This is a genomic window from Vibrio sp. Isolate22 (genome assembly GCF_022398115.1).
GTDB lineage: Bacteria > Pseudomonadota > Gammaproteobacteria > Enterobacterales > Vibrionaceae > Vibrio.
On record NZ_JAKEUW010000002.1, the window covers coordinates 1 to 115,343 of the forward strand.

Annotated in this window: 96 protein-coding genes, 4 pseudogenes and 1 riboswitch (1 of these 101 running past the window's edge); of the genes and pseudogenes, 32 read left to right on the forward strand and 68 right to left on the reverse strand. The window is 44.4% G+C overall.

The features are described from left to right. The 4 genes from tnpA to L1D55_RS01485 form a co-directional block, all read right to left on the reverse strand. On the reverse strand, nucleotides 1–194 hold a 194-nt coding region (gene tnpA / locus L1D55_RS01470), incomplete at its 3' end, for an IS200/IS605 family transposase (protein ID WP_239916237.1). Between the two features lie 230 nt (nucleotides 195–424). Further along, on the reverse strand, nucleotides 425–5,131 hold the full coding sequence (locus tag L1D55_RS01475; protein ID WP_239916239.1) for a DUF3320 domain-containing protein: 4,707 nt from the start codon (nucleotides 5,129–5,131) through the stop codon (nucleotides 425–427). A 202-nt stretch (nucleotides 5,132–5,333) separates the two neighbouring features. Next, nucleotides 5,334–6,365 (reverse strand): L-threonine 3-dehydrogenase, encoded by a 1,032-nt coding sequence (gene tdh / locus L1D55_RS01480; protein WP_239916240.1) that lies wholly within the window; start codon nucleotides 6,363–6,365, stop codon nucleotides 5,334–5,336. A 110-nt stretch (nucleotides 6,366–6,475) separates the two neighbouring features. Continuing rightward, nucleotides 6,476–7,669 (reverse strand): glycine C-acetyltransferase, encoded by a 1,194-nt coding sequence (locus L1D55_RS01485; RefSeq protein WP_239916241.1) that lies wholly within the window; start codon nucleotides 7,667–7,669, stop codon nucleotides 6,476–6,478. A 379-nt stretch (nucleotides 7,670–8,048) separates the two neighbouring features. Here L1D55_RS01485 and L1D55_RS01490 point away from each other — a divergent pair, with 379 nt between their 5' ends. Continuing rightward, on the forward strand, nucleotides 8,049–8,780 hold the full coding sequence (locus L1D55_RS01490; RefSeq protein WP_239916242.1) for an EAL domain-containing protein: 732 nt from the start codon (nucleotides 8,049–8,051) through the stop codon (nucleotides 8,778–8,780). Between the two features lie 25 nt (nucleotides 8,781–8,805). Here L1D55_RS01490 and L1D55_RS01495 read toward each other — a convergent pair whose 3' ends face one another. The 7 genes from L1D55_RS01495 to L1D55_RS01525 all read right to left on the reverse strand — a co-directional run bounded on the left by L1D55_RS01495 (nucleotide 8,806) and on the right by L1D55_RS01525 (nucleotide 16,781). Then, on the reverse strand, nucleotides 8,806–9,618 hold the full coding sequence (locus tag L1D55_RS01495) for a helix-turn-helix transcriptional regulator (RefSeq protein ID WP_008216500.1): 813 nt from the start codon (nucleotides 9,616–9,618) through the stop codon (nucleotides 8,806–8,808). Between the two features lie 53 nt (nucleotides 9,619–9,671). Continuing rightward, entirely contained in the window at nucleotides 9,672–10,916 is a 1,245-nt protein-coding gene (locus L1D55_RS01500) for an MFS transporter (RefSeq protein ID WP_239916243.1), read from the reverse strand. Nucleotides 10,917–11,129: 213 nt separating this feature from the next. After that, on the reverse strand, nucleotides 11,130–11,834 hold the full coding sequence (locus L1D55_RS01505) for an ABC transporter ATP-binding protein (RefSeq protein ID WP_026084118.1): 705 nt from the start codon (nucleotides 11,832–11,834) through the stop codon (nucleotides 11,130–11,132). Nucleotides 11,835–11,853: 19 nt separating this feature from the next. Then, a complete protein-coding gene (locus tag L1D55_RS01510) occupies nucleotides 11,854–13,137 on the reverse strand; it encodes an ABC transporter permease (RefSeq protein WP_239916244.1) in 1,284 nt (427 codons plus the stop codon). Between the two features lie 2 nt (nucleotides 13,138–13,139). Further along, the gene (locus tag L1D55_RS01515) at nucleotides 13,140–14,384 is read right to left on the reverse strand and encodes an ABC transporter permease (RefSeq protein WP_239916245.1); all 1,245 of its coding nucleotides are present in this window, start codon (nucleotides 14,382–14,384) and stop codon (nucleotides 13,140–13,142) included. Next, the gene (locus L1D55_RS01520) at nucleotides 14,381–15,652 is read right to left on the reverse strand and encodes a TolC family protein (RefSeq protein ID WP_239916247.1); all 1,272 of its coding nucleotides are present in this window, start codon (nucleotides 15,650–15,652) and stop codon (nucleotides 14,381–14,383) included. Before L1D55_RS01520 ends, L1D55_RS01515 begins: the two co-directional genes overlap by 4 nt. Continuing rightward, a complete protein-coding gene (locus tag L1D55_RS01525) occupies nucleotides 15,645–16,781 on the reverse strand; it encodes an efflux RND transporter periplasmic adaptor subunit (RefSeq protein ID WP_239916249.1) in 1,137 nt (378 codons plus the stop codon). Before L1D55_RS01525 ends, L1D55_RS01520 begins: the two co-directional genes overlap by 8 nt. Nucleotides 16,782–17,138: 357 nt before the next feature. On the opposite strand from L1D55_RS01525, the gene L1D55_RS01530 reads away from it, so the two are divergent. Beyond that, entirely contained in the window at nucleotides 17,139–18,071 is a 933-nt protein-coding gene (locus tag L1D55_RS01530) for a LysR family transcriptional regulator (protein WP_239916250.1), read from the forward strand. Continuing rightward, entirely contained in the window at nucleotides 18,071–18,454 is a 384-nt protein-coding gene (locus L1D55_RS01535; protein ID WP_239916251.1) for a VOC family protein, read from the forward strand. The genes L1D55_RS01530 and L1D55_RS01535 overlap by 1 nt, the downstream gene beginning before the upstream one ends. A 110-nt stretch (nucleotides 18,455–18,564) precedes the next feature. On the opposite strand, the gene L1D55_RS01540 is transcribed toward L1D55_RS01535, so the two are convergent. The 4 genes from L1D55_RS01540 to L1D55_RS01555 form a co-directional block, all read right to left on the reverse strand. Then, nucleotides 18,565–20,100, reverse strand: a complete 1,536-nt coding sequence (locus L1D55_RS01540; protein WP_239916253.1) for a PepSY domain-containing protein — start codon at nucleotides 20,098–20,100, stop codon at nucleotides 18,565–18,567. A 111-nt stretch (nucleotides 20,101–20,211) separates the two neighbouring features. Beyond that, nucleotides 20,212–20,562: a hypothetical protein gene (locus L1D55_RS01545; RefSeq protein ID WP_004742438.1), complete on the reverse strand. Its 351-nt coding sequence runs from the start codon at nucleotides 20,560–20,562 to the stop codon at nucleotides 20,212–20,214. A gap of 303 nt (nucleotides 20,563–20,865) precedes the next feature. After that, complete coding sequence (locus L1D55_RS01550) at nucleotides 20,866–21,261, reverse strand: cytochrome b562 (protein WP_239916255.1); 396 nt, start codon at nucleotides 21,259–21,261, stop codon at nucleotides 20,866–20,868. A gap of 145 nt (nucleotides 21,262–21,406) precedes the next feature. Further along, on the reverse strand, nucleotides 21,407–22,153 hold the full coding sequence (locus L1D55_RS01555; protein ID WP_239916256.1) for a phosphatase: 747 nt from the start codon (nucleotides 22,151–22,153) through the stop codon (nucleotides 21,407–21,409). A 311-nt stretch (nucleotides 22,154–22,464) separates the two neighbouring features. Here L1D55_RS01555 and L1D55_RS01560 point away from each other — a divergent pair. Further along, a pseudogene (locus tag L1D55_RS01560) lies at nucleotides 22,465–25,479 on the forward strand (HD domain-containing phosphohydrolase). Nucleotides 25,480–25,483: 4 nt separating this feature from the next. On the opposite strand, the gene L1D55_RS01565 reads toward L1D55_RS01560, so the two are convergent. After that, nucleotides 25,484–26,494 carry a DMT family transporter gene (locus L1D55_RS01565; RefSeq protein ID WP_239916257.1) on the reverse strand — a complete coding sequence of 337 codons (1,011 nt, stop codon included), beginning with the start codon at nucleotides 26,492–26,494 and terminating at the stop codon, nucleotides 25,484–25,486. Nucleotides 26,495–26,585: 91 nt separating this feature from the next. Between L1D55_RS01565 and L1D55_RS01570 the strand changes: the two genes are divergently transcribed. Both L1D55_RS01570 and L1D55_RS01575 read left to right on the forward strand, forming a co-directional pair. Next, a complete protein-coding gene (locus L1D55_RS01570; protein WP_239916258.1) occupies nucleotides 26,586–27,533 on the forward strand; it encodes a LysR substrate-binding domain-containing protein in 948 nt (315 codons plus the stop codon). A 24-nt stretch (nucleotides 27,534–27,557) separates the two neighbouring features. Then, complete coding sequence (locus L1D55_RS01575) at nucleotides 27,558–27,878, forward strand: heavy metal-binding domain-containing protein (RefSeq protein ID WP_004730185.1); 321 nt, start codon at nucleotides 27,558–27,560, stop codon at nucleotides 27,876–27,878. A 147-nt stretch (nucleotides 27,879–28,025) separates the two neighbouring features. On the opposite strand, the gene L1D55_RS01580 is transcribed toward L1D55_RS01575, so the two are convergent. Together L1D55_RS01580 and L1D55_RS01585 are read right to left on the reverse strand one after the other, a co-directional pair. Next, a complete protein-coding gene (locus L1D55_RS01580) occupies nucleotides 28,026–29,282 on the reverse strand; it encodes a peptidoglycan DD-metalloendopeptidase family protein (protein WP_239916259.1) in 1,257 nt (418 codons plus the stop codon). A gap of 143 nt (nucleotides 29,283–29,425) precedes the next feature. Beyond that, nucleotides 29,426–30,265: a hypothetical protein gene (locus L1D55_RS01585; protein WP_128163822.1), complete on the reverse strand. Its 840-nt coding sequence runs from the start codon at nucleotides 30,263–30,265 to the stop codon at nucleotides 29,426–29,428. 276 nt (nucleotides 30,266–30,541) lie between these two features. Here L1D55_RS01585 and L1D55_RS01590 point away from each other — a divergent pair, with 276 nt between their 5' ends. Further along, nucleotides 30,542–31,057, forward strand: a complete 516-nt coding sequence (locus L1D55_RS01590) for a cytochrome b/b6 domain-containing protein (RefSeq protein ID WP_275665224.1) — start codon at nucleotides 30,542–30,544, stop codon at nucleotides 31,055–31,057. An 83-nt stretch (nucleotides 31,058–31,140) separates the two neighbouring features. Here L1D55_RS01590 and L1D55_RS01595 read toward each other — a convergent pair whose 3' ends face one another. Next, complete coding sequence (locus L1D55_RS01595) at nucleotides 31,141–31,575, reverse strand: hypothetical protein (RefSeq protein WP_239916260.1); 435 nt, start codon at nucleotides 31,573–31,575, stop codon at nucleotides 31,141–31,143. 47 nt (nucleotides 31,576–31,622) lie between these two features. Beyond that, nucleotides 31,623–31,889, reverse strand: coding sequence for a hypothetical protein (locus L1D55_RS01600; protein ID WP_239916432.1), 267 nt, complete (start codon nucleotides 31,887–31,889; stop codon nucleotides 31,623–31,625). A gap of 319 nt (nucleotides 31,890–32,208) precedes the next feature. Here L1D55_RS01600 and L1D55_RS01605 point away from each other — a divergent pair, with 319 nt between their 5' ends. Beyond that, complete coding sequence (locus L1D55_RS01605; RefSeq protein ID WP_239916433.1) at nucleotides 32,209–33,726, forward strand: arylsulfatase; 1,518 nt, start codon at nucleotides 32,209–32,211, stop codon at nucleotides 33,724–33,726. A gap of 43 nt (nucleotides 33,727–33,769) precedes the next feature. Here L1D55_RS01605 and L1D55_RS01610 read toward each other — a convergent pair whose 3' ends face one another. From L1D55_RS01610 to L1D55_RS01635, 6 genes and pseudogenes are all read right to left on the reverse strand, one after another. Further along, entirely contained in the window at nucleotides 33,770–34,684 is a 915-nt protein-coding gene (locus L1D55_RS01610; protein ID WP_128163813.1) for a LysR family transcriptional regulator, read from the reverse strand. Nucleotides 34,685–34,933: 249 nt separating this feature from the next. Continuing rightward, on the reverse strand, nucleotides 34,934–36,718 hold the full coding sequence (locus L1D55_RS01615) for an ABC transporter ATP-binding protein (protein WP_239916261.1): 1,785 nt from the start codon (nucleotides 36,716–36,718) through the stop codon (nucleotides 34,934–34,936). Next, the gene (locus L1D55_RS01620) at nucleotides 36,712–38,475 is read right to left on the reverse strand and encodes an ABC transporter ATP-binding protein (protein ID WP_239916262.1); all 1,764 of its coding nucleotides are present in this window, start codon (nucleotides 38,473–38,475) and stop codon (nucleotides 36,712–36,714) included. The genes L1D55_RS01615 and L1D55_RS01620 overlap by 7 nt, the downstream gene beginning before the upstream one ends. A gap of 231 nt (nucleotides 38,476–38,706) precedes the next feature. Then, nucleotides 38,707–39,227: pseudogene (locus L1D55_RS01625) on the reverse strand (hypothetical protein). A gap of 13 nt (nucleotides 39,228–39,240) precedes the next feature. Continuing rightward, complete coding sequence (locus L1D55_RS01630) at nucleotides 39,241–41,349, reverse strand: LruC domain-containing protein (protein ID WP_239916263.1); 2,109 nt, start codon at nucleotides 41,347–41,349, stop codon at nucleotides 39,241–39,243. A 572-nt stretch (nucleotides 41,350–41,921) separates the two neighbouring features. Beyond that, the gene (locus tag L1D55_RS01635; RefSeq protein WP_004742421.1) at nucleotides 41,922–42,440 is read right to left on the reverse strand and encodes an NUDIX hydrolase; all 519 of its coding nucleotides are present in this window, start codon (nucleotides 42,438–42,440) and stop codon (nucleotides 41,922–41,924) included. A gap of 367 nt (nucleotides 42,441–42,807) precedes the next feature. Here L1D55_RS01635 and L1D55_RS01640 point away from each other — a divergent pair, with 367 nt between their 5' ends. Together L1D55_RS01640 and L1D55_RS01645 are read left to right on the forward strand one after the other, a co-directional pair. Beyond that, nucleotides 42,808–43,071, forward strand: a complete 264-nt coding sequence (locus tag L1D55_RS01640; RefSeq protein WP_008217178.1) for a DUF333 domain-containing protein — start codon at nucleotides 42,808–42,810, stop codon at nucleotides 43,069–43,071. 195 nt (nucleotides 43,072–43,266) lie between these two features. Then, complete coding sequence (locus L1D55_RS01645; protein WP_239916265.1) at nucleotides 43,267–43,944, forward strand: hypothetical protein; 678 nt, start codon at nucleotides 43,267–43,269, stop codon at nucleotides 43,942–43,944. 4 nt (nucleotides 43,945–43,948) lie between these two features. Here the strand turns inward: L1D55_RS01645 and L1D55_RS01650 are convergent, their stop codons facing one another. After that, nucleotides 43,949–44,827, reverse strand: a complete 879-nt coding sequence (locus tag L1D55_RS01650) for a YdcF family protein (RefSeq protein WP_239916267.1) — start codon at nucleotides 44,825–44,827, stop codon at nucleotides 43,949–43,951. A gap of 307 nt (nucleotides 44,828–45,134) precedes the next feature. Between L1D55_RS01650 and L1D55_RS01655 the strand changes: the two genes are divergently transcribed. From L1D55_RS01655 to L1D55_RS01665, 3 genes are all read left to right on the forward strand, one after another. Beyond that, nucleotides 45,135–46,505, forward strand: coding sequence for an L-serine ammonia-lyase (locus tag L1D55_RS01655; protein ID WP_239916269.1), 1,371 nt, complete (start codon nucleotides 45,135–45,137; stop codon nucleotides 46,503–46,505). Between the two features lie 479 nt (nucleotides 46,506–46,984). Further along, nucleotides 46,985–48,439, forward strand: coding sequence for a peptide MFS transporter (locus tag L1D55_RS01660; protein WP_345772770.1), 1,455 nt, complete (start codon nucleotides 46,985–46,987; stop codon nucleotides 48,437–48,439). A gap of 199 nt (nucleotides 48,440–48,638) precedes the next feature. Continuing rightward, nucleotides 48,639–49,421 (forward strand): siderophore-interacting protein, encoded by a 783-nt coding sequence (locus tag L1D55_RS01665; RefSeq protein WP_239916272.1) that lies wholly within the window; start codon nucleotides 48,639–48,641, stop codon nucleotides 49,419–49,421. Between the two features lie 112 nt (nucleotides 49,422–49,533). On the opposite strand, the gene gntR is transcribed toward L1D55_RS01665, so the two are convergent. The 12 genes from gntR to L1D55_RS01725 form a co-directional block, all read right to left on the reverse strand. Then, a complete protein-coding gene (gene gntR, locus L1D55_RS01670) occupies nucleotides 49,534–50,535 on the reverse strand; it encodes a gluconate operon transcriptional repressor GntR (RefSeq protein ID WP_239916273.1) in 1,002 nt (333 codons plus the stop codon). A gap of 140 nt (nucleotides 50,536–50,675) precedes the next feature. Further along, the gene (gene gndA, locus L1D55_RS01675) at nucleotides 50,676–52,184 is read right to left on the reverse strand and encodes an NADP-dependent phosphogluconate dehydrogenase (protein WP_239916278.1); all 1,509 of its coding nucleotides are present in this window, start codon (nucleotides 52,182–52,184) and stop codon (nucleotides 50,676–50,678) included. A gap of 3 nt (nucleotides 52,185–52,187) precedes the next feature. After that, nucleotides 52,188–52,685 (reverse strand): gluconokinase, encoded by a 498-nt coding sequence (locus L1D55_RS01680; protein ID WP_239916279.1) that lies wholly within the window; start codon nucleotides 52,683–52,685, stop codon nucleotides 52,188–52,190. A 118-nt stretch (nucleotides 52,686–52,803) separates the two neighbouring features. Next, entirely contained in the window at nucleotides 52,804–54,126 is a 1,323-nt protein-coding gene (locus tag L1D55_RS01685; protein WP_128163787.1) for a TRAP transporter large permease subunit, read from the reverse strand. Then, on the reverse strand, nucleotides 54,119–54,676 hold the full coding sequence (locus L1D55_RS01690; protein WP_239916281.1) for a TRAP transporter small permease subunit: 558 nt from the start codon (nucleotides 54,674–54,676) through the stop codon (nucleotides 54,119–54,121). The genes L1D55_RS01685 and L1D55_RS01690 overlap by 8 nt, the downstream gene beginning before the upstream one ends. Before the next feature lie 65 nt (nucleotides 54,677–54,741). Beyond that, nucleotides 54,742–55,758 carry a TRAP transporter substrate-binding protein gene (locus L1D55_RS01695; protein WP_239833466.1) on the reverse strand — a complete coding sequence of 339 codons (1,017 nt, stop codon included), beginning with the start codon at nucleotides 55,756–55,758 and terminating at the stop codon, nucleotides 54,742–54,744. Between the two features lie 200 nt (nucleotides 55,759–55,958). Further along, entirely contained in the window at nucleotides 55,959–56,861 is a 903-nt protein-coding gene (locus tag L1D55_RS01700) for an EamA family transporter (RefSeq protein WP_239916283.1), read from the reverse strand. A 157-nt stretch (nucleotides 56,862–57,018) separates the two neighbouring features. Beyond that, nucleotides 57,019–57,723, reverse strand: a complete 705-nt coding sequence (phnR, locus tag L1D55_RS01705) for a phosphonate utilization transcriptional regulator PhnR (protein ID WP_239916285.1) — start codon at nucleotides 57,721–57,723, stop codon at nucleotides 57,019–57,021. 67 nt (nucleotides 57,724–57,790) lie between these two features. Continuing rightward, entirely contained in the window at nucleotides 57,791–59,515 is a 1,725-nt protein-coding gene (locus tag L1D55_RS01710) for a putative 2-aminoethylphosphonate ABC transporter permease subunit (RefSeq protein WP_239916287.1), read from the reverse strand. A 6-nt stretch (nucleotides 59,516–59,521) separates the two neighbouring features. Next, nucleotides 59,522–60,631 (reverse strand): putative 2-aminoethylphosphonate ABC transporter ATP-binding protein, encoded by a 1,110-nt coding sequence (locus tag L1D55_RS01715; RefSeq protein ID WP_239916289.1) that lies wholly within the window; start codon nucleotides 60,629–60,631, stop codon nucleotides 59,522–59,524. 206 nt (nucleotides 60,632–60,837) lie between these two features. Then, a complete protein-coding gene (locus L1D55_RS01720; RefSeq protein ID WP_239916291.1) occupies nucleotides 60,838–62,259 on the reverse strand; it encodes an FAD-dependent oxidoreductase in 1,422 nt (473 codons plus the stop codon). Between the two features lie 120 nt (nucleotides 62,260–62,379). Continuing rightward, nucleotides 62,380–63,390 (reverse strand): putative 2-aminoethylphosphonate ABC transporter substrate-binding protein, encoded by a 1,011-nt coding sequence (locus L1D55_RS01725; protein ID WP_239916293.1) that lies wholly within the window; start codon nucleotides 63,388–63,390, stop codon nucleotides 62,380–62,382. A 324-nt stretch (nucleotides 63,391–63,714) separates the two neighbouring features. Between L1D55_RS01725 and phnW the strand changes: the two genes are divergently transcribed. The 4 genes and pseudogenes from phnW to L1D55_RS01745 form a co-directional block, all read left to right on the forward strand. Next, nucleotides 63,715–64,818 (forward strand): 2-aminoethylphosphonate--pyruvate transaminase, encoded by a 1,104-nt coding sequence (gene phnW / locus L1D55_RS01730; protein WP_239916295.1) that lies wholly within the window; start codon nucleotides 63,715–63,717, stop codon nucleotides 64,816–64,818. After that, a complete protein-coding gene (locus L1D55_RS01735) occupies nucleotides 64,818–66,257 on the forward strand; it encodes an aspartate aminotransferase family protein (protein WP_239916296.1) in 1,440 nt (479 codons plus the stop codon). Before phnW ends, L1D55_RS01735 begins: the two co-directional genes overlap by 1 nt. Before the next feature lie 79 nt (nucleotides 66,258–66,336). Next, nucleotides 66,337–67,155 carry a phosphonoacetaldehyde hydrolase gene (gene phnX, locus L1D55_RS01740; protein WP_239916298.1) on the forward strand — a complete coding sequence of 273 codons (819 nt, stop codon included), beginning with the start codon at nucleotides 66,337–66,339 and terminating at the stop codon, nucleotides 67,153–67,155. 359 nt (nucleotides 67,156–67,514) lie between these two features. Beyond that, nucleotides 67,515–68,477: pseudogene (locus L1D55_RS01745) on the forward strand (OmpA family protein); the annotation flags it as partial. A 133-nt stretch (nucleotides 68,478–68,610) separates the two neighbouring features. Here L1D55_RS01745 and L1D55_RS01750 read toward each other — a convergent pair. Then, nucleotides 68,611–69,009, reverse strand: a complete 399-nt coding sequence (locus tag L1D55_RS01750) for an OsmC family protein (RefSeq protein ID WP_239916301.1) — start codon at nucleotides 69,007–69,009, stop codon at nucleotides 68,611–68,613. A 202-nt stretch (nucleotides 69,010–69,211) separates the two neighbouring features. Here L1D55_RS01750 and msrB point away from each other — a divergent pair, with 202 nt between their 5' ends. Then, nucleotides 69,212–70,354 carry a peptide-methionine (R)-S-oxide reductase MsrB gene (gene msrB, locus L1D55_RS01755; protein WP_239916303.1) on the forward strand — a complete coding sequence of 381 codons (1,143 nt, stop codon included), beginning with the start codon at nucleotides 69,212–69,214 and terminating at the stop codon, nucleotides 70,352–70,354. An 83-nt stretch (nucleotides 70,355–70,437) separates the two neighbouring features. On the opposite strand, the gene L1D55_RS01760 is transcribed toward msrB, so the two are convergent. Beyond that, on the reverse strand, nucleotides 70,438–71,805 hold the full coding sequence (locus L1D55_RS01760; RefSeq protein ID WP_239916305.1) for a TrkH family potassium uptake protein: 1,368 nt from the start codon (nucleotides 71,803–71,805) through the stop codon (nucleotides 70,438–70,440). 25 nt (nucleotides 71,806–71,830) lie between these two features. Continuing rightward, entirely contained in the window at nucleotides 71,831–72,487 is a 657-nt protein-coding gene (locus L1D55_RS01765; protein WP_171368291.1) for a TrkA family potassium uptake protein, read from the reverse strand. A 186-nt stretch (nucleotides 72,488–72,673) separates the two neighbouring features. Here L1D55_RS01765 and L1D55_RS01770 point away from each other — a divergent pair, with 186 nt between their 5' ends. The 3 genes from L1D55_RS01770 to L1D55_RS01780 all read left to right on the forward strand — a co-directional run bounded on the left by L1D55_RS01770 (nucleotide 72,674) and on the right by L1D55_RS01780 (nucleotide 76,820). Continuing rightward, nucleotides 72,674–73,789 (forward strand): mechanosensitive ion channel family protein, encoded by a 1,116-nt coding sequence (locus tag L1D55_RS01770; protein ID WP_239916308.1) that lies wholly within the window; start codon nucleotides 72,674–72,676, stop codon nucleotides 73,787–73,789. A 106-nt stretch (nucleotides 73,790–73,895) separates the two neighbouring features. Next, nucleotides 73,896–75,380 (forward strand): mannose-1-phosphate guanylyltransferase/mannose-6-phosphate isomerase, encoded by a 1,485-nt coding sequence (locus L1D55_RS01775; RefSeq protein WP_239916310.1) that lies wholly within the window; start codon nucleotides 73,896–73,898, stop codon nucleotides 75,378–75,380. Nucleotides 75,381–75,395: 15 nt separating this feature from the next. Then, nucleotides 75,396–76,820 carry a phosphomannomutase CpsG gene (locus L1D55_RS01780; RefSeq protein WP_239916312.1) on the forward strand — a complete coding sequence of 475 codons (1,425 nt, stop codon included), beginning with the start codon at nucleotides 75,396–75,398 and terminating at the stop codon, nucleotides 76,818–76,820. A 91-nt stretch (nucleotides 76,821–76,911) separates the two neighbouring features. Here L1D55_RS01780 and L1D55_RS27665 read toward each other — a convergent pair. The 5 genes and pseudogenes from L1D55_RS27665 to L1D55_RS01810 all read right to left on the reverse strand — a co-directional run bounded on the left by L1D55_RS27665 (nucleotide 76,912) and on the right by L1D55_RS01810 (nucleotide 80,214). Then, nucleotides 76,912–77,319, reverse strand: a pseudogene (locus L1D55_RS27665) (hypothetical protein). A 180-nt stretch (nucleotides 77,320–77,499) separates the two neighbouring features. Then, complete coding sequence (gene aroG, locus L1D55_RS01795) at nucleotides 77,500–78,552, reverse strand: 3-deoxy-7-phosphoheptulonate synthase AroG (RefSeq protein ID WP_105023172.1); 1,053 nt, start codon at nucleotides 78,550–78,552, stop codon at nucleotides 77,500–77,502. Nucleotides 78,553–78,864: 312 nt separating this feature from the next. Beyond that, nucleotides 78,865–79,080: a DUF3820 family protein gene (locus L1D55_RS01800; protein WP_102426293.1), complete on the reverse strand. Its 216-nt coding sequence runs from the start codon at nucleotides 79,078–79,080 to the stop codon at nucleotides 78,865–78,867. Between the two features lie 12 nt (nucleotides 79,081–79,092). Next, on the reverse strand, nucleotides 79,093–79,764 hold the full coding sequence (locus tag L1D55_RS01805) for a DUF3313 domain-containing protein (protein WP_239916318.1): 672 nt from the start codon (nucleotides 79,762–79,764) through the stop codon (nucleotides 79,093–79,095). 96 nt (nucleotides 79,765–79,860) lie between these two features. Continuing rightward, nucleotides 79,861–80,214, reverse strand: a complete 354-nt coding sequence (locus L1D55_RS01810) for a transcriptional regulator (protein ID WP_008217214.1) — start codon at nucleotides 80,212–80,214, stop codon at nucleotides 79,861–79,863. 322 nt (nucleotides 80,215–80,536) lie between these two features. Beyond that, nucleotides 80,537–80,626: riboswitch (cyclic di-GMP riboswitch) on the forward strand. A 72-nt stretch (nucleotides 80,627–80,698) separates the two neighbouring features. Between L1D55_RS01810 and gbpA the strand changes: the two genes are divergently transcribed. Further along, on the forward strand, nucleotides 80,699–82,165 hold the full coding sequence (gbpA, locus tag L1D55_RS01815; RefSeq protein ID WP_239916321.1) for an N-acetylglucosamine-binding protein GbpA: 1,467 nt from the start codon (nucleotides 80,699–80,701) through the stop codon (nucleotides 82,163–82,165). 110 nt (nucleotides 82,166–82,275) lie between these two features. On the opposite strand, the gene cyoE is transcribed toward gbpA, so the two are convergent. From cyoE to L1D55_RS01835, 4 genes are all read right to left on the reverse strand, one after another. Continuing rightward, nucleotides 82,276–83,214: a heme o synthase gene (gene cyoE, locus L1D55_RS01820; protein WP_239916323.1), complete on the reverse strand. Its 939-nt coding sequence runs from the start codon at nucleotides 83,212–83,214 to the stop codon at nucleotides 82,276–82,278. Further along, nucleotides 83,204–84,259 carry a COX15/CtaA family protein gene (locus L1D55_RS01825; protein WP_239916324.1) on the reverse strand — a complete coding sequence of 352 codons (1,056 nt, stop codon included), beginning with the start codon at nucleotides 84,257–84,259 and terminating at the stop codon, nucleotides 83,204–83,206. The genes cyoE and L1D55_RS01825 overlap by 11 nt, the downstream gene beginning before the upstream one ends. 74 nt (nucleotides 84,260–84,333) lie before the next feature. Next, nucleotides 84,334–84,942, reverse strand: a complete 609-nt coding sequence (locus L1D55_RS01830; protein WP_239916325.1) for a hypothetical protein — start codon at nucleotides 84,940–84,942, stop codon at nucleotides 84,334–84,336. A 59-nt stretch (nucleotides 84,943–85,001) separates the two neighbouring features. Then, complete coding sequence (locus tag L1D55_RS01835; protein WP_275665225.1) at nucleotides 85,002–85,901, reverse strand: SURF1 family protein; 900 nt, start codon at nucleotides 85,899–85,901, stop codon at nucleotides 85,002–85,004. Here L1D55_RS01835 and L1D55_RS01840 point away from each other — a divergent pair. Further along, on the forward strand, nucleotides 85,813–86,043 hold the full coding sequence (locus L1D55_RS01840) for a DUF2909 domain-containing protein (protein WP_102425130.1): 231 nt from the start codon (nucleotides 85,813–85,815) through the stop codon (nucleotides 86,041–86,043). The two genes, L1D55_RS01835 and L1D55_RS01840, sit on opposite strands and share 89 nt — an antisense overlap. A 22-nt stretch (nucleotides 86,044–86,065) precedes the next feature. Here L1D55_RS01840 and L1D55_RS01845 read toward each other — a convergent pair whose 3' ends face one another. The 4 genes from L1D55_RS01845 to coxB are packed head-to-tail and all read right to left on the reverse strand — an operon-like array spanning nucleotide 86,066 to nucleotide 90,463. Beyond that, entirely contained in the window at nucleotides 86,066–86,950 is an 885-nt protein-coding gene (locus L1D55_RS01845) for a cytochrome c oxidase subunit 3 (RefSeq protein ID WP_239916327.1), read from the reverse strand. Between the two features lie 38 nt (nucleotides 86,951–86,988). Continuing rightward, complete coding sequence (locus L1D55_RS01850; protein WP_239916328.1) at nucleotides 86,989–87,591, reverse strand: cytochrome c oxidase assembly protein; 603 nt, start codon at nucleotides 87,589–87,591, stop codon at nucleotides 86,989–86,991. Next, nucleotides 87,588–89,264 carry a cytochrome c oxidase subunit I gene (gene ctaD, locus L1D55_RS01855; protein ID WP_239916329.1) on the reverse strand — a complete coding sequence of 559 codons (1,677 nt, stop codon included), beginning with the start codon at nucleotides 89,262–89,264 and terminating at the stop codon, nucleotides 87,588–87,590. Before ctaD ends, L1D55_RS01850 begins: the two co-directional genes overlap by 4 nt. After that, nucleotides 89,261–90,463 (reverse strand): cytochrome c oxidase subunit II, encoded by a 1,203-nt coding sequence (gene coxB / locus L1D55_RS01860; protein ID WP_239916330.1) that lies wholly within the window; start codon nucleotides 90,461–90,463, stop codon nucleotides 89,261–89,263. Before coxB ends, ctaD begins: the two co-directional genes overlap by 4 nt. 451 nt (nucleotides 90,464–90,914) lie before the next feature. Here coxB and L1D55_RS01865 point away from each other — a divergent pair, with 451 nt between their 5' ends. Continuing rightward, the gene (locus L1D55_RS01865; protein WP_239916333.1) at nucleotides 90,915–92,621 is read left to right on the forward strand and encodes a phospho-sugar mutase; all 1,707 of its coding nucleotides are present in this window, start codon (nucleotides 90,915–90,917) and stop codon (nucleotides 92,619–92,621) included. Between the two features lie 106 nt (nucleotides 92,622–92,727). Here L1D55_RS01865 and L1D55_RS01870 read toward each other — a convergent pair whose 3' ends face one another. The 4 genes from L1D55_RS01870 to yegD form a co-directional block, all read right to left on the reverse strand. Then, nucleotides 92,728–93,360, reverse strand: coding sequence for a LysE family translocator (locus L1D55_RS01870; RefSeq protein WP_061031342.1), 633 nt, complete (start codon nucleotides 93,358–93,360; stop codon nucleotides 92,728–92,730). Between the two features lie 150 nt (nucleotides 93,361–93,510). After that, complete coding sequence (locus L1D55_RS01875) at nucleotides 93,511–94,143, reverse strand: fumarylacetoacetate hydrolase family protein (RefSeq protein ID WP_239916334.1); 633 nt, start codon at nucleotides 94,141–94,143, stop codon at nucleotides 93,511–93,513. Between the two features lie 275 nt (nucleotides 94,144–94,418). Continuing rightward, complete coding sequence (locus L1D55_RS01880; protein WP_239916336.1) at nucleotides 94,419–95,468, reverse strand: porin; 1,050 nt, start codon at nucleotides 95,466–95,468, stop codon at nucleotides 94,419–94,421. 492 nt (nucleotides 95,469–95,960) lie between these two features. Continuing rightward, a complete protein-coding gene (gene yegD / locus L1D55_RS01885; protein WP_239916338.1) occupies nucleotides 95,961–97,313 on the reverse strand; it encodes a molecular chaperone in 1,353 nt (450 codons plus the stop codon). 158 nt (nucleotides 97,314–97,471) lie between these two features. Between yegD and L1D55_RS01890 the strand changes: the two genes are divergently transcribed. Beyond that, entirely contained in the window at nucleotides 97,472–97,780 is a 309-nt protein-coding gene (locus L1D55_RS01890; RefSeq protein WP_239916340.1) for a DUF1289 domain-containing protein, read from the forward strand. A gap of 99 nt (nucleotides 97,781–97,879) precedes the next feature. On the opposite strand, the gene L1D55_RS01895 is transcribed toward L1D55_RS01890, so the two are convergent. Continuing rightward, nucleotides 97,880–98,230, reverse strand: coding sequence for a HopJ type III effector protein (locus tag L1D55_RS01895; RefSeq protein WP_239916342.1), 351 nt, complete (start codon nucleotides 98,228–98,230; stop codon nucleotides 97,880–97,882). Nucleotides 98,231–98,425: 195 nt separating this feature from the next. Between L1D55_RS01895 and L1D55_RS01900 the strand changes: the two genes are divergently transcribed. Further along, a complete protein-coding gene (locus tag L1D55_RS01900; protein ID WP_239916344.1) occupies nucleotides 98,426–99,085 on the forward strand; it encodes a PilZ domain-containing protein in 660 nt (219 codons plus the stop codon). Between the two features lie 75 nt (nucleotides 99,086–99,160). Here the strand turns inward: L1D55_RS01900 and luxQ are convergent, their stop codons facing one another. The 5 genes from luxQ to L1D55_RS01925 all read right to left on the reverse strand — a co-directional run bounded on the left by luxQ (nucleotide 99,161) and on the right by L1D55_RS01925 (nucleotide 104,369). Continuing rightward, on the reverse strand, nucleotides 99,161–101,731 hold the full coding sequence (gene luxQ, locus L1D55_RS01905) for a quorum-sensing autoinducer 2 sensor kinase/phosphatase LuxQ (protein WP_239916346.1): 2,571 nt from the start codon (nucleotides 101,729–101,731) through the stop codon (nucleotides 99,161–99,163). Continuing rightward, complete coding sequence (locus tag L1D55_RS01910; protein ID WP_239916348.1) at nucleotides 101,731–102,825, reverse strand: autoinducer 2-binding periplasmic protein LuxP; 1,095 nt, start codon at nucleotides 102,823–102,825, stop codon at nucleotides 101,731–101,733. The genes luxQ and L1D55_RS01910 overlap by 1 nt, the downstream gene beginning before the upstream one ends. A 308-nt stretch (nucleotides 102,826–103,133) precedes the next feature. After that, the gene (locus L1D55_RS01915) at nucleotides 103,134–103,448 is read right to left on the reverse strand and encodes a GIY-YIG nuclease family protein (RefSeq protein WP_239916352.1); all 315 of its coding nucleotides are present in this window, start codon (nucleotides 103,446–103,448) and stop codon (nucleotides 103,134–103,136) included. Further along, nucleotides 103,449–104,105, reverse strand: coding sequence for a YceH family protein (locus L1D55_RS01920; protein ID WP_239916353.1), 657 nt, complete (start codon nucleotides 104,103–104,105; stop codon nucleotides 103,449–103,451). It abuts the gene before it with no gap. A 63-nt stretch (nucleotides 104,106–104,168) separates the two neighbouring features. Continuing rightward, nucleotides 104,169–104,369 carry a hypothetical protein gene (locus L1D55_RS01925; protein WP_063523833.1) on the reverse strand — a complete coding sequence of 67 codons (201 nt, stop codon included), beginning with the start codon at nucleotides 104,367–104,369 and terminating at the stop codon, nucleotides 104,169–104,171. A gap of 195 nt (nucleotides 104,370–104,564) precedes the next feature. On the opposite strand from L1D55_RS01925, the gene L1D55_RS01930 reads away from it, so the two are divergent. From L1D55_RS01930 to L1D55_RS01940, 3 genes are all read left to right on the forward strand, one after another. Then, nucleotides 104,565–104,879 (forward strand): DUF496 family protein, encoded by a 315-nt coding sequence (locus tag L1D55_RS01930; RefSeq protein ID WP_004742367.1) that lies wholly within the window; start codon nucleotides 104,565–104,567, stop codon nucleotides 104,877–104,879. 145 nt (nucleotides 104,880–105,024) lie between these two features. Then, on the forward strand, nucleotides 105,025–105,651 hold the full coding sequence (locus tag L1D55_RS01935; protein WP_128163711.1) for a D-Ala-D-Ala carboxypeptidase family metallohydrolase: 627 nt from the start codon (nucleotides 105,025–105,027) through the stop codon (nucleotides 105,649–105,651). A gap of 163 nt (nucleotides 105,652–105,814) precedes the next feature. Beyond that, nucleotides 105,815–106,051, forward strand: a complete 237-nt coding sequence (locus L1D55_RS01940; RefSeq protein ID WP_004742365.1) for a hypothetical protein — start codon at nucleotides 105,815–105,817, stop codon at nucleotides 106,049–106,051. A 64-nt stretch (nucleotides 106,052–106,115) separates the two neighbouring features. Here the strand turns inward: L1D55_RS01940 and L1D55_RS01945 are convergent, their stop codons facing one another. Then, on the reverse strand, nucleotides 106,116–108,680 hold the full coding sequence (locus L1D55_RS01945) for an ATP-binding protein (RefSeq protein WP_239916434.1): 2,565 nt from the start codon (nucleotides 108,678–108,680) through the stop codon (nucleotides 106,116–106,118). Between the two features lie 848 nt (nucleotides 108,681–109,528). On the opposite strand from L1D55_RS01945, the gene L1D55_RS01950 reads away from it, so the two are divergent. After that, nucleotides 109,529–110,965, forward strand: coding sequence for a glyceraldehyde-3-phosphate dehydrogenase (locus L1D55_RS01950; protein ID WP_239916354.1), 1,437 nt, complete (start codon nucleotides 109,529–109,531; stop codon nucleotides 110,963–110,965). Nucleotides 110,966–111,144: 179 nt separating this feature from the next. Here L1D55_RS01950 and L1D55_RS01955 read toward each other — a convergent pair whose 3' ends face one another. Next, nucleotides 111,145–112,200 carry a hybrid-cluster NAD(P)-dependent oxidoreductase gene (locus tag L1D55_RS01955; protein ID WP_239916355.1) on the reverse strand — a complete coding sequence of 352 codons (1,056 nt, stop codon included), beginning with the start codon at nucleotides 112,198–112,200 and terminating at the stop codon, nucleotides 111,145–111,147. Nucleotides 112,201–112,298: 98 nt separating this feature from the next. Further along, nucleotides 112,299–113,960: a hydroxylamine reductase gene (gene hcp / locus L1D55_RS01960; RefSeq protein WP_239916356.1), complete on the reverse strand. Its 1,662-nt coding sequence runs from the start codon at nucleotides 113,958–113,960 to the stop codon at nucleotides 112,299–112,301. A 273-nt stretch (nucleotides 113,961–114,233) separates the two neighbouring features. Here hcp and L1D55_RS01965 point away from each other — a divergent pair, with 273 nt between their 5' ends. Both L1D55_RS01965 and L1D55_RS01970 read left to right on the forward strand, forming a co-directional pair. Continuing rightward, nucleotides 114,234–114,464, forward strand: coding sequence for a hypothetical protein (locus L1D55_RS01965; RefSeq protein ID WP_239916357.1), 231 nt, complete (start codon nucleotides 114,234–114,236; stop codon nucleotides 114,462–114,464). A gap of 47 nt (nucleotides 114,465–114,511) precedes the next feature. Next, nucleotides 114,512–115,343 carry the 5' portion of an alpha/beta fold hydrolase gene (locus L1D55_RS01970; RefSeq protein WP_239916358.1) on the forward strand. Its footprint extends 332 nt past the window's final position, so the window shows 832 of its 1,164 coding nt (coding positions 1–832); the start codon lies at nucleotides 114,512–114,514; its stop codon lies off the right edge, out of view.

Below are 115,343 nucleotides of genomic sequence, written 5' to 3' on the forward strand. Positions count from 1 at the left end.
ACCAAGTGTACGTGGTCAACTTGAACGTTTAATTCAACGACTTCACATCCAAGTTGATTACAGTAAACGTTTATACATCGATAAACTTCTTTACCTACATTGTTTTTCAAAATCCTAAATCGATACTTTGGTGTCCACACTATGTGATATTGACATCTCCAAAATACGTGGGAAGCTTGATTATATCTGCTCATGTTATTTGTCCTCTTTGACTTCGCTAAAAATCAAGGGAGCATTTAACATGGGTAGAACTACAGGCAAAGCCAAACTGAATGATAACCACCTACTGAAGTAGGTGGTTTAGGGCTGAAAACAAAAATGCCCCAAATTTCTTTGAGGCATTTTCATCGTAGAACTAGCTAAGGGTCTCCCCTATTGGCTTATTCCCAATCTAGGATTACTTTACCAGACATACCAGATCGCATCATGTCGAAGCCTGATAGGTATCTCCCCTCATGTTTAGGTTTCCCGCTTTGAGCAAATCAGAAAGGACACTTTCAGTTCTTAATTTCATTGCTTTACTGGTACTTGAGAAGCCTAATATCTCTGTAATCGATTTAACCAAATCATCACCTGATATAGAGAAAGTATCTTTCACAGTATCAACAGCGGCTTTTGCAATTTCACCGTCATAAATCAGGTCATACTTGCGCTCATTCGATGGCAGTTCAACTCGGTTACGAATGGTGATTTCGCTTTGGCTCGCAATAATAAACTCGCCATCGAGTTCAACTTTACCTGGTCTATTTAGTAAGCCAATTGCATCAAGAATAGCTCGGTTGATGCGAGCACCGCTTCGAGAGCTGCCCACTGCTGATAACAAACGAATGCTAAGCTGTTTCACATGTATTGGTGACTCAAGCTCAACAACTTTTTGGATATCTGCCGCCAAGGTTGCTGTACTTACATCCGGTATCGTATCACCTAGCCCGAGGGATAACTGATCCGTTGGGTAGACCTGATAGATTGCAGCAGACGATTGATGTTCAACCTCTACCCTTTCTATCGCAGCTTTGGCTTTTGGCTTTGATTGCAAAACCGCTTTTGCTACTGACTCTGAATCATGGGCTTCGTAGTAGGCAATGGCTGATTTAATCGCATCATCGAGCCTTGCGGTTTCTTTATGGCGATTGCGGAACCAGTCAGTACTCCAGATACGATGGAAACGCCAACCAAGTCCTTCAAGCACACTCTGACGAATACGATCTCGATCACGAGCACTCTTTGAGCTGTGGTAGGTTGCACCATCACACTCCACTGCCAGCATATAACGACCTGGTTTATTAGGGTCTCTGACAGCTATATCAATGTAAAAACCTGCGCAGCCAACTTGTGGTTGAACTTGGTAACCTAGTGAGCGAATTGAAGAGATGACTTCCTCCTCAAATGGCGAATCAGGGCCTTTGCCAGTCTCTTCTCGCTTAACCAAATCACCAGTTTCAGCGTAATGTAGGAAGTTCTTCAATGCTCGAACACCGAATGGAGATGCGTCAGTGGTTGGCATCTCGTCACCTTTGAAGTTACTGAACACTTCCATACACATACGAGCACGAGAGATAAGAACGTTAAGTCTTCGTTCACCGCCATCACTGTTAAGTGGACCAAAGCTCATTGGTAAGCGCCCTTCACCCGTCTTACCATAACCGATACTGATATAGATGGTATCACGCTCATCACCCTGCACGTTCTCTAGGTTTTTAACGAAGAAATCTTCACCCTCTTCGTGCTCCCCAAAGAAATGCTCAAGGTCTGGATTCGCCTTTCTTAAGCGTTCAACCTCAAGAAGAATGGCATCACGTTGAGCGGTACTGAATGCGACTACACCGAGTGTCTGGTTTGGCGTGGTTTTAGCGTGTTTAATCACTGCTTCTGCAACCTCTGCGGCTTCACCCATATTGCTTCTTGAACCCCCTCGGTCATAGGTGGTATTCGGCAAGTAATTGAAGCTCAAACCTTTGGCGTGCGGGTTAATGCCTGATGATGGGAAGATCATCAGCTTGTTGTCATAAAACTCTTGGTTAGAGACGGCAATCAATGACTCATGACGGCTACGGTAGTGCCACTTGAGCATTTTCTCTGGCGTGCCTGACGCTAAGAACATGCCCAAGATGCTTTCCATATCTGCTGTTAAGCTCTCTTCTGCCTCTTCATCATCTAAGACTAACTGTTTACCAAAGAAGCTGGTCGGTGGCATCTGTTTCGTGTCACCAACAACAATGACCTGCTTGCCACGCATAATGGCTCCAAGTGCATCGGCAACTTTAACCTGTGACGCTTCATCGAAGATAACCAAATCGAAGTCAACCACACCTGGCTCAAGATAGGTTGCAATCGACATTGGACTCATCATAAAGACAGGTTTGATCTGCTGTATCACTCGACCCGATTTATTTAGCAAACGTCTAATCGGCATTTGACGGCGCTTCTTATTAAACTCACGTCTTAGCGTTTCTACCTCGCCTCTTGCTGATGGGTTCGGTAGATTATCGTAAAGCTGTTTTACCAAGGACTCTTGTGCAAAGTGGAACAATTGACCGTCAATGGCGCTGAACTGTTCAATCTGTTTTTCATGTTCAACACGGTCAAAGTAGCGGATTTCATCTCGTGAATCGTACTGGTGATCCACAAGTGAGCTGTAGAATGTGTATTTAAAACAGTTTCGAATAAGCGTAGATTCTTTCGACCAAGTAAATGCCTGTTCTCTCCAAGTAGAAAGTCCGATTGCATCAAGATCTGAGCCTAAACGATTGAAGCGTGTTAATGGGTAGAACTTCTGGATGTCACTGTCAATCGTTTCAACTTCATCACATTGCAGAGCATCACATCGCTCTACAAAAGAGCTAAGATCCAGTTGTAGCAGTGATGCGAGTTCATTGATCACGTTAGTGCGTTTTTCGATAAGTGCATTTACCTTATCAAGCTCTGCGGTAGTAAAGTCAATTTCCTTTGATGGGTCTAGGTATTGCGCTGCGCTATGATCTAGCGTTCCAGACTTAATACCTGAATGGCATTGCTGCACCCATTGAAGCGGTTTCAGCATCGCTTTCCAATCGGTATTCTCATTTTTAAAGTGACTGCCGATGGTATCAATTGCCAATTGTGCAGAATCGATAAAGCGTTTTTGAGTAGCACGATATTCTAGTACCGTATCGATCTTTTCGATCCAGTCACTTGCACCACCAGCAAGCCCATTTTTACACATGCCTGCATAGGTGCTTTTGGCTTTGCGGTAATCACCAGATAGGAATCGCCACCACTTTTGGCCTGTTGTCAGCAACGAGCCACGAATTGGCATCCAATCATAATCTAATGCAGTATCGACAAAGTGCTCTGAAAGTTCTAACTTTTGATCTTGTAGCGTTACACCTTGTAGCGCAAAGTCGAGTATTACATCGCCTTTCGACTCCCAAGCTGATGAATTTACATCCACACTCTCAAGCTCAGGTCTATCTGCAATAAGAGACAGACCATCAAGCACTGAGATGCAATCCGTATAGCTAACGATCGGTGAGATGTAACCAGCACAAGCATGAAGAGCTTTAACTTGGTCAATGATCTCTTGTTGTGTTTGTACTACCTCTGCAACAAGCTTTTGTGCCGCCTTATCGTCTGATGGTGAGTAGTCTTTGAGGTTTGTCGATGAGAACAGATTCAAGCTTGGCGCAGCGTGTTCCGTTAGGTAATCAACAGCTTCAGTTACCTTAGCGAGAGCTGATAAATAGTAACTCTTGTTCCAAACGTTTAGATCAAAATCAATGCGAGGTAGTTCATCCAGCTCAATTGAAGCATCGGTAATGATTCGCTCCAGTTGAGAGCTGTAACCTAGAGCATCATGGTAACTAACATCGGTATTGACGATGTTTTCATTTACTGACTGGCAGTAATCATCCAACTTGTTACGCAGAGAAACTAAGCGATCAATATCGTCACTTCTTTCAGGAGTTACAGGTGCGTGCTGCAACAGAGTGTGCTCTAGCGATGAGAGAACCGATTTCTTATTCGCTTTATGTGAGTGAAGCTCTAATACTGAGTCACCGATGTGGCAGTTATCCAATCGGCGTTTAACCACGTCAAGTGCTGCCATTTTTTCAGCAACAAACAGTACCTTTTTGTTATCAGCTAAAGCTTGAGAGATAATGTTGGTAATGGTTTGAGACTTACCTGTACCTGGAGGCCCTTGAATCACAAGGTTTGCTCCAGACTTCGCAGCTAGAACTGCCTCTGTTTGGCTAGAATCTGAATCTAAGACCAGTTGGACTTCTTCAACACGGTTTACGTCCATTGGTGTTGAATCGAGCAAGGTGGTATCACGCTCAAAACCATCGGTAAACAGTTTCTGAATCAAGCTGTTTTCCGATGGCTTCTTACCTTCGGGCCATACATCATCAGATAAGTCCTGATACATCTGAAACTTACCAAACGAGAAGAAGCTCAAAACGATTTTGTCGATCTCTACTGACCAACGTTTTTCGCCAGCAATAGCGCTTGCTACTAAATCTAGGTAGCCTTGAAAATCATAGCCGTCCTCGCCCTCTTCAAAGTCAGGTAACGCAATGCCAAACTCCATTTTTAACTTGGCTGCAAGCGTTAGGTTTGTCCCTAATTCTGACTCAGTGTAACGAATTTTGTATGCGTCCCCCGCATCCGCACGAAAAATCTCGACAGGGATAAGCACTAAAGGAGCGTGTCTTGGTTTATCTGAATTTTCGTCTTCAAACCATCTCACGAAGCCCAGAGCTAAATACAAAAGGTCAACGCCCTGTTCTTGGACAAACGTCGTTGCTTCTGTACTGAGTTTCAACAGGCGAGTATCAAGTGACTTTCGAAACAACTGAGTTTGCAACGCATTATCAGCGTGTCTTTTGTCACCATTGGCTTCTTCAAGATGAGCCGTCAAATCAGTTAAAGATATTGATTTGCTCTCCTCTGTGTCAAGAGAGTCTGGTGCGGGCAGGAATGACATCATTTTCGAGTCTTCAACCAGGTATTCAAATACCTGAGCGGACTTTTCATCAACGATGTCTAAAATTTTTGCTCCCTTGCCAACATTAAGCAACGTATTCCCTCTAAGCCCCATATCAAGGAGCTCTTGACGGCTTCTATCGAATATATCTTTAAGATTTGAATTCATATCGTATTAAAACTCGCTGTTTGATTAACCGAATTCTATACTAAATAACAAAGTAATTTATATAAGCTAGATCAATTTAATTTTTATAAATGTTATATAAAGATATGTGACGTAACTAGTTCTACGACTGTATTTAAAATTCACATACAAAAAAGGCGACAGTTTTCACTGTCGCCTTTGTTTATTATTAATCAGTTGATGATTATTCCCAATCTAGGATTACTTTACCAGACATACCAGAGCGCATCATGTCGAAGCCAGCTTGGAAGTCGTCTACTTTGTAGTGGTGAGTAATGATTGGAGATAGATCTAGGCCAGACTGGATTAGTGAAGCCATCTTGTACCAAGTTTCGAACATCTCACGACCGTAGATACCTTTGATAACCAAGCCTTTAAAGATAACTTGGTTCCAGTCTACTGCCATGTCTGATGGTGGAATACCTAGTAGAGAGATCTTACCGCCATGGTTCATGTTAGTTAGCATGCTGTTGAATGCTGATGGTACACCAGACATTTCTAGGCCTACGTCGAAGCCTTCTGTCATGCCTAGATCAGCCATTACGTCTTCAAGCTTCTCTTCCATCACGTTTACAGCGCGCGTTACACCCATCTTCTTCGCAAGATCTAAGCGGTATTCGTTTACGTCAGTAATTACAACGTGACGAGCACCTACGTGCTTAGCAACTGCAGCAGCCATGATACCAATTGGACCAGCACCAGTGATTAGCACGTCTTCACCTACTAGGTCGAAAGAAAGCGCTGTGTGCACTGCGTTACCGAACGGGTCAAAGATTGATGCTAGATCATCTGAAATCTCTGCAGGGATCTTAAACGCGTTGAACGCTGGAATCACAAGGTATTCAGAGAATGCACCAGTGCGGCTCACACCAACACCAGTAGTGTTACGACAAAGGTGAGTACGGCCGCCGCGACAGTTACGACAGTGACCACATGTGATGTGACCTTCGCCAGATACACGATCGCCGATTTCAAAACCACGAACTTCTTGGCCGATGCCAACAACTTCACCTACGTATTCGTGACCTACAACCATAGGTACTGGAATTGTGTTTTGTGACCACTCATCCCAGTTGTAGATGTGTACGTCTGTACCACAGATTGCGGTTTTCTTAATACGGATAAGAAGATCATTATGACCCATTTCAGGTTTTTCAACCTCGGTCATCCAAATGCCTTCTTCAGGCTTAAGTTTAGAAAGTGCTTTAATTTTCATAATGTTACCTAGTTCATCTCGCCTAACTGTAAGGCGAGAATCAAAAATCTTATTGTTCGACTGGGTGGTGTTCTATCTAATTAAAGGATGCTCGTGGCACCCCTTTAAAATTAGATGATGCCCATGTCTTTACCAACTTGGATGAACGCATCGATTGCGCGGTCTAGTTGCTCACGAGAGTGTGCTGCAGACATTTGCGTACGGATACGAGCTTGACCTTTTGGTACTACAGGGAAAGAGAAGCCTACAACGTAGATGCCTTTATCTAGAGCGCGCTCTGCGAATTCAGCCGCTACTTTTGCATCACCAAGCATGATTGGGATGATTGCGTGGTCAGCACCACCCATAGTGAAACCAGCTTCTTCCATGCGAGTACGGAAGTGAGCAGAGTTTTCCCATAGTGTTGTACGTAGGTCACCAGATTCTGCTAGAAGATCTAGAACACGGATAGAAGCCGATACGATTGCTGGTGCAACAGAGTTAGAGAATAGGTATGGACGAGAACGCTGACGTAGCCAGTCGATCACTTCTTTCTTACCAGACGTGTAACCGCCTGAAGCGCCGCCCATTGCTTTACCCAGCGTACCAGTGATGATGTCGATACGGTCAACAACGTTGTGGAACTCATGAGTACCAGCGCCGTTTTCACCCATGAAGCCCACAGCGTGAGAGTCATCAACCATAACTAGTGCATCGTACTTGTCTGCTAGGTCACAGATAGCAGGAAGGTTCGCTACTACGCCGTCCATTGAGAATACGCCGTCAGTTACGATTAGCGTGTGGCGAGCGCCAGCTTCTTTAGCAGCGATAAGTTGCTGTTCTAGCTCTTCCATGTTGTTGTTCGCGTAACGGAAGCGCATCGCTTTACATAGACGAACACCATCGATGATTGAAGCGTGGTTTAGTGCATCAGAAATGATTGCATCTTCTTTACCTAGAATCGTTTCGAATAGGCCAGCGTTAGCATCGAAACAAGATGTGTAAAGGATTGTGTCTTCTTTACCTAGGAACGTAGACAGCTTTTGCTCTAGTTCTTTGTGAGAATCTTGAGTACCACAGATGAAACGAACTGAAGCCATACCAAAACCGTGCTGATCCATACCACCTTTTGCAGCTTCGATAAGCTCTGGGTGGTTCGCAAGACCTAAGTAGTTGTTTGCACAGAAGTTTAGTACTTCTTCACCAGTCGAGATAGAAACCGCTGCTTTTTGAGCAGAAGTGATAATGCGCTCAGACTTGTAAAGACCTTCTTCTTTAACTTCTTCGATTTGATTTTGAATCTGTTGGTAAAATGCAGAAGACATTGTCTCATTCCTTCCTAGTTATTATTCAGCAGCATCGCGCGCCGCATTATGTAGGGATATAAACGATCCTAAAACAATCATTTACACTGTAAAACTAATCTCTATATTCTAGTTGAACATCCCCTTTTCGATTATCCCTCCAGTTGGAAAAACATTAATGAACCTGAGGCACGAATAATAGTTCATCCCAGTGACACAGGGCACATTAACGCCCCTCTCTTGTTCTTTTTAACGCCATATCCACCGAAAATTCGACCTAATTTCGCTTTCATATCAAATCTCAATTTTTAATCTCAAAACGATATAGTGGTGAATTACTGTTTCTCTCAGAATGTACGGCCGTTACACAGATGCCCAAGATAAGATGAGAAACAAGCCCATGACACTATCCGACCACATCATTCAAGAAGCCTTCGAAAACGACTGGCACACCTGCTTTTATCAACCAAAAGTAGAATCGAGTGCAGAGAAAGTAGCAGGCGTAGAAGCACTATTTCGCCTGAATATTCCCGAAGAAGGTGTCTTTTCACCTGGTGTATTCATTGATCGTGCTTTCGCATTAGGTTACGAAGAAGAGATCTTCTTTAGTGTTCTTGAGCAATCTTTAACTGAAGTTAAATCGCTATCAGCACACTTGAACTTGGCCGTTAATATCAGCAAGCAAGTACTAGCGAACCCAGATAACGTAGAAAAGGTGCGTGAACTACTTTGGAATACTTCGTTCAAGGCAAAGCAGTTAACGTTCGAACTCAGTGAGGCTGAGCAATGGGATGAAGCGCTCTGCGAACAGGTTAAACGCTATAAAGCACTTGGTATTAAAATCTCTATCGATGATTTCGGCGTGGGTTACTCAGACATGAATAAGGTCATTAACCTTGATGTCGATGAAGTGAAGTTTGATAAGTCGATTGTAAATAGCGAAGACAGCTCTCGCTCTGCGTTAATCCAGCAAACTTTGGCTTACTGCAAAGCGTCTGGAATTGAAACCGTAGCCGAAGGCGTTGAAGATGTACATACACATCAACGTGTCCAGCAGCTTGGCTTCGATCGCTGTCAGGGTTTCCTATACTCGAAGCCTCTCCCGTTAACGGATCTTAGACTGGTCATGTAATGACTCTGTCCCGCTAAGGAAAGGGTTAGCTTAAAACAAATTCAACGCTTTTTTTCTTCTGTTTTAAGTCATGGTAACGGATGTACTTAAAATAGATATCGTGCTTGTTTTGGATATTCTGAGAAAAGGGATTTTTCACCACTTTTTTAATATCAGCTTTAAAGAAAGGCATGCCAAGCTTGCTCATGTATGGCTCTAAATAGAGATCATAAAGAAACTGACACATAGCTGGATCAAGAGTAGGAAAACAGAATTCAGTATCAGCTAAGTTGTCTGCCATGTAATCAAAGATTTTGCGACGAATAACAATACTGACGGCACCAACGCTGCACAGCATCTTACTGACACCGTCGTAAACCACATGCCCAATGATGACTCCTTCATAAAGAAAACACAGCACCTGCATATCTTCTCTCTTCACACCCAAATGACTCGCAACTTCGATAAAATCTTTGCCGTAAGTCTTTTGATGCATTCCTTGAATCGATTTGAGCCTCTTTGCAGGCAGTGAGCTAAGGCTATGTGATTCGACACTGGTCACCTCGTAGTCGTAACCAATATCGATGCTAAACGGACGCTCTGCGTTCTTAGTTGCCGCTTTCACTTGCACCATTTCTTCAACAGAGAAGTCATAATCAACCTGGAAGAAGCTCGCAATTCCCAAACGACGAACAAAACTGGGCAGTGTCTTTGCCCTTTCCCACTGGCTCACCATCACCTGATTAACACCAGAAAATGCTCGGTGAGAATGGGAAAGTAGCTCAGCAAACTCTTCCTGAGATAAAGCTTTCTCTTCACGCAGATACTTTAGCTTTTGTGCAAAATTCGATTTATCCATAACTCACGTTGCCTTAGTTATTACCTGTCGCTTAACACCCAAGGCTTATCTCGCTAGCTCTGGGTCATCGGCTCTCTTTCGACACTGTCTTCAGTATGCTCTGCCAACCAGTACAACCAAATCATCACCAAACATAGGATGAAGCAGAGCACAAATAACCAGTAGGCGCTGAGCATCTCTATCACCACACCACCAAGCAATGGCGCAATAGCAAAGCCAAGAGAGTAAAGTGCCGCAGCGCCGAAGTAAGATCCTCTGAGATGTGGCGGTGCCATTCTATCGATTTGTACATTAAGGGTTGGGAAAGCAATCACTTCTCCTAAACTTAATATAAAACAAGCAATTCCCCAACCTAGTGGCCAATCATTTGGTGTAAAAAGAAAGCCAATTTGCGCAATCGCCATCAAAATCATGCCGATTCGAGTTCTAACAAACAGCGGCACGTGCTCAAGCCATTTAAGCATTGGGAACTGGAAAACGATAATCGTCAGCGTATTCACCAAAACTAACCCAGCAATGAGTTGAGCGGCATCAGCGATTGAAGAGCGCACGATGACTTGAGGAATTGACGACTCAGCTTGCGCGTAGACAAACATCATGATGAAGTTAGCGACCATCAGTTTTACAAAAATATTGTCTTTACGAATCACATTAAGCGTCGCGGCGAAATTAGGCAGTTGAGAGGGATCTGGCTTGGTAAAAGTACCTTTTCGTTCAATTCCTAACAGCAGCCAGAAACCGTAAACGACATAAGTACCACCAGCAACAAAGAACAGGTTTTGTGGCTGAGAAAGAGCCAAAGTGATACCAATCAATGGACCAAGTGCGCCACCCAGATTAAGTAAGAAGTAACGAATGTTCAGCGCTAACTCACGATCTTTGGAGTCTTTGAGATTATCGCCTATGACTGCCTTAGCTGGCGCTTCGATCATTGGGCGCATTAGACCCGTCATCATGATCAACACATAGAACTGCCAAACTTCACTCGCTAATGCGATGCCAGTGTAGGATATCGAGGCAATCCAACTGCCTAGCACCATGACCCATTTACGTCCTAGCTTATCCGAAAGGTAACCCGAGTAGAGCCCAGTTCCAGCACCAACAACCGCGGATACCGCTAGCATGGTACCGACTTCAATCGCAGACGCACCGTAATCTTCATAGAGAAAGACGATCAGAAAAGGCCATGCCATAAAGTAGCTTGTTCGGGCGAGTAACGTTCCAGTCAGAACTGTCCATACTGAAAAGTTAAACCGTTTTATACGCTGCTTTTGAAACAAGCTTTCTGATCTATCCATAGATAACGCCTCTATAACCGACTGATTTAAATATTATTATTCAGCCAGTATATAGAGTAAGTAGAATAGATACAGAGTATTCAATAAAGCTGTGTTAATTATGGTACCTCCGTACCTATTTCACATTAGCAGATGCACACAGCCAAAATACCATCAACGAAGAGCTATCTAGAATTAAAGTAATAGAGCAGCCTCTAGTCAAAGATCAACGCACTAGGCTGAGTAATGTTGCCCTTTGCGGTCAGACAATACCTTTCCGTCTTTGATCGTCACGATTCGCTTGGTTCGTTCCGCAAGAGAATTATCATGTGTCACGATAATCAATGTTCGCCCCTCTGCATGAAGACGATTAAACAAAGCCTCTATCTCTGCGCCGGATTTTGAATCCAATGCCCCTGTAGGTTCATCCGCTAAGATGATTTGCGGATCGTTAACTAGAGCTCTCGCAATCGCCACTCTCTGCTTTTGACCACCAGAAAGCTGGTTTGGTTTGTGGTCTAGGCGATCCCCTAGCCCAACTTGCTCAAGCAGCTTCGCAGCGCGCTGGCGACGTTCTTTGGCTTTGATCCCAGAGTAAACCAATGGCAATGCCACGTTATCCAACGCTGTCGCGTATTCCAGCAGGTTAAAGCTTTGGAAAACAAAGCCTATCTTTTGGTTACGAATACCGGCTAGCTCGTTCGGACTTAGACTTGCGACGTTTTGACCACCCAAATGGTATTGGCCATCGGTCGGTTTATCTAAGCAGCCCAGCATGTTCATCAGGGTCGATTTACCTGAGCCAGACGGACCAAGAATGGAAAGAAATTCACCTTGGTTGATGGTCAAATCGACGCCGTCTAGCGCACGTACTTCCGCCTCTCCGCTTGAGTAGTATTTACAAATGTTGGTCAAATCAACCAGTGGCGTGTTCGACATCTTATCTCCAGAATTTTTGTTATTCACTTTGCAGCGCCTCCAATGGGCTCACTTTGGCAGCGCGGTTTGCAGGCAGCCATGCAGAGGCGACACCAATAAACACCAAGGTGGAAATCACAATCGCAACAACGATCCAAGACAGCTCAGGGACCGGTTTCCCAAGGTGTTCATAGAAGGTGTTGCCTTCTAGGTTTATGGCGCTGATAGCCGATACAAGCGTGTAAGTCACACCTAGCCCCAGCACACCGCCGAGCATCATGGTCATCAGTGATTGCACTAGGTAGTGAAGACGAATGGCTGTGGGCGTGGCACCAACTGCCATGCGCACACCGATATCTCGGGTGGAACGTTTTACGGTCGCGTACATGACATTCGCAATCCCTACGCCCGCTACGGCCAACGTGACAAAGCCGATGATGCCAAGAAAGCTTTGTAAGCCAATCAAGAACTGCTGCATGCTTTTCTGTTTGAGGAACATGTCTTCCACTTGGACGACCTGCTCATCACTCACACTGGCGCCGTGTTTACGAGCAATCACCTGACGAATGGTCTTTGCCAGTTTTTCACGATCAGCATGAGCTTGCGGCTCGACGTTGATGCCTCCGATATCACCTTTGGTATGAAAGCGTTGCCACGTTGCTAACGGCACGAAGCTGGCGTAGTTGATTTGGTCGCCCTGTTCGATTTCAGCACTGTTCTTCTTCAATACACCAACTACGGTGAACTCTTCACTGCCAATCTTGACCTTTTCGCCGACAGGATTGGTTTGCAGTGTCACGGGGGCAAACCAGCTGAAGTCTTCATTAGGGTTAAACAAGTCCGCAGCAAGTGAATAGCCCAACACAACGACTTTACGCATCTCTTTTTGGTCAAGTGGATTGAGCCAACGTCCGCCATCCATTGGGATTAAGTTGGTCATAGATGCGAAGTCTGTCTTGACGGCTAATGGTTTTTGCCATATTCCTCGATCACCGACTGTAATGCGCTCATCCCAAACGGCAGTTGGCGCAACGCTTTTCACCTCTGGCAGGGCTTTAATTACGTCGGTATCGTCGGCTTTTAAGGTGAGAAACTTACCTTGGTGGAACACGCCATAATCGACGGTCGCCATGCCTCCGGTTAAGTAAATCAGGTTCCCGTTACCATCTTGCGCTGTTCTTAATACGCCTTGACGAATGCCCTCGCCCACCGCCAGCATGGCTGCGATACATAGGGTTGCCCATGCAACGGCAAGAATGGTCAATCCCAAACGCAGCTTTTCTGCTGCCATTTCCTGAAAGATTTGTCTCATTGGTAGCAACATATTTACGCCCTCGCACTTAATGCTATTACGGGGGTGAGACGCGATGCTCGCCTTGCCGGAAAGTAAGACGCCAACAGCGCCAGAACGAGAGTCACCAACAATGACAAAATAATGGAATCTTGCGTAATCACAGGGAAACCTAACCAATCCGGTAAATGCATAGACCCGAGCAATGCCACCACCAAGTAAGCCACCATTAAGCCAAGTGCTGCACCAACAGCCACCAATAACAATCCTTCAAGGATGAACTGGCTGAGTATGGATTTTTGCGTTGCGCCAATCGCCAAGCGTACACCGATTTCTCGCGTTCGCTCTGTCACAGAGAGGAACATAATATTTGCGACACCAAGAGCGCCAACAGCCATGGTCATTGCACCACTCGCCCCAAGGAAGATTTGAATGCCTCGGAAAATACCCGTGATCACCGCTGCTCCCTCGCTAAAGTCTGGCAAGTTAATCGCTTCTTTATCTGTCGGGTCAAAGTGTAATTGTTTGGCATAAAAGTTTACGATAGCTTGTCGGAATGCATTGCTATCCATACCGTCGACAGGCTTGAGTAGCAGCATCCAAGGTTTGGCATCCCACAAATCAAGATACGTAGTATGAGGAATAAAAACTCTGCGGCTATCACCAAATGAAATGCCCGCATCTTCGTCTTTCATAATGCCGATCACCAAAAATGGAATACCATTGACTTTGGTGGTTTGCCCGACATGAATTCCCCCCATCCTAGCGACTTGATCCCCCAAAATCGCAACGCGGGTGTGGTTGGCAATATCACTGGGTGAAAGGTTACGCGAACCTTGCTCCAACTTACGTTGAATCAACGAGAAGTAATGGGAATCAATGCCACTGACGAAGCTTGTCAGGTTCTGCCCTTTTTCATTGGTGACGTTCGCATCCCACTTGGCATAAACGCTAGATGCTTGTTTCACAAAACCCGATTGTTCGATCATATCGACCTTATCCTGCGGAATCTGGATCTCGCGTCTCATAGGTAAGCCATGCCAAGGTTTGCTGGTACTCGAAGGAAAGGCGACTTGCACATTGTTGACCATAAATGACAACTGCTGAGTTTGATGGCGATAAAAACCTTCACCCAATGCAATCAACACCACAACTGAAATTACCCCCCAAGCAATAGCCACGATGGCCAGCATGCTCTTCACGCGATGCGCCATCAGTGTTTGCCATGTTTGCTGCAATACGGTTTGCTGTAATAAAGTTTGCTGCAATAGACGGCTCATGAGTTAAATGCTCGGGAGATCAGTACCATGGTGTCATCATCTAACTTACCGGCGGTTTGCAACAAGCCGATACGCTGACGCCAGTAGTTGTACAGATTGTTTTGCAGGCTATTTTTCGCCTCAAACAAGCTGTTGTGCGCACTAATCACTTCCGAAACTTCTAACATACCGGCATCGTAAAGTTTCTCTTTGCTGCGCAACACTTTCTCGCGAGAAGTAACCAATTCGTCCGCCATCAAAACTTGGTTCCAGTTAATGTCGACTTGAGTAAATTGCTGAATCACGCGCTTTTGGATGTCGATTTCGACTTTACGTAAGTCTTGTTTTGCGCTGAAGGTATTGAGTGACGCTTCGTCCACTCTGGCACGCGTTGCGCCATTCAAGTCAATCGGTACACTGAGTGTAATGCCAGCGCTGAATTCACCGTCTTTACGTCGGTCATCATCGTTATACCCAACATTACCTTTGACCGTTGGGTAGTAGCCGCCTTGGGCTGAATTTTTGGCAAACTCGCTGGCTTTCACGTTCTGTGCTGCCACCAGCAACTCTGGGCTGCTATCTTTAGCGAGCTTTAGCCATTGTTCTTGTGACTCCACCATCATTGGCGGTTGAACAAGGGAGTCAGTTCGAATTTGGTTAACGTCTTGGGGAACTTGGTTGATCAAAGCCGCCAGTTCTGCTCGTTTGACTTCTAAATCTGAGCGCGCATTCAAAATACCAGCTTTATCAGCAACTTGCGTCGCACGAATCTCTTCTACGTCCACCGATTTCACTTTACCTGCTCGGTAACGTTTCTCGATGATCTTCAGCAGTTTGTTGCCCTCTTCCAGTTTGGACTGCGCAAGTTGCAGATCCCCCTGCGCGCTTGCCACATCCAAATACGATGAAAGCAATCTTTTAGCTAGTTCATTGTGTGACTGAGTCAGCTCTAGCTGAGCTTTGATGTAGTTGGCATTGGCTTGATCCAAATCTGACCACAAGCTGCTGTCCCAAATAGTTTGAGAAAGCGAAGCGCCATAACTGTTGGTGTTGTCTGTGGATTCATTCCAATTCGCCGATGCCGTGGCACTTAAACCGGGTAAAAGTGAACTGCGGCTTGAGTCGACACCCACTTCGCCAAGTTGAACACCAATTTTGGCTTTCTCGTAGTTCGGGTCATTTTGCTTCGCCTGCTGCCACGCTTGTTCAATCGAGATAGCATAGCTGGGTAAGCTGAGTGTGGCGGCCAGGATCGCGCATCCGATTTTAGATAGGTTTCGTTTAGCCATGCGCGGCTCCCATCATCATGCTGTTATCGATGATTTCTTCGTCTAGCTTAACGCCATCCAATACTTCTACGTTAATACCATCCGACAAACCAAGCTTCACTTTTTGTTTGTGGAAACCTTGCTCTGAGCTATCTGGAATCAATACGTTTGGTGTATCGCCATCAAATTTCAGTGCTCGCTCTGGCAATGTTAAGACGTTCTCAGATTTCTTCAGTGTGATTTGTGCAGTGGATGAGAAACCCGAACGCAGTAGAATTTCTTTTGGGATCTTCAGATCACCAACTTCGACTTCAAATCCGTTATCAAAGCTTTTTGCCGTCGCGTTACCCTCTGGCGAGTTAAGGTTTTCGGATTGGATTGCAACTTTGGTTAACACACCGGAAATTTCCATATCAGGATAAGGTGCAACGGTAAGGAGCACAGGCATGCCCGGAGTAAGTTGCGCTGCATCGTGCTCGCTCACGCTACCTTTGAAGATCAGGCTGTTCATATCAGCCAGAGACATCATTTCTGTCGCCGCTTGGCTGGATTCGGTCGAGATGATTGGTTCACCCACTTCCACTTTGCGGTTTAATACAGTGCCATCAATTGGTGCATAAATGGTTGAAGTTAAACGGGCATCACCAATGGAAGCTTCACCACTGCGGATCAGTTCTAGATTCTGGCGCTTTTGCAGGACGTTCGCTTGAGCGGATTTCACTGCTGAGCGCGCGCTGACGTATTCGTCGTAGTTTTTAGGGATGATGTCTTGCTTCACCAAGCTTTCGAGGTTAGTCAGCTTTTGTTTAGCTGATTCTAAGTCGGCTTCGCTGCGCATGAGATCTGTCGATGCGTCGGTTAGAGCTTGCGGCGTCGGGTTCGGGCGAACCTTAATCAATGCTTGGCCTTGCTTGACCTTCTCACCGACCTGCACGTACATCTCACCCACAATGCCATCGATTTGCGACTTAATAGACACTGAGTGCGCAGGAACAATATTGCCGACTGCTACCGCCTGTTTTTCAATGGTTCCCTTTTCCACCACCAGCGTTGGAAACGCCTCTGGTTGAGTGGAAGATTGCAGATAAAAATATGCACCGCCGCCAAGCAATGCAACGCTTACAGCAGAGACAAGCCAAATTTTTGCCATTATTGATACCGATTATTTTTAAGTAGTCTTGTGACCATCTTACGAACATAAAGTTCTTGAATAATATCGGCTTTAATGTCGCGAGTTTGTAATATTTGGTATGGCTATGTCAGATAGCTATTGACAGTAAGTTAGATGGGTAATCCACTAAGTCGTATGAGTCTAAAAATTGCCGGGCGTTGGGTGATTTGCTCAAATACATCAAGCTAAAGAAGAGGCAAATCGCTAATTAAACAATCGGTAGTTAAACATCATCACGACTCATTTTACTTTTGCCAATTAATGAAACTGATTCACAAATCAAGTTAGATCACTCACAATTACTATTACGCTCATCGCTGACTCTCATGGATAATTATGGTCAATCCCAAACTCATCGCCCTACTTCCCGATCTTGCCTCATTTATCCTAGTGGTAAACGAAGGCAGTTTTACTGCGGCAGCCAAGCAACTAGGGGTAACGCCTTCTGCACTCAGCAAACTCATTACGCGTTTAGAGAAGGCACTGTCAGTAAAGCTTTTTGAGCGAACTACTCGTACGCTTATTATCACACAGGCTGGTCAATTGGTTTACGACCAAAGCGTTGTCATGATTAACGCAGCACAGCAAGCGGTTGAGTTATCGACCTCGGATCATACCGAGCCTTCTGGCTCACTCACTGTGGCTGCGCCAGAAGCGTTTTTGAACTCTGTACTTCAGCCTTTTGTGGTGCCATTTCTTAATCAGTATCCAGAGATCCAACTTAAACTGCGCGCTGCTGATGGTGATATCGACATACTACGCCAAGGTATCGATATTGCGTTTCGCCTTACCGATAAACCCGATGAGAGCTTAGTGCTAAAAGAGCTTGGTAAAACCAACTTAGTACTATGCGCGAGCCCTGATTATTTGGGGCACAAAGGGACACCTTCCCACCCAACCGATCTGAACCAGCACGATTGTCTGTACCTAGCAGAAACAGATAAAGACCACATTTGGGACTTTCTTAAAGACGATGAGTTTCACACCGTCTCCGTTAGTGGTCGATACGCAGTAAACCACTCTCAGATGCGACTGAAAGGCGTGAAAGAAGGTCTGGGGATTGGCATCTTCCATGACTTCGTGATTCAAGATGCGTTAGCAGAAGGCAGCGTTGTTCAAGTATTAAATGACTGGACCATCAAGAGTAACTATCACGGCGCCATCGCCATGCAGTTCGCACAAACCAAATACATGCCCGCCCGCCTTCGCGTGTTCATTGACTACGCGATGGAACACTTAGGTGACAAGTTAGCAGGGGAAATAAACTGATGCTAAAAGGAATCCACCACGCGGCAATCATCTGTTCCAATTACGAGTTATCGAAACGCTTTTACACTGAGATTTTGCAGCTGGAAGTAATTGCAGAGAATTACCGAGAAGCGCGCCAGTCTTACAAACTTGATCTGGCATTACCCAATGGTGCTCAAATAGAGTTATTTAGCTTCCCTGATGCACCTGAAAGGCCTAGCTTTCCAGAAGCTCAAGGGTTAAGACATTTGGCCTTTTGCGTTGATGACGTTCAACTAGTAAAAAGTTATTTAGAAGGACAAGGAATCGACGTTGAACCGATTCGAGTTGATGAGTTTACGGGAAAGTCATTCACGTTTTTCGCAGACCCAGATGGCCTGCCGCTTGAGCTTTATGAAATATAGAGCTTTATCAAAAATAGGCTGTATCAAATCTAAACTTTCCTGATCAATCAACTTCCTGCCAGAATACAAAACGGACCTTCTCAGGCCAAGAAGGTCCGTTTTTGGTTCAATTAGCTCAATGCCGTTTTGAACTTCTCAACACGTGAGAACAGTAGCCAATCCAATATCATAGCTGTGACAATCGTTGCTCCCGCGAGAGGAAATAGCACTGAAATCACAACAACACTAACCAAACCAGCCTTCCATAGGCCAGTATCACCAAACGTAGGTGGCACGCCTAGCTTACGTTGACCTGATGGTCTACGCATCCACCACATCACACCGCCCGTGACTGACACCACGATGAACGCCAAGCAGAACAAGGCGTTTAAAAGCTTGTTGATGATACTAATATCACCCTGGTGCAGAGAAATACCGACCGCTAATGTCTTAGCGATGAAGTTGTAATCTTGCCAGGTCACTTCACCAAGAATACGACCTGAATATTGGTCTAGGTGCGTGGTACGATCTTGAGTTGGATCGATGATATCGCCGCCCATAGTGTTCGCTGTCACCGTGTACACACCTGTTTCTGAACGTGGGAAGTTCACCTTGTATTGAGTAAAACCAAGAGCTCGTGCTTTCTCAATGACATCATCAATGGCAAAGCTACTCGCAGACATGATATGCATAGAGTGGTCATCGCCCATCTTAGAGTGATCATGAGGTTCTGACGCCTCTTCCACATGATGTACATGTTCGGCAGGCTTATCTTGAGACAACGGCAATGGTGTCTGTTCCAAGTTCCATGGAAGCTCCTCTTCTGAGCCATGGTTAAGCGATGCGTGTGTCTTATCAGACAGCGGAATATCATCCCACATTTGAGCAGGGAAAGTGCTCCATGCTTGCACTAACTTACCGCCCCAGAAACCTGTCCACGCCAAACCAGACAGGATAAAGAGCAACAGAATAAGAGATAACGTGCCACCGATGTTCGCATGCAGATCACGCATCAGTACGCGCGGGCCTGATGATACTCTCACCTTAAGAAAGCCGGAACGGCTCGCATTGTCTCTTGGCAACCATAGGTAAATGCCACTGACGAGCAACAGAATCGACAAGCTGATCGCGACTTCAATCAGGTAGTCTCCCCAATCGCCAATCAATAACGTGCCATGGATATCATTCGCCAATTGATACAGGCTGTCGCTGCGAGGTACTTCACCAACAACTTCACCAGTGTATTGATTCACAGTTGCGAAAACAGATGTGCCATCTTCCAGAGAAACTGAAAATCGGTTCGCCAAATCAGGCGCTTTGCTTGGTACAAACTGTGTCACTGAGCCTTGTGGATATTGCTTTTGGACTGCCGCTAACTGCTGCGCAACCTTGATTGGTTCACCGGATGCCGCAATTTCAATCGCCTCTTGATGAAAAGCCAGTTCGATTTCATCGTCAAACAACATCACTAAGCCAGTAATACTTAGCATCAGCATAAATGGGATAACGAACAGCCCTGCATAGAAATGCCAGCGCCAGGTGAGAAAGTAGAGGGTTTTATTGCGCTCTTTGCTTTGAATATTGGTTTTCGAACTGCTTGTTGCACTGCTTATAGACTGCGAAGTCGCTTGTGCCTTCACAGTAGTTTGAGATTCATTTCTCAACATTATTATTTCCTTTGACATGCGCAAACGAACCTTCTGAAAAATCAGAAAGTCACTAAGGCATGTTTAACTTTACTTAATACTATATTTTTTAATTATTTTAATGAGTGAGGTTTAAGCAGTAACGAAGGGAGGTCCACGGGGGGCTTGTCTCGAGTAGCGCTCGCTTAGAGCCAAAAAAGCGTAGCTGTCTGAGACAATAAAACTCAGTCGAGTTGTGAGTAGTGTAGTTGGAAGTTCATCTTGGTGAAATGTGGAAAAATGGCTAAACGGACACGGCTTACCTTTATGAGTATTCGGCTCGCCCTCTTCGATTTGAACCAGTTCAAAACCATTGACCGTACACAGCGACGCCCACACTCCCGCACTATTACCATGAGCATTGATAACAGGCATTAATGTCACTAAAGCCCAGCTTAACGCAGTGGCGAGTAACATAGAGAGGTTGAACGAGGTTCGGCGCATTATTCCAAATCTTTATAAATTTCCCTTATTATGAGGCACTTGTTATATAGGTAAACGTAAAGATTAACATCAGGTTAAAAAGTTGAAGCCAACGCACACTCTTTTTAGTTAAAAACTGGTTACGCGAATAGAACATAACCCATATTATTCATGTACGTGCACAGCTCCCGGCTAAAAAGCCACCAATAAAAAACGCCGCCTATATTTTCCAATAAAGGTAAATATAGGCGGCGTTTTAGAAATCGAATCTTGAGGTTTCGGCTTTGTTAACTGTCTAACAAGCGAACGCTCCTGATTAACTCATTAACCGAAGATCTTGCTCCAGATACTTGGGTTACGCTTCTCGTGGTACTCTTCACGAAGGCCATCAATCGTACGCAGCTCTTGTTTTGCTGCTTCGAAATCGCCTTGGTCTAGCTTCTGTTCAATGCTATCGACCGATAGACTGATCTTCTTGAAGCCTTCCATGAAGTTTTCTTCTTTCTCTACTGGGTACACACCCGTTTTTAGCTCTGCCACTAGCGTATCTAAACGAACGATAGGTTTTTGCATCTCTTCAATGCTCTGAGCTTCTGCCGCTTGTTTGAATGCAAGCTTCATTTCTTGCATGTTTTTCTTAAGGTCAACGTTAGCAAATGCATTGCCAGACATTACTGCTGCAGCGATTAGGCCAGATAAAAGGATTGAGCGAGTTTTCATTGTTTCTCCAAGTGAAACTGTGACTTTGAAGATAGCGCCATCATTATTGCAGCGCTTCGACTTTATTATTTTCCGGCTAGTGTATACAAAAATCCGTCAGGCACAAAAATTGATTGTGTCGAAATGCAAACCCGCCGACATTCTCTTAAACAAGTGCTGAGTATTCTGGGATCTCGTTGCGACCACGTAACGCCAGAAACGATAAGAATTGCTGCGGTGAATGGGTAATCACCTTAGTCGAGTCAATGCCAACCTTATCAAGCAGTGAAGACACAAGATCCAAACCACCAACATCATTACAAAAATGAGCATCACTACCCGAAGTGATAAATGCCCCTTTTGCTTTTGCTATTCTCGCGATCTCGTAGCAGCGGTCGACACTGCCCACGCGGCTATTGCCTTTCAGTGTCGTGTTATTGATCTCGATGGCGACATTGTGCTCTACCGCACATTGAATGACGGCTTCAAAGTCGAAGTCAAAATTAGGATTACCCAAATGGCCAAGTGCATCGACTCGACCACCTTTAATGACATTTAAGAGAGCCTCAGTATGAGCTGCAGAATCTGACGGACGAAATACAGGCTCATGAAAGCTCGCTATCACCCAATCTAAGTTCTTATCAACACTAGGGTGTATATCGATTTCCCCCTGAGTGTTCATAATGTTTGATTCAACACCGCGAATAATCGCAACGCCTTCGATAAAACGAGGAAGTACACGCTGATTGCTAAAGAACCAGTAGTGTGGCGCGCCCGGCATTGACTCTGAATGGTCAGTGGTACAGAACATAGCAAGGCCGTTTTGTTTTGCCGATTTGGCGTTTTCAATCAATGTACTGTAGGCATGGCCACTGGCGTATGTATGGGTGTGAGTGTCTACCTTTAATTCCATAAATCAATGCCCTCTCTTGATATCTAAACTTTTCAGAAAATAACCTAAAGCCTCTGCTTGGAATCGAGTACCTTATGCTATCAATAGAGCCAGTTTATCAGCACAAAGTGACAATTAGCACCTTAACCTAACGCTTTCTTGTAACTAATTGCCCGGTTGCTACAGGGCAGACTGTCACCTCTACCTTCACCCTATATTCTATCGGACGGCTTCATAATCATGGCTACGTGCAAGCCTGGTAATTGAGCCAATTTTTTGCAACCTACCCAAGTTCGTCAATACTTAAACCAGTTCACACGCTGGAGTGTTAGATGAGACGAAGACGTTATCCGCTGAGTATCCACATCACTAGCCTTTTCCTAATTTTGACAACGTTTGTCGGCGCAGTTTTGATATCAATAAGCTATCGCCATTCTCAAGAGTTGCTATTGGGAACCGTTCGCGAGGTTAATAATGAGCACCGTGACAAGCTAGAGTCTGTCTTCAAACAAGCGATAGCCCCTGTCATTACCACATTAAATGTGATGGCGGTGAGCCCGTTTGTTAATCAGCAAAGTGCTTCCATCGAAAAGGAGTCTTAGCTAGCGTCAGTTGATATCATCTTCAAACAGAATACTAATTTGGTCGCACTCTTCTATGGCTCGGAAGATGGCGATTTCAGGATCTTTCGCTCCTTAAGCACTAATAAACAAAGAGCCGAAAACAATGCCCCAGCTAAAGCGACCATGATGGTTAGCAGCACCAATTTGGATGGCGAGAACTTTATAACTTTCCTCGATGGCGCACATCAGGTCATCAGCACAGTTCAAAGCGAGAGTAAATTCAACCCAACAACTCGTACTTGGTATCGCAATGCAAAGCCAGATGGATCAATACACCTATCCGAGCCCTATCTTTTTTATTTCCTGAAAACCAATGGCATTACGCTTTCTAGACGTTCAGCCGATGGCAAACATGTGGTGGGTGCTGACTTCACGCTGAGTTCACTCTCTTCTCAGATCAGTGAGCTAGCATACTCTCCACAAACTAGACTCGCTCTATTCGACCAACACTTTAACCTTCTTGGTCAGCATCAACTTAACTTAACCACCTCGAACCTCACACTCGAAGCCAACAATGCCAACAATGGTAGTGGGCAAAGCACAGGCAAACTCTCTGGTAGTGAGCAAGAGCAAAGCTTCTTCAACATTCCTAAACGAGACCAAATGGAAGCGTTAAAAGCATCTGTTTTGGGCCCGCTAATCTCAGATGAACAGAAATTTAATCTTGATCTAAAAAACGTAGAGTACAACCTGAACACATGGGCATTGACCTTAACTCCGGTTGAGCTCACCCAAAATGTGACTCTCTATTTGGCAGAAGCAACACCACACAACGAGCTACTTTCTGATCTCATTTCGATGCGTGACAAACAGGTCGCCGTCGTGATTGGGATGCTGTTTATCTGCTTTGGTATCGTGTGGCTAGTGGCTAATCGCCTGTCCCAGCCACTCAATACCTTGATGCAGCTTACCGACAACATCGCACGATTTGATTTCCGCCGTACTCATTATCCAAAGAGCATGATTAAAGAGGTCGCGAATCTCGCTCACTCCATTGAGTTGATGGAACACACGCTTCATGACTTGATCAACTTGCTGCGAGACACAACAGGAAATCAAGAGTTCTCAATACTTGCCAAGAACATTGCCCATCAAAGCTATCTGATCACCAAAGCCGAAACCATTGTGCTGTTTACTCAATCAGAAGAGAAAGATGTGTTTGATACCGCCGCCAACCTAGCAATTATTCCTTTTAAAGCAGACATCAATGACTTCATCAAACACACACCTTGGTTACTGTGCAAACTCAAGTCGGGAGAGACTATCCACCTAAATCGAGAAGACAATGTACTTAACTATTATCAAGACTCAATCTTCAATTCAGACCTGTACCTGTTTCCGTTGTTGAACCGTGAAAAGCTGTTGGTCGGTATTGTGGCGATTGGCTATGAAAGACCCATAACCAAAGCTCAAGCGGATAAACATGCCTTTTTAAGAGAGCTATTGAGCTTTGCGGAAATAGCCAAAGACAACATTCACCAAATGCAGCAACAGAAAGACATGCTTAACGCCTTTATTGAGCTGATAGCCTCTGCGATAGATACCAAGTCTCCCTACACTGGCGGTCACTGCCAGCGAGTACCCGAGCTAACCAAATGGTTAACGCAAGCGACTATAGATGACGACCGATATTACCCTCAGTTCTCTCTGGACAGCAAACAGTGGGAAGAGTTGATGTTGGCCGCGTGGCTGCATGACTGCGGGAAAGTCACCACGCCTGAGTATGTGGTAGACAAAGCAACCAAACTTGAGACCATTTATGACCGAATCCACGAAATTCGCATGCGATTTGAGCTACTCAAGCAACAAGCTGAAACCAACTACTGGAAAGCGATGGCGAATGGTGAACTTCAAGAAGAGCAACTACAGATCCTCGAGCAAACCCTATCAACTCTCGATGAGGAGTTTGCCTTCGTTGCCCAGTGTAATCTTGGTGGCGAATCAATGACAGAAGCGCAACTCGAACGGTTGGACCAAATAGCTAAGCGTCAATGGAAACGAACGTTAGACAATCAGCTTGGAATATCTTGGGCTGAAAAAGAGAGATACGACTCGTGGCAGAAATCGTCGCAATCTGCCGATTCTGCACCAGATAACAGTGAACAGACATTACCAGTGATGGAACCACTGCTTGCAGATAAGCCAGAACACAAAATTCCATGGGATAACGGATTTAACCCAGCAGAATTGTGGCAAGAAGATTTTGTTCTTAAGCCGGGAGAAGTCAAATACAACCAAGGTGAACTGCATAATTTGAAGGTCAGTCGTGGCACTCTCAACGAAGAAGAGCGCTTCATGATTAATGACCACATCATTCAGACCTTCACCATGTTAAACAAACTCCCTTACCCACCTTACCTACAAAATATTCCTGAAATCGCCAGTGGCCATCATGAACGTATCGATGGTAAGGGCTATCCTCGAGGGTTGAGCGAAGACCAGCTACCTCTTCCGTCGAGAGCCATGGCAATTGCTGACGTATTTGAAGCTCTGACTTCGAGCGATCGTCCGTATAAAAAAGGCAAGCTGCTCAGTGAATCGCTCAATATCATGACCGACATGGCCACCAGCGGCCATATCGACCCTAAACTCTATTTACTGTTTCTAGAAAACAAAATCTACGACAAATACGCCGAGCAATTCCTTGAACCAAACCAACGATGCGAGGTTGATGAAACGAAACATATAGATAAAGTAAAAGAGTACATCCGCTCACTCTTTTAAACGGTTAGCGCTTAACTATTGGCTGTAAACCCAACATCGAGCTTTCTTTGGAGCTGCTCGTCGGCTTCGCTGCTTGCCCAACTTTACTGTGCTTTTTCGCTAACAAGGTGTTTGTGATGCTCGCAGCGACAATCAGGTTAATACCGACTAACTGCTGAGTAGAAAATACATCATCAAAAAATACACCTTGCCACAGTGCACTAAACAACATGTTGGTGAAAATTAACGGAGCCAGTTGAGAACCACTTTCTGCAAGCTTGTAAGCCTTTGAACGGAAGATCTGTGTATTGACAGTACATAGCGCCAATCCAAATGCACCTATTCCAACCCAGCCGATTTGGTCAATAGTCTTTAAAGCACTAAGAATGCTCGAGTCTGCTTGCACTCCAGAAGCGCCTTGTTTTGAGGTGAATACCAACATTGGGATAACGAGTATTGCCGCAACCAAGAATGTCCAAGCGTTAAGATCTGCCGGCGTGAGACTGGTTTTAGAAGCGCGATACAAACTCACTTGTGACGCTGAGTTGAATACTCCAGCCAACAAACCGAGCAGCAATTCAGACCTCAATAACTCAGAGCCAAATTTAAACTGCGACCAATCCCCTGCCATCATCACAACACCGACAAAGGTTATCGCTAAACAAAATATGGTTGTTGTATGAATCTTGGTTCCAAACATTAACTTTTCTAACAAAGGAATGAATAGTGGCCCAGTACTGAATAGCACCACACCTTCCACCAGCGTTAAAGTTTGTAACGACGTAAGAAAACACCACTGACATGCCACCATGAATATCGCGCGCATAACCAATGGCTTCCACATATTTCCTGTCGGCCTGCTGATTTTAGAAAAGATAAGAAAAAAGAATAAGAGCAAGCTAGGTAAGAAAAAGCGCACAAAGCTTAGTAATGAAATAGGCATCGCTTCCGATAGATACTTCGCCACTAAACCGCTTAAAGACAAACTGAATGTAGACAACAACATGAAAGTCGTCGCCTTGGTAATATCAGACATAATTATCACCTCCTATGCTGTCTATTTTAGAAGCGTGACGTAATTAAAAATAGCGAGTAATATTAACCATAACTGTAAGGAAAACTTACCAATGAAAAAGCTCGTTCCGCTTAAATCCGTTTACGCTTTCATTGCTGTTGCAGAAACTGGCAGCATGACCGATGCCGCTCGTGTGTTGTATGTCAGCCACTCTGCAGTAAGCCAAGCCATTAAGTCTTTAGAACAACAGGTCAATAGGCCGCTGTTTCAGCGAGTAGGTCGCCGCGTTGTCCTTAATGCCGCAGGTAAACGTTATTACCGAAAGGTCGCTCCTGCATTGGAACAGGTGATAGAGGCGACTGAAGAGCTAGCAAGGACGTCCAATGACCATCGCATCACCCTCAATATGGTGAATTCACTCGCCATGCATTGGTGGATCCCCCGCGTCCCCGACTTTCAAGCTTTCGCTCCGTCACTTGATATTCGTATTTCAACACTAACGGGCCCTTTCGATATTGAACAAGAAGGGGTTGATATTGCTCTTGTGCATGGCAAACCTAATGAGTGGGAGCGGTACTACAGCGAAAAACTAGGCGATGATGACCTGGTGCTGGTATGTAGCCCTACGCTACTTGCGAACAATAAAGAGTTAAGCGTCATAGAGCTTGTCAAACAGAACCCTACCATTGGTGTTTTTAACCCAAGGCGCAAACACGACTGGCAAGTCTGGTGCGACCATTATCAAGTCCCTATGCCCAATTTCCACAGCAATCTAACGTTTGATGTATCGATTCAAGCAGTACAAGCCGCAATTCGCTCACTTGGCGTATTAGTCACCCATCGCTTGTTTGTAAAAGATGACATCAGCCACGGTATGCTGGTAGAGCTTGGCGAGCCCGTCGCTAACCCACACCAAGATTTCTATTTTGTTTGCCCAAAAAACAAGTTAAAACAAGAAAGTGTGCTACAACTGAGAACATGGTTAAGACATGAATTTGCCAATTCAGACATGACACTTAACGATAGAACACTAGAAGAGAATAACGACAACATCCAATAGAACCGTTACTTACAAGAGGCCATTATGATCATTACCACCACACAATCTGTCGAAGGTAAACGCATTGTCGACTACAAAGGGGTTATTGCCGGAGAGGCTATCTTAGGGGTGAACGTATTCAAGGATATGTTTTCTGGCATTCGTGATTTTGTTGGTGGACGTTCTGGCACCTACGAAAAAGAGCTCGAGAAAGCACGCAACTATGCATTCAAAGAGTTAGAGCAGAAAGCCATTGAAGCCGGAGCAAACGCCGTCGTGGGTGTCGACATCGATTACGAAGTGCTTGGCACGGGTAACGGCATGCTAATGGTGTCTGCCAGCGGCACAGCGGTAGTTGTTGCTTAACTAGTTACAGGTTGATTCTGAGCCCGGCAACCACCAAACCTCACAGCCCGGAAACCAATAATGTGATTCTCTATAAAAAAGCCCCTTAGCTAAATTGCTCGCTAAGGGGCGCTTTTTTATGCGTTGCCAAGTTCGGTTTAAATACCTCTAGCTCGCGCGTTCTACTGACTTAGAAAGCATGGCATCAAAAGAGGCAATTCGAGCCAAAAACTCTTTTCTGTCTTTAGGCATAATCGAGCTCGCCATCGGTAGGTTAGCCTTCATCGCATCAACAGCTCGACCACGAACCAACACCTCAAAGTGCAAGTGAGGGCCAGTAATACGGCCAGTCGCACCCGATAGCGCAATTTTCTGGCCTCGCTTAATTTGTTGCCCTTTCTTAACTAAGAATCGGCTCAAGTGAAGATAACGCGTCGTGTATACACTGTTGTGTTCGATCACCAAGTACTTGCCGGCATACGGGTGGTCACGAAGCGCAACAACACGGCCATCACCTGTTGAGTAAACCGGTGAGCCCACTGGCGTCGCAAAATCGGTCCCATTGTGTGGTGAGATTCGCCCTGTTACTGGATGTCTTCGTGTCGGATTAAACGATGAGGTAATTCGTCGGAATTTTCTGTCGACAGGGTATCTATCAAAGGCTTGCTCTAGACTATTGCCCTCTCTGTCATAGAAAAGACCATCTGGCGCGAGAAAAGCTGCCACTTCGCGGTTTCGTAACTGAATCGAGATGCCTTGAACTTCTGTTTTGCCTGTTAGGTGATCATCTGTGTATTGCTCTTTAACCAATACATTGAAGCGGTCACCCGCTCTCAGCTCACGAGCGAAGTTAACTTTATCTTTCAACGTACGCGTGATATTGGCTATCTGCACTGTCGTCAGGCCTGCTTGGTATGCCGATGTTGAAAAACTCCCTTGGACACTACCAGCATAGAGTTTTTCTTTCCATTCACCTGGGATCTCGTGGAATTTATAGGTGAAACTACCATCCTCGTTTCGAGTAAAGGTCGCTTGCTCAACCAGACTCTCGTGATAAATCAACTCCACAAGCTGTTTAGAGTCACCATCCAAAAGCAGTTCTAAATGATCACCTGGCTTAATTGTATCGAGTTTCAAAGACTCAAGATCCGCTTCCATGATCTTATGAACGGTGTCATAAGGCAGATTCCAAGACGAAAAGATGTTGCTGAGGGTATCCCCTACCTTCACAAAGTAGTGAATTTTGACTAATGAGCTAGCCTGATTTTGTACCTGCGCCTGTGCTTCACCGTCCGTGTGTAGTTCTTGATAAGGCGTTATTTTTATTGAAATTTCTTTTTCTGGTTCGGAATGAAAGGAAAGGAAAGTAGCGAGTGAAAATGCACTGATTGCAATAATAATCAGGCTAATACGGAGGTACTTCATAAAATACTTAACGGTTAAAACAAGGAACTTAGAAAGTGTTATAACATAACAAATCATGCAAAAGCACTAATGAAATGTAAGAAACCGTTCCGTATAAATCATAAAAGTATAGTGGGACGCGACCCCACCATACAATCAAACCCTTATTCTTCGCGAAGCGCCTCAAAACGTTCTAAACCTCGAAGCATTTCGAAGTCCGGTTCTTCAGCCAACAACTCTCGCATTGATCCACTGGCTTCGACGGAACGTTCTAAATCATCAATCGCTTGCCCTTCTGCTCCCAACCTAGCGTAAGCACATGCCCGTTGATATAAAGCATGAGCATTCTGGTCATCCACCTCTAACACACGATTACATAAGCTCATCGCCCAATGGTATTCCTGAATCTCCATCGCTGCGTCTGCTTTGTATGTCAATGCTTCCAAGTCCCCAGGACGAACCTTCAAAATCTCATCATAGATTTCAATTTTCTGTTCCGCGGTTTGAGCATTCTGCGCCCTCAACCATAGATTGTGGATCTCATTGATGATTTCGATTTCTCGGTTGTTCTCTGAAATGATTCTTGTCTTACGCTTCAAGTCTCTCTCAAGTACGTTGAATTTTTTCTCATACTCTTGAGCGATAGTGTTGAGTCGTTGATCTGCCATCTCTTTGGTGGTGTGTTTTAGCTCTTTGAGCGACTGCCAACCGACTAAGGCGATTAAAGACGCTACACCTGCAATGATGTAGAAGAAATAGGTAACGGTGACATTGGCATAATTGAGTGACTTATCCGCCACAGCCAGCTCGCGATCCGTCATCTGAATCGTTAAGCGCCTTTCAAGATCTTGCTGCTCGATTCTCAGTTGCTTCAACTCATCCAAGATATAACGTTCCATCAGGGGTCTATCTAAATACTCTTGGTCCGAGTACTTAACTTCTTCGCTTGCAAAACTCATCGTGCTGAACACTGAGATAACTGCAATCAATAAGATTCGAAGCATTATACAATCCTTATATATTTAGCTTTAACCTAACTGTATCTCGTTATAGGCATACAAGCTAGGAAGTGGGCAAGTTTGCCTTATCCATATTGGAATTAACACTCTAAAACATCATTGATAATTATAAAACACCTGAAGCAACATCATTAATTTCTAAATTATAAAAATACCAAGTAATACTGTTCTATATAATTAATTCGCGATGCGAATATAGAGTCATTTGATTTATTGCATCGAGATGAAACTTATATTAATAACGATCAGAGCGAGGTTAATTTGAATAATCCAAGATACGATTTAGTAAGCCGTGTACTGCACTGGGTAATGGCTTCAGTAATCATTTATGCCACAATCGCAGGTTATGTGATGCACTATGTTACCAGTCATCCAGAGCTGTTTTCATTCTTATCAGTGCTTAACATGTCATTGGCGACCGTTGCGACACCATTGCTCGTGGTTCGTTATATCTGGAGTCATTTTCGCTCTTCTCCAAGCATGCCAACATCAATACCAGAGGGGCAAAAGTGTGTGGCTAAGCTTGCTCACTCTTTAATGTACCTCGCCATGTTTATGGTATTCAGTACAGGCTATTTGATGCTGGAACAACCTTACTCATTATTCTGGTTAACCACTGTCGAAAACCTAATTACCAACCCAGCAATCAACAGCTTCTTCTTTTATTTACATCGTGCCAGTTGTATTGCCCTAGCTTGTTTGATTGTTTTACATATTAGTGCAGCACTTAAACACCACTTTGTCTCTAAGAACTATGTATTAAAAATGATGATTTAAATAATACTGTGAGACTTTGGACTTAAATCGCGGCTAACAAAAAAGCCATAGCACTTCTGCTATGGCTTTCTTTTTCGGCGTGATTACTTGGATTGGTTATCCAGCATCACTTGCCAGTATTCACATTTAGCAAGAAACTCTTTTAGGTAAAGTTCTGGGTTAGCTAGCTTCTCGCCCCCCTTAACATCAGCACCAGTCACTCGCCAAAAACTGCGAGTCACGACGTTTCTATGATAAATGAAATCGTTAAGTTCGTTTTTTTTCAGCGGTAGTTGCTCACCGAACGTCTGTTCATACAAGCTGAGTGTTGTTTCTTGGTGACTCGCCTTCTCTCTCAAAAAAGTATCTAGGTCTAAACCAAGCTCTTTCTGAGCATCTTTTGACAAGGTTTTCGCTAATTTAGAGATCACATTAAACAGCGCCAACTCTACTTTTTGGGACGCTAGTAATGATGCACCTAAAAGTGCATGTTCATTGGAGATCTGTTGCTCTGTTGCTGAAACGGTAGCTGTTGTCACTGTGTTAACCTCAAATTGTCATAACGGATATTATTGAGCGTTTCTGATTACGCGCTTTTGCTAAGCTGAGCTCGTTCAGCGTCAACGATGATAAAGCCAGTTGCGTCTTCACTTTTCTCTACTTGCACTAAACCTTTGAAGCCAATTTGCGACAGTTTCTTCGCAAGATGTTCAGGTGCGGTTTCAAAAACCACCGACATAAAAGGTAAATGCTCTGCAGAAACAAAGCCATGTTCGTTAAACAGGTCCATTGCGTGAGATAAATGGTCTGAGTCGGTTAATTCAATGATTTCTACAACTTCTTCCAACAACATTTTCGATTCCATATTCGCCAGAAAGTGACTGACACAAGCACGTAAGTTTGCTCGCATACATCCCGATGCCTTAAGACACCCCTTAAGTAGTAGGGAGATGATAACATATTAATGATCGTAAAATATGTATATTTTCAGCTACTCATTTACCGAAAATCGCAAGTAACGCCCTACACCCCTCACGTTACTCAGGTAGTTAACTAGAATTTATACCCTGTAGTCCTCAAGGTTAATCCGGTTTTGATACTTTCTTCTGCAACGTAATCTAGAACGACAAGAGGACTGTACCTTGACTACTTTTACCAAATCCGTGCTTGCAATGGGCGCCTTGAGCTTGGCTCAGAGTGTAGCGGCGGCAGAACAGCCAAACATTCTTGCAATCTGGGCTGATGATTTAGGCTACTACAACACCAGCGCATACAACCGCGGCATGATGGGATATGAAACACCAAACATCGATCGCATTGCCCACGATGGCGCTATTTTCACAGACATGTACGCTCAACAGTCTTGTACTGCCGGCCGTGCTGCTTTCATTACGGGTCAACACCCTTTCCGTACGGGTCTTCTAACCATTGGTATGCCGGGCTCTGACCACGGTATTCCAGATTGGGCTCCCACTATCGGCGATGCACTAAAACAAGAAGGCTACGCAACGGCACAATTTGGTAAAAACCACTTAGGCGATCAAGACAAACACCTTCCAACAAACCATGGTTTTGATGAGTTCTTCGGTAACCTATACCACTTAAATGCTGAAGAAGAACCTGAAACGTACTTCTACCCTAAAGACCCTGAGTTTAGAAAACAGTACGGCCCTCGCGGTGTTATAAAAGCGACAGCTGATGGCAAGATTGAGGACGCAGGTCCACTGACTCGTGCTCGTATGGAAACCATCGATGAAGACTTTACTGAAGCGACGATTACTTTCATGGAGAAAGCCGTAAAAGCGGATAAGCCGTTCTTCGTTTGGTACAACTCAACTCGTATGCACGTGTGGACTCGCCTCAACGAACATTACGATGGCATTACAGGCCAAGGTATCTATGCAGATGGTATGCGCCAGCTAGATGACAATGTCGGAGCATTACTTGATACGCTAGAACGTTTAGACGTAGCGGACAACACAATCGTAATTCTGTCTACCGATAATGGTGCAGAGAAGTTTACTTGGCCAGACGGTGGTACCTCTCCATTCCACGGTGAGAAAGGCACAACTTATGAAGGTGGTATGCGTGTACCGCAAATCGTGAAGTGGCCAGGTGTTATCGAGCCGGGTTCTGCAATCAATGCTCTTATGTCTCAAGAAGACTGGCTACCGACACTGGCAGCTGCTGCGGGTAACGACAACATCATCGAAGAACTAAAAGAAGGCGTAACACTGAACGACAAAGAGTGGCGTGTTCATTTAGATGGCTCAAACTTTAAGCCTTACTTTGAAGGGAAAGAAGACAAAGGACCTCGTGAGACCATTCTTTACTTCTCTGCTAATGGTGAGTTGAACGCACTACGTTGGAATGATTGGAAAGCAAGCTTTGCGATGATGGAAGGTGACATGCAATCGGCTGTGCGTCAGGCTCCAGCTTGGGCATCAATCACCAACCTACGTATGGACCCGTTTGAAACAGCAGCGAAAGAGTCAGGTATGTACACCCGCTGGATGATCGATAATATGTGGCTGTTCGTTCCGATGTCTCAAGAAGTAGCGAAGTTCATGGGCTCTCTAGACGACTACCCAATGCAAGCAGGACAAGGCTTCAGTACTGCTAACATCAACTACAACACACTTAAACTTCAAAAGCTTGTGCAGAAAATGCAGCAGCAAGGCGCGAACTAATCTCAAATCGCACCTTAGCAAACAATGACTTGGTTAGTACCGCTTAATTAAAGCCCCACTGGGGCTTTTTTTGTGAGGCATCGATAATCTTTTTTCTAAACCAAGAATGCGCCATATCCGAGTTACGACTCTTATGCCACACCAAGTACCCCACCCCGAAATTCGATTCAAAAGGTAATGGCGACAATTGGAACTCTTCCAACAAGCCAAACTTGTCCAAAATGGACTCCTGCGTAATACAGATCAAATCCGTCCCCTTAACTATGTCTAGCATTTCAAAAGGACCTGGTGCTTTACGAGCGACCTTTCTTTTCTGTGCGTATCGACAGCTCTTAGTCAATGGTGAGTCTTCTGTATCCCACATGCTATGAAGTACATGTTTCTCTTCCAAATACTGTTTGAGCGTAATCTTGTCTCCCAACCTTGGGTGATTTTTATCATACGCCACCACCATGCGCTGGCTTGCAAGTGGTACACATTCTAGAGCTGGATCGTCGATAGGAAGATGAGCGATACACAAATCGTATCGATGCTGACGTAAATCGAGAGCAATATCACCGGTATAGAGAGGATCGATATTAATACCAACATCGGGCGTTTCAGTATAAAGCCTATCTGATACGAGCTTCATCACTGAGTAGATTGCACCACTGATACAAGCGACATTAAACGAGCGATCAATTTTGCTCGGGTCGAATTTACGCTTATTAGGAAACGTTGATTCGAACGCATCATAGGCCTGTTTGATTTGCGGGTAGATGTCGTAGCAAAAACGACTCGGTCTGTAACCGTCTTTTGTCTTTACAAACAACGGATCGTCATAGGTCTCTTTTAGTCGGCTTAATGCCTTACTAACAGCAGGTTGAGAGACGCCAAAGCGCTTGGCGGTGTTGGAGATAGAAAGCTCTTCCATCATCACAACAAAGTAGGGAATCAAGCTAAAATCGGTATTTTTCATGCTCTACTCGAACTAAAGAGTGATGTCATTCCTCACATCTCGATAGTCCTTTACTGAGAATGAAAGCGTATCCTAATATTATCGTTTGTTACCTATACAGAATCTATATCACTCACATCAATCTTTGGTGTGAGGCGAGTTATATCGACTATAAACAAAAGTTATGCCCGACTAAAAAACAATAAGCCCCAGTGCGATGACTGGGGCTTATTGGACTGCTGACAACAAATAAATTGCTTATTGTCGCGCTTAAGCTTCAGCTGCCTTTGGCTCATTGGTTTGCACAATCGACTCTTTCAATAAGCCTGCGTAAATGCCATTGTGAGCCACTAGCTGCTGGTGATTGCCCTTTTCAACGATCTCACCTTTTTCTAGCACTAGTATGGTGTCTGAGTGGCGTACAGTGCTCAGACGGTGAGCAATTGCAATCACGGTTTTCTCTTTGAACAGACGCTGCATCGCTTTTTGAATAAGGTCCTCGGTAATCGAATCTACCGAGCTGGTTGCCTCATCTAGCATCATCAGTTGTCCACCTTGAGCAACGGCTCTTGCAAACGAGATAAGCTGAGTCTGCCCTACCGATAAGTTTGCCCCGTTCTTATCTAGTTGGAAGCCATAGCCTTGAGGCAGCTGTTCAATAAACTTATCGGCATAAACATAACGCGCCGCCTGCTCAATCTCGGTACTTGATAGATGCTCTTTACCCAGTGCGATATTGAAAGCTATCGTCTCTTCGAATAAATGCACATCTTGCATCATCATCGAGAACAGATGTGCTGAGTCTTCACTAGAGATTTGAGAAAGCTCAATGCCATTCAGTAATATGCTGCCTTCATAGTCTTGGTAAGTTTTAGAAATCAAACGTAGAATCGTTGACTTACCTGAGCCTGTAGAGCCCACTAGTGCAATTTGGTGTCCTTTTTCCAAGACAAACGAGACATTCTTTAGAACATACGGAGCGTCGTCTTTGTAGCGAAAGCTTACGTTCTTAAACTCAAGGCTTTCAAACTGCTCCAACTGTTTAGCAACCTTCTCCGATGGCAGTAAATTACGCCCTTCTTCTTCGGTCGGTTCAACAAACAACTCTTCGATATGATCGAATGCTGCAAATGAGCTCTGAATAGAAGCAATTTGTGAAGTAAAGTCGCGGATCGGCACGAACACTTTTTCTAAGGTATTAATGAAGGCAATTAACACACCTAAAGTCAGTGCGCCCTCAATCACTTGCTCAGAGCCATACCAAATCATTACCGCAATGGTGATGGATGTGATGCCAGAAATGAACGAGAACAAAATCGCATCGTATTTGTTGATCTTTTTCTGTGCTCTAAGAAACTCGTCAGTATAGCCTTGGTAACGTTGTTCTACTTGCTCTTCTGCTCGGTACATCTGAACGGTTTTCATGCCAAACAACACTTCTTGCAAGAAACCAATGCCTTGAGCCAATGACGAGCGAGTTATCTTATACAGAGCACGAAGTCGATTTCGAACGTGCACAGTCAGATACATCACCGGAGGCATGATGATCAATACGATCAGCGTAAGCTTCCAATCAATTAAGAACATCATGACCAGCAGCGCAATGGTGTTAATGCTGTCTTTTACCAAACCGACTACCGACTGAACAAAAGTCTCGCCGATGGTTTCTAAATCACTGGTTAGACGCGAGAGCGTGACGCCAATTGGAGTGTTATCAAAATAGCTGCGTGGTAATTTCAAAACACGAGCAAACAACACTGAACGCATGTCAGTGATGGTGTACTGACCCGTTTTACGCAGGTTATACGCGTAAGTGGTGTCCACGACATAACTGGCGATTAGCACGGCAACCAGGTAGAAAACGTATTCTAACAGCCCATCCATATCCCCACGGCTCAACTGAACGTCGATCACTTGGATGAGCAACCAAGGGAACAATAAGCTCGTAATGACAGAAAGCGGAAGCATCGCAATGCCCAAGATAGCGGAGCCTTTGTACTTCTTAGCAAACTTAAAGAAATGCTTGAGATACTTGAGGTCAACACCTTTTAACATGCTGCTGCCTCCGTTTCATTTTGCTGTAATAACCATGTCTCGTAATAGTAATCGCAAGTTTTCAGCAAGGTTTTATGGTCGCCCTTAGCAATCACTTTTCCTTCATTCAACACGATAACTTCATCCATATATTCCAGTGCATTAACACGATGTGAGACGACAAGAACCGACTGGTTTTCCAATCGCTTAAATAGGCCTTCTAAGATTTTTCTCTCTGTCTCGTAGTCAACGGCAGACAGGACGTTATCCATAATGATGAGATCCGTTGGTTGCAATAGAGCACGAGCAATACTGAGGCGCTGTTTCTGCCCTCCTGACAGCATAATGCCCTTCTCGCCGACCAAGGTTTGGTCACCCTGCTCAAAGCGCGTCACATCACTGGCTAGTTGACTTAGCTCTAACACTTCATCAACCTGGCTTTTTGCTAGCTCGGTATCGGCGCTACCAAAACGAATATTCGCTTCAACAGTAGCTGAGAACAGATATGGATCTTGGGTAACGGTTTTGACGTAACGACGCAAATCGCTACGCGAGAAGCTGGTGATATCTCTCTCGCCAAGCAGTACTGAGCCTTGTGGAGTATCTAAGTGGTGATTCAAACAGTTCACCAGCGTCGTTTTTCCCGCACCGATTCCGCCTAACACACCGACTTTCTTACCTGCCGGAATATCAAAGCTGATGTCATCGAGAATCAGACGCTCCTCACCCGGGTAGCTAAAGCTAAGGTTACGCACGGAGAACGTTTTTCCTTTAAGATATGTCACATCGAGTTCAGAAAGCTTTTGCTCATCAAGCTCTGGAATCTTGGCATTCAGAATAGTTTGTGCGCTTTGAATACCGACCATACCGCGCTGATAAATCGTCGCGATTCGTCCTAATTGCATCAGCGGCATGGCAAGCAAGACTGAGTAAGTTAGGAACGCTGTGATTTCACCTAGGGTCAGTTCCTGTCTCATCAACATAAAACCACCTAGACCTAGAATAATGATTTTCATCAGGTCATTGGCGTAATCGAGAACTGGCATAAAGAAGACTTGGATACGCGTTATTTTAAGGCGGCATTCAAGCAACAACTGATTCAGTTTCTCAGTTTCCGCTCTTACCCAAGGTGACATCTGCTGACTTTTAATCAGGTCAATCCCAGACAAATAGCCCATCAGCTGTGCAGACAAGTTTTGCAGTCGCTTCATATGCTCTAGATGGAGCGTTTTCATACGCTTAAAGCCAACTCGGAAAATCACGAAAGCGATTGAAATCGGAATGATCGAATACAGGGTTAGTTCTGGCGATATACGCCACATGTATAGTGGCGTTAGCGATAGCGCGAGCAACGCATTAAAGAATTGCAAGAAGCCAACACCAAACATCAAACGAATACCGCTTAGGTCATTATTGATGATTGAGATTAAACGACCAGAAGCAAAGCGCTCGTGAAAGCTATTTGGCAAGCGGTTGAGCTTTTGTAGAAGCGTGGTTTTGAGTGAAGCTTCTGTGATTCGCCCAGGATTGAGCGCATAAATGCGAGACAGAATCCTAACGACGACCATTGCAACCGACATACCAACCACAATCCACACATAAGTCTGTAGCTGTTGATGACCACTTGAGGAGGCGTCATCAATTAAGTCTATTGCCAGTTGGATATAACGGGGAATTTCTACTTGTAACCAGTTAACGAGAAAAATGAACACAACCGCAAGTAAATAAGAGGTGCGATTCATGCGCAAGTAATGGGCAATAAACTGTCTTTTATTCATAACATTCTTTATTGAGGGCAGGCGTATAGCTATTTGGTGATTTTGCTTAGAAAGCACTTCACGATATGGCAAAGATACATCAAAAGCACTTAGTTGACAATATCAACCATATTCAATAATTCGTCATCGCTATTCATTTTTCGTATTGTATAAAAAACTTTGCCGCCAAATATGGCGGCAAAGGTATTAGAAGTAATAATTCAAAGCTAAGGCTCCAATCCAGTATTGACCTTAAAGAAGCACATCAACTTTATCATTTTCAATATTAAACGAGCTCTTCACTTCACTTCACTACCCAATGCTGATGGGTACCAAACTTCTACCCAAACTTTATCAACATGGTTTGGCAACAATAGCGTTGTTGAAAAGTCAGTATCTTCATTGATTGGCATTCTTAGCACCTGAGATGTGTAGTCGACTACTTCACCTTCAAACTCTGTGTATAAGCTCATGAAGCCTCTGGAGCTTTGCGAACTCGCCACATCAACCGTCACTACCACTTCCCTCTCAGTTGAGAAATCAAAGCCTTCAGGTATAGATAGCTCGACCGATTTCAACACTTGTGCCGCAGGCGCGACGCTAGACGTCACTGTGTTATTGCCAGCAGATGACGTGTTGCTTGATGAAGAATCATCCGCTGGTGGGACAGAACTTGGAGCTGATGCCGTAGAGCCACCACCACCGCCTCCGCCGCCACAAGCTGCAAGGAAGGTAAGAATCACACTACTTAGCATTAGTTTTGATAGTTTCATAAATCCTCCTTGATTAATCTTCAGTAGACCAAGTTTTGTCTGAATTAGGGTTTAGATACCAAGTCGGTTTAGAAGAACCTCTAGAGGTCGCCCATTCAGCAAAATCTGGGAACGCTTCACTGATATCAATGTACTCAGATGGGTGATTCCAAGGAGATGAAATTAAAATACCCCAAGGCATGTTTTGCGTAGTTCTGTAGTATTTTCCACTACTTGGATCTGAATCATCTTGTGCCACACCGTAAAAGTCGCTGACTAACGTACCACGTGAAGTTGGTGGAAGATCCGCAGTGTGAATCTCAAGATCTTTACCCGGAGAGCCGGTAAAGCTAGAGCCATGGTAATATCCTTCACCCGGACCGAAGATGAACGGGTCGAAACCACTCAATGGTAGCAGTGAGCTCACCGTTGGTTGATCGTCGTCGTTAAACGGTAGTGAGATGCTGAATGTCATTTGATCTGACTCAAGAGACGGATTACAAGATGGGTTGGTACGGTGGAACATACACTCATCGTTGATCGGGATGTCATTTCTCAAGTTCAGTGAAGCAACAACAAGGTCTCCTCCTGGTGATGCAACCGATTTATCTTCGCCAGTAAACGGTGAAATATTCACACGAGTTGCGCCGTTTTTCTGCACTCTGGCAGTCTGCAAGTCAACATCCGACTCATCAAAGCCACTCAGTTTCCAACCCAAGCCGTTACCGTAAGAGGCACCGTAGGCCATAATGCTACCGCTAATATCCATACGCAACACAGCATCATCTTTACTTAGAATGGTGGTTCGGTAATAAACAACAACATCATTTAAATCGAAGTCACCCACTTCAGGCCAGTTATCTTCGAACGCTGCAGTGTAGTAGTTAGAGTGTTGGATAGTGGTTCCCGGATCGGTGACGTTAAACACGTAATCCTCGACTTCCCCATCACCAACATAACCATCACTTGGAATGTTAGGGCTGCTTGCTAGACGGAAACGTGTTTGCACAGTCCCCACGCTTGCATCATCAGCTACTCGAATAGGAACCACTTGGCCCCCTTCAACAACCGAGTGATTTTTCAATATTTGTTCATCATCATCAAAAGTCCCGCTCAAATCCCAGTCAGCCCAAGCTTGTAGGTAACCATTACCCACAACATTAACGTTGAGAAGACTATCCAACCCGATTTCTAGGTTAGTCAATAGCGTGATACCGTCATCATCATTGCCGTCAACGTCTAAATCATCGCCATTTGATAAGGCACCCGGTTGTCCGTCAGAATCAGCATCAATGGTAGCCCCTAGATAGAGAGTTGAAGAGACAGCATGCTCTGCACCATTGCTTGCCTGTAACGTTCCATAGGTATCTGGCGCATCACCAAAATCAGACTCGTCCGAACTCTCGATTGGCGTAGTAAAGCCGCTTAGGTCCCAGTTACCATCAAACGCTGAGAATATTGGATTGGGAAAAATACTACCGCTAGAAGTGACGGTTTCGAACTGTAAGGTAACAATAGAAGTGTTTTTATAGATGAATTTAACCGCACCTGATGTGTCAGTCTCTGAATAATTAGTACCTGGGCCTGTGAATAGAACAGAAGTTCCATCAGCACTCTCTTCGGCGGTCAAGCTAGCGCTTGAACTACCCAATTGGTAACTGAAAAAACCTTCACTTTTAAATACTCGGACTTGCTCTGATTGAACGGGCTCGCCATCAATATCGTAACCGATCATTTCAAACTCAGGAATGGTGTAAGGAACCGAGAACGTACCAGACAGACCGTCTGTTCCGTCAAAGAATTCAAAGGTATAAATCAAACCTGCAGAACCGGCAGAGTTAGTTTGATAGAGGAAACCAATATCGCCAGAGGGCTGAGTTGAGCCTACCTTATAGTTGGGAGCATGGAACATAAATGTTGCATCACCAAAAACGCTACTGGATACCTTAGCATCAATGGTTTTCCCATCATGAGTACCGACATTGAGAAAGTGCATGGAGGCGCCATCGTAGGTTGGTCCAGCCCAACCACTACTTCCGTTCGTTGACTCTATATGGTTTGAAAAATCCAAATCCACTATGGTTGCGTGGACTGGGACGCTAACTATCGCGCCAATGAGGTAGATAATTTGCTTGTATTTCATAGTAAACCTCGACTTCTTCTTCGCTTAAGCGATTTCCTTGAAAAGTACGTAAACTCTGAACGGCAAAACTAAATAAATGTCTCCCTAAAATCTGGTGCTACGAGACAAAGGATGTCTACTTTTATTATTTTGGGTGCCGACAAAACGAGCTGCATAAAAGAAATAAGCAAGAGAAGAGCCAAGCTTTTGAACACTTAGAAAATAAACCTAAGGCATTGAAAGTAGGTCTTTATTTCTCTGTAGACTTATTAAAATCAAGAATAAACAAACACTTTCTTCAAAATGGGAATCAATTTGATGAGGGAATGAGTCAACTTGACAGCTTGTCATTGAAAGGAGGGTGAGAAGTAAACTCCAAGCGAATAAAGGTGTCGTTCAAACAGAAGGAAGCTGCGTGAAACTGGAGAAATAATGGCTATTGGCTTTAAACAAAGTTGGATAACTGAAAGCACTAACAATGAACTGTTCAAACACATGGGTAATTAAACAGTTCAAAGATCCTTGTCAGCTGCTGTCATTGCACAGCTGAACAATTATTCTGTGCAATGACTGCAGTATAAGGTTTGGTGTGGTTAAAGCATTTCTTTCGCGATCAAATGCAACAAAAACGTCTCACGCTCAATGCTCATACCCTTTTTAGGGCTTTCAGCCATCGTCTTTTCATTATGAGCAATTGCTTCATGGATGTTCATCCACACGGGCTTCATTCCGTTTTTAACTTCGTAATCTTCGTAAGCCGTCTCACCAAGTTCACGATCGATCTTGCACGAATAGCAGTAGGAAATCATATGCATGATATCTGCATCATCTTTATACCAAGGACGAAACTCTTCAAAAATACCAAACGGCTTAATGCCATGAATGTTCTTTGCACCCGTCTCTTCTTCAAGCTCTCGGACCATGCCCGCAATCACGTCTTCGCCTTCATCTAGGCCGCCACCAGGAATGGTGTAATCGTGATAACGCTCGGTATACAGCATCAGAATATCTTCACCATCTAAGACAATCGCTCTGGCGGCATTACGCTTGTAAACTGTTTTGTTATCTAGGTGGTCGATATCTGGGTGAATGGTGGTTTTTAGATGTCTCATGGCTCTGACTGCTCAACTGAATTTGGCGGCATCATATCATAATCATTCATAGATTCGAGGTTCATAGCCGTTCACATCAACACACCTTCTAACTTTGTACCCCATAGCCGATAAGCAAGAAAACATCACATAGCCTCTGAAAAGCCTCCACTCAAAAATTAACGCCCTTCTATAACCCGGCTAGCTTAGCTTGATCTAGCCCTCCAAAAGCAGCTAAACATGGCGAAATATCAACCTATTTCAATATTTTGACCAAATTAGAACAACCTTTTCTGAAATCTAAAATATACTCATTTGATAGAGCTTCTAATTGGGTTCTGTAGAACTTAACGTATTCAACTATAGAGTTATCGCGTAGGAGATAAACATGAAGAAAATCGGTTTGATGGCTGTATTTGCCGTTGTATTAGGTGGTTGTGCAAACGACTATGCAGAGTATAGCGAAGGCCAACGTGTTTCAGTTGCTAATCCAGCGGCCGTTTATTGTGTTCAACAGGATGGCGAATTAGACACGGTCACTGAAAACAATCAACGCACCACTTATTGTGTTTTTGATGACGGTGAACGTATTGAGCAGTGGGAATACTACCGAAATAATCATGAGCAAGAATCAGAAGCTAAAAGTGAATAGCGCTCCACTCTGATACCCACCAATCCCTCCCCTTTTTAATTCAACCAATTACGTAAACTGGCTGCCAATTGGCAGCGGTTTACCGTATATACACACCAATTGCACACTGTTTTATTGCTGACATTCCTCTGACATTGTCAAATTCCAAGCAGATAGAATGCCGGCCTGTTACAAATATTTACAGGTTGAATTGAAATGAAAAACCATTCTAAAACGAAAGAGCAAACTCACATGTCTTTTGAATTCCCTGAGTTCACCCTTTCTCAATCGACCTCTCAAGTGATCTATAAGCGCTGCCAAACCGCTTTAGTCGTTCTCGCTATTGGTATTATTGCTAACTTAGCGCTCAGAATTGATTTTGTATTGTTGAACGGAAATGTTGGTGAGATCTCAGTGACAGAGATGTTGCAACAGCTGCTACTTATCGTAACTTCAGGCTCTTTTGCTTACTTAGCGAGAAAGAGAAGTGAAGTAAAACACGCTGCGGTTCTCATTAGCACCTTCTTCGCTGTACTGTTCATCCGTGAAATGGATTTTTGGTTCGATAAGATCGCACACGGTGCATGGGTTGTTCCTGCTGCGTTAGTTGCTGGTAGCGCTATTTTTTATGCTGTAAAAAATGGTAAGCGTACTATCGATCAACTTGCCCTTATTTTGGCTTCTCCGCACATGAACCTGTTAGTGACAGGCGTAATGCTACTGTTAGTATTCTCCCGCCTATTCGGTATGGGTAGCTTTTGGCACAATGTGATGGGCGATGACTATGTTCGTGCGGTTAAAAACATTGCTGAAGAAGGCACAGAACTACTCGCCTACTGCTTAATTGCGTTTGCTAGTCTAAAAACAGTTCTTGGCATCACCAGAAAAAAATAACGATTTATCGCCACCAGCGAAGAGCATGATCCGATTCAGGGTCTAACAATCGATTCAGAAAAGTTAGGTTGGTATCTAGTAATGCTAGGTACTCCCTGACTTTTTTTATATCCGTACCTACTGGAGTGCCTCGAATACAGCCTTCCAATACCGGAAGCAGACTTTCCACGATACTAAACTGAGATAAAGTTCCTACTGAGCCTTTTGCTTTAGCCAAGGCTTCCAAGGAAAGCCTTTCTGGCTCCGCCCTCACCATCTCCAAATCTCGTTCAAACGCTCCTGCACATACTCCTTCGAGATACACTCGGTACGTTGTAAGCACATCCATCAATAAAAACAGCTGCCCTTGAGCTGTTTGGTGCGGGTATGGCACTGCAACATGAGCATCCAACTTTCGGTCTATCTGCAGCTCAACACCAAGCGCTAAGCATTTCTCGACGAGAACTTTTAGTAACCCTTGCTCGTCGATCAGTTGTTGAATTTCGAAGATGCGTTGCAAGTGATAGTCGTTCGACACAAACGTTACCTTTACACTTTGCCCGCGCGTAAACAGCCCGCTTTTTATCATCTCAGCCGCTAAGTTTTGGATGTTTTCTACAGTACTCGTTGAAAGCTGCTCCAGTAAAATTGCCCCCAAGGTAAACGGGACTTCACGAAGGCTTTCAAGCTCTCGAAAATATCGGTGCATCGCATCGGCTTCCGAAATGCTCTGCCCTTTGGTGACCCCACCACAAAAAGCGACCGCTGTGTACGAGTGAGACTCTATGCTTAAGGACTCCGCTAGGTACTTCACCAAAGCATCAACTCGACTGATTCCTTCCTCAGTCAATTCATTCTCATTAAGCCGTTTACCCAGCACAATAAGGAGGTTATTAATGCTCATTTTATGTTCAAGTCTCGTTTTGGGGATTAGATGGAGTGAATTATGTATACAATACTTGTTAACAAAAGTATTTTGAAATTCTTATAAGTTACTCGCAATAATGCTCACTATTGCAGAGCGACATAACAAGTAACTCGAGAATCAAAGTGCAGCTTCAAAGCAAAATAGCACGCTCTTGGGTTTCTCACGACTACGTTGGTTAACGTTAGTTTTAAACAGAGAACGCTTTCACACAAATAAGTGAAACGAACAAAATACAAATTTTACACAGAGTTCGTCCATCGAACCGTCTTCACAGGAAGTTACTATGCTGTCTATTTTTGATATCTATAAAATCGGGGTTGGGCCTTCCAGCTCCCACACAAATGGACCAATGATCGCAGGGTTTAATTTTACCCAAAAGATTGAATCTGTACTTGACCAAGTTACCCGTATTCAAATCGACTTGTACGGCTCACTATCATTAACAGGTATCGGCCACCACACTGACCGCGCAACCCTATTAGGTCTGCTTGGCAACCGCCCAGATACCATAAAAATAACCAGTGCTAACCTAGCAATGCGTAAAGCGATTGAAGACAAATCTCTTATGGTGAGCGGTCATCATGAGATCCACTTCGATGTTGAAAGCGACTTACTATTCCACAAAACCAACCTGCCGCTTCATGAAAACGGTATGACGATCTCTGCGTTTGATACGAACGGTAAACTTCTGGATATGGAGACCTACTACTCCATTGGTGGCGGTTTCATTGCAACTGCAGATGAGCTACAAAACGGCAAACAAGAGTCTGAAACCCAAGTTGAGTTCCCTTTCTCATCGGCTGATCAACTCCTTGAACTGGCTGACAAAAACGGAATGAGCCTTGGCGGCTTAATCCTGCGCAACGAAGTATCCTTTCAAGATATGGAAGCCATTGACCAAAAAGCAGACCAGATTTGGAAAGTGATGTCACTGTGCATGCAGCGTGGCTTTGATACTGAAGGCATCCTAGATGGTGGTCTTGAAGTCACACGTCGTGCCCCCGCTCTTTTGAAAAAGCTCGAAGCAAATGCCTCGATTGAGAACGATCCTATGGAGATCATGGATTGGATTAATCTATTTGCCTTTGCCGTGAGTGAAGAGAATGCTGCAGGTGGCCAAGTAGTGACATCACCAACGAATGGTGCGGCTGGCGTTATCCCTGCTGTTTTAATGTACTACCATCGCTTTATCAAAGAGCTTGATACCAAGCAGCTCAAAGATTTCTTAGCGGTATCTGGCGCTATCGGTATTCTATATAAAACTAATGCGTCGATTTCGGGCGCCGAGGTAGGTTGTCAAGGCGAAGTCGGTGTATCTTCTTCAATGGCAGCAGCAGGCTTAACTGCCCTTCGTGGTGGTAGCAACGAGCAAATCTGTATTGCTGCTGAGATCGCAATGGAGCACTCACTAGGCATGACCTGTGACCCAATTGGCGGTCTGGTTCAAGTACCATGTATTGAGCGTAACGCGATGGGCGCAATGAAGGCGATCAACGCATCACGTATGGCACTAAAACGTACAAGTAAGTGTCTTATCTCGTTAGACAAAGTTATCGAGACCATGTACCAAACAGGTAAAGACATGAATAAGAAGTACCGTGAAACGTCTTTAGGTGGCTTGGCGGTCATCCATATGGCACCACCGTGTGAATAAATGAGACACCTTAGAATGAATTGCATCAACGGTTGTAACGCGCTCAAGCGAATTGTTGAAAAATAGCCTTCATTCAAACCGCATTATTGTAAACTTAGCTTTCAATAATAAAACGAGGCCAGCCGCCGAGCTGGCTTTTTTATTGGCTAGAACCCAGTGGCCAATTGCAAGTGATACGCACTTAAAGTATTTACCGGATGACTCCCTTTTACTTTCCCTTTAATTGTTCATTACTTAGCCACAAATAAGCCTGACTAAATTTCACACAGGCATGCATCTACTAGCAAAATCTAATATTGCAAATTTCATTCATGAGAAATATGAATGCACTCATAAGAAAAGATATATCGAGCAAAGTCCCGTTTGGGACGGATGTTTCAGTTTATGTATTACTATGGATGGTATTATAATTGGGTAATTACACTACATATTAATACTAATGTGAGAATAAAATAATGTAGAATAGATTAAACAAATCAATGATGTTCTGCCAAATGATGTTTGGACTTTCGTTCTATGGCGTCATGGTGATCTTGACTCGTTTCTTCCTTGAGGACCTTAACTACAACGAAGCTGACACCATGATGGTAGTTGGTGCTTTCTCTGCAATCGGGCCACTGTTTGCTATCGCAGGTGGTTTCATCGCCGACAAATTCTTAGGTGCTTACCGCTCTTTGACCATCGCCTTCCTTGGGTTCGCGAGTGGTTATGTTTTACTGGTACTAGGCGCAGCAGCAACCAATGTTCCTATGGCGTTGTGTGGTATTGCGTTAGCAAGTTATGCACGTGGTTTGATGTCTCCTTCTTACCCAAGTCTCTACAAACGCACGTTCAAAACACAAGAAGATTTTGAAAACTGCTACCCTATCAACTACTCAGTAAACAATATTGGTGCACTGTTAGGTCAGTACTTATTCCCTATGCTTGTGCTTGTTGTTGGCTTCCACGGTGGCTTCCTTCTGTCTGCTGTTCTAGCAGGCGCAGCACTACTGATGATGTTGTTTGTCCGTAAAGGCCTTGTTGAAGCAAGTGCTGAGATCGATCAGCAACCAGTAAGCACTAAAAACTGGGCAGCTTTCCTTGGCCTATCTGCAGCAATGATCGGCTTAGTATTTTTTATGTTCTCTAACATGGATATCGGCCAAAACATCGTTTACGCGATCGGTGCTGCTGCCATTATCTACTTTGTCTCTTTGATGGTGAAATCGAAGAAATCAGACATGCTAAAAATGGGCACGATCTTAATCATCACATTCCTGACTACATGCTTCTTTGTGTACTACGGCCAAATGATGACATCGATGACAATGGTAGCGATCAACACAATGCGTGGTGACCTATTCGGCTTCATCCCTGTTGCTCCAGAAGCATCAATGGCAATGAACCCACTATGGTGTATGGTTGCAGGTCCTATCATCGCCGGTATCTTCTCTGGCCTAGAAAAGAAAAACATCAACTTCTCTACAGCAACGAAAGTAGGTTTCTCTTTCATCCTGACGGCTATCGCTTTTGGTATCCTGACAATGGCAGTGACTACCGTCGGTGAAGACGTTCTGATTCGCCCTGAAGTATTCCTAGCAATCCACTTCTTCCTAGCATTCGGTGAAGTAATTGTGGGTTCTATGGTAGTAGCATTCATCCTGTCCGTGGCACCTAAGCACATCGAAAACTTCTCTGTAAGCTTATTTTCTGTAGCAATCGCACTATCAGGTATCGTTGGCGCGGTATTCTCAACGTCAATCGCACTAGAGAAAGGCCAAGAGATCACGCAAGAGATCGTTCAAACGGTTTACGGCGACTACTTCCAAATGCTGACTGTTCTTGCGGTAGTAATGGTAGGTATCGCGATGGCTGCATCTTTCATTATTCGTAAGATGCTTGAAGCAGCAAAAGCCGCTGATGAAACCATTCAACTAGAAGAAGCAAACAGCTAATCACGCTGTTGTTCAGCAAGCTATTCATCAAGCCCTTTAGTTTACTAAAGGGCTTTTTTGTTGATAAAAGTTAGCGATATGAGCAAAACACTCTTAACTAAATTGTCCTTGTGTAAATTACAGTAAATGATAATTATTAGTATTGAGTGTTTTCTGGTTCGAGATTATGATGTGGGCATCAAACCTAAGAGAGCCTTATATGAGCAAGCCTAGCCCTATCACATTAACCGTTACTCAAACCTCAACCATTACTCCAAACATGCAGCGTATTACGTTTAGCGGTGAGGGATTAAGTAAGTACCCAGCTGAATGTGTAGGTGGCTACATCAAGCTTCTATTCTCGCCACTAGGCACCACCGACTTGAGTCAATTAGATGAAGGTGAGCGTCCAACCATGCGCACCTACACGATTCGCCACTACAACCCTGTAGAGAAGTTCATCGAGGTCGATTTCGTTCGCCATATCACTAAAGATTTACAATGTGGCTTTGCTGCGAGATGGGCAATGAGCGCACAAGTTGGCGATACTATTTCAGTAGCAGGTCCGGGGTTAATTCAGGGGTTAAACCTTGAGTCGGATTGGTTCTTCTTAGTGGCAGATATGACTTCACTCCCTGCGCTTTCAGCAAAAATAAAAACACTTCCAGAAAACGCAATAGGTCACGCTGTTATTCAGATCAATTCAGCCGAAGACAAGCAAGAACTTGAAGCCCCTCAAGGCATCAAGATCACTTGGTTAATTGAAGATCAAACGTCAAAAACGTTGTCACAAGCAGTCCGCAGCTTAACGTGGTTAGATGGTCAGGTTTCAGTATGGACAGCCTGTGAATTTGAAAGCATGCGTGAACTCAGACAGTACTTCAGAAACGAAAAAGAAGTCGCGAAAGAGAACATCTACATCAGCAGTTACTGGAAACGTGGCCTCAGTGAAGATGGGCATAAAGTTATCAAACAGCAAGATGCTCAAGCTCTCGCAGACTAGGCCGATCACCACGTAGCCTGCCTCAAGACCAAATAAGAAAACGCCCTTAACGATCATTCCATCGCTAAGGGCGTTTTTAATTTCTAATGCAGATTGAAAGAGAGCGTTAAGATTAGATGCTTTCGCCTAATTCAATCTCGTAACCTAGATCAAGCTTAGCAACCCACTCTTTATTGCCTTTTAAACGCGCTACAACTTGTTCTGCGGCGACTTTACCAATTTGCTCCCTCGGTGTAACCACAGTGGCTAAACGAGGTGTCATCGCTACTGTAATGTCGTGTCCGTGGAAACCTGCAATCGCCATCTGCTCAGGCACTTGAATACCACGTCGCATACATTCATAGAAAGCACCAATCGCCAAATCATCGTTGGTACAGAAAATGCCATTGACCTGCGGGTGCTTCTCTATCAACTCTCCTATGAGCTTTGCACCTAAAGTAAACGAAGATGCATCCTCAGTTTGCAATGTGACAGGGTCTTTACCAGCCTCCTGCATTGCGTGTTCATAGCCCGCCATTTTCAAACGAGTACGTTCATCCATACGAGCCGCCAAATAAGCAATATTGGTACGCCCTCTTTCTAACATTGTCTTTGTCATCGCCCTAGCGGCTTCAAAGTTATCAAAGCCAACCGCTTGCTCAATCCGAGGCGATACCGAATCCATAATTTCAATAACAGGAATCGAAGCGGTCTGAAGCATTTTACGTGCTCTCTCGGTGTGCACATTCTCGGAAAGGATAATGGCATCCACATTGTATGAGAGTAACGAAGCAATGCTCTGCTCTTCCAACTCTGCGCTATAACCATAGTGGGCAATCATTGTTTGATAGCCGGCTGGAGCGGTGACTTGCTCAATGCCACGGATAACTTCCGCAAAAACTTGGTTAGTTAATGAAGGGACCAACACTCCGATAGCATTGCTCTTTGCATTGGAAAGAATATCAGGGGCGCGGTTTGGGATATAGCCCAGCTCCTCAACAGCGGCATTGATCTTATCTCGCAGCGCTTCTGATACTTGAGCGGGGTCTCGTAGACAACGACTAACCGTCATCTTGGTGACGCCAACTAGGTTGGCAACATCTTGTAATGTAGGACGTTTTTTCTTGTTCGACATAATTAGTAATTATTATTTTTTGAGTTATGTTACTGGTAACAGTGTATCCAACTGACGTGGAATTTGAAGCCTAAGCGAATAAAAGATTGATATAGCATCACAAATACAAACGCCCTCATAGCGAGGGCGTTACATATGGTTTAAATGTTGACCTTTACTTCCGTTCTTGGAGATTGACTCCAAGTCACATGAAACTTTTCCGCTTCATCTCTATCGACTCTAGAGTATGTGTGAGAACCAAAATAGTCCCGTTGTGCTTGCAGTAAATTCGCCGGTAACACTTCACAGCGCAGAGAATCAAAATAGCTCAATGCAGAGCTAATCCCTGTCATCGGCACTCCATATAGAGCAGAGTTAGCAACCGCGATACGCCAAGCAAGCTCACGCTCTTCCACTTGTTTGATGAAAGCCGCGTCAAACAACAGGTTCGGCAGTTCTCCATTTTGTTGATACGCCGCAGTGATACTCTGTAAGAAAGCCGCACGGATAATACAACCTGCTCGCCAGATCTTAGCGATCTGAGTGAAATCCAGGTTCCAACCTGCTTTGTCAGATGCCGTCTTCAACAGATCAAAACCTTGCGCATAAACAGATAGTTTGGCGCAGTAGAGTGCGTCATGTAACTCCGAAATGACCTCAGCTTTATCTAGCTGGCTTGAATCAGCAATGTTGCCTTTTAACAGCTTGCTGCCTTGGATACGCTGTGATTTTTGACTACTCATCGCGCGTGCATAAACCGCCTGTGCAATGGTTGGTGTTGGACAACCTTCTTGAAGGCTGTTGACTGCTGTCCACAACCCTGTGCCTTTTTGGCCTGCTTTATCAAGTACAACCTCAACAAATGGCTTGCCAGTCACTACATCTTCTTTTTGAAGGATGTCAGCACTGATTTCCATCAGGTAGCTGTTAAGTACGCCATTGTTCCACTGTTCGAAAACTTGACCAATCTCTTGAGCTGGCATTTTCAGAACATCACGCATGAAATGGTACACCTCACAAATAAGCTGCATATCGGCGTATTCAATACCGTTGTGTACCATCTTAACGTAGTGGCCTGTGCCTGAAGGACCGACATACGCAGCACATGCTTCGCCTGCTTCGAATTGAGCAACGGGCAAACCGTTCACATCTACTTTTGCAGCAATCGCTTCCCACATTGGTTTTACATATTGCCAAGCCGACTGATCACCGCTTGCCATCAATGCAGGACCGACACGTGCCCCTTCTTCACCACCAGAAACCGCAGTGCTGAAAAAGCGAAGCTTACCCTTGTAGTTCAACTCGCGAGTCTCGGTATCAGTCCACAGGCTATTGCCCGTGTCGATAACAATATCGTCGCTTTCCAGCCCCGCATCCAACAGGTTATTTACGACGATGTCGACCGGCTTTCCTGCAGGAACCGACAATGCAATAACTCGTGGTTTAGCTAACCCTTGCAATACATGCTCGAGGCTAGTGCCTTTGGTGAACAGTCCCTTTCCTTCAAAGGATTCGTTGAGCAGCTTGGCTTCTGAATTCGCGCGTTCAATGTTGTCAGAATTAAGGTCGAACCCTGCAACATTAAATCCATTATCAAGTAGGTTAAGCGCTAGGCTCTTGCCCATGACACCTAAACCAATCATCGCAATATCATTTTTTATCTGAGTCATGGTTTAGCCTATTTGTTTAATTTGCTTCAATGCACTTTCGACGACCTGTTCAACATCTTGTGAGATGTCGACAAACAATGCTTCATCAAGCTCTGGCTCAACCAAGGTTGCAAATTGGCTTTTCAACATTTCTTGACCGTTAAAGTAATGGTTTTCACGTGCTTTGTGACGATTCCAAATGGTATCGAAACTACCTTGCAGATATACGATGACCAATTCTTCATTATTGCTGCGCAAAATATCGCGATACTGAGGCTTCAATGCCGAACAAGCGATGACAGCACTTGGTTGCTCAATAAATTGTTTATTTAGAGTTTCTAGCCATCCTTGACGATCTTCATCTGTCAGTGGGATACCTTGACGCATTTTTTCTACGTTACTTTGTGGATGGAAGTCATCTCCATCGAAAAACTGAAGCGTTAATGCTTCTGCAATACGGCTACCAATCAGGCTTTTTCCGCATCCAGATACGCCCATCACGAGTATTTTTTTGCTTTTCATAAGGCAAGCCTTCCCTAAGCCCCAACCAAAATTGGGGCTGACAATCGAATCTATTATTTAAACTGGTGTTGCTGAGGCTCGGTTCCTGAACCCTATACTTGGTCAGGAACCTTTCATGTTATTGCCACCAAAGCGCAAGCTGAGGGAAGATAATAACCATGGCCAACACGAATATTTGAAGTCCAATGAACGGCAGTAGTGAAGAGAAAATCTCGCCCAAGCTAATGTCTTTTGGCGCTACCGATTTTAAGTAGAATGCCGCTGGACCAAACGGTGGTGACAAGAAAGACACCTGCATGTTTAGACAGAACACAACACCAAACCACACAGGGTCAAAACCAAGACCTGTAATGATTGGAACGAAGATTGGCATGGTAAGAAGTGCTACACCTACCCAGTCAAGGAACATACCAAGCACTAGCAAGATTGCCATCATGATTAAGAGCGTAACCATTGCGTTGCCGCCACTTAGCGCAAGGATGGTTTCTTCAACAAAATCAATACCGCCCATCAAGTTGTAAATACCAACCAGTGCACTCGCACCGATACCAATCCACATGATCATGCCGCAGGTACGCATGGTCGCGATGGCACTCTCTTTCAGCATGTTGAAGTTCAGCTCACCACGAATTAACGCGCTGATCATGATACCAACTACACCCAGTGCTGACGCTTCCGTTACCGAAGCGATACCGGTGTAAATACTACCTAGAACCGTCGCAACAGAGAGCAGTGGGAAGAACAGCGCTTTGAAGTAACTAGGCTGATTCGCGATGTCTTCTTCTGTCTCTTCATCACTAGGGATAGGAGCAAGAGAAGGGTTTAACTTACAGCGAATTAGTACATAACCGATGTAGCAACCCGCAAGGATAAACGCAGGTAAAAACGATGCTTTAAACAAGTCGCCAATTGAAACGCTGGCTGTCATACCGTAGATGATCAACACGATACTTGGTGGCAGCATGGTTCCAAGCGCACCACCTGCACAGGTTGTACCGATGGCAAGTTTGCGGTCGTAACCTAAGCGAAGCATTTGAGGTAGAGCAAGAATGCCTAGCAGTACAGTTTCACCACCGATAACACCAGACATCGAAGCGAGCAAAACGGCTACCAATAAGGTTTGTACTGCAACGCCACCACGAACCTTACGACCAACAGATTTCATTGCATCGAACAAGTCACGTGCGATACCAGAACGGTCCAAGAGAGCCGCCATCAACACAAACATTGGTACTGCGAGGAAAACATAGCCAGAAGCAAAGCTGTAAGTACGGCTCGCAATCAAAGGTAATGCATCAGGGCCAAACCAACATAGCGTGAAGAAAATGGCAACAAAGCCTGTTACGAAAGCCAGCTGCATACCCGTAAGTAGCAAACCGATCATCATAACTAGCATGAGTAAACTGCCCCATGCGATACCAATCGAAGATAAATCAAACATCGTCATTCTTCCTTAGACCCATCAACTCTTGGATTAGGTGCAATACAAACTGGACAACAAGAACACATAAAACGACAAAAATTAGACCTTTCAGCAAAGCTGGGTAAGGAGCGTTTAATACCGAACCTGATGTTTCAAGGCGAAATTCACCCCAAGGTGCAAACCACGCTTCTTGCGCAGTAAAGTAAGCTGCGTAAGCAAGCATGCCAGCAAAGGCCAAACCAACAATGTGGTGAACAAGATTAAGATACTTACGTGTTTGTTTGGAAACAGAGTCGTAGATAAGAACAACACGTACATGTTTATCAGCCGCGAAAGCGTAAATGCCACCGATAATGAATAGGGAACCACCAATAAATGAAGCCGTTTCATGTACCCATGTGGTTGGGGCATCAAATGCATAACGCATCACAACTTCGTAAAACGAAATCAATACAGTGAAGATGAACAACCAGCTAACTAAGTTACTAAATTTTATGATAAGACGATCAAGCATATTTCTAGGCTGTTCATCGTTTTCAGCTGGTGCGTGAGGGGTTTTGTCTGTCATGGGCCAAATTTCCTGGGAGAAAACGGGAGAGCAATGCCCTCCCCCATCAATAAGCTAAGTTTGAATTACAGTAAGCCGTTGTCTTCTAAGAACACAGTTACTGAATCATAAACTTTCTGTGCGTTCTCAGAACGCTCTGCAAATACTTTCCATTGACCTTTTGCAATCTCACGGAACTTCTTACGCTCTTCTTGAGACCAGTCATGGATAGTGATTTCTGGGTTCGCTTGTGCTTCTTTAACTGCCGCTTGGTCAGCCATTTTCAGCTGAGTCGTCATGTCGTAAGAGAAGTCACGAACTGATGTTTGTAAGATGGTTTGAAGATCCGCTGGCATCTTGTCCCATTTTTTCTGAGAAACAGAGATATCGATAAGCGGTAATGAGTGGAAACCAGGTTGGACTGGGTGAGTCGCGATATCGTTCATGCCCGCTTTTTGGTTTGTCGAAAATACCGTGTAGTCAGCAGCATCAATTACGCCCTTGCTTAGGCCAGTAAATACTTCAGAGCCAGGCAGGTTTACAGGGGTTGCACCTGCAGCGGCAAATACTTGTTGAACTAGACCTTCTGGCGCACGCAGTTTAAGACCTTTCAGATCATCAACACCGTCGATTGGCTTTTTAGAGATGAAAGACTCAACACCTGTTGTTGATGCACCTACGAATTGAACACCGTAAGGCTTGTAAAGCTCAGTCATTAGCTCGTTACCACCGCCGTAGTTCATGTACTGAAGCAGCTGAGTTGTATCTGACCATGCACCAACCATGTTACCAATTAGACCAAAAGCAGGATCTTTACCTGAGAAGTAACCCGTTGCTGTGATATGACCATCTAGGATACCCATCTTAATAGCGCCTAATGTTTCAGTGTGCTTAACCACAGCACCAACTGGCAGAAGGTCAATGTCGATGCGTCCGTTAGACATCGTTTCTACGCGCTCAGCCCACTTCTGCTGAACTTTGAAGTTCAAATCGCCAGAAGGATCTGAAGATTGAATCTTAAGTTTAAAGTCTGCAGCCATTGCTGAAGTAGCAAATAGGCCAGTGAGGGAAGCAGCAATCAGCGTTTTAGTCAGAGCTTTCATTTGGGTATCCTTATGAGTTTCACAGAGTCCGGCTTGTTGTTATATGTTACCGGTAACGTTGAGGCAGATGTTACCGGTAACTTTACAACCTTGTCTATGAGGAGGATCACATCTTTAACATTAGTAAAACGTTTGCTATCAATAAGGAAAATGTGTTCAAAAAGTCACACTTTAGGATGATATGAGATATAAAAGTCGCTTTAAATCAGCGAAGTAACTAGACCGATGAGAATCAAAACAACGCCTATACCGCGAGTCATGTGCCACTTTTCCTTTAAAAAGTAGATCCCCATCACCACACCGAAGATGATGCTCACTTGTCTGAGAGCAACGACCAAGCTGACGTTCTCTGTCATGGTCATTGCAAACAACACCAATCCGTAAGTCGACGCCATCATAATGCCCGCCACCGTGGCTTTCTTGCGTAGTATCCAAGCATTCGTAAACTCGACACTTTGGTTAGTTGCCAGTAACCAAATACTCAGCGGTATCACTATTGCCCAAAACTGAATGCCTAAATAGAAAATTGCAGTGTGTTTATTGGTAATAACCGTTGTGCTTAAAGGCTCCAATAACAGCAGCGCTTCTTTATCAATAATGGAATAGCCTGTGGTGCCGATAGCGGCGATAAGTGCCCAAAGCACGCCAAGGTTCAGGTAGGCCTTGAGCCTTAGTTCTGAGAATTGTTTAAGTGGGACAAACAAGCAACCCAATGTAATCAGTGCAAATCCAACCCATTGATTAACCGTAAGATCATAACCAATCAATACAGTACCCAAGCCAACCATCAACACAGGCAACGCTCGTGCCATCGGATAAATCACACCAATATCAGCTTGTTTATAAGCAGCACCCAATCCAATTAGATAAATGATTTGGCATATCCCACTAAGCAAAACCAATTGCCAAAATGGAAGTGAGATATTTGAAAAGCCAACATTATCGACATACCAGACAAGGTAAGGAGTCAATATCGCTGCAGCCGCAACTCCAGAGGCCAGGAAAAACGATGAACCAGATCCTTGGTTAGATTTACCGAGAACATTCCAGCCCGCATGCAACAAAGCGGAGATAATGACGATAACAATGGCAGAGAATTCCATTTCTTTCCTAATTAAATTGGTAAATAACTAAATAAAAGCAATAGCTTAATTGAAGAGATAAAAAAGGTCTCTGAATGAGAGACCTTAAATCATTGAAACCGGACGCCCCTACAGAATTAGGAGAGACCCGCTAGTTAACAACACTATATCGGTTTGATTAGCGCTCGAGCCGGGCTATCGATTCAATACTGATTGCGTCATGGCGCCAATACTCAATATCACAATCAATCAAGTCGCCGTTTTGGTTGTAGTTAATACGCTCTACCACCATAGCCGGAGAACCTGAAGTCGCACGCAGAGCTTGTGCTGTTTCGCCCAATAGCGACGTTGTGCTCACGCGATAACGGATCTTCTGATACACCACACCAAAATGCTCACGGTAAATGTCCGTCAGTGATTTCGATAAATCATGTTCAAGCAAATTCGGAAAAAGCTCTGGTCGGATATAGTTTGTCACATACACAACTGGCCTATCTTCAAGATAACGAACTCTATCTACACGATAAACGTCTGAAAAAGCAGGCAGTTCAAGGAGCTTCGTCGCTTCCTTAGTAGCTAACATCCCTTTGGCTGCGATCAGCTCAGTTTTCGGCTGTCGATTCTGCGACAACGCCATGTTGGTGAAGTTTAGCGTTTGAGTTGGGTCGTAGCGAAGTGGCGCTGGTGAGATAAACCAACCACGTCGGTCTTCTCGATAAATGCGCCCTTCCGCTTCAAGTGAGGATAACGCTTCACGTAGCGTCACTCTGGTCGTATCGAACGACTCAGCCAACTTACGTTCCGCAGGCAGCTTTTGTCGCGGTGTTAACATCCCAGACTCTATCTGCTCTACGATGACATCTTTGATTTTTACGTACTGCACTTAATTTCCTTCATTCTTATTCTTGTCGTCAGCCACTCCTTGGCCAACTGCAATATAAAATGGTTCGCTAGCGCTTGCGCCAAGCTTGGGTGCGCTTCTCAAATAACTTATTGATTAACATATGAATCAACTTCGCACTCGCTGCAGATATCATGATCATTACCGCCATGGCTGCTGCTGCACCGGTTTGCCCCGCGTCGTCCATATTCAGTACTGAAACTGACGCAGGTATCGTATCGGTAGAATACAAGAATACTACCGCAGATGTGGTGGTAAGTGCATTAATAAACAGGTATGTCGCAATATCTAAAATCGCAGGCAGGCAAACTGGTACCGTTACTTTAAAGAACAACTTGTATTGCGGTAAGTTTACCGAGGCTGCGGTGGCTTCAATTTCCGCAGGCAGCTGCTTCAATGCAGTTAATGCCGTCATGTGACCTACCGTGTAGTAGTGAACCACAGTGTTTATCACCAAGAACGCCATTGTGCCATACAAGAAGTTAAGTGGATTACTCAAGTCATTGAAGTAAAAGATGTAGCCCAAACCCAGTACCATCCCCGGAACCGCCATAGGTACAACACTGAGCATCTGCATTGCCTGACGAACAGGACCAAACGCTCTGCCTTTCTCGATACAGTAGGCGCCTAAGAAAATAAGTATGGTACCGATTATCGCTGTCCATGCACCTAACGTTAATGAGTTGAAGAATGGAGTCCAACCATAGGTGCTCATTTCTGCAAAGTTATAGTTATTCAGTGTAAGGGCTTTGTTCCAGGGCCAAAAAGTGACCATGGAGCCGTATACCGCCATACCGAGAACAATAACCACAGCCGCGGATATCACTACGCAGTACAGAAAACATGCACCGTCACGCAGGGCGTTCGGCTCTGGCTGGTAGGCGACGGAGCGAGTATCAAACAAACTCTTCTGCTTCTTTTGCACCCAACGATCAACGGTAAAGGCTAACAATGCAGGCAATAGCAATAAAATACTGGTCACCGCCCCCATCGAGAAGTTTTGCTGACCAACTACCTGCTTAAAAATATCCGTCGATAGAACATTGTAGCTACCACCAATGACCTTCGGCACACCAAAGTCACAAACCACCAGCGTAAACACCACGATAAGTGTACTGATCAGCCCATACTTGGCTGCAGGTAGCGTCACCATGAAGAAGGTTTTGAAAGATGATGTATTCAGTGCGCGAGCCGCTTCATACAAGCGTGCATCCGAGGTTCTTAATGAGGTAGTAAGAATCATTAGAGCGTGTGGAAACGTCCAGAATATCAAACCTAGTGAGATGCCAATCAAGCCATATACCGAGTTGTCGCCTAAGACTTCTTTAGCGATGCCTTGGTTACCAAACAGAAAAATCAAACTGATTGCTGGAAGCAGCGACGGTGCAAGGATAGGCGCAGAGCCCAACACCTGAAATAGCCCCTTAAAAGGCATACATGAGCGAGTCAAGGCATAAGCATAACCAAAGGCCAGGACACCAACGACAACTGTTACCAGTATGCCAAGCGTAAATGTGTTACCCACGGATTGCCAAAGGCTTTGCGAAGCGAAATACGTAGCGAAGTTCTGTAGACCTACAAATTCGCCATCCGCATTCTGAACGCTTTTTTTCAGCATCGCCCACAAAGGCATCAGGATAAACAGCGTCATGACTACAGACAGAAATGCCAACAGCCCAAATAGAATCACATTGTCCGTGCTTAACCGAGCCAGAAAAGGCTGTACTCGTCGTTGAAGTAGCAGCTTAGATTGCATCATTTGAGTCGATTCCATGATTGTTTACGCCGCCTCGTCTTTCATCACTTGAACACTTTTCGATGGATAAGCTCGTAAGCCTTCTTGATCAAACGCTACATAACGAATATCACTGCGACGCAGTTTCAATCGATCGAACTCTTTGACTGGCACATCAACGATGATCTCTTTCGCAGTAGAGTCATGCTGCAATTGACATTCGATGCGATAAAACGCGCCCAAAAACTCGCTCGAAAGGATTCTGACTGGTAGCGACTCATTAAAACGGTCAACGAACTGGATTTGCTCAGGACGCACAGCAATATCAAATACGTCCCCCTGCTTTGGAGTCAGATTGTCTAATCCAGGAAGTGGCAACATAGACTCAGCAATACGCATCTTGCCCTGCACAGCCACAGAGGCTTGAATGAAGTTCATGCTACCGACAAACTCCGCAACAAAACGACTCGCTGGTTTTTGGTAGATCTCTTGCGGCGCCCCCACCTGTTCAATAACCCCATGGTTCATGACCACGATGCGGTCCGCCATAGTCAAAGCTTCATCTTGATCGTGTGTCACCATAATCGTGGTGATGCCCAGCTTGCGCTGTAATTGGCAAATCTCATCACGCAGGTGTGTTCTTACTTTCGCATCGAGTGCAGACAGCGGCTCATCAAGCAGAAGTAACCCAGGAGACAGTGCCAACGCGCGAGCCAGCGCCACACGCTGCTGTTGACCACCAGATAGTTGATTCGGATACTTTTGACCGGATGTTGGTAAGCCGATGGTTTCTAGCCAAGATTCCACGGTTTCTAGTGCTTCTTTGGTCGACATGCCTTGGTTTTTCAAGCCGATCGCAATGTTTTCTTCCACCGTCAGGTTAGGAAAAAGAGCGTAAGATTGGAACACGATGCCAAAGTCACGCTTTTCTGGTGGTAAAAAGGTCGTGTCGCTACCATTTTGCTCAATTGAGCCTGAAGTTGGTAAATCTAGACCTGCAATCGCACGTAATAAGGTAGTTTTTCCACAGCCTGATGGGCCAAGGAAACAGACGAACTCGCCTTTTTCAATAGATAAGGAGATGTCTTTAAGCGCTGTAAATTGACCGAATTGCTTTACAACGTTTTCAATATTCAAATAAGTTTGGTTGCTCATACTACAGCACTCTTTAAATGGTATATACCAAATTTAAACTTTGAATATTTCAGTTGAGTGACAAATTTATAGAAGCTAAATGACAGTTATATTGCAGATATAATAAGCATTTAAGATGCGTGCCCACACAGTATTACCAGCCCTCTGTAGCGATAAAAACTGACATGAGGGCCGAGTTTAGTCTTAGTTTAGATAATAAGATTGACCTATGACTCCACCTTATCGGCCTTGCCTGCTGCACCAGCCAGCTTTGCCAATTGCTTATCTAGCCACCATGGCGCCTTTCCTGAGTCTTCTGCGTTTTCTTTTCTACGTACTGCATTGCGCACCGTCATCGCCCCTACCCAACGGAATGGCTCAGGCGGGAAATGCCCAAGCGGTCCTTTGGTTAATCCGCAGCAGGTCCAAGCGTTGTCAGTGCCGAGTACCATAGATGACAGAATCTTTCCGCCCATACGAGTTTGAGCAACACCATTACCTGAGTAACCGAGTCCATAATAGATGTTGTTTTGGCCTTTTAGATTACCGAAAAATGGTAATCCTGTTACTGAACGATCCGATCCCCCCGACCAGTTGTAATCAAATTCACTCTGCGCCAGCTTGGGAAACAACTTTTGGAAGGATTGATTCAGAATCGGCAGGTAGTTTGTCTTTTGGTTAAACATGCTTTCAACTTGATTGGCAAACGAGAATTTATTGCCACCTTTGCCCAGCATCAATCGTCCATCCTGAGTATCTCGGTAATAGTGGACAAAGATACGTGAATCCACCACTGCCGCTCCTTTCTCTGGGCCAAATTGCTGGAGCTTTTCAGGGATGGGCTTAGTAACGACCATGTCTGATGAAACAACCACAATACTGCGTTTAAACTCTTTAAAGTGATCGAGCATCCATGCGTTGAGCGCCAAAATCACTTTATCGGCAAATACAGATCCACCCTTGGTTTGGATTCGAGCTGGGGCTCCATAATCAAGCGAAGTCATCTCCGTGTTTTCGTGAATTTCTACACCCAGTTCGAGAGCAACCCGACGTAAACCTCTCGCTAATAGAGCAGGTTGCACACTGCCTGCGGCTTCCGAGTAATAACCTTCAATATGACGCTCTGATCCCGCTTTATCAGACAAAGACTCGTCACACTTCTTCCAACTATTGATGCCTTGCTTAACCAACTCATTCACAACCGGCTGCATTCCACCTTTTTGTGCTTCGTTGGTTGCCGTGTAATACGTCCCGCTGCGGTACAAATGTGCGTCTATGTTGTGCTCGTTACAGAAAGCTTCGATCTCGTAAATGACCTTTTCCGATTCTTTAACTAGCCATTTTGCTTGCTCTTTTCCATAGAGCTTTTTCAACGTTGGATACTTAGTCGACCACGTCAGCATACAACCACCGTTCGCACCAGAAGCACCACTGCCACACAAGCCTTTTTCAATCACCACAACATGCTTTTGAGGTTGCTGTTGTTTAATTAAAATTGCCGTCCATAACCCTGTGTAACCACCGCCGACAATCGCAATGTCGCAGTTGATGTCTTTTTGAAGTGGGTTGGCTGAGTCTAACCCTGCGTTGATGCTGCCAAATTCTTTTTCTAGTGCTTGCTTGAACCAATATGAGTAGTGCTTTGTCATTTGTTGTACCTTACCTAAGACTTAAAGGCGTAAAACTAAAAAAGGAAGACCGAAGCCTTCCTTTACTGATTACTAACTTCTAACGAACTAAATAGTTAATTGAATGAGTAGTTCGATAGATTAAGATTTTGGCTCTGATTTAGCGTCGAACTTCTCAGACCATGTTTTCAATATGTCTGCACGCTCGCTGCCCATGCGTGCAAAGTCCATTTTTGCCATGTTCTTTTCAACATTAGGGAAGTTATCAATTGTTGCCGTCACCTCTTGGTGGCCAACAACCGGGTACATTTCGATGTAGAGTTCATTTGCTGCTTTAGAGATAGACCAGTCAACAACGCGCTGCGCTGCATCCGAAGGTTTAACAAGACCAACCGCTTCAGATTCCCAGCCAATACCCTCAGGTGTAATCACAGATAGCGGTGCACCTTGAGTTTTCAGCTTAGCGCCGCGGCTTGCCATCGAGATACCGATAGCAACTTCACCCATGCCCGCTTGAACACACGGCTTAGAACCTGAGTGCGTGTAGTGAGCGATGTTTTGGTCTAGCTTCTGCATGTAGTTCCAACCTTGGTCTTCACCCATGTTTTGTAGCCAAGCCGAAACCTGCATGTAACCCGTACCAGAAGACGCTGGGTTTGGCATCGCAATGTGGGCTTTGTAAATCGGCTTAGTGAGATCTTCCCAAGATTTAGGTGCTGGTAGGTTAAGTTGTTTTGCTACCGCTTCGTTGAAACAAACCGCATTGAAAAATGCATCATTGCCATACCAAGCTTGTGTCGATTGCGGGTCGTTGAGGTTTGAACGCAGCGCCTCCACACCTTGTGGAGTGTAAGGCTTAAGAATACCCTCTTCTTTAAGTAAAGCCATTGAAGAACCCGCAAGGCCCCACACCACCTCTGCACGAGGGTTGTTTTTCTCAGCCAACAGTTTTGCCGTCATGATCCCGGTTGAATCACGAACCCATTTAATGCTGATATCTGGGTTTTCACTTTCAAAAGCATTTTTGTATTTCGCTAAGATGTCGGTTTCAAAAGCGGTGTAAACCGTCACTTCCTGTGCCGCATAAGCGTTACCAGCTAATAGAGTGACTAATGCTGCAAGTGATCCTTTCATAAAACGGTTTTTCATCATTTTCTCCAGTCAGGCCCGATGCCAAAGTTAGAAATTAGAAGTCCCATCAAGAGACAGTTATATCCATAAATTCATTTATATTGTTGGTACACCTCTAAACTTGGTATGTACCAGATTTTGACTATTAAGCTAACTGGCTTTTATGACGGTTAAATGAACAAAAAATGGCAGTTTAAAGATCGGTAAATTTCTCAGGGCAAGGGATTAATTTTAATATGAAGCTTTTGTGAAAATGGTATTTGGACTATTTACGACCGTTTGAATTGGTTGTTAAAGTAACCACACAAATTGGTATAGTCCAAATCAAGTCGCGAGAAATTGAACATGAGAAACGATTACTTATTACTGACACCGGGCCCACTATCGACTTCTGAAACCGTTCGCCAAGCGATGCTTAAAGATTGGTGTACTTGGGATGATGAATACAACAAAGACATTGTTGAAGTGATTCGTAGCAAGCTAGTGAATTTAGCGACTAAACAAACGGGATACACGAGCGTATTAATGCAAGGTAGCGGCACCGCTTCAGTTGAAGCAACAATTGGTAGCGTTATCTCAAAAAATGGAAAACTTCTTGTGGTGGATAACGGTGCGTACGGCGCTCGTATTGCTCAAATCGCAGAATATTTAAACATTCCATGCCATGTCGTTTCTCCTGGTGAAACATCACAGCCTGACTTGAACGAAATGGAAACGGCATTGGCCATGGATTCAGACATCACTCATGTTGCGATTGTGCATTGTGAGACCACTACTGGCATGCTGAATCCAATTGATGACATTGCTAAATTGGCAAAACTGCACAACAAGACAGTCATTCTTGATGCAATGTCGAGCTTTGGTGGCATCCCTATGGATATTGATGACTTAGGTATCGATTACATGATCAGCTCAGCTAACAAGTGCATCCAAGGTGTGCCAGGCTTCGGCTTTGTCATTGCTAAGCAATCGGAACTAGAAAAGTGTCAAGGCCAAGCTCGCTCGTTAAGCCTTGACTTGTTTGATCAATGGCACTGCATGGAAATCAATCACGGTAAATGGCGCTTCACCTCCCCGACTCACACAGTGCGTGCTTTCTACCAAGCACTGCTTGAGCTTGAGCAAGAAGGTGGCATCGAAGCTCGTCATAATCGTTACCACACCAACCAAACCACGTTAGTTGCTGGCATGCGCTCCCTAGGGTTTGAACCACTACTTACTGATGAACTTCACTCTCCTATCATCACCTCTTTCTATTCTCCAACTCATAGCGATTACCAATTCAAGGAATTCTATGACCATTTGAAAGAACAAGGGTTTGTGATTTATCCGGGCAAGGTTTCAAACGCAGACTGCTTCCGCATCGGTAACATTGGTGAGGTTTACCCTTCTGACATTGAAGCTCTCATTGGTGCTGTTAAGAATGCTATGTACTGGGACATTAAGTAATGACAATAACTAACCAAGAACCAGCACTAAAGTCGACGCACTTTCGAAGTGAAGGCGATGTGAACACCACACCCGCACGTGAAAAGTGGAATGAATCGCTAAACGATGAGGCGACTCAAGCGATGTTAAAACGCGACTCAGACGTGTTTCTTCATCAAGCGATGTCAACGCCTTGCCTAGACACACTTGAAGCCGCAGAAGGCATTTACATTCAAGATGCGACGGGCAAAAAGTACATGGACTTTCATGGCAATAATGTCCATCAACTAGGTTATAGCCACCCACACATCATTAATAAAGTGACTCAGCAAATGGCGTCATTGCCGTTTTCACCACGTCGCTTTACCAACGAAACCGCCGTTCAATGCGCCGAAAAGCTCACGCAGATCTGCGGTGGTGAGTTGAACCGAGTGTTATTTGCACCGGGTGGCACCTCTGTTATTGGTATGGCACTCAAGTTGGCTCGACATGTCACCAACAACTTCAAAGTCGTTTCATTGTGGGACTCCTTCCATGGCGCGTCATTGGATGCGATTTCTGTCGGCGGCGAAGCCTGTTTCCGTGAAGGTATGGGGCCGTTAATGACTGGCGTAGAACGTATCCCACCAGCAGTCTCTTATCGTGGTGCCTTCCCGCTTAATGACTCTTTATCGCTTCGCGGGCAAAACTCAGGCGGTGAAAGTGAGACTGCATGTGATGTTCACTACGCCGACTACCTTGAGTATGTGATTGAAAAAGAAGGTGGTATTGGTGCCTTCATTGCTGAAGCAGTGCGTAACACCGATGTTCAAGTGCCAAGCAAAGCTTATTGGAAGCGTATCCGTGAGATCTGTGATAAGCACAATGTCATGCTAATCATTGATGATATTCCAAATGGTATGGGTCGAAGCGGCGAGTGGTTTACTCACCAAGCGTTTGATATCGAACCTGACATCCTATGTATTGGTAAAGGTTTTGGTGGTGGCTTGGTGCCAATTGCCGCCATGGTCACCAAAGACAAATACAACACGGCAGCACAAGTATCGCTTGGGCATTACACACACGAGAAAAGCCCAATTGGCTGCACAGCTGCACTGGCAACCATGGAAGTGATTGAGCAAGAAAATTTGCTTGAAAAAGTACAAGCGGACAGTGCATTCATGCGTGAGCAGCTGCTGCAAATGAAAGAGAAATACCCAGTCATTGGCGACGTTCGCGGCATTGGCCTGCTTTGGGGCGTTGAGTTGGTCACCGACCATATCACCAAAAAACGAGCGTTCGACGAAGGGGAAGCAGTACTTTATCAGTGTCTGAACGATGGCCTGAGCTTTAAGGTGTCACAAGGTAATGTGATTCAGTTAAGCCCACCATTGATCATTAGCCGTATTGAGTTAGAAGAAGCTCTGTCTGTATTTGAAAATGCGATAGCAAAAGTCTGTAAAGACTTTGAATACCTTTAAACCAACACTAAACCAATAACCTAAAACACATTCGTCCCTCCCGTACTTTTAAATGGGAGTGGCAAGAAAGGACACCACTATGAACACAACATCACCAATCCAAGCGGTTATCTTTGACTGGGCAGGCACTATCGTTGATTTTGGATCGTTTGCTCCAACCAGCATCTTCGTTGAAGCATTCAAACAAGGTTTCGACTTTGACATCGACTTAGCAGAAGCTCGTGATCCTATGGGCATCGGCAAATGGGACCATATCCAAGCAGTGGGTCGAATCCCTGCAGTTGATGCGCGTTGGAATGCTCAATTCGGGCGTTCGATGACTAGTGAAGACGTTGATGCAATCTACGCGGCATTCATGCCTCTTCAAAAAGCCAAAGTTGCCGACCACGCAGCACCAATTTTAAACGCGATTGAAGTGGTAAATAACCTAAAAGAGAAAAACGTAAAAATCGGTTCTTGTTCCGGTTACCCACGTGAAGTGATGGATGTTCTAATTCCTGCAGCAGCAGACTACGGCTATCGTCCAGACAACGTGGTTGCAACCGATGATTTACCTCAAGGTGGTCGCCCTGCCCCATTCATGGCGCTTAAAAACGTGATTGACCTAGGCGTAACAAACGTTGCAGCCTGTGTGAAAGTAGATGATGCTGCCCCAGGCATTGATGAGGGTCACAACGCTGGCATGTGGACAGTAGGCCTCGTGTTATCAGGCAACGAAGCAGGATTAACCTACCAAGAATACTTAGACGCAGATGAAGCAACGCTTACAGCAGCACGAGAAAAAGCGAGCGTTAAGCTAAACAAATCAAAACCACACTACCTAATCGACACCATTGCCGATTTACCTGATGTAATTGCTGATATCGAAAAGCGTTTATTAGCTGGTGAGCGTCCTTAAAGACACCCAACTTTCTACTCATACAAGCTTCAATATAAAACGAAAGCCTCGCATTACCTCTATTATAAGGTGATGCGAGGTTTCTTCATTTCCAACATTTGAGACAGCAATTAATTGACAAAAACGCATCTAAATAGCACTTTGAATATATAAATCTTAACAACTTCATTGACTCCCATAAGCAATCAGACTAACAATGTATTAACAGTTCCAAGATAGGTTCGAACTGAATCAATGCCTTGATTTTCTTACATTTGCAGTGTGCCTATCAGTAAGAAATCGTTTTATCGGGCTGATTCAGATAACAATAAGAGTTAATCCAAGGATAAGATTATGAAAAAACTCTCAAAGATTATGTGGGGTGGCTCGATAGTGCTTGTGTAGACAGCGTGAACTGTGAAGATGATTCCGTAGCCGGTGGCCTTTACGGTGGCTACAACTTTACCGATAACATTGCACTGGAATTAAACGCAGACTACCTAGGTGACTATGACACTAGTTTTAATTACAACGGGACAACTCAGCGCTACAGTGATTCCATTATTGCGATATCGTTGAGCCCAATGTACCGATTGGCGATTAAACAAGAGTTTGATGTCTTCTTCAAAGCTGGCCCAGCTTACATCATGCACGACGATGAAGATGATGTGGTACTGGCGCTGGGTATTGGTGCTGAGAAACAGTTTGCCGACGACTGGGCAGTGAGATTGGAATACCAATACTTCGATGATTTTGACGATAAGATCATCCAAAACCTAAACTCCAACCTTGTCACAGTAGGTCTTAGCTACAATTTCGGCACAGGCAATACAACCGCATCAGCAGCTGCAGCTTCTGCGGCGGCTGTGACTCAAGCACCTTCTGAACCAATCGCAGAGCCAGAAACTGTGGTTGTTGAAGAGGAAGCTGAGGTAGTAGTTACCAAAGCGCAAACTGAGAGCTTCTCTCAAGGTACATTTGCGACGAACAGCACACAGCTTTCAGACGAAGGTAAAGCCGCTGTACAGCCAATTGTGGAAGTCTTACAAACATACCCTCAGTCTACCGTTAACATTGTTGGTCACACAGATTCAACAGGTGCTGCTGAGTACAACATGATGATCTCTAAGAAACGTGCGGCGGCAGTGGCAGCATACATCGAAGAACAAGGCATTGACTCAAGCCGTATTACCGCTTCTGGTGAAGGGGAAGAAAACCCAATCGCATCAAACGATACGGCTGAAGGTCGAGCACAAAACCGTCGTGTTGAAGCAACAATTCCAAGCTTCGAGTACCAAGAAGGCGTTCAAGTTGAAGAGGTTATCGTAGAGACAGTAGAATAATCGCATTCCGCCGCAATCACGATATATTCCTTACTAATAAGGGCGGAGCACTGTTCTGTGCTCCGCCCTTTTCTGTATCTGTTTGACATTGAAGCTAGCGGTCTAGTTCTAATGCGCAATCATTTGCTCAGAATTAAACAATTTCCCAGCTGTGCGTCATTTCTACGCCTGCACCTAGCATTAGGCACACTGAACAGTATTTTTCTAATGAATCAGCGCATACTTTTGCAACCAACTCAGGATCAAGGTTGTAACCTGATACTTCAAAATGAATGTTAATTACAGTAAAGATTTTTGGCGCAGTTTCACGACGTGTAGTTTCAAGTTTTGCGTTACAGCCTGTAATGCTTTGACCAGCAGATTTCAATCCATCGACCACATCAACAGAACTACAACCACCAGCGGCCATAAGGACCATTTCCATCGGGCTTGGCGCCGTTGCACCACCGCTGCCATCCATAACAATAGAGTGGCCTGATTGAGATTGACCCAAGAATTTAAAACCTTCGACCCATTTAACTTCTGCTTGCATGCTGTTCCTTAGATGACCGATAACCGCCATCACTGTCTGTTATTTATTGTTAGTACCGACACCCTACTACTGGCGGCATTCAGGAGCAAGATTTTCTCTAACACATATTTTTTTCATGAATGGTGCAATTTTTTCCATCTAAAACCTGTCTCTATTCTTACATTCAAAATCGAATGAAAAAGAACGTCAAGATGAGGTATCTATGAATAAATTATCTAAAATATTGGTATCACTCGTGGTTGCACTACCACTGATTTCGTTGTTTGTCAGCCAAACTGGCACTGCCAATACAATGGATAAAACGGCTAATTCAGGGAAAAGTGAAATCGCGACACTCGCGGGCGGTTGTTTTTGGTGTACAGAGTCTGATCTAGAGAAACTAAAAGGCGTAACAGACGTTGTCTCTGGCTATTCTGGTGGCGAGCTAGAAAACCCAACCTACAAACAAGTTTCTTCAGGTAAGTCTGGTCACATCGAAGTGATCAACGTGACCTATAACCCTGATATTGTTAGCTATGAACAGGTTCTTGACCAATTCTTCCGACATATCGATCCAACCGACGACAAAGGGTCATTCGTAGACCGTGGACCACAATATCGACCTACAATTTTCTATCATAACCAAGAGCAAAAAGACGTTGCTCAAAACTTTATGATGGAGATCGACAAGGCTCAAATCTTTGGTGCACCACTAAAAACAGAACTGATCAAATTTGAGAAGTTCTGGCCAGCAGAAGATTACCACCAAGATTATTACAAGAAGAGTAAGGTTCGTTACAACTACTACCGCTACGCATCAGGTCGTGATCAGTATTTAGATAAAATCCTCGGTGACGATAGAAAGGATAACCCTAAAACACTCCGTCAGATCATCGACAGTAAAAATGCGACAGCGAATGCTAAAACATACGTAAAACCGTCTGATGCAGAGATCAAAGCGAAGCTTACAGCACTTCAATACGATGTAACGCAAGAAGACGCGACTGAGCGCCCATTTGACAACAAATACTGGGATAACAAAGAAGAAGGTATTTATGTTGATATCGTTACCGGTGAACCTTTGTTCTCGTCAAAAGACAAATACAAATCTGGTACGGGCTGGCCGAGCTTTACCCAACCAATTAACGAAGCTTACGTAGTGACAACTACAGACTACAAATTGCTATACCCACGCACAGAAGTTCGTAGCCGATTTGGTGATTCTCACTTGGGTCATGTCTTCAAAGATGGTCCTAAACCAACAGGCTTACGTTACTGCATGAACTCAGCGGCGATGCGCTTTATCCCAGCAGATAAACTGGCTGAAGAAGGGTATGAAGAATACGTTGAGATGTTTGAGGGCTAAACATTCAGCAATTAACGCTACACCTATAACAACAAAGCCAGCATAACGCTGGCTTAATTTTTTCTAATTCATTAACAGGCGCGCTAGCCTGTTAGAACTGTGTCTTCTGGATACTTGAGCAGTGAAGGCTCTGGGCGAGCTAACATATACGCTAACGTCAAAGGACCGATACGACCAATAACCATTACAACAATCATAATGTATTTGCCAGGTTCGGTTAGATTTGCGGTTAACCCAGCCGTCAATCCTACCGTTGCAAAGGCAGAAATTACCTCAAACATGACTCGATCAAACGCGGCTTTTTCGGTAAGCATTAACAAAAACATCGCCGTAGTTAATAACGCCCCACTGACCACGATAATGGCCAATGACTTGGTTACCGCCTGCCATGTGACAGTACGTTTAAACATCACGACGTGCTTTTTCTGACGTAGGAATGTCCAAGTCGCGACAAAAGCAACTGCAAAGGTCGATACCTTAATACCGCCCCCTGTTGAGGTAGAACCAGCACCAATCAGCATCAATACAATCATCACCAACAATGCAGGCTGGGTGTACTGAGATAAATCCACACTGTTAAAACCAGCGGTACGAGCACTTGCTGATTGGAAAAACGCCGCTAACCATTGGCCCTGAGTTGACAGCCCTTCCATAGTTGCAGAGTTATTTCTTTCCAGTAGCCAAAATAATACGGTACCCACCAACAATAGAGTCGGGGTTGCAGTTAGCATGATCTTGGTATGTAAATGCAGATGCTGGAAGCCTTTGCGCCAGTTACTCGATAAGTCACCGACCACAGTAAAGCCTAAACCACCAAAAATGAACAGAGCCGCTAAGATAAATATCACCAATGGGTCGTCAACAAAGCTCATCATACTATCTGAGAACAGAGCGAATCCCGCGTTATTGAATGCTGATATCGCATGAAAGAGTGCGTAAAAGCTGCCTGTTGCCCAGCCCATTTCAGGAACCCATCGGAAACAAAGCAGTACAAAGCCGATAAATTCAGCCACTAGCGCAAAGATGATGATCTTCTTTACTAGCTTGCGCAGGTTAATCTTACGATCTTGCCCCAATGCTTCTTTCGCTAATGCTTGTTGCTTAAGGCTTAAGCGGACACCAAACATGTAAAGAAGAACCGCAGACAAGGTCATCTGCCCTAAGCCGCCCACTTGCATCAAGAACATCAGCAAGATTTTTCCTGCCAAAGTAAAGTGTTCGCCCGTATCAACGACCCCTAAACCTGTTACGCTGATTGCAGAGGTCGCGGTAAACAACGCGTCTGTGAAACTGAGCCCTGTGACAGAAAATACGGGCATCGTGAGTAAGATGGCCGAGGGAATAAGAACCGCCAAAAAGCTGGTCAGGATTATCTTAGGTTCAGAGCCTTTACGCGGCTTTTCATCTCTTGTGAGTGTGTAGAAAGTACCTTTTCGCTGAAACGAATTCATACTGTTACCCTATTACAAGTTCCCATTACCAATTACGTAGTTTTTTAGATAGGGTCTCTTTAGGCCCAGCGATGATCACCACATCTCCGATTTCTAAACTAATATCCAGCTCCGGTGCTTTAGTAAGATTAGGGCCGCGCTTAAACCCCAGAACTTCGACACCTATCTCTTTGCAAAGCTTCAAATCACGAAGTTGTTTACCCAAGAGTTTTGAGCCAATAACAATTTCAGTCATCGCCAAATCACTGCCAAGGTCAATAAATTCAAGAACGCGCCTGTCCAGCATCTTACGCGCGACCCGAATTCCCATGTCTCGCTCCGGCATAATGATATGGTCAGCGCCAATTTTAGAAAGGATCTTGCCGTGGAACTTATCGTTCGCTTTAACCCAAACCGTTTTAGCCCCCGACTCTTTTACGACGAGAGTAGTCAAAATGCTCGAGTTCACATCAGAACCAATCGAAACCATTACCATATCGTACTCGTCGAGCCTGAGCTCTTTAACCGTCTCTTCACTCGTACAGTTAGCAACAATCGCTTGTGAAACAATGGCCGCGGCTTCTTTCACTCGCTCTTCATCAATATCGACGGCTAATACCTGTGCCCCAGAACTTTGCAGCTCTTTACACACAGATAAACCAAAACGCCCTAAACCGATAACTGCATATTGTTTGTCGCTCATTTGAAATCCTGTTTAGAAATTTTAATAACACGGGATAGTCAAACCTACATTAGTTTCTATCTCAAAAAAAGTTAGTTCTGCAATAATAAGGTTATACTATTGTCATAATCGCTTGATTTATAAAGGTAGAGAACAACTCGAGTTTCTGCTAATTTCCAATTCATAATTTCTGCGGCAGCACACACAATGAATGAATTCTTAACCCAAGTACAAACCTACATTAACCAGAGCCATAGTGATTGGGCCAACAGTGTCCTATTCATCACTATTGCGAGTTTTCTCGCTTGGGTAGCTTGGCGAATTATCCACAATCGCTTGGAAATTCTGGTACAGAAAACCCCTTTTCACTGGGATGACCTGCTACTCGCAGCGCTGAAAACTCCAGTCAGTACGCTACTTTGGTGTTGGCCGGCAACTGTCTCTATTGGGTTGATCCTTCAAGACCAATTTGGCAACGAAATCAACTGGTTAAAAACGCTAAAACACATTTTAATCATATGTACTTTCGTTTGGTTCACCTTGCGAATGATCACCAATACTGAAACATACGTCTTAGAACAGAAAAACAGAGATGAAACGACAGTACAGGCCATCGCAAAAGTAGCTCGCCTATTCTTTATGGTCATGGGTGGCCTGACGATCATGCAAGCATTCGGTCTCAGCTTATCAGGCTTGCTGACCTTTGGTGGTGTGGGTGGTTTGATTGTCGGTTTGGCAGCAAAAGATCTACTCTCGAACTTCTTTGGTGGCATGATGATCTACTTCGACCGACCTTTTAAAGTCGGTGATTGGATTCGCTCTCCTGACCGTCAAATCGAAGGTACCGTCGAACGTATTGGCTGGCGCATGACCATCATTCGTACATTGGATAAACGCCCGCTGTACGTGCCAAACTCGGTATTCAGTAACATTGTGGTGGAGAACCCATCACGAATGCTAAACCGCCGAATTAATGAAACCTTTGGGCTTCGTTACGAAGACGCGAGCAAGTTAGCTGTTATCGTGGATGACGTAAAAGCCATGCTTGAAACGCACCCTGACATCGATGCAAAGCAGACGCTCATCGTGAACTTCGATAAGTTTGGCCCATCAACGCTGAACTTCTTCATCTACACCTTCACTAAAACCGTCAACTGGGTGAGATACCATGAAGTGAAACAAGATGTGCTACTGCAGGTGCTAGCAATCATTCACAAGCACAATGCAGATATCGCTTTCCCAACTCAAACACTAAAAATCGATCCACAAGGTTTGAGTGAAGTTCAGGATATGACACTTCCTAGCGCAGAAGGACCTCGATAGCACAACGGCTCTACTGTTTATCGACACGTAAGTCGCTTATCGATAATTAAAAAGTGTGAAGCGTGGTAACATGGCGCCAGAATTTTAATGCACCCTGTACCACGCTATGATTTTACCTGTCATTCTAGCTGGCGGCTCTGGTAGCCGCCTCTGGCCCCTGTCTCGCGAGCTTTATCCTAAGCAGTTCCTCAATATTGCTGGCGAACAATCGATGCTCCAGCAAACCCTTATACGCCTGCAAGGTCTTGAAGCGAACTTAAGTAACGCAGAATGCGATGCTCCGCTCATTATCTGTAATGAAGAGCACCGCTTCATTGCTGCAGAACAAGCTCGATCGGCTAAAATTGCACACAGTGGTATTTTGCTAGAACCTGTCGGAAGAAACACAGCTCCCGCCATCGCACTCGCTGCAATACAGGCTTTGAATCATACAAGCTGTAACCAACAAAATGAGTCAGATCCTATATTATTGGTACTGGCCGCTGATCATCACATAGCTAAAACAGCTGAATTTCAGCAAACAGTAGCGAGAGGCGTTGAATACGCTAAACAAGGTAAACTGGTTACTTTTGGTATTACTCCAAACGCCCCAGAAACTGGCTATGGCTATATAAAACAAGGAGAACCGCTCTCCCATCATGCTTTTGCCATTGAATGTTTCGTTGAAAAACCCGACCTAGCCACCGCAGAACAATACGTTAATTCGGGGCAATACCTCTGGAACAGCGGCATGTTTATGTTTAAAGCATCACGCTACTTAGAAGAGCTAGCAAAGCATCATCCACAGATCCTTGAGGCCTGTAAAAGCGCGCTCGAAAAGCAAAATACCGACCTCGACTTCATCCGTATTGACGCCGAGGCATTCCAAAGCAGCCCGAGCGACTCTATCGACTATGCCGTGATGGAAAAAACGTCGGATGCTGCGGTAATCCCTATGGATGTTGGGTGGAATGATATTGGTTCATGGTCTGCAATCTGGGATGTCAGTGATAAAGATGAACACAACAATGTGATTGAAGGCGATGTGTTAACTGTCGATTCTCAATACAACTATATCCACGCTGAAAACAAGCTAGTTGCGACTGTAGGTGTTGAGAACCTTATTATTGTCGAAACAAAAGACGCCATACTCGTCGCGAACAAAGACAAAGTTCAAGGCGTGAAATCGATAGTCAGCCAGCTGAATCAAGCAGGTCGCACAGAACATGTTCATCACCGCGAAGTGTTTAGACCTTGGGGTAAATACGATGTAATTGACCTAGGCAAACGCGACAAGGTTAAACGTATCACTGTAAAACCCGGTCACAAGTTATCGCTACAGATGCATCACCATAGAGCAGAGCACTGGGTTGTTGTAGCAGGTGTTTCGAAGGTGACCAATGATGAGAAAACCTATCTCGTTGAAGAAGACCAATCCACTTATATCCCGCTAGGACACATACACAGCCTAGAAAACCCAGGGGACGCTCCACTCGAAATGATAGAAGTACAAACCGGTAGCCACTTGAGTGAAGACGACATTGTTCGATATAAAGATAGTTACGGACGAAGCGAACAATCTAGCTCACCTCAAATCAACAAATCAAACTAAAGCAGCGACGATACAATGAAACAGAATTTAGACCTCAGCTGCTTTAAAAATAACGATATCCGCGGCATCATCGGTGAGCAAATCGATGAACGCCTTGCTTACCTGCTTGGTCGAGCATTTGGCGAATATATCCTTGCAAAGGCATCTAAAACGTCATTCGATGGGCTGGCTCAAGTAGTCATTGGTCGTGATAATCGCGAAACCTCACTACTACTGCAGAAAGCGATGACCAAGGGTTTGATTGAATCAGGGATCAACGTGGTAGATCTCGGTATGACAGGCACAGAAGAAGTCTACTTTGCGACTCGCCACCTACAAGCTATTGGCGGAGTCCAGGTTACAGCAAGCCACAATCCAATCAATTACAACGGCATGAAGTTAGTCGGTCTAGACGCTAATCCAATCAGTAAAAACAATGGGTTAGATGTGATTAAACAGCGCATTGAAGGTCTAGAGCGTGAGAGGATCAGCGAACAACCGATCAGCCATGAACAAGCCGATAATTTCATTAGAACCACCAGTATTCTCGCTCCTTATGTGGATCACTTACTCTCTTACATAAAGCCGTCAAAGCTATCACCGATGACGATTGTGGTTAACGCGGGAAACGGCATTGCTGGGCATGTCATTGATGCCTTAGAGACCAAATTCAATGAATTGAATGCTCCAATCACCTTCATCAAAGTTCATCACACTCAGGATGGGATGTTCCCAAATGGCATCCCTAATCCTTTACTTAAAGAAAACCAAGCTGCTACCCGCGATGCCGTTTTAGAGCATTCCGCAGACCTTGGTATCGCCTGGGATGGTGATTTTGATCGTTGTTTCTTCTTTGATGAAAAAGGTAATTACATTGAGGGTTACTACATCGTCGGTCTGCTAACCGAAGCCTTCTTACTGAAGGATTCCAATGCAACTGTACTGCACGACATGCGCATGACATGGAATACAATAGAGATTGCAGAAAAGCTCGGTGGAAACGCTGTTGGCATAAAAGCTGGGCATGCCTTGATAAAAGAGAAAATGCGAGAGCTTAACGCTGTGTACGGTGGAGAAATGAGCGCACATCACTACTTCCGTGACTTTGGGTACTGCGACTCAGGGATGATTCCTTGGCTACTCGTCATTGAACTGATCAGTAAGACTCAACAATCTCTTCATCAACTTATCAGCTCTAGCGTAGAGAGGTTCCCCTCTTCTGGAGAGATCAATCGCAAGGTAGCAGACCCAGAACATGTTATGGCTCGCGTACTTTCATGCTACCAAAAGCGTGCTGTAAACATAGATCATACCGACGGTATCAGCATGGATATGGGTACCTGGCGCTTTAACTTAAGAAAGTCCAATACAGAGCCACTAATCCGGCTTAACGTAGAAGCCAAACGAGACAAAGCCTTGCTAGCCGAAAAGGTGACAGAGCTACTTAACCTCATAAAATAGGTATTCCCTATTCTGTATCCATACACAAAAGCCGCAAATTACTGCGGCTTTATTATTATGCTTTCGAGGTTTCCCTCACCAACAAACACAATTATTTCAATTGGCGAGATGTATAGGTTTCGCTCTTCACACCAGAGCCTTTGCGTTTTTTCATTGTTACTTTTACTGAGCGCTTTGCATCAGCAACATCATAGCGAATCGCTTGGCCTAAGAACTTATCGTTACGCTTGAGTTCTCTAGCTTCTAACTTGATCGTTTTGTTACCGCGGTTCACGTCACAGCGTTAATCCCAATCATTCTGCCCATCTTTCAAGCTAAGCAAGATACGCTGGTTACTTTTTCCTGATGTCGCTTTAATACCACGAGGTTGCTTGTCGATTGCTAGTGCAAGACTAGCTTTACACAACTGCTCTGCATTAAAGCCTGTTGCAGCTTGTGCATTTGATATAGAAAACGTGTTTACTGCAATTAATACAACACTCGCCAATACTGCCTTCATTGATACGACTCTTCAGTTTATGGAACACCACACCATTTAACCATTCACTATACGATAAGTAAATGATTTTATGGAATAGCAAACCTTAAATTGAAACGTGTTTTAAAAAGCCCTTACTCACGAAAGCGAGTAAGGGCTTCAATTGTCTAAGTCGTTCTAGAGACTAATTAAGTAACTAATTTACTTGTTACGGCGAGCTTCAACTGCATCTGCCAGTTGACGAAGTACTGTTTCAGTATCTTCCCAACCAATACAAGCATCAGTAATTGACTGGCCGTATGTTGGAGCTTTGCCGTCAACCAAATCCTGGCGGCCTTCAACTAGATGAGATTCGATCATCACACCAAAGATAGCTTTGTCACCACCAGAGATCTGTGCGCTCACGTCATCCGATACGTTCAGTTGGCGCTTAAATTGCTTAGAGCTGTTTGCGTGGCTGAAGTCGATCATTACTTTCTGTGGTAGGCCTGAAGCTTCTAGCTCTTGCTTGATCTTACCAACGTGCTCTGCACTATAGTTTGGCTCTTTACCACCACGTAGGATGATATGACAATCAGGGTTGCCAGCCGTTTCAACGATAGCTGAATGGCCGTACTTAGTTACAGACAAGAAGTGGTGAGAAGCACTTGCAGAGCGGATTGCGTCTGTTGCGATCTTGATGTTGCCATCAGTACCATTCTTGAAACCAACAGGGCATGAAAGACCAGAAGCTAGCTCACGGTGAACTTGAGATTCCGTAGTACGTGCGCCAATTGCACCCCAGCTAATTAAGTCTGCTACGTATTGAGGCGTGATCATGTCTAGGAATTCACTTGCCGTCGGCATACCCATGTCTGTTAGATCAAGCAATAGCTTACGTCCAAGACGTAGACCATCGTTTAGCTTGAACGTGTCATCCATGTACGGGTCATTGATCAGGCCTTTCCAGCCAACGGTAGTACGTGGTTTTTCAAAGTAAACACGCATTACGATTTCAAGCTTATCGCCTAGTTCGTCACGCAGAACTTTCAAACGCTTACCGTATTCAAGAGCGGCTTCTGGATCATGAATAGAACATGGACCAACGATAACCAATAGGCGGTCATCTTTGTCTTCTAGAATGTTGTGAATTGCTTTACGGCTTTCAAAGGTTGTAGAAGAAGCAACTTCTGTTGCTGGAAACTTTTCTAAAACAGCAACAGGGGGTAATAACTCTTTTACTTTGTTAATTCTTACATCATCAGTCTGGAACATTGCTTACTTCTTCCTATATCTATCCTTGAGCTGAATGTACGTTATCTCACGTAACTTTCCATCAGCACATATCTTCTTGTTCCCTGTAACTTAACTAGTAAAAACGCCAGTTTCAATCACTAATTTAAAAAGAACGCAATTTTTTTTGTGTTTTATATTTAAAACACCCTGTATAACTTTATTTACATGCTATCGATTGCGCAATTTCAATCGGGTAACGTTGAATGTTTTTTCACCCATCACTTCTCAACGAAACTGTTCTATCAACAGAAACAAAAAAGCCCACGCTGTTAACGTGAGCTTTATAATTAATTACATTCTTTTCAATGGCTTGACGACACTGTCGAGCCCTTCTATTTTTAACGCTAGGCACAGTTTGAGCAAGTCACCTAGCTCACCGTTTGGGAACCCTTTCTTGTCGAACCACAACAAATATTCTTCAGGTAAGTCAATCAGTGTACGGCCGGCGTACTTTCCAAATGGCATCTGCATTCGAGCCAACTTAATCAGATTCTCTTTCTCTAGCATTGTTCGGTCTTTCTATGCGTCATCGATGTTCTGTAGAGTATCACCTAAACGTTCAACCCAATAGTTGATTGCATCTTTGGCATCATCAAGTGAATCGATCATAGTCGAAAAGTCCTTATTTCCGGCTTCACGATCGATCGCTGCGAACAGTGGTGTGCCATCTTGAGCGTCACTCACCAGCAGCTCGACACTCGCACTACCAACATTGGTGTGCTCTCCTGTCGCAACTTTGGAGATGGTCGACATGGCAAGCCCAAACGGTAAGACACTACTGGTAACGGCTAAAATAGGATTTGGCGTTTCAACGTTACTCAATGCGATACTTAGGCGTAACGTTTTGCCCGTCGGCTCACCAACGATCACTTTATGAGGCGATATTTTCTCCTCTAAACGACTCACCATGTGGTCAGTAAGTTCCTGAATTTCTTCTTGATCTAACGAGCCTTCTTCGGCGAGCACAAAAATTTGGTCAATGACGACAGAATCATAATCATCCAACTTATTCTTCAAGCGATCGGCGTCACGCAGCCCTATTCTTGCCCAAACGAGGTCAACTCCCCCGTCAGGGCCAGGCTGAAAATCTTCATAAGTGGTGAATTTGGTAGCAGTCTTGATTGGGCCGCCTGCACAACCAAACAAAAAGATGCTGGTTGCGACAAGCAAAAATAGTTTTAGAGGATTCATAGCGCACTTAGATTGGAAGAAAAACACCCAAGTATGCTATACCATATGTGAAAAGTTTGTAGAAAAAGGGGCTATAACTCAGAGCTAACTCTAAAATTAGTTGTGTTGAACAGTGTGAGCATACTCTACGATCACTTGATTTCCTTCGATGTAAGCATTTTGGATCTCTCCATCCACACTCATTCTACTTTTCAAATAGACCACTTTAGGACCAGAGTCATTTCCTTCTTTAAGTGACGGGAATACGTTTCTCGGCTCCAAATGAAGTAGGCGACAGAAATGGCTCACAAATGACATAGTTAGCGGCGACTCCCCTCGCAGCACGTTTGAGAAATCAAGCTGACTCATTCCAAGCTTCTTTGAAAACTCCATTTGTGTGATTCGCATTCGTGATTTTTGTGACATCCACGTTTGGTATAACGCTTCTCTATCTTGTTCAGTGAATTCCATACTGACTCCTTTATATAATTCATACCAATTAATTGTCCGGTTTTTCATACATAGCGTGTCAGGGTTCGGTTAGTGGAAGCCAAAGGTTTGGTTTTGATATGCGCTCAATTGTTATCCAAAACAAAACTCATAAGGCAAAACCATTCACAAAAATAATTAGAGCAAATACTTTCTTAATTTATTTCAATCACTTATAGGTAAATAAAGAATACATTTAGCAAGTTAATTTGTGACAAGAATTAAAAGTTCGAGATTAGCATTCCACATTTCAATCTATTCATTCGCATTTATAAAACGCGTTGACTACATTTCGCTTGCTTAAACGCACTTCTGGCAAACTATTTGAAAGAATAGGACGCAAAGCCACCGGTCTGTCGACAATTATTCTGCCTATGATAGCGGAGCTGCCACTTAACAGGATTTAAGTGCAAATGCGTGCCGGAGTGTTCTCTTTTTTGTAGGCCAAATACAGTAAGGACAAATAATGAAACAACTCCCAAAAAAATCACTCATCGCTCTATCGCTACTAAGCGTTAGTGGTGCAAGCTTCGGTCACGGTTATGTCTCGGCATACAATAATGGCGTAGCTGAAAGCCGTGTAGCGCTGTGTAAGTTCCCTGCGAGTGATACACAAGAGAAGAACACCAACTGTGGTGGTATCCAATACGAACCACAAAGTGTCGAAGGTCCTGAAGGCTTCCCAGAGGTTGGCCCTGCAGATGGAAAAATCGCTAGTGCGCAATCTTCTTTAGCGGCTGCGCTAGACGAGCAAACAGCAGACCGTTGGGTTAAACGCCCCATCCAATCTGGCTCTCAATACTTTGAGTGGACATTCACAGCAAACCACGTGACTCACGATTGGAAATACTACATTACAAAACCAGACTGGAATCCAAACCAGCCTTTGGCTCGCAGTTCTTTTGATCTAACGCCATTCTGTGTAGTCGAAGGCAATATGGAACAGCCACCAATGCAAGTAAGCCACTTGTGTAATGTCCCTGAGCGTGAAGGCTACCAAGTGATTCTTGCTGTTTGGGATGTGGGTGATACTGCAATGGCTTTCTACAACATTATTGATGTGAAATTTGATGGCGATGGCCCGATCATTCCTGATTGGGACCAAGGTGGTCAAATCAACCCAACTCGCGACCTAAACATCGGTGATGCCGTTTACACTCGTGTCTTTGACCAATCTGGTGAGAACGCTTCATACAGCACAGAGCTAGTCATTGAGAACAATGAACAAGGTAAAGCGAATAACTGGTCTTATGCATTGGCATCAAAGATCAACCAAGAGCAGACGCAAATCAAAGCGGGTCAATTGAACGACCAAGGTGATTTCGCTCCTGTATACGGCTCAAACCCGGTTTACTTAAAAGCAGGTTCAGGCTTTAAGAGCGTAGAGATCGGCTACAAGATTGATACTCCAGAGCCAGAGCATGAAGTTGAAGTAACAGGTTTAGAGTCAGAGTACATTATCGACGAGAATCAACCGACTCAACTTGATCTTACTCTAGCGGCAACGGGCGACGTTCAAGCAGAGCTCACGGTATACAACCACCACCGTGAAGCACTTGCGTCTCAGAAATCTGAACTTAAAGACGGACAAGTTGAAGATATTCGATTGACTCTGTCTAAATCTGAAGCTGGCCACCACATGCTTGTGGTTGTAACTAAGGATGACCAAGGCAACTTAGTTGACCAAAACACGCTTGATTTCCACCTTATGGACGAGCAAACACCGCCACCAGCAGGCGATTACGATTTCGTATTCCCTGAAAGCATTGAATCTTACACTGAAGGTACAAAAGTACTAAGCAGTGATGGTAGCGTTTATCAGTGTAAAGAGTTCCCATACTCTGGTTACTGTATTCAGTGGGCACCAACGGCAACTCAGTACGAACCTGGTGTAGGCTCACACTGGCAAGATGCTTGGTACAAAGTCGACTAATTGATCGCTCTGTATTTACTTTCATGTGAATAAAACTAAGCAATCAGCAAAACAAAACGGATGCCAAGCGCATCCGTTTTTTTATTCAGTATTCATCTACAAATCTGGTATTAAAGAAGGTAATGGTCTGCCAACAAAGCCACAAACAAGATCATGAGGTGATAAATAGAGAACTTAAATGTCTTCATCGCCATGTTAGGCTCATCGCGATACTTCAATACCCAGGCATGATACACAAACCCACCGTTGAGCACCAAAGACGCGCTCAGGTATATCCAACTGCTCATTCCAACTAATACTGGCAGCACACACACGATGCTTAGCAATAGCGTATACAGCAGAATTGAAGTCTTGGTGTACGCTATCCCATGCGTCACAGGCAACATCGGAATATCTACCTTGGCATATTCGTCACGACGATGAATCGCAAGCGCCCAAAAGTGAGGAGGCGTCCAGATGAAGATAATCATCACTAGCAACCATGCATTGGAATGTAACTCGTTAGTCACTGCCGTCCAACCCAATAAAGGTGGCATTGCCCCTGCGATCCCTGCAATGACAATGTTCTGTGGCGTCGCTCGTTTTAAATACATGGTGTAGATAACCGCATAACCTAATAGGCTCGCAAAGGTTAGCCAAGCCGTAAGCGGGTTAACCAACAAGGCTAACGTAACAAAACCAAGTAAACCGATACCTGCCGCAAAGGCGAATACTCGTACGCTGCTGAGCTCACCCGATGGTAAAGGACGACGGTTAGTACGAGACATTTGCCCATCGATCTTCTTGTCGATCAAATGATTAAATGCAGCGGCCGAACCCGCCATCAACCCTATCCCTATCATGCCAAATAATGCTTGCTGTAATGGCAATCCGTTAGGCACAGCTAAACACATGCCTACTAATGCCGTTAACAGCATCAAAGCGACCACTTTCGGCTTGGTCAGTGTTAAATAGACCTTCCAAGCTGCTTTGTTTTGAGCAGCGACTTCATTACTTGAAGCGGTATCTTGAACCACCATTTGATGCTGTGTTGAAGTTCTACTGACCATGATTACCTCCTTGTAATACACTGTTCTTTACCAAGCTCTCACTTGGTTTTCGTTGCCACACTACAAAGTTTGTAACAACCAAACTGACAAGCAGCATCGCCGCAACTAAGTTATGCAGCACTGCCACTGAAATCGGTAGATGAAACCACACGTTACTGATCCCTAAACTGACTTGCACTGCTAATACCAATACCACAATGACACCCAGTTTTTGGTGCGCTGTTTGACCAAACTTCAACAACTGATACACGACCATTAGCACCGTTATCGTTGCCACAATAGCACCAAACCTATGCATGATATGTATGGTAAGCCTTGCGGGATACTCGAGCACACCAAACTCATAGTTATCATGCCCATGCTGCGCAAAATCGAACGCATTCTTAAAGTCTAAGTAGCTTGTCCAATTCCCTTCACAGATAGGCAGTTGAGTACATACCAACGCGGCATAATTTGAAGACGTCCAACCGCCAAGTAAGATCTGTCCAATTACAACTACCAAGCCAAAAAGTGCAGCAAACTTGATAGCCGCCGAGTGTGTCGTCTCACTGAAGCGAGTCTGGAAATTAGAGAGGCGACAATAGAGTAAGCAGAGCAGAGACAGAAGAGTGAACCCTCCCATCAAATGCGCCATCACCACAACTGGCATCAACTTGAGGGTTACCGTCCACATCCCTAACAAAGCTTGAAAGATCACCGTTGCCGAAATAAGTAACGGTAGCCCAGCAGAGGTGATGTTCTTCTTAATACACCAAGCGACGACGACAAAGATAAGAAGCCCTAACGAACCAGCAAAGTAGCGATGTATCATCTCTATCCAAGCTTTACCAGCCTCAAGAGCACGTTCAGGGAATTGGAGGTTGGCTTGGTTTACCGCTTGTGCATCAGACGGTACTGTGAGCTTTCCATAACAGCCAGGCCAGTCAGGGCAACCAAGCCCAGCGTCCGATAATCGGGTATAAGCACCGAGCACAATCACTGTCAGCGTCAGTAAGATAGTCACTCGCATCACGAGCATGAGTATATCAGGGGCTTTGTTCTGCATCGTTTATCTCCCTATACTTATTCCCTTTCGCTGACAGAGTTCAGTCACCACAGTCAAACTGATTCGCTTATCAGCTACCCAACACGTGACAGCTTAAGAAGCTTTCTTAAATCATGAATCATGCCTTTGGACTGCCCGACTAACTGCGACGGTTCTGAGACACTTTTGTATTCCATAACGAGTTGACCAAGGGGATCAATGATAACAATCGAAGCTGGCGCAAACTTGGTGCTCAACTGCTCCCCACCAGACAGAAATGACAAATCAGGTTTGTTAAATGCTCCTGGTAATGCATCTCCTTCAGAGACAAAAACCACAGCAGTCACTCGCTCTTTGTTCTTCCCTAGCGCTAAGTAGCTTTGGTTCAAGTAGTGGAGTTGTTGTTCACATAAGCTATCGCAGTCTGTTGGCGCAATGTAACCCACCAACCACCCTTCTCCTTCCACCGGCGCCGTCAGCCCAAAATCTTGTAGAGTCACTCTTGGCTCAACCAACTCCCCCGTATTTGTCACACCAGATGTGTACCAATTTTGCTCTAATACAGTTTTAGCGATAATGGCAGGTAAGGCGAAGACCAAAATCAATCCGATAAGTACAAGTCGACCACGTGAGCGCCGCTGTTTAAACGCCGCAAGATTTGCATCGGTACTTTCCTTTTTAGTTTGTGTTTGAGACTTATCCATTTTAATTCCCTGTATTGGCCGCCGCCGATCGCTAACATTGTTTATGTCGTTACAAGCACTTACTTCTTATTCATGTGACTATGTTTATTCAAGTATCTGAACCCAATCAACAACATCAGCGAAAGCAATACTGCAGCCATCACAAACCATTGAAATGAGTAACCAAAGTGCTTCTCAGACTTCATCGCCGTCGGACGCCATAACATTTCATAAGGCCATGAATCCAAGCTCTGAGGTTGAAAAATGAACGGCAACACCTCTTGTCTTGTGTATTGTGATAACGCTTCTATGTTGATGTTTTGAATCCTTTTCGGCGTCGTATTTTCTAGACCAAGTTCCTGACTTAACGGATTCACCGAACGTGTGTACAAGCGACCAGACATCTCGATTGGTAGCGTGATCTTTCCTATTTCTGGTAGCTCTCTTCTGTCATTACTTGCTGCAACGAATCCAAGATCGATCAAAAGCTGTTTTCTGCCATCTTGAGTTTGAACCTCACCCAGCATGTAAATCACATACCCCACCGTTCCTTGATTGATTTGGTTGTCCAGCAAGAGAATTAAACCACTCTGGTCCACTAATACGACGTCAGCTTTCAAGCCATTTAAGGTCGAAGGGGGCACCGACTGCTCAGTTCCAACGCTTGCCTCTCTCCATTCATTGAGCACTGTATCTAACGGCTTAGAAGGTTGCAGAGCTCTCTGCGATAGCTGCTGCTCATAACGCAGTTTCTCGTTACCTCTGTCTAACTGCCATAAACCCAACTTGATTAAAATGCCGACTGAAACCAAAGTTAAAGCAACCGCAAACCAAAAACCTTTACTGCGGAACTTTCGCTCATCATGATTCAAACGGTTTGGAGTTATCACTATGGCGTCACCTACCTTTATCCTGTTATTCAAAGTTGTGTTAGTTGCCCTGCTGTTTTTCATCGCATTCAACTTAATGAAAGGACTCATTCAAATCGCTTCGAGCAAACACAATGGCAAAAAGCTGAGTCACTTCTTGGGGCGTCGAGTCATGTGGTCAGCCATTGTTGTGCTACTGTTATTGCTTGCTTTAGGGTCAGGAGTGATAGCTCCTAACCCTCGTCCTTATTAAAGTCTTTAGCCTTGTCGCTTCGCTAAAGCACGTATACAAACACGAATAATCCTAACCAAACCACATCAACAAAGTGCCAATACCAACTGCCCGCTTGGAACGCAAAATGGTCTTTGGGTGTAAAATGGTCTTTGGCAACCCTAGCTAACAAGACGATTAAAAAGATAGTCCCTAAGCAGACATGTAAACCATGGAAACCCGTCAGTAAGAAGAAGGTGTTGCCATAGATTCCTGATTGAAGGGTCAACCCCATATCTTGATAAGCATGGATATACTCTTCAACTTGGAAAAATAGGAAGAACCCAGCCAGAACGATAGTGATCTCTAACCAAACGATTAACGCCATGCGCTTGTTTTGTTCGAGGCTTAGATGCGCCATATGTAGCGTGATGGAAGAGAGTAATAGGATAATGGTGTTTTTAAGAGGGATACCTTGCCACGGCATAGCTTGTGTTGTTACACCATCCGGTGTCGTGGTCAGCGGCCACATTGACTGAAACATTGGCCACAACACTTCGTGAGTCATTTCATTGTTGCCCGCCCCACCAATCCAAGGGACAGAAATCATACGAGCGTAGAACAGCGCGCCAAAGAAGGCACCGAAGAACATGATTTCAGAAAAGATGAACCAACTCATACCCTGCCTGAAAGAGCGGGATATTTGCTCAGAGTAGAGACCGCTCAAGGATTCCGTTATCACATTGCTAAACCAACCCGCGAGCATGTACAATAACACCGCAAACCCAACAAACAGCACAGCCTTACCGAACACACCACCAGCGCCATCAGTGCCCATGTTTTGGACGGTTAATCCAGCTCCAACGGCAACAAGAAACAGCGCAACGGCACCGACTAATGGCCAATGGCTTTGATGTGGAACGAAATAAACTTCCTTTTTAGAACTCATCGCTCAACTCCTTATGTTGATTCTGGTTCTGTAATTCCCTAGTTACTCGCGATTACATTAGACTCGGCACTGCTTGATTCCCCGACTACCTCACTTGTAATGTTAAATAGCGTATAAGAGAGCGTCAGTGTATGAATCGATTCTGGAATATCCGGCTCTATATAAAATATCAATCCCATTTCTGCGCTTTTATGCCCATCTAATGGTTGCTGGTTAAAGCAGAAACACTCCATCTTATTGAAGTAAGTCGCCCCCATCCCCGGGGATACTGAAGGCACAGCTTGTCCCACTAGAGAGTTTCCTGATAAATTTTTGGCGATATAGTTCGTTTGAATCACCTCACCAGGGTGAACTTCCAACACACGCTCTTCAGGAACAAACTGCCAGGGCATGTCAGGTTTGATGTGCGACATAAACTCCACACGAACAGTGCGAGAGTAATCTGGCTGCATCCCACGTGGCTGAACCGCAGACACGGTATTGGTTTTGCCATTAATACCTAAAGCCTCACACATCACATCGTAAAGCGGCACCAAAGCGAAACCGAAACCAAACATCGCAACCACACTCAAGACCAAGTAACCCGTCAACTTTTTGGATGACCGCTTGGGTTGGTTTTCACCTTTGTGTAGATCGCTCATAGCTCATCCCTCTGCTCAATTTTAGGTGGATGAGTGAAGGTATGATGAGGTGCTGGACTTGGGACGGTCCATTCTAGCCCTTCAGCACGTTCCCATGGCTTGCTTGACGCAGGCTCACCACCTCTTACACACTTAATGACCAGCCACAGGAAAATCAACTGAGACAAACCAAAGGCGAAGCCCCCTATCGACACCACTTGGTTAACGTCAGCGAACTGGATAGCGTAGTCTGGAATACGACGTGGCATCCCCGCTAAACCTAAGAAGTGCATAGGGAAGAAAAGAACATTCACTGAGATTACCGACGTCCAGAAGTGCCATAGACTGAGCTTGTGGTCGTACATATGCCCTGTCCATTTAGGCAACCAATAATAGGCGGCCGCCATTATCGAGAATACGGCACCAGTCACCAGAACATAGTGGAAGTGAGCCACCACAAAATAGGTGTCGTGGTATTGGAAATCTGCAGGAACAATAGCCAGCATCAATCCAGACAAGCCACCTATCGTGAACAGAACGATAAAGGCGATAGTGAAAAGCATTGGGGTTTCGAAGGTCAATGCGCCTCGCCACATGGTTGCGACCCAGTTAAAGACTTTCACGCCTGTCGGCACAGCAATCAACATGGTGCAATACATGAAGAACAGCTCTGCAAAGACGGGCATCCCCGTGGTAAACATATGGTGAGCCCACACTAGGAAGGACAAGATTGCAATACTACAGGTCGCGTACACCATGGAATGATAACCAAACAAACGCTTGCCGCTAAATGCCGGAATGATTGCTGAAACAATACCAAAGGATGGCAAAATCATGATGTAAACTTCAGGATGCCCAAAGAACCAGAATATATGCTGGAACATGACGGGGTCACCGCCACCGGCCGCATCGAAGAAGCTCGTCCCAAAGTATTTGTCGGTCAACACCATGGTCACTGCCCCAGCGAGAACTGGCATTACGGCTATCAGCAAGAAAGCTGTGATTAACCAAGTCCAAACAAACATTGGCAATTTAAACCAAGTCATACCCGGAGCTCTCATGTTCACGATAGTCACGATAACGTTGATCGCGCCCATGATTGAGCTAATACCCATGATGTGAACAGAGAATACAAACAAAGCTGTGCTATCTGGGCCATACGTCGTTGAAAGCGGTGCGTAGAATGTCCAACCAAAGCTCGGACCGCCCCCTTCAGTAAACAAAGAGCCAATCAAAATTAGGAAGGCGAAAGGTAAGATCCAGAAACTGAGATTGTTCATTCGAGGTAACGCCATATCTGGCGCGCCGATCATCATCGGGATCATCCAGTTGGCGAGCCCTGTAAATGCAGGCATTACCGCGCCAAATACCATGATCAAACCATGAACTGTAGTCATCTGGTTAAAAAAATCAGGCTCAACAAGCTGCAGACCAGGTTGGAATAGCTCCGCACGGATCACCATCGCCATCGCACCGCCAGTTAGGAACATGGCGAAACTGAACCACAGATATAGCGTACCTATGTCTTTATGATTGGTTGAATACAGCCAACGCGCCCACCCTTTTGGAGCGGCATGGGAATCGTGATCGTCCGAAGGTAAGTCATGGCTGTCTAAGGTACCATCTAAAGTATGACTTAGAGCCTGGTCTTCTGCAGGCGCCGATTTCACCGGCTTTTCGATTGGTGAACTCATAGCTGCTCCTTAGCATCACTTTGTGCTTCATCCGCAGAGCCTTCCGCTCCACCCGACTGTTTGACCTTATAGGCATTAACATCTGAAGCTTGAATCACATCGCCCGTGTCGTTCCCCCAAGCATTTCTTTGGTAGGTTACGACTGCTGCAATCTCTTTTTCAGTTAACTGATTGTCGAAGGCTTGCATTGCCGTGCCTCCTCGACCGTAAACAATGGTGTCGATATGAACATCGACATCTCCTAGGGCAATAGGGCTTCCTTTGATTGCAGGAAACGCTCCAGGGATACCTTCGCCGTTAGCTTGGTGACAAACCGCGCATCGAGTTTTGTATACCTCTTCACCTATGGTGTTCAACTCTTCCAAAGAAAGTGACGCGTCTAATGCATCTTGAGCCGCTTGTTTCGCCGCTATCGTTAACTCTTTCTGTTCCGCTAGCCATGCATCAAATTCGTTCTCTTCCATAGCATGAACAACTATCGGCATGAAGCCATGAGCACGACCACACAGCTCTGCACATTGTCCTCGGTAAACACCTGGTTCATCGATTTTGGTCCACGCTTCGTTAATAAATCCCGGAATGGTGTCTTTCTTAACAGCAAAAGCCGGCACCCACCACGAATGGATAACATCATCTGAAGTCATTAAAAAACGTACTTTCCGGTCTATGGGCAACACAAGTGGTTTATCAACCTCCAACAAATAGTGCGCACCTTTTACTTCAATACCTTCAATTTCTTTGTCGCTGGTCGCTAGCAAACTGAAGAACTCAACATCTTCACCGAAATAGCTGTAGTGCCATTTCCATTGTGAACCAGTAATCTTAACGGTGAGTTCGGATTGAGAAGTGTCTTCCATCGCTATCAAGGTTTTAGTAGCGGGAATCGCCATAGCGATGAGAATAATAATAGGGATAATGGTCCAGAGGATTTCGACTTTGGTACTTTCATGAAAATGAGCAGCCACAGCGCCCTTCGACTTTCGGTGCCTTAGAATCGAATAAAACATCACACCGAAAACCACAAAGGCGATTGCACAACAGATGTAGAAGATCAGCATGTGGAGCTCGTAGACTTGTCCACTTATCTCTGTCACACCTTGGGTCATGTTGTATTCACTGTTCGCATTCGCCGAGACCGATGCCAGTAGCACAACAAAACTATTCAACAGCCACCCTAGCCTAACCAGTAATCTTTTCAAAAGATCTCTCCTTATCCTTCCTAATTGGATACATACGACCAAAATGTCGGAGCGAACCCAACAACATTCATTGCTGTACCGGCTTCGCATGAAAAGGCTGAATCTCAATCTACTACTCGCGTCGGCACAGCCTTTACGGGGCTGAACACTCTAGTCTTACTTGTCGACTTATACGTCTCACAAAGTCCGGAGGTTTCAACGAAAGATTCAAAAACGGCGAAATTGTTCAATTTTGTTATATTTATGTAAAAGGCTAGTTAGTGATATCCAATTGTTCAAGGTAAGTTTACTTACAAAATAGTCAATTATTTAGAATGGCTAAGCCGACATGTCTTTGCCGTTGGAGTTTATTTAAATCGAGTTTTACGATTGCTTTCGTGGAAATGATAATCAATATCACTTAAATTAATCCCAACAGTAAGTCATACCGACATTAAAAGGTTCAGTAATTATGCAAGATGCTATGAATTGGTTAGCGAGAGACCCAGATCCAAGAACTCGTGAAGAGCTACAACACCTCATCGACGAGGGAATGCATGACGAATTAGAAGACCGCTTTACGCAGCGATTAGAATTTGGAACAGCGGGTCTTCGAGGCAAAGTAGGATGTGGCCCAAACAGAATGAACCGCTTAGTCATTCAAGAAACCGCAACTGGGCTCGGTCACTATCTAATTGAACATGTGGAAAACGCGGCCATCAGAGGTGTCGTTGTAGGCTATGATGGCCGATTAGATTCCAAGCAATTCGCTATTGATACCGCTTCAGTACTGACAGCTTTGGGCATCAAGGTTTATCTGACATCGAATGTGGCTGCGACCCCTATCGTTGCGTTTGGTATTGAGCATTTCAACGCAGCAGCGGCCGTTGTAGTAACTGCTAGCCACAACCCACCTGAATATAATGGCTTCAAGGTATACTGGGAAAATGGCGCACAAATTATACCGCCTCATGATGCTGGTATTGCCGCTGAAATTGACTCCGCAGCGACTAAGCCTATCCCTTTGATGAGCCTCAGTGATGCGGAAACACAAGGCAAGTTAGTGTGGCTTACCGAGGGTTACTATCAAACCTACCGTGCTGCAATCAATCAAAGCCCATTTGTAAAGAACGACATCGAATCAGCTAAAACCACTATCGCTTACACAGCAATGCATGGCGTCGGCGCACAGATGGCAGAAGACCTTCTCCACGATTCAGGTTTCCACAAGGTATTTAGCGTTGCAGAGCAAAGAGAGCCTGATGGCCACTTCCCAACAGTGAACTTCCCTAACCCAGAAGAAAAAGGGGCAATGGATCTTGTGGTTAATCTCGCGAAAAGCGTCGATGCAGATATCGCCTGTGCTAATGACCCTGATGCGGACCGGTTTGCGGTTGCAGTAAGAACAAATGACGACTCATACAAAATGCTAACGGGTGACCAAGTAGGCGTACTATTCGCACATTACTTACTGTCAAAGCCGCACACTAAGAACCAATTGGTCGGTAACAGTATCGTATCGTCTACCCTACTTGAGAAAGTCGCTAACTCTCACGGTGCTACCTACTTCCAAACTCTGACCGGGTTTAAATGGTTGGCGAACATTGGCATGCAGTTGGAAGATGAACAGAATGAGTTCCTATTCGCCTATGAAGAAGCGCTAGGTTATACGATTGGTACTCAAGTCCGCGATAAAGATGGTTTGTCAGCCATTGTCGTTTTTGCACAACTGGTCGAAGAGTTAAAATCTCAAGGTCGAACAGTGTGGGATCTTCTGGCTCAAATTTCCTTTGAGCACGGTGTTCATACCAATGCACAACGCAGCATTGCGCTGGACCCTGATTCACCTTCAATTGGCTCTAAACTTCGCGCTGCACAACCAAAAACAATCAATGGCATCGCGATATCTGTGATTGAAGATCTCCAGTCTTCATTACGCTTTATTACAGGTGGTGCAACAGAGGCGATAAACCTTCCTGCTAGTGACGTACTCATCTATCATCTCGAAGATGGTTCTCGCATTATCGTCCGCCCTTCGGGCACAGAGCCAAAGGTTAAGGTTTATTACGAAACCGTGACAAAGTTTGAAGGGACAGAGACCTATGACGATACTCGTCAGCGAGGTGAAGAATATATGGATAAGCTCATCGAGCAACACCAGAAAGAACTGAACTCTTAGCAGATTAGTGCATTCAAAATGAATCAGCTAAAACAAAAAAATGGACGCTCTAAGCGTCCATTTTTCTTTAAACATTTGATTGCAATTAGTAGCGTTTGGTTGGTACTTATGAAGTGAAGAAAGAAGACAGCATCCAAACGGCTAACACAACAAATACGCCACCCATCACTTTTTGTTGATAGGTACGAAACTTAGCATTCTCTACCAGTGACTTACCGATAGTACCTACCAATGCCACAAGCAAGAAATTGAACGTTAAGCCTAGAACATTCAGTAATAAGCCGAGCACCAACATCTGCTCGCCCGATGTCGCCTCAATATTTGTCGACACGAACTGAGGCAAAAACATCACAAAGAATACCAAGGCTTTAGGATTAAGCAGGTTACTGATCAGCGCTCTTTGGTAGTAAGCCTTTGCAGCGAAATTATCAGTCAGTTCAGGAGCATTGCCCTGCTCTGTTCGCAGGCAGTCCCACCCCATTTTTAGCAAGTATGTACCACCTAATAGGTGGAGAGCATTCAAAGCAACCGGGCTCATTGCGATTAATGCAGATACGCCCATCGCCGCTAAAACAGTAAGAATGATCCCTGAAGTCGCGTTACCTAAGCTCGCAAAGACACCAACCTTGCGACCATAACTCATACTTGAGCTAGCAATCAGCAACATATCAGGACCAGGTAAAAGAAGAAGAGCGACGACGGCAGTCAAGTAAACGGGCAGAATGGTTAAATCGATCATAGGGTTTAGCATTGATAAAAATGGAGGCGGATTTTATATCAATTACCAACACCCTTCCAGATGCAATTAGTTGTATTATAGCTAAAATTTCGAATTAAAAACCAACATCATAAAATTAGCCAAAATTATTAACTAAATAGACAACTTTAGTTAACTCGCAACCCACTCGATCTCTATCAATGTTGTCTCACCACACTTAAGGCGACCTAGGAAAATATCACCTTGATGTACTTCTCCGACACCTTTAGGGGTGCCCGTCATCACTACATCGCCATCTAGCAAAGTCGTGTAAGAAGAGAGCTCTTCGAGGATTGTTTGTGGAGAATATAGCATCTGCTCAACGTGTCCTTTCTGAACACGAACACAGTTAATAAACAGCTCTAAATTTAAGTCTGCAAGATCCAAGTTTGTTATTGGAACAAAGCGGCTAAGAACGGCAGAACCATCAAACGCTTTAGCACGTTCCCACGGTAAGCCCTTCGATTTCAAGCTACTTTGTAGCTCGCGCTTGGTCAGATCTAACCCTAAACCTACCGCTGAATATTGACCGTTTTCAACGATGAAACAAATTTCTGCTTCGTAGTGCAGGGCTTCTTGATGAAAAGAAGAGAGGGAAGAAGTTACGCTAGTACAGGGCTTATTGAACACCACCATAGCGTCTGGAATCGCGTTGTTAAGTTCTTCAATATGATCGACATAGTTACGCCCAACACACAGCACTTTCGTCGGTGTCGCTGTTCGTTTCGAATTCATTAACTTTTCCTGATCTACAACGCTGCTCATAGTTTATCCCTGAACTATTTTTGGAATGCAGAGTTTACCTCATCCCAAAGAGAGAATCTTCGACAAGCTGGCTACTGATCTCTAAATTCTGATCTTTAGCTCAATTCGCCCATTGGGAAATTATCATAAGGAAATCGGGGCATTCCCAAGTGGTCATTCAAAACGAAAAAAGCCCTCTCCAACCAAAAGGTTTGAGAGGGCTTAGCATGGTGTCTAGGACAGTATCCTAAAAGGTAAACCTAAGGAGTAAACACTATGCTAAATCAGTCTGCGACTTATAGGTAGTAACGAGCACCAAGTAGCCACTGGTCGTCAGCTTTCTCTTTGTAAACGCCAGAACCTTGTAGGTCGAACTGGTAACCAGCAAAGCCTACGAACTGAGATGTGAAGTTGTATTCAGCTTGTACAGCTGAGGTGCTGTATACAGTTTCGCTCTTCTTGTCGTCTTCTACCGCTTCGTAGTTAACGCTTAGGTTTAGGCTGTTAGAAAGCGCGTAAGATGCTAGTAATTCGATTGCTACTGTCTCTTCTAGCACAATGCTAGCAGAGCCTACTTTCGCAGAGTTCATGTAGTTGTTCATTGCGTATACACCAGCAAGGTACAAACCTTCAGCGCCGTATGAACCGTAAGTTGCACTTACTACGTGAGAATCAGCAGTTTGTGAACCACGAAGAGCGTAGTCAACGTCACCTGTGTTGTACGCATAGTTTGCAGTAAAGCCAGCAATTGCGTAGTTCAATGCAACTTGACCACGGTTACCGTATGTGTTTGCACCATCAACCTTACGACCTTGCCACGCAACAGCTGCGCCAAGAGAACCAGCATTGCCGAAATCTAGAGCGTTTGAGTAGCTCACCATCTCTTCACCACGACCAGTACCTAGGTTACCGTGATCTTCGTAGATAAAGTCGTTTGCGAATGCGATTGGCATATCAGCAACGCCTGCAACGTTGTAGTATGGTGCCCATTGAGTACCTACTGCTGCACGGCCGTAATCGTCGTGAGAAACACCAACGTAACCAAGACGAGTTGTGAATGACTCTTCACCACCGTCTAGCATGTTCAGTGCCCATTCACCTTTAGCGTCAGCAGTAAAGCCGTTGCCTAGTTCGTGTGTTGCACCGAAGTTGATACGTGGAGAAACAGTCTCAACACCAATATCATCACTGTTTTGACGATCAGAGCTGTTTACGTCACCAACTGCAACTGAAACGTGGCCGCCAACTGAAAATGTTGTGCCGTCTTCGTTGTAAAGTTCTACTGCAACTGCCTGTGTACCAAATACTGCACCAGAAATCGCTAGCGCTAAAAGTTTCTTATTCATTGTCATATCCATTTGTAGCTGGGTGAGTTATTCACTAACAACCTCGTGCTTACGGAGAAGTTGTTACCTGCATTTAACAAGTAGGCAAACCCTAATCGATGAATGACAAAAAAGTTGCATTAAAATATATAAAATAAAGAAAGCAATACTATAAAAAACCAAAAATTAAATAAATACAAAAACTTAGATTGGAAACAACAAATTCTCATTGTGTTTTATTTACAAAAAATGAAACCTATTTTTGCTTTTTAAAGCATAAAAAAAGCATTAAAAATCAAAGCACCCAAACCACTCATCAGACCAATACATCACACCACTCCAAACCTGAAACACCTTGTAACATCTAGAATCCAGTCGAAATATTTAGCTTACTAAACTAATTTCGACTTTAGATTCCGGGAAGCTACTTAGTTAGCTAATTTGGCCTTCGCGAACACAAAAAAAGGGCAACCAATCACAGATCAGTTGCCCTTTATGACGCGTCATTTCACTCTATTTGAAGCATACCTCAGCCCAACGAGCTAAGCCCGCCGTTACTGAACCAAAATAGTTGCCACTCACAATAGGCAGATTCGGTACGGCTTGTTGAACCGCTTCTCGAAGGATAGGTGAACGTGCAGAACCACCCGTCATATAGATAACATCTGGTTTCTTTTCGCCTTGTTGAATAGCCTCTTTAACCAACTCAATCATCTTAGATTTTGGCGTATCGATAGCATCGACCATCTGTTCCACTGAGATATCGACTTCGATCAACTCGGAGGCAACATTCATCGCTGCGCGATACTCAGAAGACTCCGCCAACGCGATCTTAGCTTCTTCGGCTCTACGTACGATGCCGTAACCCAAGGTATCGTGATAAACCTTGAGTAAGCGGTCTAGCTTGTGTGGTTCAGCAGCTTCTTTACGAAGTAACTTCAATGCAGCGAGGTTTTCTCGAGAGTAAAAATTCTTTTGAGCTTCTACATTGTTGATGGCTATTGGGTTCCAGAATTGGGTCAATGGCATATCAATACCGGAAATAGCTTTACTGCTCATACCAAAAGGTGACATCAGTTGTTTGAAAGCCAGGTAAATATCTAAATCATTACCCCCTACCCTTTGACCACTGTGCGCTAATAAGCTCTGGCTACGATCCGCTTTCCCAGACCAACTCGGGCCCATTTCTAATAGAGAACAGTCGGTCGTACCACCACCAATATCAACAACCAATACCGTTTGGTTTTCAGTCAGAGTGCTTTCATAGTCTAAGCCAGCAGCTACGGGTTCAAATTGAAATGCAATATCTAGGAAGCCCGCACGCTTCGCAGCGCGAGATAAGATAGCTTCAGCTTGTCTGTTTGCCTCTTCACCACCGCGACCGTGGAAGTTAATTGGTCGACCAATAACCGCTTGTTTGATTTGTTCTTGAGTAGTGAGCTCAGCTTGCTGCTTGATGTTCGCCATCATGGCGCATACTAGATCTTCAAAGAAGCTGACCTGAACGTCATGTAGCCCACTTGCGCCAAGGAAAGACTTGGGAGACTTAACATAATAGACATCACGCGGATCTTCTAAGTAGAGATCCAACGCTGCCTGACCAAATGCCATGTCTTCTGGCACAAGGTCGATACTCTCTTCGCGGTTGTGGGCAATTGCACGTCGTAGCACTTGCTCACCGACCGCATCGCTCGGTTTGATGTTCAGGTGGCGAAATAGATGTTCAGATACACTCTCACGAGTAGGAGCAAATACGGTTGAGGGAATATAGTGGTTGCTACCTTCTAACGGTAACAAGCTTGGTTCTCCATTGACCATTGCAGCCACAGAACAGTTTGCTGTTCCATAATCAAATCCAATAAACATAATATCCCCCACTCAACAAAAGGGGCGAGATGCTACATGAAAAGCCTTTCAATTACGAGGTCATTTACTATTTTTCAGAGTCAATTTTTAGTGAGTTTTCTCTTAAAACAGATACAAGTGTGTTACATTTCAGCCCAAACAAATCAAGGGTCAGATAGATGAAAACACCTTGCCGAGCGGCTTGTAAAAATAATGGTGGCATGTGTAGCGGCTGCTTCAGAACCATGGACGAAATTATAGGTTGGAAAGGCTTATCTGAGAGTGAAAGAGAGTCTGTGATGAATAACCTTAGCGGTATTAGCTCTACCCACCAATGCCCGCAATGTAACGAGCCGGCTCAGTGCGATATTAGCGCAGGTAAAGAGACCTGTTGGTGCTTTGAGCTAGAGAAAAGAGACACGAACTCTATACCCAAAGTTGGAGTGTGTATGTGTCGCAAATGCTTGTCTGAGTTGCCAATTCAGTAGCCCGACGGTATTGAAAGATCGAAGAAAGAAGCGAGATAAACTAGTCTCGCTTCAGAGTATTATATTTAAGTAAGTATTTACTTCGGCGTTGAAACCTATTTAATTATACTTTAATACTAACGCTGGTTGGGAGAATTCAACCCCACTCCAGCCATGAACCATAAAGTTTCGGATGTTCTGGTGATCAGTGTTCTCTGGGAAACCTAGTACATCATTGCGGTAGTATTGACCAAAGCACGCTAGTGTTTGCTCTGCTGAAAGCCCTTGATCTTGGCCGAACGCAAAAATTTTGCATGAACCATTGTTCTGCCCTGCCTCATTCACCACATCTCCATTACGAAATTCGCACTCAGAAAAATCATAATGAGCTTCAATTACCTGCATTGTATCTTCAAATTGAACACTTTCAGGTGATTCAGACAAGGTGTTTAACAAGGTTTCTAGTTCCATTTACTCTTTCTCCTTTGATTAGATTATGGGTAGCAGTGTAACGCGTTTTTTGCGCAGAGTAAGCCGCTGTTTGAGTGACAAACCATTTCCACTTTTTTCACTCAGATATCTTTATTTCCTCAATGAAAGTAATGACATAGTTCTATTGGGACGTTATATTATTTCAACAGATGGTTAACATTTTCATTGAAGAACATGCATAAAGATAAAAACTTAGAACTGTTTAGATACCTTAAACCCGGTACAAAAGCAGCAGGTGTGTTGGAGTTTGGACCCGATGACTCAATTTCGATCAGTACTCTATATATTGGGCACAAAGAAGAGCAGTACCTTATCTTAGAGCTGTCACAAAAAGCGACCGAGGCACTGACGTTAAGAAAACTTATCAACGTGGATATTATCGTTCGAGCGATTACAGACACGGAACTTGGTCACATCGTTGCGTTCAAAACGAATGTACTGGCTCATATCACTTCCCCTGCACACCTCCTATTTCTTCGTCCGCCAACTAACTTTGCAACGAAACCAATCCGTGAGCACGAAAGATACAAGGTATGCCTTAAGTGCGAAGTGACCTTTGATACCTTGACGCTAGACGCGACAATGGTTGATTTCTCAGTTTCAGGTTGTGGCGTCTATATCACGCAACAATCCGATATTGATGTCGGCTGGAAGATCAAAGTTGACTCGGTCTTGAGTGAACATTTGGATAGCGAGTTAGTTTACAAAGTGGTGAGTAAAAAAAGACAAGGGCAAGGCTGGCTGCTGGGTATTCAGTTCCCTGAAAACCTGCACATGAGTGACGAGCTTAAAACATTACTGTTAGAACAAGCTTTCGTTGCTGGCTTTGTATAATGGTTCGCGCATGCTCAGCGTGCTGTGCTGACGCTACTTGGTTTGGCACAGCACTACGTTCAAAGAGGGAAAAAATTAGAGTCTATTTTCATCCCAATACGAATTTTTGAAATGAACAAAAGCTTGGTGCAATGACTCTTCTTTTATCGGCTTAACAATCACATAGTTTGCGCCAGCAGCCATAAAGCTGTCTCTTGTAGACTCTTGAGCATCGGCAGTACACGCATAAATTGGTGCAGTTACGCCAATTTCCTCTCGCAGCTGCTGAGTCGTCTCAACACCGCCTAGGTTTGGAAGTTGATTATCCATAAGGATGAGGTCATAAGTGGTCGCTTTTGCCATCTCAATTGCCTCTAAACCATCCTTAGCCCACGTAACCACCATGCCATACTTCTTACAAAAAGCCTGCGCGATAAAAGCGTTAGTGTGATTATCTTCCACCAGCAGTACATTCAAAGCGCGGTCAAATAAAGCCTCAGGCTCCCCCCCTGCCTGCTGTGTGACATCAAGTAACGGCTTAGAATTTAACTCTACCGGAATTTCTATGATGAACTCCGATCCTTGATCTTTCATACTGCGAACTTGGATATCCCCTTCGAGCATATCGACTAAGTTCTTAACGATCGTGAGCCCTAATCCGGTCCCGCCGTATTCACGTGTTGTCGTCTCTTCAGCTTGGACAAAAGGTTCAAAAACAGCATCAATTTTACTCTCGTCAATACCAATACCGGTATCTTGCACTCGTACGATCAAACTGGCTTTGTTGGTATTGAAGATACTTTCAAGCTCAAAGCTGACCGAGATGCCACCTTGATGGGTAAACTTAAGTGCATTGCTCAGCAAATTAAACATTATTTGATTTAAGCGCACTTGGTCAGTGTTGATTTCCATGTCGTCAGCCAAGTGATTCACGATCGTGAATGTGATCGATTTATCCTCACAAAGTGGACGGTAGATACTATCCAAGGTGTTAATCAACTCCGCCAAGCGGAAGTCTTTCTTTTGAATATTGAATTGCCCTTGTTCGATCTTTGAAAAATCCAAAATGTCGTTCAATACCGCTAGCAGATGCTCTGCACTGTTACAGAGTACATCGACCTGCTCTTTATTATCTTCATTGTGCATAGAGCGTTTAAGAAGCTGAGATACACCCAATATGCCATTGAGTGGTGTTCGGATTTCGTGACTCATCTTCGCCAAGAAATCTGCTCGAACGTTGGCAAGATGCTCTGCCTCTTCTCTCGCTCTATCCGCTTGTCTTTCAGCTTCCACCAACTTAGTAATGTCTTGCCCTTGAACCACAACCCCTGTGATGCCGTGCTCAACCCGGATAGCCGACATGTTCCAACGGAACACCTTCTCACCAATCGGTACGTTAATTCCTGTTAGCTTTGCGCCCTGAACCACCATTTGGATATTCGGTAGCATACGCAGTTCAAAATCATGGGCAATTGCACCGTAATTATCATCTTCATCAAACAGCGCCATACGAGCCGCTGGATTCATCTGGATTAAATCGCCTTTTTCAGACCAAACCAAAATAGGAGAATGCGCAAAGTTAAAGAGATCTTGGAATTTTTGATTCTGCTCGGACAAGCGTTCAAAGGTATCTTCTAGAGTGCAGCCTATATGATGAAACTCGAAAATATTCGACCCATCGAACTTGTTAAACTCTTCGCTATCACTCGCTGAGCGGGTAAAGTGCATCAACTTATCGAGCTCCGCCGCCACTCTTCTTTGAATCCAAGTACGAGCGAAGAAGTACATAAACACAATCACGACAACAACAACGATGATGGCGCGCTCATAGTTTTCTTCTAAGGCGATAAAATTGGTGTTCTTTTGTACCGCACGAATAACCAGTGGAGTATCTACAGCGTTGATCTTAATTGTCGCCACTGTGACGAAATGACGAGGCAACTGCTCGTAAATTTTGTATTCAAGAATATCCTTTATCGTATACGTCTCATCGCCACTGAACGTCGAGGTTACCGGCGTTCCATGCGCTTCAATTACGATATTCTCACAGTTACTGCCCTGTTGTATCGACTCTGCAAGAGAGAAATTATTGTCGAGTACAATAGCAATATAAAGCTGACCGAGAACTTCGCCAGTCTTGTTATCAACAATGGGGGTTCGTCGAGCCAACAAGTGACGTTTACCAATCTCGGTCATTACTTGGATAAAGTGCCAGTTACTGCTAAAAGAGACCTCATCAGAAATATGCTCTAGGTTGTTTCCATCTAAACCATAAAACTGAGCGTTGCCATCTTCCCATACCAACCCGTCGTGTGTTGAGACAAAACGTAGATCAGGAGCATAATCGGGCTCTCGCTGATCTACGCCAAAGAAGAAGTAGTTCAACACCTCTTCGTCGCCCGTAGCAAAATACTCACGTAGGGTGTCACTGTGTGAGCTACTGTCTTGATGAATCTGTAAGACAGACAAACGATAATCAAACATGTTTTGAATCAGACTCGACGTCTGTTGAACCGTTCGATTAGTCTCTTGTTTTACAATGTTACTGCTGGTTTCATAATTATGAATAAGCACGCCAAGTGCCATCACGCCTATCACTAAGATAATGATACGCGTAATAAGCTTAGCTAATGTGTTCCTAGGTGTACTGGCGTAGCTTTTCTTCATTATTGACCTGAGTATCTAAATGCTCGCTGTTTCAGTTCAGAAATGCGTTCTGGGGAGTCTTCTTTAGTCACGATTTCAAAATCACCAGAGTAAACAGTAGGAACGGCTTCCCCGGCAAGGTCCCACTTAATAGCCTCTGCCATTGCGATCCCCGTATCGTCGTTCATACGCATAACAGTGACATCAAGGTCACCTCTTTCAATCGCTTCAAGCTCAGCAGAGCCGCCGCCCCAACCGTTAACTAAGATATCTCGACCCGATTCTCGAATCGCATCCGCTGCGCCTAAAGCGACATCGGTTGCACATGCATAAATAAAGTCTAGGTCTTTATCGTTCTCTATGCTGATTTTAGCCGCTCGGTAACCACTCTCTTTGTCCGATCTTGTGTAGAAAGAGGATTTTAAATCAAAGTTCGTATCACTGTTTACATCGTGAATGAAGGTATCACCACGGGCATCACTAATATAACCTTCTGAACGATACAGTACCGAATATTTGCTGTTCGGTTTGCTGACTTCTTTGAAGTAATTCGCTAATTTTAAACTGCCTGTTGCATGGTCAAAACCAACATACATGAAGGGTTGCCTATCAGCCCATGCACGAACTGGCGTAGTGATGTTCTGCAGAATAAGTTTGGTATCGGTAGAGCTCAATACGTGCTCAATAAATTTACGATGGCGCGTCGTATCTAGCGTAAAGATCAAATAATCGGTTTTATTTTCTATCGCTTCTTGTAACGAGATACTTTGCTGCGCGAGATCCGCGTTCACTCTCGTAAACACTTGGTTAATTTGATAATTAATTCTCAGTTTATCAAGTCGCTTTTCAAAAGCTTGGATGTTACGAACCCAATAATCAGAGATTTGTTGGCCCGGATACACGACAGAAATCGTGATCGGATCATCCTGGACTCGTTTCAGTGGAACGGGGTGGTTTTGCACAGCCTGGACCATTTTATCGGTTAAGGCTTTTTGTTCAGGAAAGCTAGAAAGGTAGTCTTGGTACTCCCAATATCCGTTAAGGACATGGGTTCCGTGGGAGAGAGCGGACGCAGAAAATACGGCTAGTCCAAACAACATCAATAAACGTTTCATATTTTTCTCGTTTTATATGAGCTACTTTGGCTCATTTTTTAACCTAGCATGACACCATCTCTTTGAATGGCTGAAAGATATTATGTAGGACAACGAGGATAAATGATAGCGGCTAGAGCTAATTAGAACGACATTCTAAATGAGTAATATATCAAATGAGAGCGGTAACGGAAAAACTTTAGTGTCACGTGGCTAAACACGCCTTCCTAATTTTATATTTTTCAAATAAAAATCAACTATTTAATAAAAACTATCTCGGAATTTTCATTTATTACGATTTTATCAGTAGCCACTATTTTAGGTATGAATTATGAGACTTCGATATATTGCATGTTGTCGTCTTGCCACTCAATGATAAGTTTGAGTGATGCTAACTTTTCTTTACGTAACTTAGGTAATTGTTTGATCGCGTATTCGGTTTTCAGAGCCTCACTTTTCGACTGGGTCTTCATACTCCAAACTAACTTCAGCGGCCCCTTGCCTTTTAGGGCTTTGGCACCTTTACCAGTTTGGTGCTGCTCAAAGCGGCGTTGTAGATTATTGGTGACACCACAATATAAAGCGTTATGACGATTGCGGATCAGGTACACGACCCAATCCGCCTTATTCTCAGATTCAGACATTTAAAGCAGAGATTCAACCAGAGCTTTCAACTCAGCGACTTCAGCTCTTAAGCTTGCAACCTCAGACTCTAGCTCTTCCAGCTTCTCATTCGACGCTGACGGTGCTGCAACACCTGCAGATGCCGTCGCAAACGCTTCAACATCGACTTCACCGCTGAGTAAATGCTGATAACGTGACTCTCGCTTACCTGCTTCACGCGGTAGTTTAACAACCAAGGCGCCAGCTTCACGGGTCGCTAACTTTTCGAGCGTTGCTTCCACCTCTTTTACATCAGTGAAATTCGCTAAGCGCCCTGTCCTCGTGCGTAATTCACCCGGCGTTTGTGGACCACGCAGTAACATACAACAGATGATCGCGCGCTCTTGTTCTGTAAATTGCAGATCACCAAACTCAGTATTGCAGAAGCGATGCTGGTACTTATTAACACGACTATTAAAACTACTTTCGTCACTGACCATGCGGCGAGCAATCAAGCCATCAACGGCATCTAATACTTCTGACTCAGACAACGACAGAACAGGCTCACGATTGCTTTTCTGATTACAAGCAGTGGTCAGACTGTTCAACGTAAGTGGGTAATGATCGGGAGTCGTCACTTCTTTTTCGATCAAGCAACCAATGATTCTCGCTTCAATTGGGGAAAGTACTGTGTTCATCGTTATTCCTTTTTATTATTTTGGTGATTCCGTCTCAGCACTAAACAATGCAGTCACCTAGGACTAGTGCTCAGACAAAATTGGTACTCGTTTCTTTCTACCCTGTTCATCAATCATTATGATCTTAGAACGGTTTAGCTCTATTTCCACGACTTCCAAATAAGTACGCTCTTTTACATACGCATCACGAAGCTTGTTTTGCTCTGCTGAAGGTTCAGTCGCTTTATCACCTGAATCTTCGGTTTCCAATTGTTGTTGATTCATTTCACATTTCGTATCAATGCAGTATCTACATGGGATACTAACTTGAACGGCGAGATAAAAACAATCACACATCGGTGAGAGTGACGAATAATTAAACAACCTTACTTTTGCTTTGATCTAAAGACTGTTACATCATCAATTGATGTGCTTTAATCAGAACCAGATAACGTATTTGACGAATAGGAAAAGGAATCTATGAGCAGCGTATTTGAAATTGTTAACCAAGCACGACGTAAGAACAAACTTAAGCGTGAACTGTTAGACAACGAAAAGAAAGTTCGTGACAACCGTAAGCGTGTCGACCTTCTTGATAACCTACTTGATTACATCAAGCCAGAGATGACTCACGATGAGATTCTAGGCATCATCAAAAACATGAAAGCTGACTACGAAGATCGTGTTGATGACCACATCATCAAGAGCGCAGAAATTTCTAAAGCTCGTCGCGACATCAGCCGTCGTATCCGTGAGCTGACAGAAGAAGACAAGCAAATCCAAGGTAAGAAGTAATCTTACAAAGTTGAATGACTTGTTTAGTAACCCACTCTTTGTAGTGGGTTTTTTTGTACCTAAATTCCTGTGTCTATACTTACGCTTACGTATTTAGTGATTTAAATATCATTAACAAGGCCAACGTAAGAAATGGAGTCACCTTATGTACTCAACCATTCTGATCACCTTAGCGCTGTCATCAACTCAACCCTACCCACAAGAATTCGAAAGACTTTACACCGAAAATACCGAAATCACTTATGACGATCTCGTGGTCGACGTTCATGGCTATAAGGTTCCAACTCGCTCGGCATTTCGAGGCTGGATGCTACTTAATCACGCTGAAGACAGAGTAAGAGAGATAGGACAACAGCTCAAAGATGCGGGAATCACCCAAAGCATGCCTTTGCACTTGGTGCTGTTACAAGGAACAGACTGGGCGATGAGTAACACCACCTTGTTTACCCTGCCAGATAAAAAGAATGTATCGAACATGATCAACACCTTGAAATACATTCAACAACACATTGAGCCTGAAATCGGTGTGGTGATACCTGTATCAGGTGAAAGAACTCAGATTTATAACCAACAAGCTGGCGGTGCACTACGAAGTAAGCACTTAGAGTTTTGTGCGTTGGATTTAGTCCCTGCCAATGACATTACTCGAGAGCAACTGCATGTAAAGCTCAAAAAGATTCACGCTGAATTTGGCCAGAAAAATAACGTTGGTCTGGGTTTGTATTCAGGTGTTCGGTTCCATATCGATACCTGTGGTTTTAGGCAGTGGTAAACACACATTCAAGTCAAAAAGACACCCTAAGCCAAAGTGTCTTTTTGACTACAAACTAAAACGGTTTGATTTTAAATTATTGATAAATAACAACTTTAATAATTGGAACGCTAATTGCTACTAGTTAAGTATCAAAAGAACTAATAGTAACTAGGAATTCAATATGAAGACGATGACTCAACGCTTTCAAACTCTACTTTCTGTATCTAACTTCAGCCTAGCGATTACCACTTTGCTTATGCTACTCAGCATAATTATCGCTTACCCAATGGCGGATCATTTCTCACTACCGGTTCAAATCGTCGCGCACATCAGCACCATCATTGTGGCAGCTTTCATCAAAATCAGTTATGTCGGGCGCTGCCTTGCTCAATACAATTTAGGCATGGAAGTGCGTTAACAACGCTTGTTCCAACTATGGTTTAAAGCTCAACAGCCTTGTTGAGCTTTAAACCAGCTATCAGTTAGACGATATCAAGACTGCTAAACAAGTCGTAGAGTTGGTGAGATTTATAAGGCTTGGGTAAATAGGCATTCATGCCTGCATCAAAGCAATCCTTGATGTCTTCTTCTAACACACTTGCGGTTAAGGCGATAATTGGTAGTGGAGTCGTTTGTTGCTCGCTCTCCCACTGTCGGATTGCTCTAGTCGCAGTTATCCCATCCATGACTGGCATCATGCAATCCATCAACACGGCATCAAATTGCGCACCCTGAGTAATAACATCAACCGCCTCTTGTCCATTACTAGCAATTAGATACTCGTAGCCTGCTTGTTCAAGAAAGAAGCTCGCTATCTTCTGATTCATCAAGTTATCTTCGACAATCAAGATACGTCGATTCAGAGGACGCACTTCTTCTTTTTCTGATTTGGCTTCAGGTACTGGCTCTTCATTCGCATCAAGTGACAATAGACTATTCAAGAAACGTCGTCCCAAGAATGGCAGTGTATGAGTTGAATGAACAGACTCTGTAATCAGATTAGTTTTGAATAAGTGGTGCTGACAAACAATCACGCGATCTAACGGGTACTGCTCTTTCAACGTCGCTAAATCACTCTGCAGTGAGTGATGTAAGGTATGGCAATACAGAACAAAGTCGCTCTCTTTGATCTCTTCATCTAATGACGATATCGATCCCACCACCTTGGGTTTTATATTGAGGCGCTCACACTCTTTGACTAACTGGTCGAGATAGTTAAAAGAGTTGGAAATGATCGTTGCACGATTTAAATTATCGAAGCTTTGAACTTGCGTTTCTACCACATCGACATACAAACAAAACGTAAAGGTAGAGCCTTCACCTTTTACTGAACGGGCAGTGATGTATCCACCCATTAAGTCGACAAGCTGCCTACAGATTGCTAACCCGAGCCCTGTGCCACCAAACTGACGCGTGATACTGCCATCCTCTTGAGTAAAAGGCTCAAAGATGGACTCTAGTTTCTCGGGTTCAATACCAATGCCCGTATCCGAAACACTGCACTCGAGTTTGCCTCTGCCCATCGACATTGGCGCATAGGCGATATCAGTTGTAATGGTACCGTTAGAGGTGAACTTGATGGCATTCGACAATAAATTCGTCAGCACCTGCCTCACACGATACTCATCGAAGAACAGTTGCGGTGGTGTTTGAGAATCAATGTTTACATCGAGCTCAATGTCTTTACTGATCGCCTTAGATAAAATCACACTCACAGAGTCATAGACAGCCTCACGCAAGTCAGCATTATGTGGAGAGAGCATGAGGTTACCCGACTCAATCTTAGACAAGTCGAGAATGTCATTCAGCAGCACCAGTAATGAGTGCGATGATGACTCAATATCCCCAAGCACCTCTTGTTGGTTAGGACTTAGCTTACTCTGCGATAAAATCTCCGCCATACCAATGATCCCATTTAAGGGAGTTCGGATCTCATGAGACATATTGGCGAGGAATGCACTTTTCGCCGCATTAGCTGATACGGCATCTTCTTTGGCTGCTATAAGCTCTTGATTACGTAGGTAGTTACGTTCCATCACCCTATTTAAGGTTTCAGTAAACTCTGCTAGCTCGTCATTGCCCTCAATTTTTATGGTGTTCGGCTTGCCATCGTTATCAGCGCACTCTGAAACGCCCTTCAAGATCATTGATAGATTTCTGTTCAAGCGTATAGAGATCATAGCCCCCAACCACAACAACACACCCGAAACAGCAAGGATCAAGAACGAGATCACTAAAGTTTGTCTTTTCTGCAACGCAATATTGTTTGTTAAATCAAGCTGCAATTGCTTGGTGTAAGCACTGATCGCTTGAGAAATAGCTCGCTTTTTGACCTCTAGACTTTTTAAGTGTTCATATACTTCGGGCGATGAAAGTTCTCCTTCGAGGATTCGTGTTGCGAACTTGTCTTGAAACTCATCTTGGGAAACTGTGTTGAGAAGTTGCCTAATACTTGGAGAGCTCGTATCCGACTGGAAAAAGGTCTCTAATAACTGCTGCTGTCGATCTAACGCACTGATGTAGCTCAATAGATATTGATTTTTTTGCTCAGGCGAGCGGTACAAGCTGTAGCTCAACCATGCTTCTCGCTGACTCCAAAACACATAGTTAGTGAGGTGGACGAACATCGCATCAGCTTGGCTAATATCTTCATCCAATAAAGCCACCCGATATTCGGATAACTGAAGCAACACGCCTTTTAATAATCCGAAAGCCTTCTCGATTAACGCTTGATTGCCAGAACCTTGCGTCGAATTAGTCAGGCTCATTACCACATTCTTCAATTCGGTTAGCAGAGGCTCAATATTCGGGTTTTCATCAGATTGCTTTAATCGAGCCCCGTACTGAGAAAGCCTATCCAATTCTGATTGCAGGGTTAAAAGCAACTGGCCTTTCTCAGAAGAGTCATTAGACAGAACTAACCATCGATGTGCATTACTTGAAACCGTGTTGAAAGATTGAAGAGCTTCAACCTTAATTCGTGTAGTTTCAAGATTCTTCATCTTCGTATCGTTCTTGATCACTTGGTTGACTGTAAACCCAAACATGGTGATTACAGACACAGTGATAAGAAGAATTAGACGCCATCTAATTGACATGTTTATCATTTTTATAACTACTCCCTTCCCGAAAGTAATTTAACCTAGCCCAAGTAAAGAATAGGACATTAACAGCGGTTATTGATCAAATTGGATATGAACAAACGATACTCTGAGTCCAGAAAGGCAAATAATGTGCAGTGTACAAAGCAAACGTTGGTATCAGGATAGCAAATCAATGAAACGTTTCATTTCCGAGAGAGAGTTATTATCGCTCGCATAACAAGTAAAGAAGTCACGCTGTCAGATTAGAAAGGCAGCAAGTCAAAGTGCTAGGTACGAACAAATTACTAAATTAAGGTTAAATTTGTGAGATCCAAACGTTTGCGCTCTGCATTTTTTTCACGCAACGATGGGTTAGTTGAAAGTCAAACAACATAACAGGCTGATTGGCATGTTTGCTGTTTATCATTTACGTGTAACTTGAGTTATTGATCACAGCTTTAATGATCACTATGACTTTTATTACATATCATATTTTGATTTGAGTATTTTTTGGCGGAAATTAAGTGCTACAGATTGTTAAAGTCAATAACCTTTATCTACGTATAAAACTTGATTTATGGCTAATATCACGCCAACTTACAGATAGTTTGTCTGCATTTATTTTTCCTAGCAGAATAACCAGTCGTACCTTACAATCCTGCCACATAAAAATTACAAGTTACACACAACGCATATCAAGCACATTTAAGTGGCACAAAAGACCACCGCTTGATAGCTCAACCCCCTATGCTGATTGGCTTCCCTACAACCGCCATGACTGCAGAACTTAACGTGAAAGGTCCCGAGTAAAGATGAGTCCCGAAAAGCACCTCCTAGACTGGCAAACTAGTCAAACTATTGCTGAATCCATCGCTCCAACTTTAGGTCAGTTATACCGCCAAAAAGGCGTAGAAGTTATCCTCTTCGGTAAGACCTTAGTCAACGCAACAACGATCGACATCATCAAAGCTCACCGTATCGCAAAACGCTACACAGGTTCACCGCTAACCGCAGAACAAACTCAACCAATTATCCAACACCTACTATCAATGCGCTTGTCTCCTTGCCGCGTGGATGTTGGTCGTCTAGCAGCTCAATACTGGGAAAACCACGAAGATCTCAGTGCGATGGATGATTTCCTTCAAACGGCTCTAATGGGTTCATTAGAAGGCGAAGCGATGACCACACCTCGCGACGTTGTGTTATACGGTTTTGGTCGTATAGGTCGTCTACTCACTCGTATTCTTGTAGAGAAAAGCGGCCCAGGTTACCCACTTCGTTTACGTGCAATTGTGGTTCGTGGTGGTAAAGACGGTGATTTAGAAAAACGTGCAAGCCTACTACGTCGTGACTCAGTTCATGGCCAGTTCAACGGCAGCATCGTTGTAGACCAAGAGCGCAAAGCGATCATCGTTAACGGTAATTTCATCCAAGTTATCTACGCAAACAAACCAGAAGAGGTGGATTACACAGCTTACGGCATCGATAACGCACTGGTTGTTGATAACACAGGTGTGTGGCGTGACGCAGAAGGCCTGAGCCAACACGTAGCGTGTAACGGTGCAAGCAAAGTACTGCTTACTGCACCTGGCAAAGGTGACATCAAAAACGTCGTGTTCGGTGTAAATGAAGATGTGATTCAACCTGAAGACACCATCATCTCAGCGGCAAGCTGCACAACGAACGCGATTACACCAGTGTTGAAAGCCGTTCACGACAAGTTCGGTGTTCTGTCTGGTCATATCGAAACGGTTCACTCATTCACCAATGACCAAAACCTGATTGATAACTTCCACTCAGGTGACCGTCGTGGCCGTGCTGCTTCATTGAACATGGTGCTGACATCGACTGGCGCTGCAAAAGCAGTATCAAAAGCAATGCCGGAAATGGAAGGCAAGCTAACAGGTAATGCGATTCGCGTACCTACTCCAAATGTTTCAATGGCAGTAGCAAACCTAAACCTTGAGAAAGGCACCAACAAAGAAGAGCTGAACACGTACCTACGTGAAATGGCACTATCTTCTGCCCTATCTGCTCAAATCGATTACACAGACTCAACTGAAATCGTTTCTACAGACCTAGTTGGCTCTCGTCACCCTGGCGTTGTTGACGGTGTTGCGACTATCGCACAAGACAACCGCGCTGTTCTATACATTTGGTACGACAACGAGTTTGGCTACAGCTGCCAAGTTGTTCACTGTATGGAACAAATGATGGGCGTACGCTACAAAACTTACCCAGCGGTTTAATATCTCTGAGTAAAACAAGCTCCACAACATAATAACTATATCCGCGAAGCCTGTTTCAGGCTTCGCAACCCCTTCTGTTTTACTCCCCCGTATAAACAGGAGGGTTGCCACTTAGATCTGCTCTCTCTAACTGATCTGAGTGGCCTTTTTATATCAGAAGTTCTGATACACAATCACTTCTAAAGCTCTACCTCAACATCAGACTGAATCGTGCTTGAACATGCCAGTACATAACCTTGTTCAATCTCTTCTGCTGTCAGTGTCTCTTGGCTGCTAGATTCCACCGAACCTTTCGTCACTTTGCATTTACATGAGCCACAAATACCGCTGCGACACGCGATAATGATCGGCACACCCGCTTGCTCTAGTGAATCAGCGAGCGGCGTACCCGCTTCTGCTTCCACTTCTTTGCCAAAAGCTGGGACAAATACTTTGACTGCACTGTTCTCATTGTCAGCGACTTCAGTTTGAGGCTCTTCTGACTGAGCGTTCTGAGTAGCCGGTGTAAAGCTTTCTTGATAGAAGTTGTCCATGTTGAACTCAAGTTCTTTTAGATAGCTTTCTATGTCTTGCATGAAACCAACTGGGCCACACAGATAGACGGTGCGATCTAAAATGTCAGGGCTTAGATTGACCAGCCAATTCTTATCCAATCGACCTTGAGGGGCCGTGGTGCCTTGGTTGTCTTTAAGTAATAGCTTCAGATTAAAATTAGAGTAAGTTTCATCTAGTTGGTGTAGCTCTTCAAAATAAATCGTCTCTCGCTTATTACGCGCCATATGGATGAAGTCAATTTCAACGCCGCTATCTTGAGACAGCCAATACTTCACCATCGCCATAACAGGTGTGATGCCGCAACCAGCACTCACTAGTGTCACTTTGTTACTCGTTGTTGGCGTGCAATCAATACAGTTAAAACCACCAGCAGGCTTCAATACAGCAACCTCATCACCTTCATCAAGCTCATCGACAATAAAGTTAGACACCAAGCCACCTTCAACACGTTTAACCGTCAGCTTTAGGCGATTGTCCTCTGGGCAAGAAGCGACAGAGTAAGCTCGATAATCGGTTTTTGTCGGCATATCTAAGCCCAAAGTGATGAACTGCCCCGGCTTGAAATTGAAGTGTAAGTCTTGTGGGATACTCCCCAACTCAAAGCTGACCGTATCTGGTGTTTCGTGCCATTTCTTTAAGCATACTAAATTGATTGAATCGCTATCCGACCATGCATACATCGTAGGTTTACCTTGCTCTAAAGATTAAAATCGAAAAAGCCCCGCCGTTGTCGCTTCTAAAAAACGTTACAACAACGGGGCTTATGAGTTGGCTTAAATTAAGCCGCTAGGATTGTTTTAAGATCTTGTTCTGGCGTTGAGATAGAACGCATGTCGAACTCGTCTTGAATAATCTTAAGCAGGTTTTCTGTTAGGAATGCTGGCGCTGTTGGACCTGTGTAAATGCCTTTCACACCCAGTGCAAACAGAGTCAGCAGGATAACGATCGCTTTTTGCTCGAACCAAGATAGGACGAGTGTTAGCGGTAGCTCGTTGATGCCACAGTCAAACTCTTGAGACAGTGCTAAAGCAAGCTGAATCGCTGAGTACGCATCGTTACATTGACCCACATCTAATAAACGTGGAATGCCATTGATGTCACCAAACTGGTTTTTGTTGAAACGGAATTTACCACACGCCAAAGTTAGGATAACTGAATCTTCTGGTGCTTGAGCGGTAAAATCTGTGTAGTAGCTACGCTCTGACTTGTCACCGTCACAGCCACCCACCAAGAAGAAGTGCTTAATGTTGCCTTCTTTCACTTGATCAACAACCGCAGGTGCAGCTTCCATTAGCGCATTGCGACCGAAACCAACAGTGATCATCTGCTCGATCTCATCATGCTTGAAGCCTTCTTGCGCTAATGCACAATCGATAACCGCGCTGAAATCATCACCCTCAAGGTGAGCAACACCTGGCCAGCCTACAATGCTACGTGTAAACAGACGATCAGCGTAAGCACCAACATCTGGATTAAGCAGGCAGTTAGAGGTCATTACGATCGCGCCAGGGAAGTTCGCGAACTCTTTCTGTTGATTCTGCCAAGCGCTGCCGTAGTTACCCGCAAGGTGTGGGTATTTGTGCAGTTCAGGGTAACCGTGTGCAGGTAGCATCTCACCGTTAGTGTAAACGTTGATACCCTTACCTTCAGTTTGCTGAAGAATCTTTTCTAAGTCATGAAGGTCGTGGCCAGAAACAAGGATACAGTGACCTTTCTTAGTCTTCACATTCACAGTCGTTGGCTGTGGGTGACCAAAGGTGTCTGTCTCACCCTTGTCTAGCATTTCCATTACTTTGTAGTTCATCAAGCCGATCTGCATTGATGTATCCAATAACTGTTTTAGGTCGGTTGGATCGGTACCTAGAAAAGCCATAATCCCATGGTATTCAGCAAAGATAGCATTGTCTGTTTGACCAAGAACGCGAGCGTGCTCCATATACGCAGCTGCACCTTTTAAGCCGTATAGACAAAGAAGACGAAGACCAATCACATCTTCGTGTTGAGATTCATGACCACGGTTAACCGCAGCTTGTGGTGCAAGCGCTAAAAGCTCTGAAGAGTCCGTTGGAAGATCGAATTGCGCGGCAGGAGAAAGTGCTGGAATTTCGAAACCGATTAGAGTCGCAGCGGCACGAACTTTTTGCTCTAGACGCTGTTTAAATTCGTGAGATTGCTGAGCAAATTCAATGATACGAGCAGGGTCGAAGTTCACGTTGGTGAGTGTTGCGAAGAACGCTTTTGGCGCCCACTCATCGATTTCAGTATCAATAACATCGCAAGTGCGACCTAAGTTTGCCCAAAAAGAAACACCTTGAAGAGAATACACCAACACATCTTGAAGGTCGGATACTTCCGATGTTTTTCCACACATACCTTGTGCGAAAGAACAGCCTTTTACAGTGGGTGTTTGAATAGTTTGTTCACATTGAATACAGAACATATAGGGGCTCCAGTAATTTTTATTAGCTGTAAGTACTTCGCTTACAGTGACTTATTCCAAACCCTATAGAGCATCAAGCGTGCCAACTTTTAATTCATTGATTTTTAAGCAATTAGCTTTAAACCATATTTTTAGTGCGTGATTATGACTACATTTTACGAGCCAAAGTAAACACACACGTGTCATAGTGACTCTCGGCAATTATTTTACGGCGTTCATGTTTCGTTCAGAAAAGGAGCAATAAAGTAACAACATAGAAAAAGAGGAATGAATATGAAAAATATATTAGTTACGATTGTTGCGCTGTTTACTGGCCTTTTGGCGCTATTCACAAGCTTGATCCTTGCTATTCCTTTGGCTATCGCAGCTTTAATCACCGGCAAGCGCATTCAAAATCAAATGAAGAAACAAGGCTTCGCAGCTCATATGAACACTCATCACTCATCAACATTTGATGCTGGTGTTATTGAAGGCGAATACGAAGACCTTTCAAATAGAAAATAGTCTAAGCTTTTGCTTCAAGACAACAACGATAGAGACTACACCAAATAATGCATAGAAAGACCGTCCTAACTCTGCTCGCTATTACGACTTTAGGTCTCGTTGGCTGCTCTAACGAGACCATCACTCCAGCTTACGAAGCTTCGCCAAACCTGCCTGAATATCAGCAAGACAGCTTCGATGCCTATGTAACCGAAACTCAAGACTGGCTATTAAAAAACCGTGTATTCATCACCGAAGACAAGCAACTAGAGGTTCAACTTAATTCACCTACTGAGTACAAACCGACCTCACCTAATGGTAAAGCAGTTCTGTTGGTTCATGGATTAGGCGACTCGCCGTATTCATTCAAAGACATTGCAGAACATCTAGCCGATCAAGGCTACTTAGTGAGAACCGTGCTGCTTCCAGGCCACGGCAGCCGTGCAGGTGACTTAATGCAACCGCATCTCGAAGATTGGCAAGGCGTGGTGGCTCACCATACTAAGTTACTTGAGCAAGAGTACGATTCAGTATGGCTAGGTGGTTACTCTACCGGTGCAAACCTCGTGACTTCACAAGCGATGAAGGATTCAAAAATCGCAGGATTACTGCTGTTTTCACCTGCATTTCAACCGAATTCATCGGCCGTGCAATACGCGGGGCTAGCGAGCTATTTTGTGACTTGGGCGGACCAAGATCCTGAAGACAACATACTTCGTTATAACTCGCTGCCAATGAACGGAGCATCAGTATACTACGAGACCTCAGAAATCGTTCGTGACGACTTAAGAGAGAAACAATTCGACAAGCCAGTGTTCATTATGATGAGTGAAGGCGACAGTGTGATTGACACTAGTTTCGTTCAGCAGGCGTTTACTGATTCTATGCCAAACCCAAATA

Coding starts and splice junctions, on each gene's coding strand:
- L1D55_RS01535 (WP_239916251.1), top strand. CDS start 18,071: ATGCTAAAAGGAATCCACCACGCGGCAATCATCTGTTCCAATTACGAG.
- L1D55_RS01845 (WP_239916327.1), bottom strand. CDS start 86,950: ATGAGTTCTAAAAAGGAAGTTTATTTCGTTCCACATCAAAGCCATTGG.
- L1D55_RS01575 (WP_004730185.1), top strand. CDS start 27,558: ATGATCATTACCACCACACAATCTGTCGAAGGTAAACGCATTGTCGAC.
- L1D55_RS01475 (WP_239916239.1), bottom strand. CDS start 5,131: ATGAATTCAAATCTTAAAGATATATTCGATAGAAGCCGTCAAGAGCTC.
- L1D55_RS01550 (WP_239916255.1), bottom strand. CDS start 21,261: ATGAAAACTCGCTCAATCCTTTTATCTGGCCTAATCGCTGCAGCAGTA.
- L1D55_RS01600 (WP_239916432.1), bottom strand. CDS start 31,889: ATGTTGTTGGAAGAAGTTGTAGAAATCATTGAATTAACCGACTCAGAC.
- phnW (WP_239916295.1), top strand. CDS start 63,715: ATGAGAAACGATTACTTATTACTGACACCGGGCCCACTATCGACTTCT.
- gbpA (WP_239916321.1), top strand. CDS start 80,699: ATGAAACAACTCCCAAAAAAATCACTCATCGCTCTATCGCTACTAAGC.
- L1D55_RS01495 (WP_008216500.1), bottom strand. CDS start 9,618: ATGGATAAATCGAATTTTGCACAAAAGCTAAAGTATCTGCGTGAAGAG.
- L1D55_RS01940 (WP_004742365.1), top strand. CDS start 105,815: ATGAAGACGATGACTCAACGCTTTCAAACTCTACTTTCTGTATCTAAC.
- L1D55_RS01945 (WP_239916434.1), bottom strand. CDS start 108,680: ATGTTTGGGTTTACAGTCAACCAAGTGATCAAGAACGATACGAAGATG.
- L1D55_RS01880 (WP_239916336.1), bottom strand. CDS start 95,468: ATGAATAAGAAACTTTTAGCGCTAGCGATTTCTGGTGCAGTATTTGGT.
- L1D55_RS01630 (WP_239916263.1), bottom strand. CDS start 41,349: ATGAAATACAAGCAAATTATCTACCTCATTGGCGCGATAGTTAGCGTC.
- L1D55_RS01580 (WP_239916259.1), bottom strand. CDS start 29,282: ATGAAGTACCTCCGTATTAGCCTGATTATTATTGCAATCAGTGCATTT.
- L1D55_RS01750 (WP_239916301.1), bottom strand. CDS start 69,009: ATGCAAGCAGAAGTTAAATGGGTCGAAGGTTTTAAATTCTTGGGTCAA.
- L1D55_RS01910 (WP_239916348.1), bottom strand. CDS start 102,825: ATGAAACGTTTATTGATGTTGTTTGGACTAGCCGTATTTTCTGCGTCC.
- L1D55_RS01775 (WP_239916310.1), top strand. CDS start 73,896: ATGATTTTACCTGTCATTCTAGCTGGCGGCTCTGGTAGCCGCCTCTGG.
- L1D55_RS01780 (WP_239916312.1), top strand. CDS start 75,396: ATGAAACAGAATTTAGACCTCAGCTGCTTTAAAAATAACGATATCCGC.
- L1D55_RS01640 (WP_008217178.1), top strand. CDS start 42,808: ATGAAGAAAATCGGTTTGATGGCTGTATTTGCCGTTGTATTAGGTGGT.
- L1D55_RS01605 (WP_239916433.1), top strand. CDS start 32,209: ATGGGCGCCTTGAGCTTGGCTCAGAGTGTAGCGGCGGCAGAACAGCCA.
- L1D55_RS01760 (WP_239916305.1), bottom strand. CDS start 71,805: ATGAATTCGTTTCAGCGAAAAGGTACTTTCTACACACTCACAAGAGAT.
- L1D55_RS01875 (WP_239916334.1), bottom strand. CDS start 94,143: ATGAGCAGCGTTGTAGATCAGGAAAAGTTAATGAATTCGAAACGAACA.
- L1D55_RS01525 (WP_239916249.1), bottom strand. CDS start 16,781: ATGGCAAAAATTTGGCTTGTCTCTGCTGTAAGCGTTGCATTGCTTGGC.
- phnX (WP_239916298.1), top strand. CDS start 66,337: ATGAACACAACATCACCAATCCAAGCGGTTATCTTTGACTGGGCAGGC.
- ctaD (WP_239916329.1), bottom strand. CDS start 89,264: ATGAGTTCACCAATCGAAAAGCCGGTGAAATCGGCGCCTGCAGAAGAC.
- L1D55_RS01700 (WP_239916283.1), bottom strand. CDS start 56,861: ATGGAATTCTCTGCCATTGTTATCGTCATTATCTCCGCTTTGTTGCAT.
- L1D55_RS01925 (WP_063523833.1), bottom strand. CDS start 104,369: ATGAATCAACAACAATTGGAAACCGAAGATTCAGGTGATAAAGCGACT.
- gntR (WP_239916273.1), bottom strand. CDS start 50,535: ATGTCGAACAAGAAAAAACGTCCTACATTACAAGATGTTGCCAACCTA.
- L1D55_RS01685 (WP_128163787.1), bottom strand. CDS start 54,126: ATGTTTGATTTATCTTCGATTGGTATCGCATGGGGCAGTTTACTCATG.
- L1D55_RS01935 (WP_128163711.1), top strand. CDS start 105,025: ATGTACTCAACCATTCTGATCACCTTAGCGCTGTCATCAACTCAACCC.
- L1D55_RS01765 (WP_171368291.1), bottom strand. CDS start 72,487: ATGAGCGACAAACAATATGCAGTTATCGGTTTAGGGCGTTTTGGTTTA.
- L1D55_RS01725 (WP_239916293.1), bottom strand. CDS start 63,390: ATGATGAAAAACCGTTTTATGAAAGGATCACTTGCAGCATTAGTCACT.
- L1D55_RS01635 (WP_004742421.1), bottom strand. CDS start 42,440: ATGAGACATCTAAAAACCACCATTCACCCAGATATCGACCACCTAGAT.
- L1D55_RS01965 (WP_239916357.1), top strand. CDS start 114,234: ATGAAAAATATATTAGTTACGATTGTTGCGCTGTTTACTGGCCTTTTG.
- L1D55_RS01800 (WP_102426293.1), bottom strand. CDS start 79,080: ATGCTAGAGAAAGAGAATCTGATTAAGTTGGCTCGAATGCAGATGCCA.
- tdh (WP_239916240.1), bottom strand. CDS start 6,365: ATGAAAATTAAAGCACTTTCTAAACTTAAGCCTGAAGAAGGCATTTGG.
- L1D55_RS01500 (WP_239916243.1), bottom strand. CDS start 10,916: ATGGATAGATCAGAAAGCTTGTTTCAAAAGCAGCGTATAAAACGGTTT.
- hcp (WP_239916356.1), bottom strand. CDS start 113,960: ATGTTCTGTATTCAATGTGAACAAACTATTCAAACACCCACTGTAAAA.
- L1D55_RS01490 (WP_239916242.1), top strand. CDS start 8,049: ATGACACTATCCGACCACATCATTCAAGAAGCCTTCGAAAACGACTGG.
- L1D55_RS01660 (WP_345772770.1), top strand. CDS start 46,985: ATGATGTTCTGCCAAATGATGTTTGGACTTTCGTTCTATGGCGTCATG.
- L1D55_RS01840 (WP_102425130.1), top strand. CDS start 85,813: ATGGCGTCACCTACCTTTATCCTGTTATTCAAAGTTGTGTTAGTTGCC.
- L1D55_RS01715 (WP_239916289.1), bottom strand. CDS start 60,631: ATGAGCAACCAAACTTATTTGAATATTGAAAACGTTGTAAAGCAATTC.
- L1D55_RS01565 (WP_239916257.1), bottom strand. CDS start 26,494: ATGTCTGATATTACCAAGGCGACGACTTTCATGTTGTTGTCTACATTC.
- L1D55_RS01530 (WP_239916250.1), top strand. CDS start 17,139: ATGGTCAATCCCAAACTCATCGCCCTACTTCCCGATCTTGCCTCATTT.
- L1D55_RS01515 (WP_239916245.1), bottom strand. CDS start 14,384: ATGAGCCGTCTATTGCAGCAAACTTTATTACAGCAAACCGTATTGCAG.
- L1D55_RS01870 (WP_061031342.1), bottom strand. CDS start 93,360: ATGATCGATTTAACCATTCTGCCCGTTTACTTGACTGCCGTCGTCGCT.
- L1D55_RS01805 (WP_239916318.1), bottom strand. CDS start 79,764: ATGAATCCTCTAAAACTATTTTTGCTTGTCGCAACCAGCATCTTTTTG.
- L1D55_RS01545 (WP_004742438.1), bottom strand. CDS start 20,562: ATGCGCCGAACCTCGTTCAACCTCTCTATGTTACTCGCCACTGCGTTA.
- gndA (WP_239916278.1), bottom strand. CDS start 52,184: ATGACTCAGATAAAAAATGATATTGCGATGATTGGTTTAGGTGTCATG.
- cyoE (WP_239916323.1), bottom strand. CDS start 83,214: ATGGTCAGTAGAACTTCAACACAGCATCAAATGGTGGTTCAAGATACC.
- L1D55_RS01690 (WP_239916281.1), bottom strand. CDS start 54,676: ATGACAGACAAAACCCCTCACGCACCAGCTGAAAACGATGAACAGCCT.
- L1D55_RS01645 (WP_239916265.1), top strand. CDS start 43,267: ATGAAAAACCATTCTAAAACGAAAGAGCAAACTCACATGTCTTTTGAA.
- aroG (WP_105023172.1), bottom strand. CDS start 78,552: ATGTTCCAGACTGATGATGTAAGAATTAACAAAGTAAAAGAGTTATTA.
- L1D55_RS01835 (WP_275665225.1), bottom strand. CDS start 85,901: ATGAGTCCTTTCATTAAGTTGAATGCGATGAAAAACAGCAGGGCAACT.
- L1D55_RS01900 (WP_239916344.1), top strand. CDS start 98,426: ATGCATAAAGATAAAAACTTAGAACTGTTTAGATACCTTAAACCCGGT.
- L1D55_RS01510 (WP_239916244.1), bottom strand. CDS start 13,137: ATGTTGCTACCAATGAGACAAATCTTTCAGGAAATGGCAGCAGAAAAG.
- L1D55_RS01930 (WP_004742367.1), top strand. CDS start 104,565: ATGAGCAGCGTATTTGAAATTGTTAACCAAGCACGACGTAAGAACAAA.
- msrB (WP_239916303.1), top strand. CDS start 69,212: ATGAATAAATTATCTAAAATATTGGTATCACTCGTGGTTGCACTACCA.
- L1D55_RS01955 (WP_239916355.1), bottom strand. CDS start 112,200: ATGTATGCATGGTCGGATAGCGATTCAATCAATTTAGTATGCTTAAAG.
- L1D55_RS01570 (WP_239916258.1), top strand. CDS start 26,586: ATGAAAAAGCTCGTTCCGCTTAAATCCGTTTACGCTTTCATTGCTGTT.
- L1D55_RS01610 (WP_128163813.1), bottom strand. CDS start 34,684: ATGAAAAATACCGATTTTAGCTTGATTCCCTACTTTGTTGTGATGATG.
- L1D55_RS01540 (WP_239916253.1), bottom strand. CDS start 20,100: ATGTTGAGAAATGAATCTCAAACTACTGTGAAGGCACAAGCGACTTCG.
- L1D55_RS01950 (WP_239916354.1), top strand. CDS start 109,529: ATGAGTCCCGAAAAGCACCTCCTAGACTGGCAAACTAGTCAAACTATT.
- L1D55_RS01555 (WP_239916256.1), bottom strand. CDS start 22,153: ATGGAATTAAAGGTAGACACTCACACCCATACATACGCCAGTGGCCAT.
- L1D55_RS01810 (WP_008217214.1), bottom strand. CDS start 80,214: ATGGAATTCACTGAACAAGATAGAGAAGCGTTATACCAAACGTGGATG.
- L1D55_RS01735 (WP_239916296.1), top strand. CDS start 64,818: ATGACAATAACTAACCAAGAACCAGCACTAAAGTCGACGCACTTTCGA.
- L1D55_RS01485 (WP_239916241.1), bottom strand. CDS start 7,669: ATGTCTTCTGCATTTTACCAACAGATTCAAAATCAAATCGAAGAAGTT.
- L1D55_RS01505 (WP_026084118.1), bottom strand. CDS start 11,834: ATGTCGAACACGCCACTGGTTGATTTGACCAACATTTGTAAATACTAC.
- L1D55_RS01710 (WP_239916287.1), bottom strand. CDS start 59,515: ATGGAATCGACTCAAATGATGCAATCTAAGCTGCTACTTCAACGACGA.
- L1D55_RS01895 (WP_239916342.1), bottom strand. CDS start 98,230: ATGGAACTAGAAACCTTGTTAAACACCTTGTCTGAATCACCTGAAAGT.
- L1D55_RS01825 (WP_239916324.1), bottom strand. CDS start 84,259: ATGCAGAACAAAGCCCCTGATATACTCATGCTCGTGATGCGAGTGACT.
- L1D55_RS01770 (WP_239916308.1), top strand. CDS start 72,674: ATGAATGAATTCTTAACCCAAGTACAAACCTACATTAACCAGAGCCAT.
- L1D55_RS01865 (WP_239916333.1), top strand. CDS start 90,915: ATGCAAGATGCTATGAATTGGTTAGCGAGAGACCCAGATCCAAGAACT.
- L1D55_RS01720 (WP_239916291.1), bottom strand. CDS start 62,259: ATGACAAAGCACTACTCATATTGGTTCAAGCAAGCACTAGAAAAAGAA.
- L1D55_RS01850 (WP_239916328.1), bottom strand. CDS start 87,591: ATGAGCGATCTACACAAAGGTGAAAACCAACCCAAGCGGTCATCCAAA.
- L1D55_RS01915 (WP_239916352.1), bottom strand. CDS start 103,448: ATGTCTGAATCTGAGAATAAGGCGGATTGGGTCGTGTACCTGATCCGC.
- L1D55_RS01890 (WP_239916340.1), top strand. CDS start 97,472: ATGAAAACACCTTGCCGAGCGGCTTGTAAAAATAATGGTGGCATGTGT.
- L1D55_RS01620 (WP_239916262.1), bottom strand. CDS start 38,475: ATGAATAAAAGACAGTTTATTGCCCATTACTTGCGCATGAATCGCACC.
- L1D55_RS01920 (WP_239916353.1), bottom strand. CDS start 104,105: ATGAACACAGTACTTTCCCCAATTGAAGCGAGAATCATTGGTTGCTTG.
- luxQ (WP_239916346.1), bottom strand. CDS start 101,731: ATGAAGAAAAGCTACGCCAGTACACCTAGGAACACATTAGCTAAGCTT.
- L1D55_RS01520 (WP_239916247.1), bottom strand. CDS start 15,652: ATGGCTAAACGAAACCTATCTAAAATCGGATGCGCGATCCTGGCCGCC.
- L1D55_RS01830 (WP_239916325.1), bottom strand. CDS start 84,942: ATGGATAAGTCTCAAACACAAACTAAAAAGGAAAGTACCGATGCAAAT.
- L1D55_RS01650 (WP_239916267.1), bottom strand. CDS start 44,827: ATGAGCATTAATAACCTCCTTATTGTGCTGGGTAAACGGCTTAATGAG.
- L1D55_RS01585 (WP_128163822.1), bottom strand. CDS start 30,265: ATGCTTCGAATCTTATTGATTGCAGTTATCTCAGTGTTCAGCACGATG.
- L1D55_RS01680 (WP_239916279.1), bottom strand. CDS start 52,685: ATGAAAAGCAAAAAAATACTCGTGATGGGCGTATCTGGATGCGGAAAA.
- L1D55_RS01665 (WP_239916272.1), top strand. CDS start 48,639: ATGAGCAAGCCTAGCCCTATCACATTAACCGTTACTCAAACCTCAACC.
- L1D55_RS01615 (WP_239916261.1), bottom strand. CDS start 36,718: ATGTTAAAAGGTGTTGACCTCAAGTATCTCAAGCATTTCTTTAAGTTT.
- yegD (WP_239916338.1), bottom strand. CDS start 97,313: ATGTTTATTGGATTTGATTATGGAACAGCAAACTGTTCTGTGGCTGCA.
- L1D55_RS01695 (WP_239833466.1), bottom strand. CDS start 55,758: ATGAAAGCTCTGACTAAAACGCTGATTGCTGCTTCCCTCACTGGCCTA.
- L1D55_RS01655 (WP_239916269.1), top strand. CDS start 45,135: ATGCTGTCTATTTTTGATATCTATAAAATCGGGGTTGGGCCTTCCAGC.